Here is a 115,343-nt window from a genome sequence, read left to right on the forward strand (position 1 = left end):
AAGCCCTGGTAAGGTTCCTCGCGTATCATCGAATTAAACCACATGCTCCACCGCTTGTGCGGGCCCCCGTCAATTCCTTTGAGTTTCAATCTTGCGATCGTACTCCCCAGGTGGGACACTTATCACTTTCGCTTAGTCACTGAGCCAAAACCCAACAACTAGTGTCCATCGTTTACGGCGTGGACTACCAGGGTATCTAATCCTGTTCGCTCCCCACGCTTTCGTCCATGAGCGTCAGTATATACGTAGTAGACTGCCTTCGCAATCGGTATTCTGTGTAATATCTATGCATTTCACCGCTACACTACACATTCTATCTACTTCCGTATAACTCAAGTCAACCAGTATCAAAGGCAGTTCTATAGTTAAGCTATAGGATTTCACCTCTGACTTAATTGACCGCCTGCGGACCCTTTAAACCCAATGATTCCGGATAACGCTTGCACCCTCCGTATTACCGCGGCTGCTGGCACGGAGTTAGCCGGTGCTTATTCTTACAGTACCGTCAGCACTCTACACGTAGAGCGGTTTCTTCCTGTATAAAAGCAGTTTACAACCCATAGGGCAGTCATCCTGCACGCGGCATGGCTGGTTCAGAGTTGCCTCCATTGACCAATATTCCTCACTGCTGCCTCCCGTAGGAGTCTGGTCCGTGTCTCAGTACCAGTGTGGGGGATAATCCTCTCAGACCCCCTACCTATCGTTGCCATGGTAAGCCGTTACCTTACCATCTAGCTAATAGGACGCATAGTCATCTTGTACCGATAAATCTTTAATTAAATCCCGATGCCGGAATTTAACATTATGGAGTATTAATCTTCATTTCTAAAGGCTATCCTCCTGTACAAGGCAAATTCTATACGCGTTACGCACCCGTGCGCCGGTCGTCAGCAAGTAGCAAGCTACTCCTGTTACCCCTCGACTTGCATGTGTTAAGCCTGCCGCTAGCGTTCATCCTGAGCCAGGATCAAACTCTTCATTGTATAATCTTTAATATTATGTAATGTCAAGTCTTCAAAAGAATTTCAAGTGAAACATCTTAATAAGATGCCTCTGTGGTAATTCTACTCTTTGTTTATTTAATCTCTTAAATTACGCTGTCAATTTCAATATTTTCAATGAACTTTGTTTACCGTTCTTTTTAGTCTTCTAAACCTAAATCCCAATAAACTTCTTGTTGAAATGTTAGAATCGAACTAACTGATTTTTTTTACTTCAAATCATTCCAAAATTTCTGTGATCGTGTTGCTCTCTTAAAGCGGATGCAAAGATATAAACTCTTTTAAAACTGACAAACTTTTTTTTAAAAAAAAGTTTCTTCAAAACTCTAAAGAAATCTCTGCAATAAATTAATGAACTTGCCGTTAAAATCGGATGGCAAAGATACCGCTTTTATTTCTTCCTAAACAAGCTTTTTTTAACTTATTTTTTCAACTCCCTAATATCTCTTAATCCAACCCTAACCTCAATGAACTTGCTAACTCTGTATCTGCGTTTCCGTGTTAGCGGCTGCAAACATACAACCATTTTTTAGCCCCACAACACTTTTTTAAAGTTATTTTAAAACTCCCGTAATATATCCTCAAAAAAACCTAGATATCAAGCGATTGTATGACTAAGTTTTTTTGACCTTTTTTAATTTCTCAGGCTTTGCCTTCTTCTTCTTCCTTTTCGCAAACATTTCTTTATATACATTTACATTAATAGCTCCCTTTCTATCCGATACAATCTTCCTATATTCTTTTTTCAATTTAGGCTCTTGATACGCTAATATTTCATTTATATAAGCTCGTTGTATAACATCTTCTATTAAGTAATCCTCGTTTTCACTCTCAGGTTTATATTCCGACTTCAAAGATAGCTTGAAGAGATTTGCAGTTGTATTATACCAAAAGGCCTTCCAACCACTTCGCAACTCCTTTATATTATTGAAAGCTGTCTTTCCTGTTTGCCTATGAATTAGTTTAAGTAAAATCCGACCTTCTGTCCTTGTTAATTTTTTCAACCTCTTGGTGAGCTCTTTTTCCAAATAAGATTGAACCGTTTTTATATATTTCTTTTTCTTTCTTTTAGAGGTAATCTTATCTAATCGTACATTTAAACTATCTAACCTCTTTGCAGCGAGTATAGCGTAAGGATATGCTTTATAAACTTTACGCTTAAACCAAAGGTAATATCTTACATCTACACGCGAACTAAATTTATGCTTAGGAAGTATTGCGACCTCATTTAAATGTATCATTAAAGAATCTGCATCAATTAAAGAATAATACTTATCTTTAAAATTAGGAGCCTGATCCTTTTTCTGAGCATGCGCCATTAAACCAACAAACAGTATATATATGACTACAATTTTTTTCATTTTTATAAACTCTACTATATTGTATTTAAACCAGTGTTAAAGGTAATTATTTTAAATCTTACACTATTTCAATTTTAACTTTTTTATTATTTATATTTGTTTTTATGGAACAAGTTAGGGCATACGATGCTATTAAAGCTTCTCTTGAAAGCTCTTTGAAACTGGAAGACAGACTAGTAGTTGAAGCTCCTCTTCAGATAAATATCAATAATCAACCATATACCGTTGTAATGCGAACACCGGGAGATGATGAATATCTTATTCGAGGGTTGCTATTTGCAGAGGATATTTTCAAAAAGCAATTTTCTTTTAACCTTGAACGAGTTGATGATGATCATGAATATTTCAATAATATACTCAATGTTATTATTTCGAAAGATGATTTAGGAAAAGGGTATTTAAACAAAAGAACACTGTTATCCGTATCCTCTTGCGGGATATGTGGTAAGAAAGAAATTGAAGACCTAAAAGTTGAAGGAAAAGCACTTCATAATCAAATATCATTATCTTTAGTTGAAATTCAAGCAATGTTTGATATAATGATTGAGCAACAAAACACGTTTGAATTAACTGGAGGGAGTCACGCTTGTGCTATTTTTGATAAAAGTAAAAACATCATTACCTTAAAAGAAGATATTGGAAGACATAATGCTGTAGACAAATGTATCGGGCATTTATTAGAATCAAATAAATTAAGCGAAGCTACAATTATGCTAGTAAGTGGTAGAGTCTCTTACGAAATAGTAAGCAAGGCCTTTTTTGCCAAAACCCCAATAATCGTGGCCGTATCTGCATGCTCATCTTTGGCAGTAGATTTTGCCAAGGAGTTTGGCATTTGTCTTATTGGTTTTACCCGACAAAATAAAATGACGATATACTCAAATCCTCAATATATATTATAATGAGTACAAAAAAAACAAACGCACAACCACCTGAAGAGCTTACAGGTATTAAGCTAACAGATATTCCTAAAAAAGCAGTAGGTACAACCGCCATAAAATCAGCATTGAAGCATGTTGTTTCTGAAACAGGGCTTGGTAAAAGTATTGGTTTGTTAAAAAACATGAATCAGAAGGATGGTTTTGATTGTCCGGGTTGTGCGTGGCCTGATCCTGATGAAAAAAGAGCATTTTTAGCTGAATATTGCGAAAATGGAGCAAAAGCCATAGCAGAAGAAGCTACAAAAAACAAAGTCAGCCCTATGTTTTTTGCTACTCATTCCGTTCAAGAATTATCAGAATGGTCTGACTATAACATCGGAAAAAGTGGTAGAATTACTGCTCCTATGCTTTTAAAGGAGAATGCCACTCATTATGAAGAAATATCATGGGATAATGCATTCTCTCTTATTGGAGAACAATTAAACGAACTAAATTCTCCAGATGAGGCTATATTTTATACCTCGGGAAGAACAAGTAACGAGGCAGCTTACCTTTATCAGTTATTCGTTCGTCAATTTGGAACGAATAATCTTCCTGATTGTTCAAACATGTGTCATGAAAGTAGTGGTAGCGGATTATCCGAAACTTTAGGTATTGGTAAAGGCTCTGTTACTCTTGATGATTTCGATCATGCAGATTTAGTTATTGTCATTGGCCAAAATCCTGGAACCAACCACCCACGAATGTTGACTGCTCTAGCAGAAACAAAAAAGAAAGGGGGGAAAATAATGACTATCAACCCTCTTCCTGAAGTGGGACTAATGAATTATGTTGATCCTCAAAATCCTCTAAAATGGCTTGGCTCTGGTCAAAAGTTAACAGATCAATTCCTTCAAGTTAAAATAAATGGAGATGTTGCTTTATTAAAAATTATTATGAAATTAATGAAGCAAAAGGAAGAAGAACAACCTGGATCCGTATTTAATCATGATTTCATTAAATCACAAACTCATGGTTTTGAAGAATTAATGAACGATCTTGATTTTCATTCTATTGAAGAACTACTACCTCAAACAGGCTTAACTCTTCCTGAAATTAAGAAAGCTTCAGAACTAATTGTGAATAACGATAAAATTATTATTTGTTGGGCTATGGGGCTCACTCAACATAAAAACGGAGTAGATAATATAAGAGAGATCGTTAATTTACTTCTTTTAAAAGGGAGTATAGGAAAAAAAGGAGCTGGAACATGTCCTGTGAGAGGGCATTCGAATGTTCAAGGAGATCGTACAATGGGGATATGGGAAAAACCAAAACTACCTTTTTTAAATGCTTTGGAAAAGGAGTTTAATTTTATAGCTCCCAAAAAACATGGATATGATGTTGTAGATGCAATAGAAGCTATGCATGCCAATAAAGCGAAAGTATTTATTGGAATGGGAGGCAATTTTGTATCAGCTACTCCCGATACCGAATATACTGCCGATGCTTTGAGAAATTGTAATTTAACTGTTCACGTTTCAACAAAACTAAATCGAAGCCATTTAATTCATGGTAAACAAGCCCTAATCCTACCTTGCTTGGGTAGGTCTGAAAAGGACATACAAAATAGTGTAGAACAATTTGTTTCTGTCGAAAACTCCATGGGGGTAGTTCACCAATCTAAAGGCCATTTAAAACCTTGTTCTTCTTTATTATTAAGTGAACCCAAAATTGTAGCTGGTATCGCAGAGAAAACTCTTAAAAAATCCAGCGTTAAATGGAGCAATCTAACTTCTAACTATGATTTAATACGAGATAAAATTGAAGCTACCATAAATGGTTTCAATAATTATAATAAAAGAGTTCGTGAAAAAGGTGGTTTTTATCTTCCCAACAATGCCAGAAAAGCAGACTTCTCTCCTACTTCAACAGGGAAAGCTAATTTCACATTAAATAAACCTTCTGATATTAAACTAAAAGAAGATCAATTTATATTGATGACTATCAGAACTCATGATCAATACAATACCACAATTTATGGATTACATGATAGATATCGAGGCATCATGAATGAAAGAAGAGTTATTCTAATGAATTATGAAGACATGAAAAATTATGATCTTAAAAAACTTGATAAGGTCGATTTAATTAGTCATTACGAAGATCAAAAAAGAATTGCAAAACAATTTCTTGTGATACCTTATAGTATTCCGAAAAACTGCGTAGCTACTTATTTCCCAGAAGCCAATGTATTGGTTCCAATAAAAAGTAAGGCTCGTATTAGTAATACACCTGCTTCTAAAGGAGTTATCATTAGCCTGAAAAAATGTAGTTAAAAAAGATTTGTATTTTAGTACCCGAAACCAACTTTAAATATTAAAGCATGCCATTTATTGAAGAAGCGAAGTATCAATTGATGCAAGAAGATATTGATGCCACAAAACTTAAACTTGAAGAAAGAGAAAAAGAACTAACAGATTTAAATGAAAGTGTTCAGCATCAAAAGCAAAAATCTAGAACTATAGCAATAGTGTTAGGTCTGCTTTTAGGCCTTTCTCTAGGCATTGTATTTATTGTACTCAAAAACAATAATTTTTCAGCTGGTGATTTAACAGCTGATACAAAAATTGACGTAGCCAAAATAAAAGCAGAAGAAGCAGAACGTGTAATAGACAGCATTTCTAATGCAGTAAGCAACAACTCTGGGTTAGCGGCTAACGATTTAAATCAAGAAGATGTAAATTTAGATGATGAAATGGCTACCATTGAAGAAAACAATAACGGACAAACAGTGTATTCCGTTCAAATTGGAGTTTTTTCGAAAAATAAATATCCTTTACTGTCGGAAAACTCGTTAGCTGGAATTGCCTCAAAAAACAGTGAATATTTTAAATATTCTTTGGGTATATTTGCATCTCTTGCTGAAGCGAAAAAGCTAAAATCTGAATTAGTGAAAATTGGCTTTAAAGATGCTTTTACCGCATCTTATATAAATGGAGAACGACAACAAATACATCACTAAATAACAAACACCAATTCATGTTTAAAAGCATAATAAAAAAAGTACTCATGTTTAATTTAACATTGAGTGCTTGTTTTTTTTACGGACAAGAACAACCAATAAATCCCAAAATTCAAAATGCCTTTGGTCAACTAGACTATCTATCCATTGCAATGCCAGAAAATGAAGTCAATATGGATTTTTCAGGTATTCATTATAACTTAAAAATTAATGATTGGAGTTATGCTGGTGTTGGTATTTATGGTTCTATTGGAGGAATCCGAGGAGGATTTTTTACTTTAGGAGTCAATGCTGGAATTCAAAAAAAACTGATTGATAATTTCTTTATTGATACTGGTATTCACTTTGGTGGTGGCGGTGGTGCTTCAGCTCCCGATGGTGGTGGCGCCTTTATTCTTCCTCATTTCAATTTAGGTTATGATTTTAAATACTTTTCTACGACAGCAGGATATAGTTATATTAACTTTTTTGATCAAGGGTTAATTAAAAGCAGCCAGTTTAATGTAGCTGTGCAAATTCCTTTATCTTTCAAACACTCTAACTTCGAAAATTCAGAAAAAAGTTTTTCTTTAGATGAATTAGGAGAAACCAAATGGAATGGTAAGAGTAATAGAAACTCTCTTTTCGTTCATTTAAACAACTTAAAGGTTACTAAAGGCAACTACGAGGGAAGAACTATTCGGTTAGCTGGTTTCGAATACAACTCTTATTTTAATGATAATTTCTTCTACTATGTTAAAGCTGATGGTGCTTATCAAGGGATAAAGGCTGGTTATATGGATGTCTTTATCGGTGCTGGATATCACTTCGGAATGAATAAAAACAGAACCAATATTCTAGCTAAATTCGGTATTGGTGCTGGCGGAGGTGGTGGTGTTGATACTGGAGGAGGTTTTTTAATTTATCCAGATATTTCTCTAGAACAAAAATTGTTTGATAATGTATATGTTTCAATAGATAAAGGATATATTATGAGCCCTGATAGTCGTTTTGCTTCTTCTTCTTTTGGTTTTGGAGTAAAATATTATGTTGATAGAGATGGAACCAACTCTAAAAATAATTCATTCTCTTTTGGAAAGTTAAAGGGACTTGAAACTATTATTAAACATGATATCTATTCTAATGCTCAAAGAGATACAGGTATTAAGCAAGATATGCATCAAATATCATTACAAATCAACTTTTTCTTAAATGAACATATCTACGCTGCTGGTCAAACAGCCTTTGCTAATTTTGGAGACGCTGGCGCATATGCAGAAGGAATTGTTGGTTTAGGAATTAAATCTAATCGTTTCTTTAATAATTCAACCTATATATTCACGCAAATGTTAGGAGGAGCTGCCGGTGGTGGCGGTATTAGCACTGGCCAAGGCTTGATCCTTAAACCCAGTTTAGGTTTAGATTTTAAACTGAATCAGAATCTAAGTATTCGAGGGGCTGCTGGATATGTAAAAGCAAAAGGAGGAAGTTTAAGTACCTCTTTCTTCAACTTAGGAGTCAACTATAGTTTTTCATTTTTAAGTATGAAAAAGTAACATTCATAAAAACAGCTACGGCCGCAAGGTCGTAGTTGCTTTATACTTCAATAGTCGTTTTCTTTTCTTTTGACGATGTAAAAACATAAGTAAATAACCACATTAATGTAAATGTTGGTATCACATCTAAACCAGGCATTGCTTCTTCAATAAAAGTAACAGCCGCAGCTATTTTACCTTTGTTTCCCTTGTACATTTTTGCCATTAAAAAGGCAGCAGCCGGAGCCCAAACGACATCAGTTATTTCACCTAGTCCAGGAAACAGAAACGATAGGTATCCTATCGCATCAAATAACAAACTTAAAGCTAGTTTTAAAAATTTATTCTCTTTATTCATATTTATTGTTAGATATTACATGTGTTAATGAGCAAAATTCAAGCCAAAAAATTGGTTTAACCTCTTTAAAAATAATATGTTTGTCAGAAATTATGAAAGTACTATGTTTTTTTCAGATTTCATAAATCAAATAGATCATTTTCAAGAGCGTTCTCTAGGAGGCCTTAATTCTCATTTTAAATTAGCACCTGAGATTAGAAAAAAATATTCTGAGGAAATGATTCTAGATAAAAAACCCAGAAGAGCTGCTGTTTTGGCTTTGTTTTTTCCAGATGAAAATAATCATACCAAATTTTTGCTAACGCAAAGAGCTAGTTACAAAGGCACTCATTCTGCACAAATAAGTTTTCCTGGAGGTAAATATGATTTAAACGACTTTGATTTAAAGGAAACGGCTTTAAGGGAAACTGATGAAGAAGTAGGTGTTTCTAATGAAAAGGTTAACGTTATTCGTCGACTTTCTGACACATATATTCCGCCCAGTAACTTTTTGGTAGCTCCTTTTATGGGCTATCTTGATTTCAAACCACTTTTCAACCCTAATTATGAAGTCGCCAAAATAATTGAAGTTTCTTTAGATGATTTATTAGACGAATCTAACCTTGTTTATACTTCTCTGAGTACTTCATATATGGATGATATTGAAGTACCTAGCTTTAATTTAAATAATTACACTGTTTGGGGAGCTACGGCAATGATGTTATCAGAAATTAAAGATTTAATAAAATAATAACATTCTTCTTTTTCTTTTGTAATTTAGCAAGCTACTAATAAAAACCACTTATATGCCCCTTTTTAAAAGGAATCCGTTTGGACACATTTTATGGATAAAAAAATGGCTAATTCGTATTTTAGGCGTTATCTCTCATGGTAGGTACCGTAGATTTAACGAACTTCAAATCGAGGGATCTGAGATTATTCGTCAACTTCCTGAACACAACGTTCTTTTTATATCCAACCATCAAACATATTTTGCTGATGTAGCGGCTATGTTCCATGTATTTAATGCAGCCCTTAAAGGTAGAGTTGATAATATTAAAAATATTGGATACATCTGGAATCCGAAGCTTAATGTGTATTATGTTGCGGCTGGTGAAACAATGAGAGCTGGAATTTTACCTAAAATATTTGCCTATACTGGATCCGTTTCAATTGATAGAACTTGGAGAAGCTCTGGAAAAAATGTTAACAGACAGGTTAAATTATCTGATATTTCAAATATTGGTAAGGCGTTAGACGATGGCTGGGTTGTTACCTTTCCGCAAGGAACAACTACTGCTTTCAAACCAATTAGAAGAGGTACTGCACATATTATAAAAACATTTAAACCTGTAGTTGTCCCTATTGTTATTGACGGATTTAGGAGATCTTTTGATAAAAAAGGTTTACAGATTAAAAAACGTAATGTTTTACAGTCAATGATCATTAAAGAGCCTTTGGAAATTGACTATGATAATGAAAATATAGATAGTATTGTTGAGAAAATTCAATACGCCATTGAGCAGCATCCATCCTTTTTAAAAGTGCTTACTCCTGCCCAAATTAAAGAACAAGAAGAACTTAACGAAAAACGTAAATTTTGGAGCTAATATAGCTTCGTTTTTTATAAAAAAAATCAAAATATTTATTATGGCTTCGACATCAATTTTAAATAAAAAATCTATTGACTTTTTAGAGAAATATCTAAACAATGCCGCTCCAACAGGTTATGAATGGGAAGGGCAAAAAATTTGGATGGAGTATCTAAAGCCTTATGTCGATGAATTTATAACTGACACTTATGGTTCTGCTGTTGGTGTTATTAACCCTGATGCCAAATACAAAGTTGTCATTGAAGGACATGCTGATGAAATTTCTTGGTATGTAAACTACATTTCCGATAATGGACTAATTTATGTCATTAGAAATGGAGGTAGTGATCATCAAATTGCTCCAAGTAAAATTGTAAATATTCATACGAAGAAAGGAATCGTAAAAGGTGTTTTTGGATGGCCTGCAATTCATACCAGAAACAGAGCTAAAGAAGAAGCTCCAAAACCGGACAATATTTTTATTGATTGTGGATGTACTACCAAAGAAGAAGTTGAGGCTCTAGGTGTGCATGTTGGCTGCGTTATTACTTACCCTGATGAATTTCACATATTAAACGAAAACAAATTTGTTTGTAGAGCACTAGATAATAGAATGGGTGGGTTTATGATTGCTGAAGTGGCTCGTCTATTACATGAAAATGGTAAAAAGCTTCCTTTCGGTTTATATGTTACCAATTCTGTTCAAGAAGAAATTGGTTTACGAGGAGCTGAAATGATCACACAGACAATAAAGCCAAACGTTGCCATTGTAACCGATGTTACTCATGACACCACTACTCCAATGATCGACAAAAAGAAAGAAGGTCATTTAGAACTTGGTAAAGGACCTGTAGTTGCTTATGCTCCTGCTGTACAACAGAAATTAAGAGATTTAATTATTGATGCTGCTGAAGCAAATGAAATTCCTTTCCAACGTTCTGCGTTATCTAGAGCCACTGGAACAGATACTGATGCTTTTGCTTATAGTAACGGAGGAGTTGCATCGGCACTAATCTCACTGCCCTTACGATATATGCACACCACGGTTGAAATGGTTCATAGAGAAGATGTAGAAAATGTGATTAAAATGATATATGAAAGTCTTCTCAAGATTGAAGACGGAGAAGATTTTTCTTATTTCAAATAAAAACATAAAAACGCCATTGAAATTTCAATGGCGTTTTTATGTTTTAGGGCAACAAGCTCAGTTAATCACTTAAAACATTTACCTGATGTAAACCATAAATCTTCAAAATATGAACTCTACTAAAATACTTGGTTTACGAACCACTATATATAAAGTAACCGATATGTCAAGAGCAAAAGATTGGTACTCTAAAGCTTTTGATACCGTTCCTTATTTTGACGAACCTTACTATATTGGTTTTAATATCGGTGGTTTTGAACTCGGTTTGCAACCAACAGAAAATTTAATTTCAGAAAACACAGATAATGTTGCTAGTTATTGGGGAGTTGAAAACATTGAAGAGGCTTATGCTACATTTGTTAATCTTGGAGCAGAAGAACACGAAAAACCTTTTAATGTTGGAGGACCAATTGTAACGGCAACTGTAAAAGATCCTTTCGGTAATTTAATTGGCTTAATTTATAATCCAACTTTTAAAGCTCAATAAAGGATAAAACACTATATATTTAGATGGACGAAATCATTGACATTTTTGACGAAAATGGTAACTATACTGGTAATACCTGTTTAAAATCGGAAGCTCATAAAAATGGCTACTTTCATCAAACGATTCATGTTTGGTTATATACTTCTGATAACAAAATATTACTACAAAAAAGAGCTTTGACTAAAAAGGTATTTCCTGGCCTCTGGGATATCTCGGTTGCCGGGCATATTGCTGCTGGTGAGAAAATTGAAATAGCGGCCTTAAGAGAAATTAAAGAAGAAATCAATTATTCATTAACCTCTGAAAAACTCCTTAAAATTGGTACTAGAAAACATCAAGTAAATCATGCTAATGGAATTAAGGACAACGAATTTCATCATATATATATCGCAGAATTAACCGTCGATATTCATCATTTAAAGCTCCAAGAATCGGAGGTAGATGATATCAAACTTTTTGAGCTAGATATCTTAAAAAACACAAGTAAACACGAAAACATATTATTACCCCAATATCACGATTACTATAGTTTTGTTTATGATGAAATACTAAAAAGAATTCAAAATTCCTGAAATAAAAAAGCTCAGCAAGTTGTTGCTGAGCTTTAACATTTTAATCTATTACCTTGGGTAAAAGAATTGTTATTTTTGTTCCTTTCCCCAGTTCACTTTCAAAAGTTATACTTCCATTATTCTTTTTCACTAATGTTTGACAAAGTAAAAGTCCTAGTCCTACACCTTTTGATCGATCAATTTTATCTATTGAGAGATCCTTTAAAGAGTTAATTTTCTGTAGTTTCTCTTTAGTAATACCTTGACCAGTATCTTCTAATATTATAAATGCTTTAGTATCGGAATGTTCACCTGTTTTAATTGTTACTTGTCCTTTACCTCCCATATATTTCAGTGCATTATCTAACAAATTGCGTAAGACTATTTTGATAGATTCTTTATCAAAATCAGCCAATATATTCTCCAGTTCAGATGTAACAGTAATTTCTCTAGCATTTAGTAGCGTTTCATAATCATGTAAAATATGTTGTATTAACGGTCGTAATGCATACTCCTTTGTATCAAAAACAAGTTGATTACTCTGTTCTAAAGACCAATGCAAAACATTATTTAACAAATGACTTGTACTATCTGTAATGACTATTGCAGCTTCATTTGCTTTTTTAATTCCTTCAAAATTCTTCGATTCTATATGATTACTTAAGTCTATATGTTGACTTTTAATTGTATTCATAGGAGATCTTAAATCATGAGACACAACGGAAAATAGATAATCTTTCGTTTTATTTGCCAAATTCAAATCTTCTTTTTGCTTGGTAATCAAATAATTTTGTTTTTTGAGTTTTCGATATAAAAACCCTAAAAAACCAATAAAAACAACCAACCCAGAAGCACCTACCAACAATCCATTTTGAACTAATTGTTGTCTTTTTAGCTCCTCATCTTGAAGCGTGATTTCTTGTTGTTTCTGCGCTACAGCTATTTGCTTGTCTTTCTCTGTTAACTCAACAATATTGTCTCTATCCCAAATAGAATCCCTTAGTTTATCATATTCATCAAAATATTGTAAACTTTTTTCAAAATTCTTCCGATCTTTTTCAATAACCGCCATATTTTTGGTTGCGTCTCTTCTTAGGTTGAAATCAGAATATTTTTTGGAGAGTTCGTAAGCTTCTCTAAACAAAGGAATAGCAATATTATCTTTATATTGGACATAATATGCATTAGCCATGTTTATTTTCGTTCTTATTGTTGAAAAAGTATCTTTCTTTTTTATTAAAGCTAACTCCTTGTCAAAATATTCTTTACTAAGGGTAAATTCCTTCTTATGTAAATAAGTTAATGCAATATTATGATAAACTGTTTTAACATATTCAGAATCAAACTTTTCATTATGATCTAACCATTTGTTAAAAAAAAATATAGCACTATCATACTTTTTCAGCCCCAGATAAATCCTTCCCAACTTCATTGTTTTCAATCCCAAGTAGCTTCTCATACTTTTAATATTATCCAAAGCCTTTGAATTCATCCCCTTCCTTAATGCTACTACAGATTGAATATAATGAAGTATAGATTTTTTTCTTTCTTCTGTTTCCAGCAATAAAGCTTTAGAAGAGTACAAAAAGCAAGAATCATATTTTTTTTGTTGGTAAAATGAATATGATTTACAGAATAAATCAACTGTATTACTCTTACAAATTATCTCCGCATCAGATCTCAATTTTTTAAGTCCTTCCTGAGACCATAAAGAAACTGAAAATAAAAGAATCGTTAATCTAATCATCTGTATCCGCTGGAACAGTTACAGTTCCTCTATCCGTTTCAGGGTCTTCATTTTCATCTCGAACCCAAATAACATCAGCATATTGACTATCTTTAATCGTGTAAGCAAATTGTAGATAACATAAAAAATATTTTTCAACATTCTTAACATCACATCTATAATCGAAGCGGAACTCTCTTCCTTGAACAGTAGTATATTTATTATCCTTCCCTAAAATTTTTACAGGATTAACTCCATTATAATTTAAATAGACATTATCGTCTAACTTTATACCGCTAGTATTTTCGACTTGCGATAATTGAGCGTCTGGTAAATAAGTTAATACTGTAACCGTGTAAGAATCATCATTTCCTTGGTTTTCAGGAGAAGAAATGTTTACTGAAGGCCCATCAGCCATTTTATCAGCATCTATTTTTTGCTCTAATTGAGTATAATTAATCAATTTCATTGTAATACTCTTCGACTCAATGATCCCCTCATTAATTGTAGTGTTGTCCATAGTAAATTAGTTTTCTTGATTTGACAATGACTCAAATTTACAATAAAAATTGAATTATGGTGAGAAATTAGGTTTTGTTTATGTTTTAGAGAGAATTTACACTTTTTCTGTTTTTAGAGGAATCTTTAATTTTATTGTAGTTCCAAAATCAATCTTTGCTAAAACTAAAAATTCTCCTTTCATTTCTTCGACCCTAGACCTCATATTGCTTATTCCGATTCCCTCCTGTGATAATAATTGGAGGGCAAACCCTAAACCATCATCCTTTAACTCTAAATGCATCGATTTATCAATTAATTCAATCTTTAATTGAACTTTATCCGCCTTAGAGTGCTTAATGATATTCTGAAATGCTTCTTCTAAAACTCTTAAAACTTCAAACTTTATTTTGCTAGTTACAAAATTTAATTTCTCAGGTTTAGAAAAATCCAAAGAGTATTCAAAATTACCTATTAAACTTTTCTTTTGAATCATCTTTTCTATCTCATTAAAAAAATCTATTTCAATACCTACTGGTTTGTTTAATCTATGTGAAACATCTCGTATCTCTTTTTCAATATCCTTTAATTCGTTTAAAAATTGTTCATATTTTTCTAAGGTCTCCTTGTCAGTTTTTAATTCCATAAAACCTAGACCAAATCGAACACCAAATAACTTCCCCAATATTCCGTCATGTAATTCTTTGGATATTCTATTTCTTTCTTTATTCGTTTTTTCCAAAGTTTCTAGTTTGTTCTCATAAATAATTTTTCTTCTTCTTATCCAAAAATAAACAAGGATAACAACTATTAGAAAACTCGACACAAGCATTACCAATATCTTTTCTAAGCTTTCTCTTTTAAGCTCTTCTTCCTTTATTAAAATTTCTCTATTCTTTTCTGCCAAAGCAAGTTGTTTGTCTTTTTCTGTAAGCTCCCATACTTTATCTCTATTCCATATGGAATCATTCCATTTTATAAACTCTTCATAATACTGAACACTTTCTTTATAATTTTTTCTGTTTTTTTCTATAACAGCAATATTTTTTGATGTTACTCTTTTCTTTTTTAAATCTGAAAACATATTTGCTAAATTATATGATTCATAAAATAGCGGAATAGCAATACTATCTTTATATTGATTATAATAAATATTAGCAAAATCCATTTTTAGCGATATTAATGTTGCAGTATCCCCCTTTTCAATAAGCCTTTCTTCTTTCTTCATATACTTCTCCGCTTCAATATAATTTTTATTTAACAAATAACATATGGAAATATTGTGAAGGACAGTTTTTATAATATTGCGATTAGATCTCTCACTCTCCTTCATCCAGAAAGAATAATTAAATAATGCAATGTCATAGTTTTCTTTCATAGTATTTATATACCCTAACCAAAATCTCTTTAAATTTCTATAATTACTAGAATCACTGATTGTCCTAAAGTTCCTTAGAGATTTATCTAGCATACTTTTCTTTGCCGCGGAGACCCCTTGCAAATAGTTCAAAATTTCTATTTTATCATTGTTTATTTCCGACTTAATTTCATTCTTTCTAAGACAAATGGAACTATATAAATAACAGGAATCATGATTCTGTTCTAAATAATACTTAAATGCTTTATTAAAATGTTCATCCCCATCTTTCATATATAAGTTAGCCCTACTTTTTAATAACTCTAATTCCGTTTGAGCGACGGCATTTATTTGAATTATTAAAAGAAATAGTAAACTAGCTATGTTAATTATTTTTTTATCCTTCAATCGTTCGAAATGTTAGGTTTATTCTAGGTCTATGTACTTTTTTTGTTGGAGGTAAGCGATGCAACCAATGTGTTTGAGTGGTATCTTTCATAACCAATAAAGAACCATGCTGTAAAACTAGAGAAACGACTTCCTTAGATTTCTTATGCTTAAAGGCAAACTTACGTTCCGCACCAAAAGTAACCGAAGCAATCGCTCCATTCTTTTTTAAATCTTTTTCCCCGTCCGAGTGCCAAGCCATTCCTTCTGATCCATCATGATACAAGTTTAACAAACAAGAATTGTACGTTTCTTGGGTCTCCTTTTCTATTAACTTCTTCAATTCCAATAATTCTTTATTAAACGGTAATGCCGTTTTGGTTGTATTAGAATATGAATATTCAAATGGTTTTTCTGCATACCAAGCCACCTTTCTCTTGGTTACCATTCGTTTTCCAAAAATAATTGCCTCATCATTTCTCCAGTCAATAGTATTCAACAATTGTTTATAATATATTTCTGATTCATCCTTACTAATTACAAGTCCATAATATAGAACAGTACCATCTTTTGGCAATAAGTTTCTAGGGGTATCATTGAATTGTGAAAATAAATCCATTGTTTTACTAATTTTGAGCGTTGAGTGTTCAGTTATCAGTTATCAAATTTACGTTTTTCGTTCCATAATTAGAGCTATTTTTTATTGTTGACAACTGGACTACTTTTTGCTTGTTTGTTGCGGTTCGGTTTTTTATTTTTGTTGAGAAAATAATTCAGCTTTAATGGAACATTTTATAGTATCAGCTCGTAAATATCGTCCCCAAACCTTTGCAGATGTAGTAGGTCAACGAGCGATTACCAATACACTTGAAAATGCTATAAAAAATAACCATTTAGCGCAGGCTTTATTATTTACCGGCCCTAGAGGTGTGGGTAAAACATCTTGCGCGAGAATACTTGCGAAAAGAATAAATCAGGAAGCTTCTGAAAATGCAAATGACGATGAAGACTTTGCTTTCAATATTTTTGAATTAGATGCGGCATCAAACAACTCTGTTGACGATATCAGAAATCTTACAGATCAAGTTCGTATTCCGCCTCAAACTGGAAAGTATAAAGTATATATCATTGACGAGGTTCACATGTTGTCACAAGCGGCATTTAATGCTTTCTTAAAAACTTTGGAAGAACCTCCCGCTCATGCCATTTTTATTTTGGCCACTACTGAAAAACACAAAATAATTCCAACGATTTTATCTCGATGTCAAATATTCGATTTTAAAAGAATTGGAGTTCTTGATGCAAAAGAATATTTAAAAACTATTTCTGAAAAAGAAAATATTACCGCCGATGACGATGCGCTTCATATTATTGCCCAAAAAGCAGATGGAGCAATGCGAGATGCTTTATCGATATTTGATCGTGTTGTTAGTTTTTCGGGAAATAATTTAACCAGAGAAGCGGTAACTCAAAATCTGAATGTATTAGATTATGATGTTTATTTTTCTATGACAGATTTACTTCTTGAAAATAAAATTCCTGAAGCTTTATTAGCTTACAATACAGTATTAGGAAAAGGTTTTGAAGGACATCATTTTATTAATGGACTTGCTTCTCATTTCAGAGATTTACTCGTTGCAAAAGATGCTTCGACTATTCCATTGTTAGAAGTCGGTGATACTGCTAAAAAGAAATATTTAGAACAAGCTGGCAAAGCTTCCATGCAATTCTTAATGCAGGCCATAGATAAAGCTAATGATTGCGATTTAAAATACAGAACAAGTAAAAATCAACGCCTACTCGTTGAGCTTACCTTAATGCAAATTGCCTCTATCACTTTTGATGGAGCAAAAAAAAAATCTAGGAACTACATAATTCCAGCTACATTTTTTACCACGTTAACCTCAAGTAAGTCTAAACCTAAGGTGTCTGTTAAGCAGGTTGATGATGTTATTAAGGAAGCTGCTTCTGTTTCAAAGGCTATTGAGGTAACGCAAAACACTCCAGATGCAGAAAAAAACACAAAACCTTTATTAAAAGACATCAAACGTAGAACATCAGCACTTTCTTTGAAGAGTATTCACCAGAGAAAAGAAATGAAAAGTACTGATGAGGAAGAAAACTATGACAATCATCCTAGAACTCCATTTACACATGAGCAATTAAAAGAAGCTTGGAAAAAATATTACTTCAAACTACAAGATATTGGTGAACGAAGTATGGCCGCCATTATTGCTTCTGATGAGCCTAAATTATTTGAAAACTTTCAGGTAGGAATATCAGTACCGAATGATTTAATGTTGAACCAACTAAATAAAGGAAAACCTAAATTATTACGCTTTTTAAGAGAAAAATTGAATAATTATGGAATTCAGATCATTATTAATTTAAATGAAACTGTAGAAAAGAAATTTGCCTACACTCCTCATGAAAAGTTTGAAAAACTTAAGGAGAAAAATCCATTTATTGAAAAACTCAAATCTACTTTTGGATTAGATTTATAACCTCAGTTAATATTTATTCAATCCTTTTATAAAAAAACTAACCTTTTATGTGAAGTGAAATGAAATGGATTTTTCATTCGCATCAACATTTTGTTTGTTCATCTTTTCTTATTGATCTTATACAGTTATGGTTTTAAATTACTGTATTAGAAAACTTCCGCTATGGATTAAAGGTAATTTTCTTACCTAAATAAACAATTTTATAGTTGTTGTCTATCGTTGATAATTCAGCTTCTTGAATGGTTTCAATATTCTCATTATTCTTCACAAATAAAGGAACCGATCTTTCCTCTTCAAATAAAATATTTAATTTTTTAGTATAATCTTCAGAAGAACTAACACTAACTTCATTCATCATTGGGAAATCCCTTGCACTTTCATTTAGATTAATAAAATCATCCTTTGGAGTAAAAATCATATCATCATTTTCATTGATACTCGATTTTACTTCATTCAATGTAGCAAGTCGATAGGTTCCTCTTTCTCCATAAATACCTGAAAATTGATTAATGGCATACTTATTTACCTCATCACTACCTGTCATAGCTATTAAATAGCCAACATCATTCAATTCAGCCGCATCATCAAGAGTTTCTGTATATATGTCAATATCGAAGGCCTCTATTCCAAGGCTTCTTGATTCTTCAATATAACTTTTGTTCTGATCAAGTAACACCACTCTCCTACCATTATCCATCAAATATTTTGCTATAAGTCTAGCTGCATCAGATGCACCTATCATAACAATAGCTTCTGAGCTTTTTAAGAAAACTCCTATAATTTTTGCAAACATTCTTGCAGTTGTTGCATTTAATAATACTGTACCTAATACAATCATAAACACTAACGGAGTAATGTATTCAGCTCCTTCAATTCCTTGCTTCATTAATTTAGTCCCAAATAATGAAGCAATACCAGCAGCAACAATCCCTCGTGGACCTACCCAGCTAATAAATAATTTTTCATTTAGTTTTAACGTCGATTTGTATGTACTTAAGAAAACTGCCAAAGGTCTTATAACAAAAACAATAGCTGCAAATAAGTAGACTGCATTCCAATTAAACACTAACATTAGTTCACTAATATTCATATTAGCAGCAAGCAATATGAAAAGAATGGAGATAAGTAATATGGAAAGAGATTCCTTAAAATAAAGAAGTTCATCAAAACTCTTTAAATTACTATTTGCAATTACCATTCCCATAACAACTACTGACAATAGCCCAGATTCATGAGCAAAAAGATCAGATATTACAAATACAAAAAGCACCATAGAAAGTGAAACCACATTTAATAAATAATGAGGCACCAACTTTTTATTTATGATAAAGATTAATCCATGAGCGAACGTAAACCCGAAAGTAGAGCCGAATAATACAATTTTACCAAACTCCATTAAAGCTGTTTTTGTAAAACCACTTCCTCCTCCTGCACTAATGAATTCAAACATTAATACAGCAGCTAAAGCACCAATAGGATCAATTAAAATTCCTTCCCACTTCAACACAGCAGCAACATCTTTTTTTAAGGGTATATTTCTTAAAATTGGTGATATTACGGTAGGGCCTGTTACAATAATTAATGATGAAAACAGCATTGCTATCTCCCAACCTAAGTTAAAGACATAATGCGCTACAATAGAAGAAATAATAAAAGTAACCGCGGCACCTAAAGTAATTAATTTCGTAATTACCGGTCCTACATTTGAAATCTCACTTTTACGCAGTGTTAAACCACCTTCAAAAAGAATAATACTAATAGCCAAGGATACAAAGTAAAAAAGTCCCTCTCCTGGAAAAAGCCCTTTTGTTCCATTCCAAATAGGCTCAATCCATTTATTTCCATCTTCACTAAAAAATTCGGCAGCAATAGGACCCACAAATAGGCCTATTAAAATTAAAGGTAGAATTGCTGGAATTTTAAATTTCCATGCAAACCATTGAGCTAAAATACCTAATATAATAATACCAGCTAATTCAATCATAGATTTATTGTATCTTTTACTTTTTTTAAAACTACAATAAAATTTTATATTCGAAGTCTAAAAATTTAATAATTTGATTGATAAAATAATAATAGGTATTGCTTTTTCTCCTAACCTTGAGGCTAATCTATTTGAAGCAATACGTTTATCTATTACTTTCAACGCAGAACTTATTTGCGTTCATGTTGGCTCAAAGGATTCTATGAAAGAAAGTAAACTTAATGAAGTCTTATTGAAAACAGACTTACCTGAAAAAGGAATTAAAACCATTTGGAAAGAAGGTAAGCCTGTTGCTACAATTTTATCAATAGCTCAAAAACATAAGGTTGATTTATTGGTGCTAGGAGCCTTACAAAAGGAAAACATTTATAAATACTATGTTGGATCTATTGCTAGAAAACTCACTCGTAAAGCTCCATGTTCTGTTCTTTTATTGATAAAGCCCTCAATAATGCGTGTTCCTTGTAAACATATTGTTGTAAATGGTTTATTAGACGAAAAAACAGAAGAAACCATTAAAGGAGCATTTGAAGTTTCTAGTAAATTAGGCTGTAAACGATTAACAGTCGTTGAAGAAATAAGTCAAAATGAGTTAAAAGTTAAAGTCAACGACGATAAATCGCTCAAACGTGCAACTCTTGTCAAAGAACATTTAACAAATAGAGAAAACTTGCGAGTAAAAAACATCTTAAACAAAATAAACACTGATGGTATTACCGTAAAAACTCAAAGTATATTTGGTAAAAGGGGATATTCAATAGGTCATTATGCCAAAGTTAAACGAGCAGACTTACTCATAATGAATGCTCCAAAAAGAACAGGTATAATTGATAGGATATTTCCTCATGATTTGGAGTATATTTTATACGAGTTACCAACAGATATTTTAATTATAAAGTGATTTTAAAGAGATAAATAAGGGGAATGGATAAATTAAAGATGTTTATGGGGGAACTCCCTCAAAATATATTTTCAGGGTTTGTAGTTTCATTAATTGCGCTTCCATTAGGTTTTGGACTTGCTTTGGCTTCTGGTGCACCACCAATTTCGGGTATTATCGCGGCTATTATTGGAGGTACTTTAGTTGCTATTCTAGGCGGTTCAAATGTTACAATAACAGGGCCAGGAAATGGATTGGTTGTTGTTATTTTATCCGCAATAACAACGCTAGGCTCAGGCGATATGCAACAAGGGTTTCTATACACACTAGCGGCCATAGTATTATCGGGAGTAATTATGATTATTCTTGGTTTTTTGAGATTAGGATCCTTAGGAGATTATTTTCCTTCATCTGCTATTCAAGGAATGTTAGCTGCTATTGGTATTGGGATTTTTGCAAAACAAATTCATGTAATGCTCGGGAATCAAAATATGAAAGGTAGCATTATCGATCTTTTAATAAACGTTCCTAAAGGAGTCGTAAATTTTATTAATACTGATAATACAAGCATGTTTTATGCTGGTATCGTAGGTGTTATAAGTCTTGCGATTATGTTTTTTTATGGTAAGATAAGGAATCGATATTTTCAATTAATTCCAGCCCCAATGTGGATTGTTTTACTTAGTGTTGGTATGTATTACTATTACGATATGTTTTCGGTACATGACTACCCCATTGATAAAAAATTACTTATTAACCTTCCTAATAATGTACTTTCTAATTTGGCTTTTCCCGATTTTGGGAAAGTATATGATTTAAATTTTATTGGTGCTGTTATCTCAATTACTTTAATTGCCAGTATCGAAAGTTTATTAAGTATTAAAGCTGTTGATAAACTTGATCCTTTAAAAAGGAGATCTAATGTTAATAGAGATATTAAAGCTCTAGGTTTAGCTACCGTTGTTAGTGGCTTTTTAGGAGGACTAAATGTCGTTACCGTTATTGCTAGAAGTTCTGTTAATGTGAATAATAAAGGAAGCAATCGATCTGCCAATTTTTTCCATGCGCTATTTTTAGTAGCCTTTATTCTTCTATTTGCAAGCGAATTAAGAAAAATTCCTCTTTCGGCACTCGCTGCAATATTGGTATTTACTGGTTACAAGCTTGCTTCTCCTGAAAAAATTAGTAAAGTTTTCAAAATTGGTAAGGAACAACTGGTTATTTTTTCAATCACATTGTTAACTACCATAACTACCAATTTAATAACTGGTATTACCGTTGGTATCGCTTCTACCTTTTTAATTCATGTAATCATACATAAAAACAGCAGTCTCTTTGTAAGAAATATTCTAAAACCAAATGTTTTAATGTTTAAAGAAGAGGATAAATATTACGTTTCTGTAGAAAATTTCTCAAGTTTTCTTAACTATACAAAGTTAAAAACGAAGCTCGATCAAATTCCAGAGGACAAAGATGTAATAATAGATTTTTCACTTGCTGAATTTGTAGATCACAGTGTTTTGGAAAACATGAATAATTATTATGAATCCTTTAAAAGAAAGGGAGGACATTTTGAACTAATTGGATTAGATGGATATAAAACTGGTAGCGAGCATCCGTTTGCTTTACGTAAAAATGTTATCGGTAATGAAGATTCTACTAGCTTAACTAAAAGACAAAAATCTTTATCAAAGATTAGTATTGAGCTTGGTTGGTCTTATAAGAATTTCCCTGAAGAGGTAACACAAATCCCAGAATTTGGTTACTTTAAAACACGTCAAATTAATAAGGTTTCTAATATACTATCAAACGATAATTGTACTTTATTTGACATTGAATTTTCAGAAGGAGAGTTATTTGCTCAGCAAGTTATTAAAGCCACTATGTTACATATTAACTTAGAAAACATTCCTAAGTTCACTCTTGACAAAGAAGGTTTGTTTGAGTATATCTATCATTTTACTAGTTTTAAAGATATTGAAATCGAAAATCATCCAGACTTCTCTCGTAGATTTTATTTGTCAGGAAAAAATAAATCTGAAATATTAGACTTCTTTAATGATGATTTAATTTTATTCTTTGAGAGTAATAACTATTATCACATTGAAGGTAACCATAACGGGTTACTTATTATAGGGAAAGAGCGTTTGTCAGGTGTAAAAGAGATAAAGTCTTTAGCTGATTTTGGTGTCCGTTTGAAAGATACTATTTGTGCTAAAAAGGTTACCTTAGTTCAATAATACAGCTCCTCTCATTCCCGAAGTTATCAATTGCTTTTATAGTATAAACTCCAGGTTTAGGTTGTATTTCTTGCTCATGATAATCTTGCGTTATTCCTATAAAAGTATCATCAAGATACCAATAAACTTTGGCATTTGAGTTTTGATGTGTCACTTTCAATATCAACGAGTTTATTTTCCCTTCAGAATTCTTGGTCAAAGAAACCGTTGATTTGTATTTGGTAGGAAAAAGAAATTCCATGGAATTGTTTTCAGACATTAAACAATCTTTTCTAAAACTAGGTAATGGTCTATAATCCGCATTTTTCTGTTGATAATAATGTGCCATTAAAGGAGGTAATACAAACCACTCCTTTGTTTTTATGTTCGAAACAGACTCACAATTACTATTAACCCTGAACTTCTCCGTTATATCGATAGCTATTTCCTTATGATATGGACATGCATCCGCTCTTCGACCATTTTTTGGAATCTTCTGTTTCTCTGAAGGGCATATCGGTAAGGCCAAATAACCACTTTTAGTACAAATTTCTTCTTCGTATAAATCCTCAAAAGGTTCCAAAAACCACTCTGAACTTGGTAATACATCAAATACATTAAACATTAATGGCGCTGCGCTTCCTACACCAGTTAAATTCGACCTTCCTTCTCCGTCAGAGTTACCAACCCAAACTCCAACTACATATTTTGAAGTTGCCCCTATTGCCCAAGCATCTTTATTTCCGAAACTAGTTCCTGTTTTCCAAGCTATTTTTTGAGACGAGTCATAATACTTCCAAGCCTGATCAGTCAATGGTCGGTTTACCTCTGTCAATGTATTTAAAGTACTATAAGCAGTTCCTGCATCAATAGTTGTGTATTCTTTCTTAATGGCTCCAAAACTCAATTCATTATCATGTAAAATACTCGGCTCAAGAAACTCATTGGTATAATATTCATGTCGTAATTCTTCATAATGATTTACAATGCCAGCATATCCAGCAAATGTTTTGCACAAATCCCATAAACTGGCCTCAGCTCCACCCAATATCAATGATAATCCATAATAATCAGAAGATTTATTAATATGTTTTATATGATACGCTTTAATGTCTTCTCTAAATTTTTCTAATCCATATGACTGAAGCATTCTTACAGCTGGTATATTTAATGATCTTGTTAATGCCTCATTGGCGGGTACCGCCCCATCAAAAGTTAGATCGAAATTCTTGGGAGAATACCCTGCAATTTCAGTTGGAATATCAACAACCAATTGTGTAGGTAATAATGCCCCCTCTTGTAACATTTGAGCGTATAAAAATGGTTTAAGCGTACTTCCAGTGCTCCTTGGTGAAACAATATTATTCACATCCTTTTGATGTTTACCATCTGTTGGTGAGTTGCCAACGTAAGAAAGTACTTTTCTTGTTTCCACATCAAGAACTAAAACGGCTAAGTTATACACTTCATTCTGTTTCATTTGTTCATAATGTTGCTTCGCTAGCGTATTTATTTGCTTTTGTAAATGAATGTTAATCGAGCTCTTTATCCTTTGTCCTCTTTTCGTTTTTGCAACTTCTTGTATAAAATGAGACGCCACTGTTGGTAATGGATACGGCTTTTGAGGTAATTCCTCTTCCGTAGCCAATTCATAGGTTTCTTGATCTATAATTCCTTCTGTAAAAAGTTTCTTAAGAAGTGTATTCCGCTTAACTCTTAAGTGTTCTTGATTCTTACCTGGGTAAATTAAAGATGGTGCATTCGGTAAAACTGCCAAAGTAGCGCTTTCTGCCCATGACAATTGATACGGATGTAAACCAAAATATCGCCAAGCAGCCATTTCTAAACCCACCACATTTCCCCCAAAAGGTGCATGAGATGCATAAAGCCTTAATATCTCTTCCTTTGAACTTCGAAACTCTAATCGCGTTGCTAAAATCAGTTCAACCAACTTTTCAAAGTAAGATCTTCTCTGATTCTTTCTTGAAAGTCTTATTACTTGCTGTGTAATAGTACTTCCACCTCTTACTACTCTCTTAGCTTTATAATTTTCTTTAAGTGCTTTTACAATTGATACAGGATTAAATCCAAAGTGTTTATAAAAATGAGCATCTTCAAACTGTAAGATACAATGTTTAAATTTACTTGGAATTGAATCTAACTCAGGAAACCTCCATTGTCCATCACTAGCAATTACCGCACCCAACAATTCATCATTATTTGAAGTTACCACTGTAGAAGTAGGATTGGTAAATAACTTTTTTGGTAGGCAGAAGTAATATCCTATTAATAAACCAACGAATAGAATGGTTTTAATTTTATTTCTTTTAGCATAATTTTTTATTCTTTCCATCACCTAGTATTTCCTAACTAAACAAATCTATCAAAAAGAATTTAAAATCTTTCTTTTAAACCAATTTGCATTGAACTCCATTAAACTTTTTGCTTTTAAGAAGTCTTGGTGTTAGTATACATTTTCTCTTATTTACATGGAAAAAAAACTTTCGTTAAAACTTTATAATGCTAATGGCTATTCAAGATTAAATCTAGTATTTTTGACTCTTTCATCTTAACCAAACTATGAAAGAACTAGAAGCTATTAATTTGGACAAATTATCAAGTCCAAAAGGAAAATTTATACTAGGGCATTATTCTAATTTTAAGGCAAGTGACAAGCATATATTCCTAGAAAAAGGAGTGGAAGAATGTGGCCCTATCTATTCTATTCACTTAGTGAATAAAAAATTCGTTGTTTCTGCCATTCCAAGTTTGAACAACGAAATTTTAAAAGCCCGTCCTAAATTATTTAAAAGACTCCCTAAAATTAATGCTGTTTTACAAGAAATGGGAATTTCTGGAGTTTTTAATGCTGAGGGAGAATCTTGGAAGAAACATAGAAAACTTACAGCTGAATCTCTTAGCTTAAGAAAAGTAAGAGGTTATTTTCCTATTGTATTAGAAAAGTCGGAATCATTACTTTCCAAATTCAAGCATTTTTCAAATACTCAACAACCTATTGATATTCAAAGAGAGTTTATGCTTTTTACTATTGACGTTACGACGGCAATAGCTTTTGGGTATAACCTCAATGCCATTCATGGAAAAGATGCCATTTTTCAACAGCATTTAGAACGAATTTTCATGATGTTAAATGAACGAAACTTTTCTCCTATTCCAATTTGGAAATGGTATAAAAGATCAAAAGATAGAGAACTAGAAAATTCCTTGAAACATATTGAAACTACTATCTATAAGTTTATAGGGCATGCGAAAGAAAACTTAAAAAAAGATCCCAAATTACAAGAAAGTCCAACAAATTTTTTAGAAGCTTTACTTGTTGAAAATATAGACGGTTCTTTTAGTGATAAAGAAGTATATGGTAATATTTTCACTATGCTTCTAGGAGGAGAAGATTCAACTTCAAGCTCGCTGTCTTGGGTTTTGTATTATTTAGCACAAAACCCTGACATGATTAAAAAAGTAAGAGATGAAGCGCTTTCAATATACGGTGACCACTCTGCTCCTAATACTTTTGAGCAATATCAACAATTAGAATATACAAATGCCGTTGTTCAGGAAACATTACGAATTCATCCAACAACAACGCAACAAATTGTTCAAGCAAATGAAGACTGCCGAATTCAAGGGCTACAAATTAAGAAAAACACTAAATTAATTTTGTTAAATCGATATGCGCAAAGACTCGATGAACATTTCTCCGACGCTATGACATTTAAACCTGAGCGATGGTTAAAAAGTAAATGTCCTGTGCATCAAAATCATGATATACATACAATCAAAGCTTTTGGTGGTGGTCCTCGTCTATGCCCAGGTATGAACTTAGCTCTTTCTGAAATGGTTCCCTTAATCTCAATGGTTTGTAAACAATTTGATATTGAATTGGCAGTTAATAAAGATGATGTTTCAGAAAAACATTCTTTTATTGTTTATCCAGAAAATCTATTTATAAAACTACATCCTGTAAAGTAATCTGTTAACCTTTAGCAGACGGAAAACCTTACAGGTGTGAAATTTTAACTATTCAATAAAAATGTTGATCAACGGGAATCAACTATATGAAGCACTATACGATATAAATACGAACTTTTTTGTTCTTTAATCGTACATTATTCAAAGTATCTACAAGTTTCTTGGCTTCTTTAATAGGAACTGCTACAAAGGCACAATCTTGCTTTAATTCAATTACGCCTACCTCATCTTTATTTAAATTCCCTTTCTTAAAAAGTAAACCAGCTATATCTCCTTTTGAAATTTTATCTTTTCTACCACCTGATATGAATAAGGTCTCCCAGTATCTCTTTGTTACTTGCTCTTTGTGCGAAATATCAGCAATTTTGATATTTGTTATAAACTCAGGTAATGCCTGATTATTCCATTTTAAAATATAAGCAGTTCCTTTTTTATCAACTCTAGCTGTTCTACCATTTCTGTGCGTAAATTCCTCTACGCGCAGAGGTAATTCATAATGTATTATAAACTTCATTTCAGGTATATCAATTCCTCTCGCTGCCAAATCGGTTGCTAGCAATATTTGACTAGTACCATTTCTAAATTTAATTAGTGATCGCTCTCTATCTCGCTGCTCCATACCTCCTGAGAAACAACTATGTGCTATACCTTTTCTATTTAAAAAGTCACTTAGCTTCTCAATACTGTCTCTTAAGTTTACAAAAATAATTCCTTGATCTTTGTTTCCTAGATGTTGAAGTAATGTCAATAATGTTTCTTCTTTATTTTTTGAAGGAGAAACAACTGTTTTAAGTGTTAATCGCTCTGACGATTTGTTTGTTAAAAAATTTAAGATTACCGGTTTTTTTAATTCCACAAAATCAGGAATATCTATTTCTTGCGTAGCAGAGGTTAAAACTCTTTTTTCAATTGCAGGTATCTGATTAATGATGCCTCTCATTTCATATTCAAAACCAACCTCAAGAGACTTATCGAATTCATCTAATACCAATGCTTTAATATGATCTTTCGAAAAACGATCATTTGAAAAATGGTCCGAGATTCTCCCTGGAGTACCAATTAAAATACTAGGCGTATGCTTCAACTCTATTTTATCTTTCGACATTGCTCTTCCTCCATATACAGCATTTACTTTTACACCAGTTCCCATTTCTCGAACAACCTGTTCAATTTGAATTGCTAATTCTCGAGAAGGAACTAAGATCAATACTTGTACTTCATTTAAACTTAAATCAACCATTTTCAAAATAGGTAATAAAAAGCTTAATGTTTTCCCTGTTCCCGTAGGTGATAATATAATCGTATTATCTGTTGTACCTATGGTTGAAGTAGCCTCTTTCTGCATTTCATTCAATTCATAGATATTTAATTTTGTTAAAATATCTTTTTGGGTTTTCATTAAATTTGTCTTCATATCTATGAATTTATTTTGTCGTGCAAAGATATATAGTATCTAAACCTTTTTAATAAACTAAATAGTATAAAAACAAAAGCCCGCAAAATTTATGCGGACTTCCTCTTATCTGATTTCAAAAATACTTCTAATTCATATTTTTCCAATCTATTCTTTTCTTCTTTATTACTTTTTTCGTTTTGTCATATTCATTAACGTAAGCTTCATATTCCTTCCATAAAATATCAATGTCTTTATTAAGGATTTCTTTAAAAGCAGTTTTGTAACTCCAAGGGCTAATTTCTATAACCGATTTATTAAACTTATATATAAAGTTTTCATCATAAGTATCTACAATCCATTTTAAGAAAAAACCTGTTGTTGTATACCCTGATAAATACTTATAGTTTTTAAATCCTAAATCGGGGTGACGAGTTTTATGATATCCAGCATTAATTCTTACTAAATCCGCCTCCCCTTCTAAAAAAGCAAAATAGTCATATCCAGGTCTGTATTTATCATTTTCGGTTTTTGGAGAGAACTGGTACCCATGAGTAAGTTCATGCCATAAAACACCATATATTTCATATTTCACAGCTTCATCGGTATCGTCTTTTAATGCATTTTGAATATATTTTGTACTAAACCATAAATCCATGATAGTATTATTCCCTCCTCTTGCAGCAAGTGTATTACTCCAATTGAATGTAAAATTCACTTTTTCAAAATCTGGAACCTCACTTAGGTTTTTGTATAACTGTTTACAAACCCCTAAAGTAACTTCATTGATTGCCTTCGTAAAATCTGGAATGATTCTCACGGCTCTTTTATATCCCAAAGAAACAGTATCGGTTGACGTAAATTCTACTTTAGGGTAATGGAAACCTTTCCAAGGGTTTTCAGGATCGTATACTTTTACATATCTCTTTGAAATAACTGAATCTTTACCGAACTTATTTTTAACCACCAACTTTACAGTATGGTTGCCAGGAACAGGAAAATATACTTTTGGATCAGGCTCACTACTATATTTTGGTATACCATTCTCAAAATACCATTTCCAAGATGTTGGTCCATTATAGGATATATCATGAAACTGAATCGTATCACTTATTTTCGCTCTCGTTGATTTACTAGAAAACTTTACTATCGGTGCCTTTGTTATTTTCTTTAAATCGAACTCTGCAATTTGTAAAAAAGTATCTCCATAAACCGATTTCTTGTTTTGCTCGAATTCTATTTTATAAAAAGAATATTCTTTATTATTTAGCTTAAGCTCATAATTACGAGTTTCTCTTCGCTTTTTAAATAATTGGTCGTTTTTTTTATCCAGTACTGTCCATGTTTCACCATTAACCGAACCACTTAAGATCCAGTTCTTAGGATCCCTACCTGGAGCATCATTGGCCGATGTAATGGCATAACTCTTTATAATACTGACATTCTCATTTTGTATCGTAATTGTATTTTTCGGTGCCGTCACTAAAAATTTAGTATTCTTATTTTTATCATATAGCTTTGATAAATTTTCTGAATTACTTATTCCTTTGTGTATGGTTGTTACAATACTTTTCTTCGATAAGATACTTTTGTATCCTTGCTTTAAGGATTTAACATTTGTTATCTTATGATTACAAGATATAACACTTACAACTATCAATATTATGGATAAAAGCTTCTTTAAGTTCATTGTTACTTATATTATTCCTCAAATATAAGAATCATTAATACAAGTGAAAGAGAACAGGAAACCTCTTAGTTTTCGAATAAACTATTACTAATCCTTCTGATTTTGATACGGATTTTTATTAGCTTCCCAAGTAAGAATTGTCGAATCTCTTAATGTTGACGGATTCTCTGGAACTGGTGCATAATAAGGATCACCTATATTATACCCCATAGAAGTGAGCCTCACTTCTCCATTTCCTAAAATATCAATCTTTGAATACCCAAAGAACTTCGCCTCGCCAGGACTGCCAGCATTTCCAGCTATAATTTGATATGTTCCCTTATTTCCTGGTTGCATACGTTGATAATCATGTAAATGAGCCGATAACATTGCAACCACTTTATTTTCTTCCAACTTTGGCCATAATACTGGCCCTTCTGGTAATCCTTTATGCCCTGTTTTTGGCTTCCCACTAACATAATAAGGCTTATGTCCTAAAACAAATACATGATCAATAGATGGTTTTTTTTTATATTCTTTAACTTTATTAATAATCCATTGTGTTGGTATTTGACCTTCCAAACCATATGGGTTTTCTTTTGTTGGTTCGTTGTATGTATCCGTATTCATTAAGATGAAACCAATATTTTTTCTTACAAAAGAAAATGTCATTTGATTATTAATACTATCCCTGCCCTTTACTACATCCCTGTCTTCCGGCATGAATTCTTCCATTTCATTCATCCAAATTTCAGTAGCTCCTTTTAAGGGCCATTCATCATGATGTGGTACATTGTAATCATGCCAATATAACATCTCATGATTCCCTGGAACAGCAACCATTTCTATTTTTGAAAGACTTATTGGGCTGAAATCAACATTGCAATAAAGTTTTTTCCAAGCCACTAATTGATTTTCCAAATTCGTTGTATTCGATTCTGCTAAGACCATATCGCCAAGGAAAAAAAATAGGTCAGGCTTTGTTTCCAGATCAGAAATTTCAGTCCAAATTCTTTTCATGGCAGATAAATTTGCTGTGGACGCATTGGTTGCAGTTGAATCCCCCTGCTGATGACGATCTACTCTATTACAACCTAAAAAAACAAAACTAAAAGAAACAGAATCTTTTGATGTTGTTTTTAGTGAAGTACTTGTTGAAGTTTTTTTCTGTTTATTCTGGCAACTATACATGCATACTACACATATTGCCACCAACATAATTAGTTTTTTCATAATTTGGGTAAGTTTAGACACTTCTAAAGATAGTTACTTCTTTTTATATAACTCTTTTAAAAGTGTCTAAATACCCAATAATACTATAAAGTTTATTTAACTACTTTTACCCATTGTCCTTCTGTTCTAGAAACATAATCATTATCATACATAGCCTCGGCTTGAGCTCCAGGTAAATAATAATCTCCTAAATAAGAAGCATTCAACAGTATTCTGAAAGTCTTCGTCTCGAATCCTTTTAAGGTAAAATAATTACTTACACTTGCATCTCTAATATCTGTATAATCTACTTTAGAAGAAGTTGTGTTGTTGCCAAAATCAGTAAATCTTGTATTTATAATTTCCCATCCCGAAGGAATATACTGTGTTAATGCAATATTTTCAACCTTAGAACTTGTTTCGTTTTTAATAGTTACTTCTGCAATAAAGTTAGTTCCTTGACTTAAGTTCTTTGGACTTATTTCAACTCCTTTTTTTGTTTTATACAGAACATTTGTTTTCAGGTTTCTTTCTACTATTTTTTCCTCTCCGACTGGAAGAATTCCTTTATTTAAAACTCTGATATATAAAACGCCATTTCCATTATTCAATACCTTTACTACATTCTCTTTCTTACTTATGGCAATATCTTTTGCAAATAAAGACTTACTTGTTTTCACCTCTTCACTAGCTCCATTTAAAGTATATTTAGATGCAATTCCCGCACTTTTTCCGTTTCGTAAAGCATAATTACTTATCGCTAATAAACTAAAGGCTGTTGTTTGTGTACTCATCCATTTCGAGCTAGACAGTTTTTCTGCTATGTTTTTAGCCAATTTAATAGCTTTAGTATCATTTCCAAGTAAGGTATAAGTATCTAAAGCCATAGCTTTATTCCTAGTTTCAGAGCCATAGTTGTAATAATATCTTGTTTTTGGCTCTTCCTCAGATATGGTAGAAATAATTGAATTTGCGATCGATTTCTTTCCTATAAGGGCATATGCTGCTGCCAAGCGTAATTTCGTTCCATTTGATATACCTGAAGTTTCTTTCAGTCGGTTCATCGAAGCTAAATCTGGACTATTGGCCAAACTTAGCGTATACAAACGATATGCCTGACTTAATCCATTATTATAATATCGGTCATTATTCCTCCATTTTCTTGCCTGATCTTTCTGATAGTTAATCCATTTATTCTTAAACCCAATTGGCAATGCATATCCTTTTTTGGATGCTTCAATCATAAAATGACCTGCATAAGAGGTTCCCCAATTATTGGCATATCCATTTCCTGACCAATAGGACAATCCTCCATTTGATATCTGGAAGTTAGACAACCTTGAGATCGTAGCTTTGATATTTCTTTCAATATCTTGTTTTCTCTCTTCAGATAATTCGAAAATTTCAGGAAGATACAATTGAGGAAAAGCACTTGAAGTGGTCTGTTCAACACAGCCATGAGGATAACGAATTAGATACCCTAATCTTTTTGTAAAATTCATTGGAGGCAGTGTCGATAACTCGATCGTTGCAACATTGGTTCCAATAGTTCCAAAAGCCGTAAAGTTTAACTCCTTTTGTTCTTTTCCTTTTAAAATTAAATCTTTAACTTCTGTTGTTACAGGATTAGGATTCAATACATCAATTTCAACCTCGTAAGTTGCCTTTTCACTTCCTGAACTCGCTTCTACCTTAACTTTCCCTATTCCTTTAAAATCATTAACCTTTAGCGTAAAATAAGCCATTTTTTCATCCGGTTGATTAAATCGTAAAGTTTCCGAGCTATTTCCTAAAATGGTATACGATTCATTTGGAACAACTTTTACCTTCACATTTTTAATTTCTGGTGTCATGGCAAATACTGTTACTGGTAACGTTACTGTTTCTTGTGATGTTATTTTACGGGGTAATGATGCTAGCACCATTACTGGTTTACGAACAAAAGCCGTTTTCTCGTCACTTCCATAAGCTTCTTTATCAGCATTCGTAGCTACTACCATTGCTCTAACAGAACCAACATATTTCGGAATTTTAAACTTGTGCTCTTTAGTTTCTCCTTTCTCTAAATTAAAAGGCCCTAAATAGGTAACCATTGGTTTAAAACGATTCGCTTTTTTATTCTTACTCCCCGCTTCAGATTCATCACCACCAATACTTAATATCTGATGTACTTTTCCTCCATAGGCTCCAATAACATCATCAAAAACATCCCAAGTTCTTACTCCTAAAGATTGACGAGCAAAAAATGTATGCCAAGCATTTGGGGTTTTAAATCTTGTTAAGTCTAACAATCCTTCATCAACAATGGCAATAGTATATGTCATTGGTTTTCCTTCCTTTTCCTTCACACGGATTCCTGCTGTTGATTCAGGGCGGAGTTCATCTGCTAATTGAATTTGAGGATCTAATTTAGTAGAAGGGTCATACACCATCATTGGAATAGAACCGTACATTCTTATTGGTAAATCATTCACTGTTTGGTTATGCTTTTGCAATAATGAAATATTCACAAAAACATTGGGAGTATAACTTGCTAGCACCGGAAAAGAAAATTCCGTTTGCTTGGCCTTTGTTTCCACCCAAAAATGATCTAAAACCTGCGTACCATTCTCAATGGTTATTAAGGCTCGTCCTCCCTCTGAACTAGGAAACTTTACAATAGCCTTTTCATTGACTTTATACGATTCTTTATCTGTAGTAAATACCAACATCGTTGCATTGGTTTTATCTTGACTTCCTTTCTTTTTTCCATACCAAGAAGGCCAATCAAAATAAACTATAGATGACGTTACATGCTTACTCTTTTTATCAATTACTTTTACCAAATAACGTCCCCAATCATTTTCACTTATTTTTAAATCAAACGATCCTTTACCAGCCCCATTGGTTTTAACAGACATTGCTTTGTAAGGTGAATGGTATCGAGTTCCATCATAACTTGACAATCCATTATCTGAACTACTCCACCACCATCTCCATGAAAGTTTATATACTTTTACATCTAAATTATTCGCTATACCTTTTCCATTCTCGTTAACCGATGCGACATTGAAAGTATACTTTTCATTGGTGAACAAGTAATTCCTAGATTGCGGCTCCTCAGCACCTAAAAATCCTACATAACTCTTATAAGGAGACACTTTTTTACTAAAAACATCAGTACTAAAGTCTCCTCCATTCTCATAAACTTTCGTAATAAAAGTAGCCTTTAGCATTCCTGGCGCCTTATTATCTAACTTCGGTTTAACGGAAAAGTTAGACTTCCCTTCGTTATTCAAATTTCCTTGTAGAACTTTAAACTCCTCAGTTCCGAATCTTCTTGTTACATCATCAAAATTATAGTTATTAAATTTTGAAAACGTAGTTTTCGATTGAGTAAACTTACCGTTTATATCTAATTTTAAATCTCTAGCAATAGCTCCATGCAACCATTTTACTTCCACGTTTCCAGCAATAGGTGAACTTGCTTTAATAACCTCTTCGTTTACATTCATTTTAATTTTTAAACGATTTGGTTTAATGGTTTCAATTTTTAAATTTTTATGAAAAGAAGCCCCACCTACGGCCACCTTAACCTTCCAATTACCAGTAATAGCTTCTTGCTCCGTTTTTGGAACATAACGATACATATTTGTACTATTCTTTTGTACAACAGTTCTGTCTACTATTTTTCCTTGTGGATTTATTAGCTCAAATTTAATAGGATGATTTTCGGGTATAGGGTTGGCTTTATCATTCAATACAAACGTTAAAAATAACTGGTCGCCAGGTCTCCATACACCGCGCTCCCCATAAATAAACCCCTTCAATCCCTTTTGCAACTTCGCCCCAGAAACATCAAACTTACTCATTGACAAAGCATTTCCTTCATTCAATTTAATATAAGTGGTACTTTTATCCTTCGACGCAATAGCAAAAAAAGCATTATGGTCTTCATCAATTTCAACAATACCACTTTCATCTGTAGTCATTTCAGCTATTGGCTGTTGTTGTAAGTTGTGCAATGTTACTTTAGCTCCTGCAACAGGATTTGCAGTTAACAAATCAGTGACAGCAACAAATGTTTTGTTATTACTCCCTTTCTTTACGATAACACCTAAATTGGTTACTAAAATGTTTGAAGTTATTTTTTTGTTTCGAAAGTATGAGTTTGTACATGGATTTTCTCTATCCCTCCAATTATAATCTTCTTCATAATCGTCATAATAATAATTGTAGCTGTAAGATGACTCTTTATCATATTGTTTGGTATTTACTTCTTTTTTACCAAAAACTATTGTGTTGCTCGGACTACTTCCATCACATGTATAATTTGAATACTTCTTAGAGTAGCTAAATTCGACTCTATACATTGCTCCATTATCCACTTCAACAAAATCCGCCAGATTCACAGCAAAGGCATTTTCTTTGCTTAAATCTACTCCTTGATCCGTTAAATTAATGGTGTATTTAGCAACGGGTCTACCTACATATTGAATATTTCCTCTGTTACTTAAATTATTATACTGTAAAAACTGTAAAATATTGCTTTTATAAATTTTATAAATTGTTGCATCAACGGCACGAAGGTTTACAGCATTAAAGTTTATTTTTAAATTGTCAGAATCAGGTAAAATAGTACCACTTTTAATAAAGTCTACTGAAGGCTTTAATTGCTTAAGGTGCAGTGTTTCGGTGTAATTTTCTTTCAGTGTATACCCCTCAATATTTTTAATTCCTTTAAATAATTCAATAGTAACTTTATCTTTAAATGAAGCCGCTGGATAAATTGTTACAACGTTGTTATTGATCTTATAAGTAAAATTTCTTTTTTGCGTGTTCGCGAACTGAATTAAACCTTTTAAATTTTGTGTTTTTTGAATGGCATCAGAAAAACTAATTTCTATATGTTGTTTATCACTATCAGTTACTTCAATATTTAATACCTTAAAGTTATTTTTACCAGTTATAATTACTTCTTTTTCACCATTTGATGATGAGTTTATAGCACCGCCATCCCATGAAACTTTTAAAGCTTTGTCATCTACAAATCTCTTTAAACTATCTATTTTAAAATATGCCTTAGAAGTAAAACCGTCTGTTACATCGAACTTAATCTTTTTTAGCTTTCCGTTAAAATTGGCAGCAACGAGGCTTGAAAGTTGTTTACTTTCAACAATATCACTTGCTGTAAGCATTCCTTCTACATAATACAAGTCATTAGTATATACTTTTGGAGATTCTAACGAAACACTAAATAACAACTCTTTCGTTTTCATTTTTACGGTGAAATCCTCCAAATCTTTATCGATATTATCGTACAGTTTGGATAAATGAAGTGTTGCAGTATATTCCTTATTTCCTTTTAACTTTTCTGAAGGAACGAAAGTTAACATATTATTTTTGAATGTTACCTCTCCTTTTACTTTTGGCTGAATACTTAAAACATCCGAATTAACATTGGTTACATTAGGTGTTCGCTTTAACAAAAATTGCAGATTAGCTCCACTAGAAATTACTTTTTCAGGAAAAACACTAATGTATTCACTATAAGCATTAATATTACTTTCATTTTCAGCTTTCTGTTTACAAGACTCCAATGCTATTAGAGCTAAGATCAAGGAAAAAAGAATTAAAATTCGTGATTTGAATTTCATGGCATAAGTTTTCATCTATTTATTTTTTACAGTCATATAAGTTTCTAATAGTTATACTGAATTCATTTAACCTTCTTCAATTTGCTAAAAAAGAAAACGTAGTATAGCTATGTTGTATTTTTTTTCTTGAATGATAAAAAACAATTCAATTGATTTATACGAAACAATAAGTACAAACACATTTATCGGATTAGTTTTATCAAAAAAACGGCAACATCAGTTGTTCTTGAGTAAAATTACTTAAAAAGATTGCTTTAAAACTTCGGATTTAGAATTCGTTATTATTTAATGAGTATTCGTTGTTTCTATATAGGCTTTGTCTAATTTACGTTGATGGTTAAAACATCATCTCTCATAAACTCATGAGCGTACATGCTAATAGTTACATAAAAAACAATCATTTAAAGCGCAATTTAATTCTACATAATTATAAAGTACTGAAATAGCATTATATAACAAAACTAGCTATTTTTAGCTGATTTATACATCTTAAAGCCTCTATATTTCATAATTTTGTTTCTGGAATGAAAAATCAATTTCATATCACTATCTTTTACATTATTATAAAACTCGAAGAATTACTAAAAAGGAATTCTCTTTTTACTATTAATTAAAATTATGCTTGGATTAAAATTCGAAACTGAAACATCGTGGGCCGACGTAGCTAAGAATGGATTACAACAATTGTTAACCGATCATGCTTTTGCTGAGCAAAAGGCCGCTTCAAATGCGGTTTCTATTATCATTAATTATTCCGAAGAAACTGAAATGGTTAAAGATATGAGTGATATTGCTATTGAAGAAATGGAACATTTTAGAATGGTTCATCACCTTATGGTTGATAGAGGAATGGTTTTGGGGCAAGCTACAAAAAATGATTATGCTTTAAAGCTTCAAAAATTTTTCCCTCATACTGGAAACCGAAAGGAAGCTCTAATACATAGACTGTTAGTTGCAGCGTTAATTGAAGCTAGAAGTTGCGAACGCTTTAAAGTTTTTGCTGATAATATGGAGGATGAAGAATTATCGAAATTTTATATTGATTTAATGATTTCAGAAGCGAACCACTATACTTTATTTTTAGGCTATGCAAGAAAATATATGGACAAGAAAATTGTGGATAAGAAATGGAATGATCTTCTTAGTTTTGAAGCAGAAATGATGAAAAACAGAGGTAACATGGCAAAAGTACATGGGTAAATAATTACGAATTTTAAATTTTAAGTTTTAAGTTATGAGTTATGAGTTATGAGTTATGAGTTATGAGTTATGAGTTATGAGTTATGAGTTATGAGTTTATGTAAAACTATCTCTATTTTTTTCAATTGAAAAATAAAAAAACAATCAACACTAATTGAAAACCGAATAAATGTTTAGTAAAGAAGAATCTGCTCGACTTCGTAAGGAATTTTGGACGAGTTTTGGAAAATCATTCCCTAGAAAGTGGCTTTTGTACAATACCAAAATTAAAGGAGTTGCTTTTAAGTTTCAAGCGGACAGAAAAAAGGCTTCAGTTTGTTTAGATTTTGAACATCCCGAAGATATCGCAAATGAATTGTTATATGACCAACTTCTTTCTTTAAAGAAAATACTAGAATCAGAATATTTACCTGAGGTCATTTTCGATGACAATTTTGAACTAGATAATCGAAAACTTATTCGTCGTATTCATGTACTTCATGAAAAAAAATTTAGTATTCACAATAAAAATACATGGAGAGATTGTTACGAATTCTATGTTGAAGCTATGAATCAATTTGAGCTATTTTATTACGAGTATGAGGATTTTATAAAACAAGCTATTTAACCACTATTTATACCATTTACAAACAAAAAAACCGCCAAATTGGCGATTCTCTTATTCAAATAACTATTATTTCTGCTTTAAATAAATTTTATCGTAAATGGATAACTTGGTTCTTCATTTTTACTGGCTTTTACAGCATTAATAATAGGATATATTAGGTAAAATATTCCGATAACAAGCATTCCTAAAAAACCTAAACCAAATAATATTACTAATGGAATACATATTAGTAAATATAAAAACATGGTTATTCTAAAGTTAATAATTGAACGTCCATGCTCATCCATATCTGCTATCTCGTCTTTTTTTACTGCCCAAATAACTAATGGAACTATGAGTCCTCCGATTCCTGTTACAAAATCTAATAATTGACTTAAATGGGTAATTGCTAATAATTGACTGTTTCTCTTCATCTACTCTTTCGTGTGTTGGTTATACTAAGTAGACGCTTAACAAGGCATTTTGTTACATTTGTGCCTTCTTTCTCTTTAAAACAATATTTTTAGAACGATCTAAAAAATTTTCAATACTCTAGACACTTGTTCGAAGATTACCTACTGTGTATATTTGCATCATGATACAAAACGATACCATAGTTGCTTTGGCGACTCCTGCTGGTGTAGGAGCAATTGCTATAATACGATTATCTGGAGAAAAGGCTGTTTCAATAGTAAACGAGGTTTTTAAGTCTGTAAAGCAAGAAAAGTCTCTGTTAGACCAAAAATCGCATACACTTCATTTGGGACATATTGTATCTAATAATCAAGTAATTGATCAAGTTTTAGTTTCTATTTTTAAAAATCCACATTCTTACACTGGAGAAAACGTAATTGAAATCTCATGTCATGGATCGAGTTATATCCAACAAGAAATTATCCAATTGTTTTTACAAAATGGTTGTAGAATGGCCGATAATGGTGAATTTACCATGCGTGCTTTTTTAAATGGGAAAATGGATTTAAGTCAAGCAGAAGCTGTTGCCGATGTGATTGCTTCAAACTCCGCTGCATCCCACCAAGTAGCCATTCAACAAATGCGAGGTGGTATTACTAACAAGTTAAAAGAACTACGTGCTCAATTGCTCGATTTTGCCGCGTTGATTGAATTAGAACTTGACTTTTCTGGAGAAGATGTTGAATTTGCAGACAGAACCCGATTTAAAGAATTAGTTGCTACTATTTCTTCGGTATTGAAAAGATTGATCGAATCTTTTGCTTTTGGTAACGCCATGAAAAATGGAATTCCTGTAGCTATTATCGGTGAACCTAACGTTGGTAAATCTACGCTATTAAATGCTTTACTTAATGAAGAAAAAGCCATTGTATCGGATATTGCTGGGACGACTCGAGATGCCATTGAAGATGAAGTTATTATTAATGGAGTTGCATTTCGTTTTATTGATACTGCTGGAATAAGAGAAACGGAAGATGTTGTGGAAAGCATTGGTATTAAAAAAGCTTATGAAAAAGCAGAAAATGCGCAGTTAATTATCTCTTTAATTAATGCCCAAAAATTTATTGAAAGCCCTACTGCATTTTTAGAAGAAACATCTCAAATAAAAGAGCGTTTCCCAGAAAAACGTGTATTAACTATTGTCAATAAAATTGATACTATCAGTGAAGCTAAAAAGACCGATTTAACCTCTAAAGTAAATGATATTATCTTGCTTTCTGCAAAACAAAAGATTGGTATTGATAGTTTGCTAAACGAATTAACGTCTTTAGTAAATACTGGAGCTTTGAGTAATAATGAAACCATTGTTACCAACTCTCGTCATTTCGAAGCATTGACTCTAGCTTTGGAGAGTATTGAATCAGTTAAGAATGGCATAGAACTAAATATTTCTTCCGACTTATTCGCTATTGATATCCGTGAATGTTTACGTCATTTAGGAAATATTACGGGTGAATATGATGTAGACAAAGACATTTTAGGTCATATTTTCGGAAACTTTTGTATTGGGAAGTAAGGAAAGAAAACAAAGGAAGCTAAACGAAACAAACCCCAACAAAATCAATACTTTACAAGAAATTTAACTTGTTTTCATTTTCTATTATTTTCTTTTTTTAGTATATTTATGGAATCTAAATTCCACCTCAAACACTTATTTTTAAATTGAGGTGTAGTTAATTCCACCTTTCATGAAAATATCTTTAAAAAAGAAGAAGTTAAAAACAGGGAAATATAGTCTATTTATAGAATACTACAAAGGAACTATCATTGACAACAATGGAAAGACCAAACATGATAGAGAATTTGAGTATTTAAAAGAATATTTAATTATTGATCCTAAAACAAAAGCTGAAAAACAAAAGAATAAAGAAACTCAGGAATTAGCAGAAAAAATACTTTCTATTCGTCAAGCGGAATATTACCAGGGCAAATATAAAATTCAACACAGTTCTAAAGGAAAATATAATTTTTTAGAATACTACAACGAGAAGAAAGAAGAACGGTATCAGTCAGAAACAAACTATGATAATTGGGAAGCTGCCCAGAAGCATATAGTAGCGTTTTGCCCTACTTCTACTACTTTTAATGACATTGATATAGATTTCATTAAAAACTTCCAGAAACACCTTCATACGGAAGCTAAAACAAAATCAGGGCAACCATTAGCACAAAATACTAAACACACTTACTATAACAAATTTAAGGCTTGTCTCAGAAGCGCATTTGATGAAGGGTATTTAAAAGAAAATTTTGTTAAAAAAGTTAAAGCTATTCCTATGGGCGAAACCCATAGAGAGTATTTAACCATTGACGAAGTGCAAGCCTTATCAAAAACACCAATTAAACAAACTATACTGAAAAAGGCTTTTTTATTCTCATGCCTTACAGGCATTCGATGGTCTGACATTAATAAAATGAGATGGAGCGAAGTCAGAGATGAAGGAAAAGACGAAAACGAACAAGACATTCACAGAATCGTTTTTTCACAAAAGAAAACAAAAGGAGTTGAATATTTATACATATCCGCACAGGCAAGAGAGTTTTTAGGTGAGAGAAAAAAACCTGAAGAAAGAGTATTTGTAAACCTTCATTACAGCGCACAAATGAATATCAATTTAATTAAATGGTGCATGAGTGCGGGAATTACAAAACATATCACCTTCCACTCTGCACGACATACCAATGCTGTATTGCTTTTAGAAAACGGTGCGGATATCTATACTGTTTCAAAACGTTTAGGACATAAAGAAATCCGAACTACTGAAATTTATGCTAGAATCATTGATAAAAAGATGAAAGAAGCAGCTACATTAATTCCTAAGCTAAAAATATTATAATCTATGGAAAGTCTATTTGCAATCTCTACTATCTTTACTTCGCTAAGTATTACCTATAAGTTTAATTCTCCTTTATCTAATGTTTTCAATAATCTCTACAGAGAACCTGAAAACCGAAAAAAAATAATATATGACAAACAAAAGCTAATTTTTATAGTTATCTTTATTGTATTAGGCTTACTTGCTAAAAAGGGGTATTACAAAAATTATAATGATTCAAATGCAATAGCATACTTTCTTTACCTTGGACTTATCATCCCAATAATTTGTTTTATGAAACCAAAAAATAACGGAAAAAAATCAGAAACTAATAAAAAAACATCTATCCAACTAATTAGAAAAAACAAATCTTACGATGAAACTCTTTTCAGAATGGATTTAGCCCAAGAGAATGCCTCAAAAATTTTGGAGTCAATCGTTGAGACTAATTATGAAAATGACCAGTTTGAAAATATTAAGACTAATTTCTTCAATGACATTACTAAACTAGGACTTTTAAATAAACATTACAGCAACTCTGATTGCTACAGTAAAGATAAATTAGTTAATATTAACAAAATATTGAGAGATTACTTAGAAAATAATTCAAAAAAAATCTTTTCAGAAAATGTGGTACTTAGATTTATTTCATCTAGTAAACACATTTTATTAAAAGAACAGATAGTAGAACATTTATATACAAAGTTACTATACTTCTATCAGAAAAAAATTGATAAAGCAAATAAAACCATTGATAGATATTTATCAAAAAGTATTATTTCTGAATATACTAGATCGCCTAATACTTCCGATGAACTAAAAAGTAGAATAATGACTTATACTCTTGAAAAAATTCAATTCTTCGAAGGAAAGTCAGATTATTATTTTAACTATAAAGGAGATTTTTCTTCCGATATAATTTTTAATTTATTCAAAGAGTGGTTAACATTATTAAAGGAGCAAAACTCAAAGTTGACACCTTCTGATTTAAAGTCAGAAATTAGTTATTTAAAATCTTCCGATTTCACAAATAGTAATATTGAATTCATATTAGAAAACATTGACAGTAATTTACTCGTAAAATCAACTATCAAAAAAGGAGAGATTCGATCAATACTAGAAAAAAACTTTATTTCTAAATCTAAGGAAAATATTGAATACCTAATTTCTAAGGAAATACATAAAATTAAAAAAAGAAGTATTCATTCAGTTTTTAATAAGATAAATACTGGACGTGTTTTATTTCAATTAAAAGAATTAGAACACTTCAACGAAATTGAACTTAAGTCAATTTATGACAACTTAATATATGATTCAAAACACAAACTTCTGACAAAAGATGACTATACTACCCATAAATCAAGGTTTAAGGACAAAAAACTACTACACAAGATAACTATTTAATAATCATTTTTTTAACTCTGATTTTTTTACTACTTTTTTCGATTTTAATGATTTAAAGGATAACTACTTTTCCTTTAATATACTTTTACTTCAGAATTCTTAACAGACGAAAACAAAAGCGCTTTTGTTCATTATAAATTTAAAAGATTCAAATAATGGACATTTTAAAAATCAGTCAGCAATTAGATAAAATTGAAAAGCTTCTTCTCTCAAGTAAAACCGTGCTAACGTTTGATGAAGCATGTGAGTACACAGGACTAAAAGCCAGTTACTTATATAAAATGACGGCATCTAAATTAATTCCTCATAGTAAGCCTAACGGGGGTAAAATATTCTTTGACAAATCAAAACTAGATACTTGGTTACTTCAAAATGAAAATCAAACTCAAAGCGAGATTGAAAAAAAGGCTCTCTCCTATACGTTAAAAAATAAAAAGAGAGGGTAAATCATCGAGAAGATGAATCAGATTAAAAACAAAATTCAAAAGGATTTTACAATAATTCCTAATGACTTAATCGAAGATAATAGCATTACCGATAGAGGGCGGTTTTTATTTATATACATGGCATCAAAACCTAACGACTGGACATTCTTTAACAAACAATTATGTAAAGCTTTAGCATATAGCGAAGATACATTAAGGAAGTATATGAGTGAATTAGAAAATAAAGGTTGGATAACTAGATATACTAAAATGAGAGAGCATGGAAAATTCACCTCAAATATTTATGTAATAAATGAAAGTCCGAAAACTAATGTTCTAGACAAAATTTTACCGAATAGGAAAATTTCCGACACGGAAAATACCGTATCGGAAAAAAACCGAGACGGAATTTTTCCTACACATACTAATACTAACAATAAACAAAAAGAAATAATAACTAATAATGAATTTAATAAAAGAGCAAAAAATAAAATTTCATTCAAATTAAATCCAAGAAAAAAATGAGAGCAGGTAAACGATTGAAAATAAAGTTAGGTTTTGAGAGCGAAAAAGAAAGAAAAAAAAGAGTTGCGCGAGAAAAAAAAGAAATAGAAAAAAACAATAACTATTTCAAAAGTTTATCCACTATCAAAACGAAAATAGAGCCACAAATGAATACAGATATTTTTAAAGAAGTTTTATGGAAAGAAGGCAAAGAATATTTCAATAAAATGCATAGAGAATTTACAGTTGATGATAAAAACAGAGACTTCTTAAACCTAATATGCCTTTACTTTTCAAAGAATATTGAATTTGAAAAAGTTACTGATGGAGAACTAAGAAAAGGGTTATTTGTTCATGGAGTATGTGGAACTGGTAAATCATCCATTTTCGATATAGTTCAAAACATTAGCCGAAAGCACCATTTAAAATCCCTTTGGTTTAAAAATATATCAGTCCATCAAGTAACAACAGATTATAATTTGAAAGGTGAAGATGTTGTGAAAAAATATTCTAAAGGTGTAATTCATTTTGATGATTTAGGCACTGAAAAAATGGCTAATAGTTGGGGTGTAAAAGAACGATTGATGGGAAGAGTTTTAGAAATTAGATACAATGAATTTAAAGCCAAAGGAACTAGAACTTTTGTAACAACAAATTTAACTCTAAACGAACTAAAAAAATATTACGGAGATAGAGTTTATGACCGTCTATTTGAAATGTTCAACTTTCTACAACTAGAAGGAGAATCAAGGAGATTTTAAAAAACTCACTAAAACCAGAATCATGAGCTACGCAGTAATACGAATGCAAAAAATTAAAAACCCCGGAGCCTTAGGTCGACATATTGACCGAAGTTCTGAAGGAGACATATCTATTCCTATAAATGCAGATTCTGAAAGAGTTGGTACAAATATTCATTGGGATAAATCTGGTAAAAGTTATTCGCAGGAAGAATGGTCTAAATATTCCGCCCAAAATCCATTATCGAAACGAATAAATGATGAAATAAACGAAAGGTATAGTGTAGATAAAAAAATAAGAAAAGATGCGGTAAAAGCAGTTGAATACATCTTCACTTCAGACACCATAAAAATGAATGAAATTTTCAATGATGAAAAACTATATCGGTCTTGGGTTAAGGATAACAAAGATTACTTGTGTAATGTTTTCGGAAAGGAAAATATAATATCAATGCATTTGCATCTTGACGAACAAACACCACATATGCATGCCATTATTGTACCAATTACTAAAGATGGAAGATTAAGCTGTAAATCTTTTATCAATGGAAAAAAAGATTTATCACAGCAACAATCAGACTATGCGGAAGTAATGAAAAAATACGGTATGGAAAGAGGTCAATTAGGTAGTAGTGCAAAGCACCAAAGAGTGAATTCAAACATTAACAATAAATACATTAACTATGATAGAAATTAGTAGCATTTTAGTTCTCGCTATTACAATTTACTTTGTAAGTAAGCCGAGTAAAAAAATAAGTAAAACAATTACTTCAAATAAATTTTACTTAAAAGGAGCTATAAAGTATTTCATATACAATTTAAACCGTTCTGTTATTGGAATTGGTGGAGCTGGAAGCGGTAAAACGTATTCCTTAATTAAACCGCTATTGGTTTATTGCATTAAAAATAGAGGTTGTTTAACCTTTGACCCAAAAGGAGAATTAACACCTCTAATTAATCAACATGCCAAGGAATCTAACAAAGAAATAATTAATTTTTCTTTAGATAATAACTACGATAAAATAAACCCTTTGAGTTTATGCCAAGACAAAACAGATATCATTGAATTTAGCAGTTATTTTTTGAGTGGTATTGTAGGAATTCCTAAAAGCGACACGGCAAAATACTTTTTTAATGCAGCTAAAAGCATTTTAATAGGTGTCATAATTTTCTTTAAAAATAAAAACAAGAATTTTGCCACAATACCTCACATAGTAGCCTTATTCCTAACAGTCAATTCAAAAGAATTAATTTCCTTATTATCTTCTGACGAAGAAGCAAAAAGAGCTTCAATGATTTTATCTACAGTCAAAGATGATCCCAAATTATTAGGTTCAATTATTAGTACATTCACGGCTTATTTTGGTTCGTTAGATACTCCCAAAATATTTAGAAACCTAGTTTCTAATGAACCCCTAAATCTACCTAACAATCCTTCTAATCCTTGTGTAATTAATTTAATTTTCAACTTACAAAAAAGAGATTTATACACTCCTATTTACAGCAGTATAGTTGGGCTAATCATTAAAAAAATGAATATTCCACATCAGCATGAAAGTGCAATAATTATTGATGAATTTACTGTTTTAAGCATACCCAATTTTGTAAATATTCCAGAAACAGCAAGAAGCAACAAAATTGCTACCTGTATAGCTATTCAAGATTTATCACAATTAATAAGTAGATACGGTAAAGAAGACGCTTCATCCATCATATCTAATATGGGAAGTCAATTTTTATTCAGAACAACGAACCCCGAAACATTAGACCATTTTGAAAAAATGCTAGGGAGAAGAGATATAAAAAGTATCAGCAAAAATATTCCTGATTTTTCACTTCATTCTTCAGTTACTCATGGAGTAAAAGAGAAAAATATTTTGAAAAAAGAACAAATCATTAATTATAAACCAGGGCAAGTTTTCGGAATTATTTCAGAAGGAAATAAAACTCTAATTGAAAATGAAAGAATTAATGGAAATCATTATTTAAAAAAAACCAATACTAAACCTTTAATGGAAACTGACACAAATAGCAGAATAGCATATGATCAAGTTTACCGTGATATAAACAGTTTAATAATTAGAGATACAAGTATAAAAACTAAGAAATTCAATATTTAAGATTATGATATTATTTAAAATTTTTAAGTGGATAGTTAAGGGAATATTATTGGTAGGAGTTATTCAATTTTATCAATGGATGATTTATATACTTTATTACATTTTCGTAAATAATATACCCTACAAAACAACTCTCTTTTTGGCTTGTTTAACTCTTTTAACTCATGTGATATTACTACTGCTAGTACAAAAGATAATTTTCAATAAAGAAATTATAAACTCAATAATCAGATCAGTATATATTACTACGATTACACTATTACCAATGATGTTAATTGCTTATTTATTAGTAGCTAGTAATATTCAGGTAATGAGTTTTGATTATTTGAAATTCGCTATATCGGTTGATAGTTACTTTAAACCTAATCAAGTCATTTCATACCCAGACAATCAAGAAATCATCAATCTTGCAAGAATGTATTTCAACCTTGTTATAATCATGTTTCTAACCAATGTGTTCATGGTAATTGCAATACTTAACAAAAACTCAGATGGAGCTATTTATGACAAGCTAGTAGGGTTTTTGAACAAAATCATAATAAAACATCAATTAAAAAAACAGCATTAGCCTATGAGACAAACCCTATAAAATTAAAAGGCAGGGAGTTATCAGATAGCCACCTGCCATTATTCAAAAATATATGAAATTGGATAGGAATCAGATATGCAATTTCAATACAAAAATAACTTTAATCAATAAAAAAATTATTCAAAAATGAATTTAAAAAATATAAAACAAAGTTTGTTAGGCTTATTCCTAGCCATTTTCATAACCAGTTTTTCTAATGCTCAAAGCAAAATACAAGTTTCAGCTTTCGGTGGATATTCCGATGACGGATTCGCAACGCTAGCTAATTTTGCCTTTTCAAATCACGATATCAAAGATTCTTTTTTTGAGGCAGGTGTATATGCAGGTTTTTTGGAAGAGCGAAACACATCGTATAACGTAGATGTAAATGTATTCTCATTAAACTTTGGTTACTTCAAACGATTACCTTTCCTATCATCTAGCCAAGATGTTATGTTACTTCACGCAGGTATTGGTGGATTATTCGGTAAGGAAATTATCAATAACGGATTAAATGAATTACCTAACGGAGCTTTAATTAAAACGAATGACGGAACTATCTATGGTGGCTTTGCTTCTTTGCAAGGAGACTTAAGGTTAAACGATAAGCTTTCATTATTGGCTAGATATAATCAGTTCTATCATGCAAATAGTGAAACAAATAGATTTAAAATGTTTGTTGGTATTGGAGTGAAATTTCTAATCTTTTAAAAAATCAATCATGAAAAAATTAATTTATTTAGCAATATTAATCATCACATTTACCTCATGTGATTCAAGTTTGGAGGTAGATATTCAAGATAGTTTTGATTTTACCATAAAATCTAATCAGAAAGATGTTAGTTTTATTTCTGAGGAAATCAAAACCACCGTTAAAATAGAACCTGAAAGAAAGGTAGATGGAACGAAATATTTCTTTAGCTACGAGCCAATAAAAGGAAATGGATATTACAAATTGAACGAAAGTATTCTCACCCCTGGGCAAGAATATGAAATTAATGGATTAAACTTAGATCTATTTTATGTCGGAGAAGATATCGAAATCCACGAAGTAGAAATAAAAGTAAAAAACGACAGCGATTTACTAGTTAAGCATAATATAACCTACAAAATAGTCGATTTAAACGATTTTAAGGTTAATGTGATCAATAACTCCAATGAAGAAGTTTTCTTTACTGAAAACGTTAGTTTTGACCTTGAAATCGAAAAAATTCAAACTGAGTTAGAGCAAGAACTAACCTATGATGTAAAGTTTATAGAGAAATCTTTAGACGGTGCGCTAACAATTGATGGAAACCAATTAGAATTGGGTAATGAAATTACAGGACTTTCTGAAGGTAGGATTAATGTAAATTTTTTAGCAAGTGAATCTGGGAATCTTTACATTAAACTTTTGGTTAAGGCTTCTAATGGAAAATCACAGGAAGTAACGGTAAACTATAAAATCAAAGCAACAAAAATAGTTTTAAAGGTAACTCCAGAACTTAGTAGTAACTATGTTGAAACTCCTACTAAATTCAATTTTGAAATATCTAAAGAAGGAGTTGAAAACTTAACCTATGAATTAAGTTTTGATGGGGCTAACGGAGAATTAAAAAATGAAAATGAAACATTTACTAATAATCAGTTTTTTATTGTTAATGAAGGGATATTTGAAATGGACTTTTCTGGTTTAGAAACATCTAATAACCCTTTAGAATTTAAATTAAAAGTATCGAACGGAACTATTGAGGAAATATTAGTTGATTTCGAAATAAAACAGACAGATTTTGATTTTAATATAACACCAAACACTTCAAGTAATTATGTAATGGAGTTAACTCTTTTTGATTTTGATATTTCTAAGTATGGAGATCAAAGCTTAACTTATAAAATGACTTTTACAGGTCCGAGAGGAGAAATCAAATATCGCTCCAACCCTTATTCAAACAATCAAAATATTCCTTTAAATTTTAATATTGGAGGTTGGTTTACTTATAGAGGTAATGAAATTAGTTCATCACCTATTCTATTTACTATAACAGCCTCAAATGGTGTTTCTAAAACAAAAACAATAAACTTTGAAAGTACACCTACAGAATTTGAAGCAATTCCATCTAGTTACAGTCTTTCTCAGGTTTATCACTTTGGCATATTTTTGACGATTAACCTAATTCTTCCAGAGGTACAAAATCAATATCTTACTTATAGAGCTTATTTTAAGACTACGGATTTGGGTAATATAAGTGTGAAAGAAAATAATACGGGAGTTAGTTTTTCAGCAGGACAAATTTTGGATTTAGCGGGTAATAGGGCTATGAGGCTCAACATTTCACAATCTGGAACTTTAACCCCAAAAAAAGGTCAAATAACTTTTGTTATTATCGATTCAAATAATGTAGAAAAGGAAGTAACAATAGATTTAGAATGGACAGATTTTTAATTAAATCCGAGGGAATTCCCTCGGATTTGCTTCAAAACTAAATATTATGTTCGAAGAAAAATTAATAAAACAGCTTACAGGAATATCAATTGTCATTCTCAGTATCATTTTTTATGTGTTAGGGTATTTAATGAAAATAACAGCACTTTTAAATGATGTTTTGAGCAATGTAATAGAATTTAGCATTGCGAGAAATATTACGGCTTTTCTCATTGCCATACCTGCTTCTTTAATTTTACTTGTTGTATCTATTCATGCCGAAAAAAAATGGAAAAAATATCTATTAGCATTTTTTGATTGCCTACTATTAATAATAATTTTAAGGGCTTTTGATAATGTTAATTTTTCAGAATTAGCGACCATAAGCGAATTTATAAACTTTGGCAAGCGCATTTTTATTCCTGTTTTACTCTCAACAATGTTTTTCTTTTTAATTGAAGTTTTTAAAAAGCTAAAAGAGCAAAAAATAACAAAGTCAATGCAAAACCTTACGAACGTAAAGCAAACTACTAGCGAAGTTGAGCTAAAATTAAACGAACTAAAAACGACTTTTAGCAGTATTCAAGGGATTATTAGCGAACACAGAAAACTAACATGTCCCGATTGTCAGATGACTTTTCATAATCAAAATGCAATGAATGCTCATAAATGTAAAGGACAGAATGAAAGCTCTGAACTAATATTTTTAATGGATAAGGCGGGAGAATTAAATATCACTTCAGAAACAGAATCCATTTCATAATCTATTTTTTCCCCTTTTGTTATATAACTAGTTTTCTACTAAAAACCATTTACAGAGAATTAGGAAATATAAAACAATCTTATCTCATTCGAACTTCGCAAAATTCTCGTTAAGTCGTATTCACTCCTTACCTCAAATCTTTGCTTGTCTCATTTCGTTAAGTTTATTTTATAAAAAAGGTTAGTGCTATTTAAGCAAAATTCAAAGAATATTTAGTAATTTCATGGTGAGTTGTACGTTAGATGTATAATTTATTGTTAAACTCTGAAAGGGCTGGTCGAAAATTTTAGCCCTTTCTTTTGCTTTTAAAAATGAGTTTCATTTTTTATAAGTGTGTATGTTCGTCCTTAATGTTGACAAAATCTAAGAACTATGTAAGCTCTAAAAAAGGCTTTTTCACAAGGGGAAAAAATATAAAGTGTAACTCACTACACTTTCTTCGAAAGCTGCGTTCGCTTTTTTCATGAAAAAAGAGGATTTTTCAATTATCCGTGCTTCCGCACTAAAATCAAAAAATCAATGAAAGTTTTGCTGAAGCAAAACAATATTTAATTAAGTTTCTGCCCCCTAAAACATTTTTATTTAATTAGAACAAATCAACACAAAATAACCTTATCTCATTCGAACTTCGCAAAATCCTCGTTAAGTCGTATTCACTCCTTACCTCAAATCTTTGCTTGTCTCATTTCGTTAAGTTTATTATTGAAAAACTTTTAATTCAAGTTCACTTATTGACATAACAAATATTTGCAGTATATAATAAAACATAAACTATCTTTAACGATAAAACACAAAATCAAACTCTTATCATATGGATGACATAATTAAAAACATAACTAGTGTAGCGGGTATAATAGGACTTATATTAAGCTTATTTAGTAAATATTATCCTGAACTCTTCTATTTAAAAAAGGACAGAAAAGTCAAGGATTTGTTGAAAATTAAAGAAATAAAGGAATTACTTAATGACGATGAGGATACAAAATTTAATGAATTCCTTAATTCGGAAATTAAGGAAAATGTATTTACAATTAGAACAGGAATAAAAACAAATTTTAAATCTATTAGAAAATTACAACATTTGAAAGATGAATTAGGTTTAAATTACAGTTGGAAAAACATTAAAAATTCAATTCGCTTTATAAGTTTAAAAAAAGAAAAGCCAACAATCGTTATAAGTATTGTTGATGCTATGGTTTACTCAATCTTTATAATATCCTCTTTAATTTCTATTTTTTACTGCCTTGTTGCAATGTATCATATTGATAAATCAATACCTTTCAAATTCCAACTTACTTTTATCACAATCTATACTATATCCATCATTGCGGCATTCTTTTTCTTTAGAAATAGTATAAACATATTAGATGCTTATTTGATAAAGAGGAGATTGGAAGTAGTAAGAAATGAAAGTGAATAAACAAAGCTTCTTATCAATTTCATGACAAGATTAAGGCTGATATTTTACTATTATTTATCAGCCTTATCTTAGGCTCAACTTACGTTAGTACATTTGAGCAATGAACATAGTGTTCCAAAAATTGCCAGATAAAGTTAATAAAATTAAAACATTTGTTTAGTTATCATCTGCATATATTACAATACTGATGACCAGACTTTTTAATATTTTAAATGATGAGAACTGTATTAAAAAAAGAAAAAAATCACAAAAATCACTCGATAGTTGATAAGAAAATTAAAGTTTTGATGTAGTTTTGCTCGAAATTAAAAATAGTTTTTATAGAACAAATCAAAATTATTTCAGAAATTTTGTTATATATTAACTATTGAAACATTAGCTAAGAATAAATTAAAAGAAAAAATGTAATGTAAGAAATGAATATGTAAGATTTTTTAATTTAAATCAATACATGTTTTTAATTTTATCAATTAAATTTTTCCCGAAATAAATGAAAACTCCATTAAAAATCTTTTTAAAGCAACTAAATTTATTAGATGCTGTTTTTCTTAATGAAGATGGAAAAAGCTTTGATGGTTTTATTTCAGAAGTTCAAAAAAAGATAGAAATAATTAAGCCTAATGCTTATTATGTCTTTAACAAACAACCTTTAATTCTGTTTTTCGACTTAACCAATGAGAATAACAACAACAGAGAAAAGGAAATACATAAGCAAGTTTGGTCTTTTGATAATTCGCCTGTAATTTTTATCTTAAAAAATAACGAAGTAAAAATATATAATGCTCTTAATTATTCTAAAAAAGAAGAAAAGTTAGAGGAAATAAAGCTGACTGAAGAAGAGCGGAACAATAATTTTTCTTTTTGGCAACTTCAAAGTGGAGCAACTTGGAAGTGGTTACAAAATGAATATTTTGAAAATCGCACAAAAAAACAACACAGAAAAAGAGTAAACGAACGATTATTTGAAAACATCAAAGATGTTAGAAAATATCTTACTTCTTCCGTAAATTCATTAACGGAAAATCAAGCAAATTCTTTAATATTAAGATTAATATTTATTAGATATCTAATTGATAGAAAGGTTAAAATTGATAAAGAATATATATCTGGAGAATTAGAAAATGTAAATGAAAGAAGAAAAAGTTTTATAAACCTCATTAAACAACCATCAAAATTAAATTTATTATTTGAAAAGCTGAATGAGAAATTTAATGGTGTCCTTTTTAAAAATTTAGACATATCTCTAAACCACAGCCAATCAAATGATTTAGCCAATATTTTTAAAGGAGAATTAGAAGAGGAGAATAACTTGTTTAAAGATTTTTTCTTTGAAATTTTTGATTTTTCAATTATTCCTGTCGAAGTAATTTCTGGAATCTATGAATCGTTAATAGACGAAGAGACTAGAAAACTAGACTCGGCAGTTTATACTCCTCCATTTTTAGTTGAATATGTTTTAAATGATACAGTTGATAAATATTTAGAAAAGCAAAACACTTCTGAATGTAAAATTTTTGAAGTTGCAGTAGGCTCGGGAATTTTTCTTGTTCAAAGTTTAAGAAAAATGATTGATAAGGAGTTAGAACTTAATCCAGATTTATCTCCTAAAGAGTTTAGCGAACGAATACGAAAAATTGCAAAAGGTAATTTATTTGGTATTGATATAAATGAAGAGGCGTTAAAAGTTGCTTGTTTTTCTATTTATATAGCATTATTAGATTATCAAAACCCAAAAGATATAGATATTTATGAGTTTCCTAACCTATTAAACGAAAACTTATTTAAGGCTAATTTTTTTGATACAAGCCACAAATTCAATGCTGTAATTAAAGAAGAAAAACCAAAATTTATATTAGGAAACCCTCCTTGGAAAAAAGACAAATCTAAAAAACATATAGATTGGGTTAATACAACAAAAACTTACTCGAAAAAAATTAATGGAAAGTTAGAAATTGCTCAATCGTTCCTTTTAAGAACTAAAGACTTTATGAATGCAGAAACAAAATCTGCATTAATTGTAACTAGCACTCTTTTTTATAATGTTTCAAAAACGAATAAGGAGTTTAAAAACGATTTTCTTTCAGCTTACTGTATTAATAAATTTTTCGATTTATCGCCTGTTAGACGTTTAGTTTTTAACGCAAATAAAATAGTTAAGAAAGTAGATAAAAATGGAAATATTAAAATTACAAAACAAAAAATAGTTAGCCCAGCTAGCATTATCTATTTTAGTCTATCAAGCGAAGAATCTCATTTAAAAAACATAATTAATCATCAATCAGTTAAATCTAACCATTTTTTAAAGCACTTTAAAATTTTAGTCATTGAAAAATATGACCAAAAGCAAATTTTACAAAAACATTTCATAGAAAATGACTGGATGTTCAAATTAGCTTTATACGGTAATTCTTTAGATTATGCTTTTTTATTAAAATTGCAAAATCTAAAAACCTTAACTGTTCTTGATTTAATTGACAATAAAACTATTTTTAAAGGTGCAGGAATTGAAAGAGGAGAAAACCCAAAACCTTATCCTGAATTAATAGGAATGCCTGTAATTGAAAACAAAGAAATTACTCAATCCTTTTTTTATTTAAAAAATCAAAAAATATTAAAAGAAGAAGATGTTAATTTATCAAGAGGACGTGATATAAATATTTTTTTAGGCAACAAAATACTTTTCAAGGAACAAAACTTAAATGAAAGTGAACCACTAATTTCATATACTTCCAATGATTTGGTTTACAGGAAAGGTGTTTTTTCCATTACTTCAAAAAACGACAATTTAATCAAGACACTATTCTCTTACTTCAAATCAGATTTATGCACCTATTATTTATTTTTAATATCTGCCGCATGGGGAGTTGGAACTAGACCCGCAATTAGATTTAATGATGAATATCTATCTTTACCATACATAGAACCAAATAATGAAATAAGATTAATATTAAATTCTTTAGTAACCGAATTTTTAAAACCGCTTACAAAATATTACAAAGAAGATATTAAGTCAGAAAGCTTACCTATTAACGAAGGTTTAATATCTAAAATAAACAATACAATAAATGATTTATATGAGATTGAACCTTATGAAAAAGACCTTATCAATTATGCTCTGAATGTTTCACGCTATCAATTTCAAGAAAGTAAACAACATTTAGTTTCCGATTTTACTTATAATGATGAAACTCATTACAGAAATAGAGATACGGTTTTAAAAGGATATGCAAATATTTACATAAAAGAATTTCAAGAAATATATAATGATGAATATGTACAGGTTGAGATATATACTTTAGAGCATTTCATAGCTTTAAATGTTGTTTTCTCAAGTGAAAAACCAAAAGAACAAATAACATACCCTAAAAACAAAAAAACCGAAGAGGAAGTCTTAAAACGTTTAGCTAATAATTTAAGTATTTCGCAGATTACCAATACTACAGACTCATCAAAAAATTTATTTATTCAAAAAGACATAAAAGGTTTTGAAAACAATTCTTTTTATATCATAAAACCTAACGAATATAAATGTTGGCATAGAGCTATGGCTTGGTATGATATAGCAGAATTTAAGGAGGCTATACAAGAAGCTGAATTGAACGAATTAAATGATGATACTCAATGAAGATAAACGCCTCTAATTTTTCAAGAAACAGAAAGCGTTTGTCATTAACTCAATTAAGGGTTAATAAAATTTTGACTTGCGTAATAAATAGCTATGAAAAAATCATATCTGATGGTGTCGTTTATAATTATTCAGAAAAAGGAAGTATAAAAGAAGAAGATTATTTAAGAAATCGTTTAGTAGATGACTATCTTGAATACGAATTAAACAACATTGAAGATAATACTAACCGTTTTGCAGTAAACAAAGAGGTTGGAGAAGAGTATATAGGTTTAACAGATAATAAACCTCATAATGACCCAATAGATATTCATATTATGGACTATGCTTTAAAAGATGCTTGGGGACAAAAAACAAAACCTTACTTTGCTATAGAATGTAAAAGGTTAGTTACTTCAGTTTCTAGCTATGTAAATGATACAGAAAAAGCAACTAAAAGAAAATATAGAAAGTTAAGATTACCGTTTGAGGGACAATTGGGTTTCATTGAAAATAATAAATGGAGTTCCAATATAGTAGCAGAGTTAATAAACAAAAATCTAATTTCGAACTCAAATATCAAAACAACTAGAAATTTAGAAAAGTATATTTTGAAAAAAGATTTTGACGGATCTTATTTTTCAGAACATGAAAAGGTGAATGATACTTCGTTTTCTGTATTTCATTTGTTTTTTGATTATTCTGATATTGTAGTTAAATAATTTAACTACTTTATTAATTTAAAATCAAACAAAAGCAAACAAAATCTTCCACCACTACTCCACCTTAAAATGCTATAGACGTTGATTTTACTGAGGTTCTTACTTTTTGTATTGGGAAGTAAACTTACACTTTCTTTTTACAGATGTAAAAAACAAACATAATGCTGATTATAAAATATACTTTTTGAATTCATCATCAAAACAGAAAACCACTAAGCATAAAACCTTCGGGATCAATACGAAAATTTATTTACATAGTGGTTTAGCCTTATATTTTCTGAACTCCTATAAAAATGCATGCCCCGCTTAAAATTAGCATTATAAATAGTATCGGTAGTATTGAATTGAATACATTTTCTCTCTGGGCATTATTAAAATACTCAGGTTTATAACTTTTCCAATCTACATCGCTTACCTTAACATTATCGAAAACTTTTGGATAAAAATCTAATCGTAATCTTTCATGAAAGCTCGATGTAGCCTTTAAAAAATTCATCTGATCTGCTAAACTAGTCTTCGCAATTGAGTTCATCGTTAATTGTACCTGTAATGGCGGGAAAAACCTCGCTATACTTTTCCCTAGATCTTCTCTCTTTTTAATTTTATCATTCAGTAGTCCTCTTTCTAATATTGATTCATCATCACCCATTTGCTGCATCGCGTAATACCATAACCATGAAAATCCATTCTCTTTAACACCATATTTTTTGAACTGTGGATAATGATTATAAAACTTTTCCATGGTTGCTCTTTTATCGGTGTCCCATTTTTTATGATACCCATCACGTTGTTTTATTATCATTGTAAACGCCTCTTTCACTGGATATTTATTCGTGATATAGTTATTTGTCATTACTGGCAGAAGAACCACTAAAACTAACCATAGAGTTAACAGAACGATGGCATTAGTATTGGATGATTTTCTTAATAAAACAACAAAAAAACTTACTAAAAACCAGAATATTATATATGTAAAACTAATAATAGTAATATACCAGAAATCCAAATCAACGGATATTCTTAAGAATACTTTTGAAGCTAAAATTAAGAATATCAATATTAGAGAAACAAATAAAAAGCGAATAGATAATTTTAATAGCAAGTACTTAAATAAAGATCGTTCCTGAATTCTTACCATTTTCCATGTTCCTTTTTCTTCTTCCTCAGACAGTAAATTAAAATTTAAGGCTATTACAATTAAGGGAAACAGGCAAATCATTAAAAAACTAAAATCTAAATTTCCAACTTGTAAACGCATTGGATTGACTAAGTCCGTATCGTATTTTTGGCCTTCTAAATTTAATATACTTACATTCTGAATATGTGAATTAACATCACTTTGCCCAATGGCTAATCCTGCTATTGGTTTTAAAGAGTTAATAAATGAAAACTTTAAATAATATAACAACAAACCAATATCATCTTTATGAAGATCAACTTGTGTAATTAAATGTTTCTCTTGTTGTTCTATAGTTTTTTCTATTGCAATCTGTTTCTGATTTAAAAATTGTTTTCCAGTACCGATACTTAACGTACCCAAAAAAATTGAAATTCCCAACACTAAAAACACCGTTTTTGATCTAAAAAATTGCTTGATTAATAATGTGTACACTTTATATAATTTTAAATCGGTTAGAAAATTTAACAATAGAAAAAAAGATTAATAAACACCAAAAACATAATGCCATAATCCCTAATATTTGATTATTTATTGTGTTTGATATAGAAATAAAACGATAATCAAACTTTGGAGCTGACTTCCAGTACTCTTTATCTACAACATGAACTTTACCTTCACTGCTTTTTGCTTTGTTACTTATAAATTTCATTTGTAATTCATTCATGTATTGTGACTGTTTATATCTATAGTTCTCTGTTTGATTTAGAAAACTTACGTACGTATTAAAATCAGTTCCTGATAATCCCATAGACAAGTTTTTAATGGCTAAATACGGATTAAGAACTACTAAAATATTCGGGACACTGTTTTGATTTCTATACGAATTTATTAGCTTTTTGTGCATTATATTATAAATAATTGCAGTTTGCTCTTCTCCTTTACTCATAATGAATCCGCCATAATTAAAAGGTAAGTCGTTAACATCTTTTACATCATTAGCAACTAGAATAGAATCTTTCAAGTTTATAAAATAAGGATCATTAGGATTATGACTATCTCCTCGCTTCGAAACTTCCTCTTCTACCGCAGCTCTAAATTCAATTTTAGAAAGATTCGGGTATAACGAATTTCCAACGACCTGTGCTGTCTTAGGAATAATAATAAAAAAAAGTAGCCACCCTCCTAACAAACTTAATAAGGCTCTATTAGAGTTAGTACTTATTCCCGAAATTAACACTGTAACAAAAGTTAATATCAAATAAAAAACTATGTAAAAAATACTGATTAAGACAACTCTCTTCATTAAAGAACTATGAACCCCTTCAAAATCTATAAAAGCAATCGACCATAAAGCCAAAAGACCAGGAATAAAAAATAACCCCGAAACAAAAAAAAGCCCTAAAGATTTACCTAAAAGAATTTCTTTCATATTTAGTCCCTGCGAATAGAATATTTTGAGAGTACCATTTTCTTTTTCTGAGCTAATGGCTGAATACCCAATAAAGAAAATGATTAAAGGTAGTATAAGCTGTAATAGCATAGCAATGTTTAAATCACCAAAACGAATTAATCCAGAAGATAAACTGGCCTCAGAAAAGTTTGCTGTATTTTGCCTATGAGCCTCCAGGAATATCGAATTGCCTGTATAGCTTTCAATTCCCGAATCAAATATACTCAATGGATGCTGTACACGAAAAGCAAATGTACCAAAGTGAGCCATTCTATGTGGGTGTTTGTCAGGATTTTCTTCCCAGCTTTTTCTTGCTTTATCTTGATGGTTTTCGATAGAATGATGCTTGTTTTCAAATGCATTCCATCCATTAAAAGTAACATACATTAGCGCTGAAATAAATACCAAAAACAGTGCTAAAAGACCTTTAGTATTAAAGGTCTTTTTGAAAAACTGTTTTGCTATTAACATAACTACTTGTATCTTCATATAAGTTAAAATTTATACGTTACATTCATTAAAATATTTCGTGGAGCTCCTGGTGCCAATCTGGAAGAATTTAAAGCCCCTAACCAATACTTTTTATTAAATACATTGTTTACTTTTAAAGTTAACTGAATGTTTTCATTCAATGCTGGTTTATAATAAACAGCCGCATCAAAAACGGTATACTCAGGTAATAATAAGCGATCGCCATACCAAGAATATTTATCTCCACTGTATTGCGCACCCAGTCCAATTCCTGCTCCTTTTAAAGTTTCATTAGTAAAATCATATCTACCCCAAAAATTTGCACTATGCTTTGGAGCTCCTCCTATACGTTTTCCTAACAAATCAGGATTATCGTCTTCTGTTATTTCAGCATCATTAAAAGCATAAGAAGCCATAACTTGAAAATTTGGAGCTAAATAACCTGAAAAATCGGTTTCAAAACCTCTACTTCTTTGTTCCCCTCGAGCGACAAGATTCTCTAAATCGTAGGTATCTCCAAGTAAAATATTCTTTTGAGTAATATCAAAAATTGAAAAGTTAAAAAAAGCTCTACCATTAAAAAACTCTCCTTTAGCTCCTATTTCCTTTAAGTTACTCTTCAAAGGATCAAACCTTCCTGGAGAAGCAGACCAGAAAAACCCTTCGGCCGCTGGAGATAATGATACTGTATTGGTTTGAGGTTGAAAACCTTCTAAATACGTTGCATAAGCGCTTATATTCTTCGAAATTTCATATGTTAATCCTATTCTAGGTATAAAAGCCTCATTTGTAAATTCCTGTTCATCTCCCTTATAATCAAAAATATCTTTAAACCATTCGTATCTTAAATTAATTAAGGCCGAAAATTTTCCTATTTTAAACTGATTTTGAACATAAATACCATTTGATGTTGTTAAATTTGCTGGAATTCCAAACTCCGAAATAGTATAATCTTTTGTAACTCTTATATTGTTTGATGGATTTTCTAAATCAAAATGAGGTACATTAGGTTTTGGCATTATTACCCCATTCATTTGTATTGTTTGAAAATCTCCAGCGTTGGTAGGGTCAAAATTTCCCACAGAACCATCTATTTTCAAATATCTTCTTGCTGTATTTTGACCACCACCAATTGTTCTTTCCCAGCGTGTTCCATCGTATCCTATTAATAATTTATTGGTAGTGCTTTTCCCTTTAAAATCAAAATTCATAAAGGCACTGAAATTATCAGTATCCCAAAACTGCTCTCTTTCTACATATCTCATTGTCGCCAAAGTTGGTATTGCATCACCATTAATATTTACGGCGGCCCTATTTTCCGTTCTATGTTCTGCTAAATCTTCTTCCCAAGTTTGCTTCATATAAGAAGCATTAAACCCAATATTATCCGTAATTTTTCTTGTAAAATTGGTCATTATTATAACTTCCTTAGATTTAAAAAAGTCATTTGAAGCCCCTACATTAAGTGATATCGGAGTACTATTTAAGTCAAACTCTCCATTTATTCTACCAAAAATTGGCTGCCCTCTATCTAAATTTCCAACACCATTACTATAAATTAATTCTACGTTTAATGCCGTTTTATTATTGGGTAAATAACTAATCGATGGTGTAATCAAAAATGTATTATTTTTCACCAAATCCCTGAAAGAATTTGCTTCTTGAAACGCAGCATTAAATCTATATAACAATGTTTTATTTTCGTTTAATGGCCCTGTAAAATCGGCTGCAGCTCTAATAGTACCAAAACTACCTGTAGATAATGATAGTTGGCTGTACTCTTCAGCTAAAGGTTTTTTTGTCACCATATTTACAGTTCCTCCAGGGTCTGCACTTGAGAAAGTTACAGACGACGGTCCTTTAATCACTTCAACACGCTCTAAATGAGATGTTATAGGTTGTAAGAAGTAATATTGACGTGTTCTCATTCCATTTAATATTTGTCCATCATCCGCCTGCGTAATACCTCGAATATTATAATGGTTATATAATCCTGTAACGGTTACATTACTAACTCGTTTAACTGCTTCAGTCAGCCTAAATGCCTGATCATCTTCTATATATTCTTTTGTTACCGAAGCTACTGACTGTGGCAACTCTTTATTCTTAAAAGCAGTTTTAGTTGCTGAAAAGGAATAATCACTATTATAATCTTTTCGCTTTCTTCCTAAAACTTCAACCGTTTGTAAGAATTCTTCAGACTCCTTCAATACAATTGTTCCAACATCTAAGTCCTGACCTTTCAATGTTTGAATTGTTTTCGTTACATTTTGATAACCAACAAACGATATATTCATTAAATATTTCCCTTTCTCATTAACCTGAATACTAAAAACCCCATCTGAGTGGGTAGAAACTCCTTTAGTTTTTTGTGAATTAGTTAGGAGAACATTTGCCCCAAATATGGGGTTATTACTATGATCTAAAACTCTCCCTGATATTTTAGATTGTGCAAAGCTTATTTGAACTGCAAAAAGTATTATTGCCAGTACGTTTTTAGTGTGTCCCATTGTTTATTGTTTAATTCGATTTTTTAGTTGTTAAATTGTCTTTACATAAAGTTCTTGTAATTCTTGAGCGGAAATATTCTTTGTTTCAGCAATATGAACAATAGCCCCTTCTTTCATAATGCCTATTCTTGCTCCTATGTTTGCAGCGTTAAAAATGTCGTGAGTAGCCATTAAAACCCCAACACCTTTTGCTGATAATTCCTTGCATGTCTTTGCAAATTCCATAGAAGCCTTCGGGTCTAATCCTGAGGTTGGCTCATCCATTAATATGTAAGAAGCATTTTTTGCCAAAGCAATGGCTATTCCAACCTTCTGACGCATTCCTTTTGAATACGTCGATAGCCTTTTTTCATATACTTCTTCTTTTAAATTCACTTGTTCTAAATGAGCATGCAATTTTTCTTTTGAATATTTAAATCCAGCCAAGCGGCTAAAGAAATCTAGATTCTCAAGCCCTGTGAGATTCCCATACAACTGAACGATTTCCGGAATATAGGCTATAGAACTTCTGTTGGATGTATTCGTAATTAGAACGTCATCAATATATGCCTCCCCAGAAGAGGGTTCTAATAAACCTAGAAAAATATTAATTGTTGTAGTTTTTCCTGCACCGTTTTGCCCTAATAGGCAAAATATTTCACCCGGAGCTACAGAGAAACTAAGATCATTAAGCGCTAGTATACCATTATAGTATTTACTAAGCTTCTTTGCTTGTAACATGTTTATAATTTTAGTGAATTAAATAGTTGACAAATTCTTACGTGTAAGAATTAAAAGTCACATATGCTATCGTTAGTAATACTTGCCTTTATATAGTAGATACGACGCTATCGCGAAAACTACTAGATATTGTAATTATTTTAAAGCAATAACTACCATAAGACAAATCATCATATGTATACTAAAAAGAACTAGGTGGAGACCTAGATTGTTTGAAATAAAGTGAAACTGGAATGAATTGGTCTTCTTCTTTAAGAATATTGTTCGAAATAAATTGAAGAGGAATAAAAGTAAGTGATATTGTTTCAGCGTTCGCTATGCTCAGGTCTAAGTATACATCACAAATGAAGCACTCTTCACTTATATCTGAAATACTAGCTTCACAAATATTTTTTGCTTTTCCTTTGGAGGAATGACTCAACTCATGATCAAAAGAATGAAACAAGACCAGCAGATGCATCATTAAAATAACACATGCTAAAGTCATACTTATTATATTTTGAAACTTTTTCACCCCCTGAAAATCATCATATAAGAAGCAAATATAGTGTAATTTAATTTTAAAAGACTAAATTAATTTTAGCTCAACTTGAAGTAAGAATCGTATTTTGAATTCAAAAATAATTTTCGGGTTGAACTGACTTGCATTACGTAACAAAACTATAAGACAATCGTCTTTCTAAAAATTAAAATCATTAAAATTAACTATACCAATGTCTGCAAAACCAATATTAAACAATAGAACCTTCGTAGCTATATGCCTATTTCTGTTAACACTTACATTTATTCTAATTGAGTATTTTAAAGGTGGAGTAATTACCCATCATCTTCTGGCTCGAGAAGACCTACCTGGTATTTCTAATTGGTGGGGATTGTTAACGATTCCTTTATTAGGTTTGATAAGTGCATATTTTATTGATAAACGTAGAAATAAGTTAATCAAATCTGAAGCAATAAATATTAACTATTTTGACTCCAAAATTCTCAGAAATTTTTTATTTGCATTACTTTTTGGAAGTATAGCATCATTACTTTGGGAATTTGGTCAAGCTGATATTCTGCAATACTATATTCTTCTACCTGTTTTTATTGCCCTTTTAAAACCTGTTCATTTTACTGAATATCTATTGGGCTTCGTAATTGGAATGCTTTATACATTTGGAGGAATACTACCTATTTTGGTTGGTACCGTATTACTAATTATATGTTTTATAGTGAATAAATTAATAAATCTTATAAAAGGTTTATTTACAAAAAGTTAATTGAATAAAACCAGTCGATTATTTAAATATCTAAAATATAGACACTGTCTCAAAGATTAACTTAAAGTCTTCTTTTCAATTTCAAAGCATTATACATTTTATTTGTAAATTACGATTATCGATAGCGGGTACAAATGAATAAAGAAACTATAAGTCAATCTATTCATAGAATAGATCACATAAAAAAAGGCAACCTTTTTCTTCAAGTAGAGAAACCTTGTCTTGAGATTGGAATGATCGAAAAAGGAATTATGCGCGGTTTCGTTTATGACCATGATGGAAACGAAGTTACAACCCATTTCTATCAAGAACATGATATGGTTATTGGTAGTTACATTCCAAATACCAACACAACAATGTCCGTTCAAGCCTTAGAAGATTGTAAAATTTCCGTTGCCAACTATTCACAAGTCATGAATAACGTTAACAAGGATAGGGAAATTACAGAAATTATTACCAAACAATTTCAAAAACTTAACCATCAACTACAAGCTAGATTAGTTTCTTTACTCAACCTTAACTCAGTTGAAAAATACGCACTCTTTCTCAAAGAATATCCTAGTTTACTCAATAGAATTCCACATTATTATATAGCAAATTATCTTGGCATTACCCCCACTCAATTAAGTCGAGCACGAAAGCAATTTATCAACAAATGTAAATGAGATTAAAAATACTGCATCGTTACTTTGCTGTATGAAAAATATTTTAACACTTACATTAGTAATGCCGTTGGTTATAGGTTGTAATGGACAGCACCGCAATGGGAAAGGGCACAGTTCTCATTCTTCAACACATAATCGTCTATCATCTACATTTAAACAAGGGAATATTGAAAGTATTGCTTCTGAAACTATAGAAACTTTTCCAACAGTTGCATTTAAAGCAGTTTATAAAGACACAATTGCTTATCCAGTTAACAATGTATTCCCTCTAGTTTGAACCACAAGGACGTAACTTGCTTTATTCAAAGTTGGAATACAATAGAATTAAAAAAAGGGGAAAAAGGACTGTTAAAAGAACAAGTTCTATTTTCAAAGTATGCTGATCTTGATATGATGCTTACTGTTACAAGTTATAACCCTGAAAAAGGACACATTCAGTATCTTATTACATGAGATGATTTTGAAATTCAACGAATAGATATTTATTGTACCCAAGGAAAAATAAAAAATACTACTGAAATTACTTGGTTGGAATACAATGCTGGCTTGTATGAAAAAGGTACACTATTAGTTCGCGAATTTATTGAAGATGTATATATTTTTAAAGTAGTTAAACGTTACTTAACCAATATTAAAATGAAATTAAAACTAAATCAAGTCACTATCAACTTTCAGATTTTGAATTTATTGAACAATTTACAGAAGGAACTCTAAAACCCGAATTTTTCAATCACGAAGCTCATTTGCGATTAGCTTGGCTGTACATTAAAAAAGACGGAGTGAAACGGGCTGAACAAGATATTCAAAAACAACTTTTAAATTTTGATGTAATCGTCGGGAAAGGAGATAAGTATCATACCACCTTAACAATTATTTCTATAAGAATTGTTAACCATTTTATGCGACAAGCTAAATCAAATAATTTCGTAAATTTTATTAATGAATTCCCACAATTAAAACTAGAATTCAGAGAACTCATAAACACTTATTATAGTTATGATATCTTTGAATCAAAAGAAGCCAAAACAAAATTCTTGGAACCTGATTTAATTGATTTTAAATAATGAAATGAGTCTATTTTAAAGCCGAAACAGGTCGAAATACTTTCATTTCATCAGGATTTGTTTCCATATATGGATCTTCAATTAAATCAATACAGTAAGGAATTGCAGGAAAAACCACTTCCAAACATTCTCTAATTGATTTTGGCTTACCAGGGAGATTCACTATTAGTGTATTGTCAGGAAATTCGCAGCTTACATCCTCCGAAATAACCACTCAAGTAATTGCCCCAAACTTGGCATATTCTTTTTCTTTTTCAATAGCCCAAATGGCATTCCCATAATCAAAATGCCAATATTCTTTTACATCACAAACAAAATCTTCACTTTCAAACAAACCTATAAGTAATGCTCTATTCTTTTTAGCCTCCTCGTAAATTTCTGGGTGGTATGGATAACACATTTTTGACAATTCAATTTTTAATCCTTTATTAGTGCCAAAATCTAATACATTATCATTATCAATGTCATAAATTAAAGCGTCCACAGCACCACCTGTAGCATGCATTGATTCTCTCGAAAAAGCAATAAAATAATTAACAATCTCTTTAACCTCTTCTATAGTTTTTTCTGGGTGTTGTTTCTGAAAAAAATCAAAATTTATATTCCATAATAATTTCTGGTGATCAATAGACCTCCATGCTGAACGAATAATCAATATTTTATTTAACGCATCTAATCTCTTACTTATTCTTCCTATTTTTTCAAGAATATCTTCTCTAACAAGATATGTATAGTTAGGAAAAACTGAAGGTTCAAAAATCAAATTAAAATTTGTTTTCATTAAACTTATCAAAGGTGAATGGTTGTCTCTAACCCAAATAGAAGGAGTCAAAATTTTATTTCTTTTATCTTTTTCCTCCACCGCTTCACAATATGTTTTTACATCCATTTAAATGATTATGTTTTTAGTTATATATGAAGAGTTTAGGGCTCTTAACAATGCCATATACCTCAAAGAAAACTCTATTGTATCTCCAACTTTTAAATTTGACTTAGTGTTATCTATAACGATATGATCACTACTTGCCCCTAAAATTAATATATTCTCTCTAGGTATAATTCCTAAAACAGGAACATCTTGCCTACCAATGGCAAGGATACCTCTATTTATTAATCCCATATCTTTAAATTTTTCTATTTGACCATTAGCATTTTTATACACTTTTCCATAAGGTTTAGAGGGTTTAATTTTAGTCTCTATTATTTCTGCTACTAATGTAAACGCATCTGTAAAAAGGGTTGGGATTTTTTCTCTACAAAGTGACTCACGGCCCAAAAATATTGATTCTCCTAAACGTAAGTTATTAATTCTACCAATACTCTTTGAAGATTTAAACCAATTGTAATTTGCAGAATTTCCACCAGAAATTATTGTTAAGGTAATTTTAAATTTTTTTTCTAAACGAATAGCTATTGATGAAAGTTCATTCATCTTATCTATATCTGGGCTTATCCCTCCATAACAAGCAAAATTACTTCCTATCCCTATAAAATCAATCCCTTTTAAATCTAATACTTCTTTTACCGTACTATCTATATCTAAAGGCATAATTCCTTCTCGCAAATCCCCCAACTCTAACATAAGAATTACTTTATGAGTAATGCGACGTATTAAAGCGTATTTTGAAAGTTCTCTTAAAATACTCAATTCAGAGTTTAAACTAATATTTGCATATGTAACAATTTCCTCTACTTGGCTTAAAGATGGTGTTCTGAGCAATAAATATTCTGCTTGAACTCCTCCTTTAATCATTCTTATTATATTTTCAATTCGAGAATCTGCGAGGATTTCAATACCGTTATCTACTAAAACAGATGCTATTACAGGATTACCTTGAACAAGTTTTGTTACACCTATTATTTGAATTCCTTTAGCCCCATATATTTTTTTTAATTGTTTAGTGTTAAAAGCAATTTTTCGAATATCAATATCTATCCTTGGAGTTCTCAAACCAAGGCTAGATCTTTTTTTAAGTTTGGAAATTTTTTAGTCAATGCAATCACTAATTTATCACACCCATACATTAAAGTATCTGTTGTAGGAAGGCTATATTCTAATTCATATTCTTTAATAACGTTTTTAACCTCAATACCTGTCATATGCTCATGATTAATAGTAATAGCGATCACTTCGGTCTTAGAAAACACTTCTATCATTTCTATTTCACCTTCTAATCCTAACATTGGCGTTTTTGGAAAATCACAATAACTTTTGCGTCTTGGAGAGTGTTGAATAATGATTGCATCTGGCATTGCTCCTCGCATAATAGCACTTGACGAAGTAAATGCTGGGTGACTCAGAGCCCCTTGTCCTTCTACAATAATAATATCTGGTTTATCTTTTCTGTATGCATTTAAAATAGCATTCTCTACCTCACCTGATGCAAAACCTGATGTTAAAACATCAATCGCTATTCCATATTTTGAACCTTGCAATAATCCTGTTTGTCCAGTAGTTATAAATGACGCTTTAATTCCCTCTTTCCTTAAAGCTTCTACCAAAAGTAAGGCAGACGTTCGTTTGCCAACTGCGCAATCCGTTCCCATAACAATAACAACTGGAGTCTTTACTTTTTTTATTTCCCCTGTGAAACTATGAAGTTTCTCTCTTCTTGGCGGCTTCCTTACATCTTGAATAGTAACACTATGTTTAATTGCCATATTTGAAAATATGGTATTATCATTTAAAAATTCAGGTAAACCATTAACAATATTCATTCCTCTTTTAATAGCTGATAATATAACTTCCTTTTGGGAACCATCTAAAAAAGAAGTTATTGGTGCAATACCATATATAAAGTATCTAGGGACTCTATTTAACATATTTAACGCATCTTCAATATTCTTAAAAATTGGAATTTGATTTCTTATACCATCAAGACATTCTCCCGCATCTTGACCCGCTTTAGAACTATCTATGATTCCAACAATATTATATCTATTTGATTGACGAACTAAACCATTAGCTACTTTTCCATCTATCTTACCAAATTCGTTCTCACAATAAACTAATGCTTCAACTTTCATTTTTTATCTTTATATTAAACTACTACTTCATATGGTTTTAACTCTCTTTCAAAATAAACTAGCTCTTTACCCAATGGGTCATTTTTAATTGTACAATAGTAAATTTTTCGTGCATATATTCTTATTTCTAATAATATATGCGGTTTTGCTATTGCAAAAACAATATCACCTATTTTATATTTGTTTTTCATTCTATGTATTTTTAAATAATTTTAACTCTTATCTGGGACTATTTTTAAATTTCTTTTTTCAATTTTAGCTGCTTTTTTTTCTTTTAGAGTTCTTGAAGGGGGTGTTTTCCCCGATTTTCGTTTTGCTTGCTTCTCTTTGGACATCTGGATTATTTTTATGTTTTAATATTAAGTTTTGAATTCTTGTTTCATAAAAGATAGTTAGTCTTTCAAGTGATCTTTTACTTAAATTGCTGTTTTTTGGGATTTCATTCATATTAAAATATTTACTGAATAATTCCTTGAAAATATTGTATTACTCAAAGGTCTAGAAAATCCATACTAACTTTATTACATAAGTTTATTTAATCATTACATATATCACAGGTTTTCTAAATTCTCTTTTCGTTTCAATTGCATTTTTTTATAAAAAGAAGGGGAAAGTCCAGTTGATTTTTTAAATTGATTCGACAGGTGTGCCGCACTACTATAGTGAAGTTTATTCGCAATTTCACTTATATTCAATTCATCATATAGTAACAATTCTTTTATTTTCTCTACCTTATGATTAATTATATAATGCTGTATAGTTATCCCTTTAACTTCAGAAAAAGTATTTGCTAAGTATGTATAATCATAACCTAACTTATCGCTTATATAATCTGAATAATTAATTTTTGGAATTTCTTCAGAATGATGAATCATATTAATAATTACGACTTTTATCTTTTCTATTAAAATACTCCTCTTATCATCCAAAAGTTCTAATCCCCACTTTGATAATTTTATTTTTAATTGAATACGTTTTTCTTCTGAGATGTTCTCTAAAATTTCAACCATTCCGAGCTCTACTACAAAATAATTTAAATCTAATTTTTTTAGTTCCGCCTCTACCTGCATTTTACAACGCATACTTACCATATATTTTATATACAACTTCATTTTTTTTTATTTAAAACATATCTTATTTATTAAAAACTAAAACAAGACCTTTATATTTCATCTAATAAATCAAAGAGTTGAGAAGATAGTTAAAAACTATTCTTAAAACACTAGAAGCTTTGATTATTAAACATTTAACTAAAAAAAACTGTAAAGTGTATTTTAATATTAGAAGTACTATCTTTGTGAATTATTAATTTTCAAACAAATTATTACTATGTGGATTTATAACAAATATACTTTAGGCGATATAGTAGCGCATAGTAATTTTATAGACTTAGATTTCCAAGTTCTTAATATTTTAAGAACTGAGCCTGATACCAAAGGAAGATATTTATATCATTGCGTATTGGTAGATGGATATCCAGAAAAATTAGGTGAAGAGTCTAAATATTATGAACCTAATTTATCCCTAATAAGAAAAGCTACTCAAGAAGAATTAGAAATTCTTTTAAGTAGATCAATTTTCAACGAAGAGTATGAACTTTCTCAAAAATTAAAAGAAGTTATGAATAATTTTAATCCTTTTTTTAATTCCAAATAAGAACTTAATATTAACTCTTTTTAAAATAGCAAGTTATTTCAACTTCCTTTGTAAGCTTCCCTTATTTAGAACTGCTTAGTTTTCCAAAATTATATTATTTAAGTTGTAAACTGCATATATTACTAAAATAAACCTCCTACCCACGAATCAGGATGATGTGCTATATTTCGTACAATAGTTCTGTCTTTTGTAATATTCCAAACTAACAAGTCTTTCGCTAACGTTAAACGTCCCTTATAGTTTTCTCTTACACGATTATATGTATCCAAACTTGTATCAAAATCATTATAAAAATGATAAGCTACGGCATGTTTCGGATCATATTCACACATTAACTTTCCATAATCTTCAGGAGAGGTATGATATTCATGAATTTCATGTTGAACCTCAGATATTGCTCCGTCCGAATCGAAATGTGTAATAGCTGGTGTAAAACATTCATGAATAAGAATATCAGCATTTAAAAAATTAACTTTGAAACGCTCCAAATCACCTTCTAAAGGAGCTGTATCTCCAGAGAATACAAATTTTAAATCATTCCATTCTAAACTAAAACTTACAGCACCTGGAAGTGCATGAAATGCCGGCCAACTCTTTATTACAATACCATTGGCTTCATCTTTGTAAACCGTAACTTCTTCTGAATGATTAAATTCATAAACTCTAACGTTTAAACAATCTAAATCATAATTGTGTTCTTCAACTGTTGTATGTTCGGGGTCATACCAACTATTTAAGGGTTTTCCCTCTGGTGGTGTTTTCCCTATAAAAAAGTCTTCACGAGTCTTAACGTCCCATTTCATTGCTTTTAAAGCATGTTTAATTGCTTCATGAGTTCCCCATTCTTTTGTTTCTCCAGAAGGGCCCCATATCTCTATTCCAGATGTTCGTCCCTGTGAAACTCCTCCAACCCAATAAGGCCATAAGTCACCCCAATGGTCGGAATGCAAATGGCTTATAAAAGCCTTACGTACATTTTCATATGGAATTTGAAGTGCAGCATATTTAGCCATGCTTCCAGTGCCAAAATCAAATAAAAACCGTTCAGGCTCTTCTTGTGTTTTAGATGGTAACTCCAATAAAAAAGACGTTGAGGCTTGTGATTCTCGTAATGTTGGCATTCCTGTTCCTAATGATATCAATCGCATTTCATCGAAATTTAAAGGTTCAGTATTTGGATAGTAATGCACGCGTTTATTATCTAGACTTGTAGATTTTTCTAGAGACATAGTAAAAGTTTTTATGTTAAGTTTTGGTTCTTTAAATATAAACATTATCGCCTAAAAGCAAAATATATTCCTTACAACACTACTAGTTATAGTGCATCTATACTTTCATTATAAACAAGAAAATTTCAAAAGTGTAAAAAAATATTCCACTCGTTTGTAACATTTTTATAACTCTCGTATCCAAAGGGCAAATTAACACTAATAAAAATCGAGATTATGAGAACTTATCTAAATCTATTTGCTTTCATCGTTACCTTACTAATTTCTTTCATTTCTTTCGGACAAGAAAGATCCTACTCCTTCAAAATTGACAAAACAGGAAATGGAAAACAGACTGTTATTTTCATTCCAGGATTTGCTAGTTCCGCCGATGTTTGGAATGAAACCGTTTCTCAGTTTGATGAGAAGTTTACTTGTTATACTTTAACAATGGCAGGTTTTGCTGGCGTAAGACCTAAAGAAAACTCTTCTTTTAATACTTGGTCAAATGAAATTGCCAGATTTATCAAAAAAGAAAAAATTAACTCCCCTATCATTATTGGCCATAGCATGGGAGGAGGTTTGGCTTTAAATATTGCAAGTGATCATCCGAAATTGGTAAAGAAAATTCTTGTTATTGATGCCTTGCCCTGTTTAATGGCACTAACCAATCCTTCCTTTACTTCAAAAGATAATAATAACTGCTCTCCAATGATCAACCAAATTATGGCTATGTCTGATGAACAATTCGCTCAAATGCAAAAAGCTAGCGTAAAGACAATGACTACCAATGTAAATCAACAAAATACCATTGTACAATGGAGTCTTGATTCAGATAAAAAAACCTTCGCTAGTATGTATTGTGATTTCTTAAATATTGATTTAAGAAATAAAATTAAATCCATTGAGTGTCCTTCTTATATTCTATTACAATCGCATTTCAAAAATTTCAAAACACAGATAGGAAGTCAATATAAAAATTTAAAAACCGCTAATTTGGAATATGCCAATAAAGGGTTGCATTTTATTATGTATGACGATAAAGAGTGGTATTTTAACCAATTAAAGGAAAACATACTTAGCGAATAATGGTTTTTGAAGATATATATAATTCTTATTGGCAGAAAATATTTCGTGTATGCATGGGATACGTCAATGATCATGCAAAAGCACAAGATTTGACACAAGATATTTTTGTTATCGTTTGGAAAAATTTACCTACGTTTAGAAAAGAATCGAATATAGGAACATGGATTTTTAGAATAGCAACCAATTATTGTTTACGTCAAATAGAAAAAGATAAACGCATTAAAAAATCTGAGCTACCTTTAAATATAAAAGAAGATAACGAGATTTCAATTGAAGGTCAAATTAAACAATTGTACCAATATATTTCGAGCTTATCAGAAATAGAAAGAATTATTATCTCTTTAGAATTAGAAGATATTAATCAAGCTCAAATTGCAGAAATCGTTGGAATCACACCTCAAAATGTGAGAGTAAAGATTCATAGAATAAAACAAAAGTTAACGCAAAAATTTAAAGAAAATGCCGACTGATCATATTGACTTAAAAAATATTTGGAAACAGCAGAAGGCGGAAGCTCCAGATATAAAGGAATTGACCAATAAAATCAAAAAGATGAGTAGAAAAAATAGGTTAAAAATAATAGCTACCAATGCCCTATTTACACTAACCATTTTATTTATTGTTGGTATCTGGTATTTCTATAACCCGAAATTAATCACATCTAAAATCGGAATGATCCTCACGATACTTTCTATGATTTTCTTTGTGCTATATTATAATAAGCTATTCACTATGTATAAAAAGCTAAACGATTTCGAAAAAAATAAAGAATATCTACAAAACTTGATTCGAATTAAAAAACAACAAAAAGAACTTCAAACCAAAATCATGGGTATTTACTATATCCTACTATCGTTAGGCCTTGCATTATATATGTACGAATACATAGTAAAAATGACTCTTTGGTTAGGTATTGTTTGCAGTACACTCACGATAATATGGGTAGCTTTTAATTGGTTTTACCTTAGGCCTAAAATTGCGAAAAAAGAACAACAAAAACTTGATATTATTATTGATCAATACGAGAAAGTTAATCTTGATTTAGCGGATTAACTTACTAATAGTAATAAAGCAAAAAGTCAGCTGTTATAGCTGACTTTTGTCTAAATAAGTACCCCTACTTAATCAGATCCCCTAAATAATTATTTTTTATGTGTTTTAAAATTTATCCTTACCTCTCAATTCCTATTTGCCAAAGCTTAATAATTCCAATCTCCCTTTCTCTAAATCGAATTCAGATAACTGAATGTTATAAAAATTTAAAATCTTTAAACTAAAGAGATTAATTATGTCTATTGCACCAAGGAAATTGTTGTTGACATAAAATTTCTCTAGCAACCCACTATCAGAAAAATTTAAATCTGATAATCTATCATTGCTAGAGCTTTGAGTAGTTAGTTCTTTATTACTTAAATCAACACTCGAAAGATTTGTATCATTACATGGTAAATACCATGCTTCTGTAAAATCCTCCATTCCAGTCAAATCATCAATTTCATTATTCTGGAAAACAATTTCCTCGGATGCATCAACTAATGCTAAATATATATAAACGTCATCTTCATAATTTGTCAAATAACTTACTTCTGGATCATCAACAGAAATAAATTTCAAGTTCGGGTTGTCTGTTGTACTTAGTTCTGTATTTGAACTACTATTTCCTGTTATTTGATAGAGCGCTTCTAATTCTTCTTCTTGATTTTCAGAACTTTCAAAAAACAAATTCTTAGTTATCTCTAATTCAGCTATTTGATTTTCATATGTATATATGTCAATTAGTTTTGTGTTTCGAAAAAGCCTAGTAATATCAATATCCCGATTCGATGAGAAGAAACTTCTATTAAAGTCTGAACTTTTTATAGAATTACTCATATGTCGATCGACTAGTTTCACTTCTTTACTTAAATCTAGACTGGTCAATTCGTATGGATCAACTTTTGTACAATCCAACTTTACATTAGTAGCTGAATCTAAGTTAACCTTTACGTTATTGACGCAGTCTAGCCAATCTAAGTGTAAAAGGGGGGAGATATCTATTCTTGTTAGTGACATGTCACAACAAGACAGCGTTTCAAGTTTAGTATTGTTATTAAAGATATTATAAACATCACTATTCGTCATTCCAATACCTCCGAAGTAAGCCTCGAAATTATTATTAGGAATGTATGTTACTTGTGCATATAAAACATAATTATATGCTAAAATAACAAGTAAGAATAGTTTAGTTTTCATCAACTTTTAGTTTTATGAATTACGGGTCAAAAAAACTAAAATACCATTAAAATAAAGGCGATTTATGTCGGACAAAAAACGGACAAAAACACAGAGTACTGATAAACAAACACTTAAAAAACCTTCTTTAAGAAGCTTCTAAAAATTCTAAAATTGAATGTCCTTTAGGTGCATTGATTTTTTTACGTAATCGAGATCTACTTCTTGTTACACTATCGTGAGAAATTGCCAGCATACTTGCTATTTCTTTTGTATCTAAATACAGTTTTTCCATAGCAACTAATCGCTCTTCAGATTTTGTTAGATCGAATCCTTTTCTTTTTATTTCTATAAAAAAGTTTGGGTAAACGTTTTTAAATTTTTCTTTAAACTTGTACCAATCATCATTCGTTAAAATCTTAACTGAAGTCAAATCTTGAAGCTTTTCTATAGAGTTTTGTTCACCAATCTCTTCTTTTAATTTTTCTATTTCTTTGGTTAAAGATTCTTGCGTCAAACTCTTTTCAATCAATAACTGCGTAAAGTCATCTAACTCCTTTTTATTTCTTGCTATTTTTTTAGTTAAAGCTCTTCTCTTTTGTCTTCCATTTTTCCAGATATAATAAGATATTGTTCCAGATACAAATAAAATAGAAATCAATACAACCCATAAAATATTTCGTTTACTTTTTGAAAGCTCTTTATCCCTCTCTAATAATTGAATTGCTAGTTCTTTTTTCGAAATTTCATAATCCTTTCGTTCTGCTTCAAATTGAGATTGATAAAACAAAAAAGCATTTGTTTTTCTTTCATTGTACAAAGAGTCCTTTGCTTTTAAATGATCCGATAAGTACAGATAGGCTTTCGAATAGTTCTTCCTTTGAGCATACACCTCAGCAATTTGTTTCTCAGCATCTATATATGTCTTTACATCGTGAATTTGTCCTTTCTTTGCTAATAACTGCTTCAAAAGCGCTTCTGCTTTTACATAATCTCCTAACTTACCATAATAATTGGCTTTATGACGCATTACATAAGAATCGTAAAATTCTGGAGAGTTTGTTAGCTTTCTACAATCCTCAAGTAGTTTTAAATGTTTCGTCGCACTAACCAAATCATCAATCTCCAAATAATATCTAAGTCTATAAATTTGAGCGAAAGTTCTTACATGTGCTTGCTTAAACTTATTGGAAATGCGTTCAGCAAAATAAAGCGACGAATCAATATACTTATTGGATTTATCTAATTCCTTCTTTAAGTAATAGTTTCCTGAAATTTGCGCGTAAATCGAACTAATCAATGAAAAGTTATCTGTTTTTAAAATCTCCTTTAAAACTCTTTTCTTTTCGTAAATTGCTTTGTCATAAAATCCATTCATTTCATAAATACCAGCTAAATCAGTTAGTGCAGAATTTGCATATCTTTTATCTCCAAGCAAATCATAAAGTTTATAAGCCGTTTCAAAACGATTTACAGCCTCTAAAAATTCTTTTAAATTCATAAAAGCATGCCCTGCAAAAAAACGAGCATCCGCAACATAAATTGAATCACCACTTTCCATGAATAATTCCGCCGATCGATCGTAATCTTTAACTGCCTCCTGCGGCATTTGTTTATTGAAGTAAGCTCCGCCCCTTTTTAATAATAAATGTCCTTCTGAATTTTTCTTTTTAAACTTAGGCTTATACTTCAACATTTCTTCGACAACATAAATAGTCGAATCTGGTTGCCCATTGTATATATATAGCTGCGCTATAAATCTACTTTTAGAAGCTGCTAAATCAAAGTGTTTTAATCCCTTTGCCAAATCAACATAGCTTTCAAGATATATTCTTTGATCCGGGTGATTTGAACGGATCATTTCTTTGGTTAAAGTATCAAGAACCTTTAACCTTAATTCGTCCTCATTAATTTTCACAAGCTTTTCTTGTAAAGAATCAATTTTTGTCTGAGATATGCCAGGAAATATGACACCTAATAACAGCAGCAAGAAGGGAAATACTTTTGTCATAAGAGTAATAGTTTTTCTATACTTCGTTTGTTTGGTTCGGCTGGCAAAAGTAAAAAAATATTAAAATCAATTTTTAACTTATTGATTAATAATCAGAAAATATCAAATCGATTCCGTTTACATGAAATCATTTAAAATGAGTTGAAAAAACAACTAGTTAACTGAAAGATTAACAAGAATAAGAGTAAGTATTTATTATCTTTAAATACCTGAACAGAAATTAAAGTAAAGCTATAGATTTAAAAGAATGAATATTTTATTAAAGGATCGAAATAAAACATTAGAATTATTCAAAACAAATAAACTTGTTTTGATTCTTTTTGGGGTCTTTGTTTCTATAATAGCTTTGACAATTTTTCAGGATTTCTTGATTTCAAACAGAAAAAATCGCCCTTTCAACTTCAGTGAATCATTACTTTTTAAAACCATATGGTTTTTATTCATTCCTATAGTCTCGTTTTTATATTATCTCTTAAAAAAAGAAGCTATCATTGGTTATGGTAAAACAATTCTATTTATTGCTGTTCCTGTTTTGCTTCACTTAATACTTATACCTGTTGTTTCTTTAATTATTTCTATAATATTTTATGATGGGCGTTTCGCTTTTTATAAATTCTTGTCCTATAGTTTTGGCCATGACTTTTATAAACTGATTATTATTTACACTCTATTTGTTCTTGGTTACCGATATTGGTACCCTTTAATGAATAGAGCCAATAATACTGAGGATAATCCCATTGTAAAAACGATTGTTGTTAGTAATGGAAAAAGAAATACGCTAATTAAAGTTCAAGATATTATTCAAATAACTGCTTCTACGCCCTATGTTTTAATTCATTTAGAAAATAAAAGATATTTACACACAGAAACTTTAAAATCTTTATCTTTTAAATTAAAAAAGCAAGTTTTTTTTAGAGTCCATAAATCTACTATTCTTAACTTATCGAAGATAGTTTCTTATAAATCTCGTTTAAATGGAGACTATGATATTAAACTAAATAATGGTAATACTGTAAGGCTAAGCAGAACTTATTCTAGCGAGTTCAAAAAAGCTTTTAGAAAAAAGTAGCGGGTTAGCATATAATATCATCGTCTTAGCTTATTAAATTATAAATCAGAATTTCTCCACCATACATTCGCTATAATACTAATTTATTATCAGCAAATTATGAATATTAAAATGATTCGAACTCGACTCTTCTGTTTGGCTATTTCAATTCTTACAATTTCTTGTAGAGCACAACAATCAAAAACAATTGGTGGAGCCTGTCAAGGGTGTGAAGCTATTCACGAATACGAAAATAAAAAATTATCACCAGTAGATACTTTACCTGGCTTTTATAACAATACCCCTAGATTAAAAATATCAGGAACTGTTTTTAAAAAAGATGGAGAAACTTTCGCAGAAAATGTTATTCTTTACATTTATCACACCAACAGGCATGGAATTTATGAAAAGAAAGAAAAGGAAAGTGGTTGGGGTAAAATACATGGTTACAACAGAGGTTGGATTAAGACAGGTAAGAATGGGAATTATACTTTTTATACCTTTAAACCCGCTGCGTATCCCAATAGATCCGAACCCGAACATATTCATTTAATTGTAAAAGAGCCCCATATAAACGAATATTACCTCGACAGTTATTTCTTTTTAGATGACCCATTACTAACGCCAAATAAAAAAGAAAAACTTACTAATAGAGGTGGATCGGGTATTACAAAACCAACAATTAACAATGGTATTTTATCTATTAAACGAGATATTATCTTAGGAAGGAATATTCCGAATTATAAATAACTTGAGAGTTTAAGAAATCATCGTTTTAGTAGAATTATAGTATCTTTCGAGAAAAATTAAATACCTCTATCTACTATTACAAAATGAATAAAAAAATTAATTGGGGAATTTTAGGCCTAGGAAAAATTGCCAATAAGTTCGCAAATGACCTTTTATTATCTAATAATGCGAACTTACATGCTGTTGCTTCAAGAAGTTTTGAGAAAGCCAAAGAGTTTGCTAAAACTTATAATGCAAATAAAAGTTACGATAATTATACTGAATTAGTGGAAGATCCAGAAATTGATATTGTATATATTGCAACACCTCATCCATTTCACTTTGATAACACTATGCTTTGTTTGCTAAATAATAAAGCTGTCTTATGTGAAAAACCAATGGGGATGGATTCCAGTCAGGTTACATTAATGATTAAAGAAGCGCAATCCAGAAACTTGTTTTTAATGGAAGGATTATGGACTCGATTTATCCCGGCAACTGAAAAGTTACTTGAAATTATTAATAGTGGAAAAATTGGTGATATAGAATTTGTAAGAGCCGATTTTGGGTTTAAAGGTGACCTTAATTTAAAAAGTAGGCTTTATGACAAAAAATTAGGTGGAGGTTCTCTACTCGATATTGGCATCTACCCTATTTATTTAAGTTTGCTTTTGCTTGGAATACCCGATCAAATTAAAGCTATTGCTTCAATGACAGAAACCGAGGTTGATAGTTCTTGTTCAATTCTATTTAATTATAGTGAAGGAGTAATAGCAAATTTAGACTCAACTATTGAATCTGACACGGCGACCGAAGCTTTTATATATGGTAGTAAAGGGGCAATAAGGATACACCAGCGTTTTCATCATGCTAATAAACTCACCATTTCTATTAATGGAAATCAAGAAGTTTTAGATATTCCTTATCATGGAAATGGTTATTTATATGAAATAGAGGAAGCTAATAATTGTTTGTTATCGGGTAACACAGAAAGTAGTAAGCACTCGCTAAAAAATAGCCTCGACTTAATATCTGTGATTGATAAAGTAAAAGACCAAATAGGATTATCATATTAACAAAGAAGACTAACTCATTATTTGAGTTAGTCTTATTGTTTAAAGTCATTTAGTTTTAACTATAAACTATTACGAGAAAAGAAAATTCTTTATACTAATGGCTTACCTTTTAACCTAGACTCTATTCTCTTCTTTTTGCTTGTTATCCTCTTCATAATATCCATCAAATTAGAGTCTTTTGTTTTTTTTGTAAATTTCATTAAGCGCCAATATCAGTCTTTTTGCTTCCCTTGAAGCAACAACTCTGTCGCTAGTAGACATGTTTTTCATTTTTGCTTGTTCAAAAGCTAGGGCTTCGTTAAGTATATCCATAACTATTATTGTTTAACGTTGTGTAAATATAATTAAACGTTATATTTCTTCATAATATTGCAAATCACATTTATCTATCATATTATAATTAGTATTTATAGAAAATTGGTCGGAAAATCACAACAAAACTTTCATTTCTCCTTTAAAAAGTGAAAATTATTCAATAGAATGAAAAAATATTGAAATTAAAAATGTCAAACACATAAAATGTTATTATGAACAATGCTTATTTTTGTAAAAAAATTAAAAAGTAAATTATGTTTTCATTTTTCAAAAAAAAATCGAAGAAAGAGCAATTACAAGCGAAATACGAAAAACTGCTTGGAGAGGCTCATAAATTATCCACAGTTAATAGAAAATTAAGCGATGAAAAAGTATATGAAGCGGATCAAATTCTTAAAGAAATAGAATCTTTGCCTTAAAAAACTCTTTGTATTTTCACGGTTCAGCCAACAACTAAATTAGGAAAAACTCTACTAGTTATTATAAACACTAAATTGATTTTTAAAAAAATAGGCAACCTTGATTAAAAATTAATCTCTTATGTTTTTACAGTAGTTTTATTCAGACCTATGATTTGGTTAATTCCCATATATAAAACAATTAAGGCTATGATAACAATACTTGTAATTCCAATTTTTGTAATTGCAAATGGGTTAAGTATAATTAATACTATACTCGCTAAAACCCAAACAAAATCCTGAATTATGATCCATACTACAGCCAATCTTCTTTGCTTTTTTATTTCATACCAAATGGTTAACGCAAAGTAAATTAATACGATTCCTATGATCCAGAAAGCTGTATGATCAATAAAACCAAATATTTTTGAAATTCGGTGACTTAATAAAATCAATATTAGACCAGACATAGAGGAGAATAATGCATTTATTTTTAATGCTTTTTGTAAATCATTCATTTGATAAAGTTTTATTTCAAATTTCAGTAAATGAATTTTAATCTCTCTTGACAAATGGTAATTAATTCATTTTTCTTAATCTACTTAATGACTCTGGAGTTATCCCTAACATTGAAGCTATATATTGCAACGGAACATTTTTAAAAAGATTCGGTTTTTCCTTAAGTAAACTATGAAACCTCTGTTTGGCCGTAGTATGCAATTGAGAAAACATTTTCTTTTCTAAAATAGCATAAGAATTCGCTAATAAAATATTATCAAATTCCAACCATTTAGGTTCAGTTTTACCAAGTTTAAAATGATCTTCTCGACAAATTACATAAAGTTTGCAGTCCGTTATTGCCTGTATATTCCAATTGTTACTTGTTTTAAAAATAAAGCTTGAGAGAGACGTTATAAAACTACCATCATTACCAATCCATAATGTTACTTCTTTCCCATCTACGATATTATATATATCGCATGTAACCAGATTCTATAAATCCCATCTTCCTACAAACTTTTCCAGCTTCAACAAAGAAATTTCCTTTTGTAATTTCAATCGGTTCAAAAACTGAAAGAATGTTATCTATTGTATCTCTTTTTATAGAAACTTGATTTAAAATACAGTTTTCTAATTTTTTCATTTTTTATTTCTTTAACGCCATAACCAAGAAACGTGAATTTATATTATGTATTCTTCATAAATATACCCAAACTTTTGAAACCTTAGAGATTTTTAAAAGTCTTTGTATATGTAACATTTATCTATCCATGTTTTTATTTAACCCAAATTAATGCATTTCAAAATTCGGATATCTCGTAGTTTTTAAAAATTAAAGTATCCACCTAATTTCGATCAATATTTATGTATGCACTTAAACCTTAACCCAGTATAATAGTCTTATATTTATATAACATAACAATTAACATGAAAAAAATACTCCTCCCCTTAACTCTATTATTATTAATTGCTTGTAGTAATAATAATTCTCCCTCTCTTGATATACCTAATAATGGTAATCCAATTGTTAAAAGTAACGCCACTTATAACGTAATATTTGAAGAAAACATTAAATATGCAGAAGGTTTAAGTCATAACAATGTCAATAGTTCAGATGCTTCCATTATGCCTTTGTATTTAGACATTTATACTCCAAACAATACGATTGAAAATAGACCTCTGTTTATGTTTATCCATGGTGGTGGATTTTCAGGTGGCTCAAAGCAAAGTGAACAAATCATAAACATGGGTAATTATTACGCTTCGAGAGGTTGGGTATTTGTTTCTATTGACTATAGATTAAAAAATGACAAAGGAACTGTTCCTCAAGAATGGGTCGATTATTCATCTTTAACTCCCTCAGGAGATCCTACTCAATTTTTAGCGATGTATCCTGCCCATAGAGACGCCAAAGCTGCTTTACGTTGGATAATGGCGAATAAAGAGGTTTACAAAGTTAATCCAAACCATGTTACCGTTGGTGGTGGATCAGCAGGAGCCGTTACAGCAATTACACTCGGAGTCTCTAACTTAGAAGACTATACCAATGAAATTTCTATTATACAAGACCCAACACTTGATAGCACACATTTAGATCAAACCTATGAAATACATACTATTATTGATTTTTGGGGCTCAAAAGTTGCTGTTGATGTTTTAGATATAATATATAATCATCAACGATTTACTACTAATAATCCTCCTTTATTAATAGCACATGGCACGGAAGACACCACAGTTTTATTCAGTAACGCTATAGATTTAAAAACTATTTACGATGAGCATCAAATTCCTTTAGCATACTATCCATTAGAAGGAAAAGGTCATGGTCCATGGGGAGCTACTGTCAATGGCAAACGATTGGAAGAATTAGCCTTTGATTTTATCGTAGAACAGCAAGATTTAATGGTTGAATAGTTATCAAATTTCCAATAAAGGTATTTTGTTACCAAAGTTTTGTAACCAAAAAAAATCATGTATTTTTAGTTATCCTCCCCAATGGTAAACCGAAACCATATTCATTACAAAACACTAACCGTAAACATCATGATCATTAAAAAACAAATTCAACAGAAAAAATTAAACCTTTATTTTTTATCAACTCTTATTTTAGTCTCTTTCTTATTTTCTTGTAAAACAGAAACTGTAGACATAGCTTTAGAAAAGAAAAAAGCCATTGAAGAGTACATCGCCAAGGAAGAAAAAAACAGGCAACAAAAATTAGATGTTATTGAGAAGTTTTATGGAGTATTTTCAACTGGAGACTTTTCCATTTTACCTGAAATTTTAGCTTCCAATTATACTCAATTCCCAGCGGACCCAGGGTAAACACCAGATATAAAAGGTTTTATTAAACATGCCGAAGATTTCGCTAGTATGTTTTCAGATTTAAAAGGAGCTCCTTCACATATTTTAGTTGACAAAGACCTTGTTTTTGTTAGAAGTAAAATAGAAGTCACCCACTCTGGTAAAGCTTTCGACATACCAGCGACGAACAAACGACTAAAATTAACTGCATTTGACTTACATCATTTTAATAAAGAAGGTAAAATTGATAAGACTTGGCATTTAGAAGATTTTTATGGTGCCTATGCTCAGATAAAAGCAGAATAAAATTAAAAACGATTATAATTGAGAATAGTATTATTCAATTATAATCGTTTCTTTAAGGTTTACCCTATTTTGTAATATGTATTTCCTTTATTATCAGTTAAAACATTATTTTCTATTTTAAAATATAACAGATCACTACCGATTGTAAACTTAAACCCGTCTTTTGAAAATTTCGGATAATAGCGAACTGATTCTTCATTATTTTTTTTAATATCCCAGTATATTCCTCCATTTACCAATTTAATATTGAATAGCGTATTGTTCGATTCCGATTTCCATTCACCAGCAAACTGGTGTTTTCTACTATTTAACTCAGGAATAAATTTTAAGTTATTAAACATTAAGTTATCAGAACTCTTATCATATTCAATTTGGGCCTTTACCTCATTTATCAATACATACGGTTCTTTTAAATTCATTATTTTAAATTTATCCTTATAGTAGGTCAACCAATAATCTCTTCCATCATCTTCAATAGTGAGTACAATCATTTCCCGCTCTTCATCAACCCAAGTACCTTCATGCAAAGTTTGGCTAAAACTTGAGATACTAAAACCTAAAATAAGTGTAATTAGCATTATACTTTTTCTCATAATCTTTGTTTTTTTATTCATTTTTAGATTAATAACTATCTTATAAACTTACAACACTAAAAAACATAAAACAATAAAAATCAATAATTTAATATCATTCCAAACATTATTTAGTTATTCTATCTTTCAACACTAAAGCAACATAGTTGCATTATTTGTTTTTAAGCTATATTTTTGCTCTTATATAAATTCTTAACACATATTTCTTCATAATGACTAGCTTTTTCAATTCAGAATTATATCAGAACAACTCAAAATTACCTGTAACTGTTTTAAGCGGCTTTCTTGGAGCCGGAAAAACAACGTTATTAAATCATGTATTACATAATAAAGACGGTTTAAAAGTTGCTGTTATTGTTAATGACATGAGTGAAGTAAACGTAGATGCTAATCTTGTTAAAAGCGAGAATGTTCTGTCAAGAACTGAGGAAAAACTAGTAGAAATGAGTAATGGTTGTATCTGTTGCACTTTAAGGGAAGATTTGATGATAGAGGTTGAACGTTTAGCAAATGAAAACAGATTCGACTATTTACTTATTGAAAGTACTGGAATTAGCGAACCTATACCCGTAGCGCAAACATTTAGTTTTGTTGATGAAGAAAATAACATTGACTTATCGAGGTTTAGTTATGTCGATACTATGGTTACTGTCGTTGATGCTTTTAACTTTTTTAAAGATATTGGAAGTCCAGAAACTCTTATGGACAGAGATTTAACCAATATTGAAAACGATTACCGCACTATTGTTGACTTGTTAGTTGATCAAATTGAATTTGCAAACGTTATTCTTTTGAATAAAGCAGACTTAGTAGATACTGATACTTTGGATATTATTCGTGCAACTTTGAAAAAACTGAACCCCTCAGCGAAAATTATTGAATCTACCTTCAGTAAAGTTAACCCAAAGGAAATTTTAAACACAGGTTTATTTGATTTTGAAGAAGCCGAACAAAATGCTGGATGGATTGAAGAACTAAATAAAGAGGAGCATATACCTGAAACGGAAGAATACGGAATTGGTTCCTTTGTGTATAGAAATCAAAAACCATTTGATCCTCGACGTTTTTGGGAGTTTATAAATCAGAAATTTCCTAATAGTGTTATTAGAAGCAAAGGATTATTTTGGATTGCCTCAAGACCCGATCAGGCGTTAACTTGGGGGCAAGCAGGTGGATCATTAAAGGCTGATAGCGCAGGTGTATGGTGGAGCAGTATGACATCGGAAGAACGAACACAGTATGCGGCCTTTATCGAAAATAAAGATCAAATAGAATCGGAATGGGATACCACATTTGGGGATCGAAAAAATGAAATTGTTTTTATTGGTCAAGAAATGGAAGAAGACTTGATTAAATTGGAATTGGATAATTGTTTAGCCACCGATGACGAAATCGATTCTCAGCAATGGAAAGTAGGATATGATGACAACTGGCCTTTATAAAAAAGGCCTCCTAATTATTTATTGGTAAGTCAACAGCACCTATTTAGAACAAATGTGGTATTATAAAAATAAAGAGAATCATTAGAAGCAGTATCGCTAAGCAATTCAGAAGAACACCTGCTTTCATCATATCTTTCACTTTTATATAACCACTTGCAAATACAATGGCATTTGGAGGTGTTGCCATGGGTAGCATAAATGCACAACTACTTGCAATAGTTACTGGAATTAGTAAATGAATTACTGGAACATTTATCCCAATTGCAATCCCTGCCACTACCGGTGCTAATACAGCTACCAAAGCAACATTACTCATTAATTCTGTCATAAATAACATTAGCGTAATTAAAACGAAAGCTGTTATCATAATTCCAAGATTATAGGAAGCAATGGTGGTTGATATTAAATCAACAATACCGCTACTAGACATTCCCTTCGCTAATGCTAATCCTCCTCCAAATAATATCAATATTCCCCAAGATAGTTTTTCAGTATCCTTCCATTGAACTAAGAATTCACCAGTCTTAATATTATGAGGTATCGCAAATATAGCTAAAGCCGATGCTACACTAATAATTGTATCTGTTAAGCCTAATGACGGAAAAACTTTATTGATAACTGCTCTAAAAACCCAAAGGGAAACCGTGATTGCAAAGAGTATTAATACATGTTTTTCTCTTTTCGCTAATTTACCAAGTTTGTCAATTTCTTTATCAATTACGCTCTGAGAAGTATTAAATATCAATCCAGTACTTGGATACATAAGTTTAATTAAAACCAAATACACTATCAATATCATAATTATAGAAAAAGGGAGTCCGAATGTCATCCATTTTACAAACGAAATTTCAATATTATACTCATTTTCTAATAACCCAATAAGTACAGAGTTTGGAGGTGTACCAATAACGGTCGCAACACCTCCTGCATTTGCTGAAAAAGCAATTCCTAACATTACAGACAAAGCAAAATTGCGATCTCTTTTTGTAAAACCATCTTCGTCATCTATCAGTAATTGAATTACCGATAAGGCAATAGGTAGCATTACAACAGTGCTTGCTGTATTACTAATCCACATACTTAACAATCCAGTAGCAATCATAAAACCTAATACTACTTTATTAGGAGTTGTTCCCGTTAATTTTATAATATTTAATGCTATCCGTTTGTGAAGATTTACTTTTTCCAACGCAAGAGCCAACACAAACCCACCAAAAAATAGAAATACAATTGGACTTCCATAATTGGAACCGACCTCTCCAACAGTCATTATTTTTAACAATGGAAATAATACTAAAGGTAATAAGGCCGTTACCGAAATAGAAACCGCTTCAGTTATCCACCATATAATCATCCAAACGGCGACACTAATAACTGCATCGGCATTTTTTGAAATAAGTTGAATAGTTAAATTATTTATTACTAAAAAAATTAATGGTCCTAATATGAGACCAGTACTTTTTACTTTCGAATAATTCATAGTATAGTTCTAAAATCTAATTAATTTACGATAAATCAGTATATCTCTTCAACACAAAAATGAGAAAAGCATTTCAAGTATACTACTATTTAAATAATGAACTCGTTTAAAATTTCCAATTTGCTAAAAAATTAGTTTTGGAAACATTCTACAATAAACAATTCGAATAAATAATTAAAAAAACGAGGTCCAATCGGCCTCGTTTTCATTTATGGTATAATTCCAGGAAAAACTGAGTTAATAATAATATCTTTTTCTAGGTCTTTAAAGAGTTCTATCTCCGACTCTAATTTATCTTCTTTTTTCGTAGCTCTTTCTAGTTTATCATTTATTGTTTTTCCGATTCCAACATTTGGGAGTCTTTCAGCCAAAATTATATCAAAATCTTTAGAATCTAAACGATGCATCGCCGCATATAATTTTTTTCCAGCTTCGTTTAAATTTCCTTCTCTCGAAAGGATTTCTTGATCTTCTTCTTGCAAACTTTTTATAGTATTTTTAAACGACAGAACTCCTACTTTTTTATTAGGAAAGTATTTCAACTTACTTTTAGGCTCATCAACTAATACCATTTCTGTCCTTGGAGCATAATGTCGACTTAACATTCCAGGAGCAACTGGTGAAACATCATTTTTGTTTTTAGTATATACCTTTCCTATTTTATTTTCTATTTCTTCAATAGATAATGATCCTAACCTGTAAACAATTGGGTATTCACCTTCAAATCCAATGATTGTTGATTCAATACCTTTTTCACAAACTCCCCCGTCCAATATAACTTCCAAATCATTTCCAAAATAATGATCTACATGTTCTGCGGTTGTAGGACTAATAGTACTAAATGGATTAGCACTTGGTGCCGCCAGAGGAAAGTCAAGTTTTTCCAAAATCTCAAGTGTCAGAGGATGACTTGGTACACGAATCGCTACTGTTTCTTTACCTGCAGTAACTATATCTGGTACTAAGTGCTTCTTATTTAAAACAAGAGTTAATGGTCCTGGCCAAAAATTCTTAGCCAATTTCATTGCTATATCTGGAACATCTTTTGCAATTTTTTCTAAATAATCGTACGATTTTATATGAACAATCAAAGGATTATTAAGAGGTCGCTCTTTTAGAGTAAATATTTTTTCTATTACTTTCTCATCAAAAGCATTTCCCGATAAACCGTATACAGTTTCCGTGGGTATAGCAACTAAATTACCATTGTTTAGTGACTCAATTGCTATATCAATTTTTTTTGTAATCATTATAAGATCTTTTTGGGGGACAAATTTTTTCTTTATCATAAAGACAACGCGCTTCATTCTTAACCACATTTTATGAAACGCACTGTCTTTTATTCAAACAACCACGAAAATCGAGAACTTTACATTCTCGAAAATTTCTTAATATTTTAAAACAATATTGCTTTTATAATTTAATAATTATTTATTCTGATAATTGGATCTGTAAAGTACTTTCTAAATTTATATTCAGTCCTTCTCTTTCTGCCTTGTTTATAACATTATTTAACTCTTCTCTCTTCTGAATTAATTCATCAATTTTCTTCATCCAGTGAGTATTCTCTTCTGAGTGACAAGCTTCCCATGATTTTAAGTTTTCTAACTTATAAATATTAATCTGGCAATCAATTAAATTTTTAACCATATCTCTAGCCTGAGAGCCATTATATACTCCTTTTGCCAAACTTGTTTTTTCCGATACTTTTTCAGGTGCTAATGCTTCTTGTACAATCATAATTTTATTGAATTTGGGGGTTAATAAAATTGTTTAGGCTTACTGTTTTTACTCACGAATAAAGTTAGATTTTATTTTTATTATTTCACTTATAATTGGTCTGACTAACTATGACGATTTACTCTGATCCATCAATCGTAAAAAGAGTAAACTTGCAATTATAAATGATGCATTTAATACAGCCTCGAGATATAGGCTTTTACTAATAATAACTACACTTATCCAAAAAATAAGTAGAACATATCCGAAAATAACAATCCCATATTTTTTTAAAATTTGGATTGTATCTGTTAGATACTTTTTTAAACTCACTTCAGTAATTTCAGCAGAATTAGTTTTGGGGGCTTTTTTAATTTCGCTAATCATTTCTTTAATTTTCGATTATGTTGTTTTATTTCGGTGGCAAAGATTGCTATATTTGTTCATATATTTTTATTTATATTTTTAATGCTAATCATAAAATATTTTTATGAACTATACTTTAAATCAATTACAAATATTTCTTGAAGTTGTACGACAAAAAAGTATCACAAGGGCCGCAGAAGAAATGCATATGACGCAACCTGCTCTTTCTATACAGCTAAAAAATTTTCAAAATCAGTTTAATATTCCTCTGGTTGAAATAATTGGAAAGAAACTTTATGTTACTGATTTTGGAAAATCAATTGCCAGCATTGCTCAAAACATTATTAATGAAGCCAATACCATAAAATATAAAACAAAGGAGTATAGTGGGTTAATGACAGGTAAGTTGAGAATATCGTCAGCCTCAACTGGTAAATACGTTATTCCCTATTTTTTAAGTAAGTTTTTAAGAGAGCATCCAGGAATAGATCTAACATTAGATGTTTCTAATAAAATGACAGTACTTAAAAACTTATTGGATAATCAAATTGATTTTGCTCTTGTTTCAAAGCTCCCTTCAAAACTGGCCATAGAAGAAGAAATTTTAGTTGAAAACAAACTTTACTTAATAGGTAATTCGAAAAAAATAGATAATGACAAGCCTTTAATTTATAGAGAAGAAGGATCGGCAACTAGAATGGCTATGAATGAATATTTTAAAATTGGTAAAGAACGAAAGAGCATGGAGTTAACTTCAAACGAGGCCGTAAAACAGGCTTTAATTGCAGGTTTAGGTTATTCCATTTTACCATTAATTGGAATAAAAAATGAGTTATCAAATGGGGAATTACATATAATCAACCTTAAAAAACTTCCCATCATTACGAACTGGAGGTTAATTTGGCTAAAAAAGAAAAAGCTCTCACCGGTTGCAGAAGCGTATTTAAATTTTGTTAGACAGGAAAAGGAAGCAATTATCAAAAATAACTTCGGCTGGTACCTCAATTTCGATGAAAATAAATATTAAATCAAAAAAGTACAAATAACATTACTATTTGTACTTTTCATATTGACTAATTTAGCTTAGAGTTAGCTCAAGGTGAGCTTGGTTTTCTCTTTTAATACTTTTCTTTCGATGTCATAAAAATCGAACTTGATATTTTTCTTTTCCATCTGTCTTTCATAATAGTAATCGCTATATCCATACGCTATTTGTCCTAATTGAAATATAATTTTCAAAGAATCTTTCATTGACAATTTTGATCCATCAACGTGTACCCATCTTTTTAAAGGCTGTTCACAAATTATTTGTTTTGCTACGGGCAATGTAAACTCTTTTTTCATCCTCATGAATAACTCCACATCAAATAACCATTTTGTTAAAAATTTTTCTTCAAACAATAACGGAACTATTTTTCTATCAAATATTTTTGCTCCACACTGCGTATCTTTAAAATCCATTGACAGTATGGTACGAATAATGAAGTTAATTGTTTTACTAATAATTGCTCTAGCTGAATCTTTGGCGATATTAGCCCCCATTCTTTGAATTCTTGAGCCACCTACTATTTTGAAATCTGAATTTTCAATAGTTTTAACCAAATCATCAAAATCATTAAAATCAGTTGATAAATCGGCATCAAGAAAACCAATATAATCGAGTTTTGTATTCCTTGCCAAATAAAGCATCCCCTGTCTTACAGCTTCAGCTTTCCCACCATTTTTTTCGCAGTTATATACTTTTATAAAATCTTCTCTTCCTTTCCTTAAGTTTTCTAGAACCTTTAACGTGTTATCGGAGCTACCATCATTTACAAAACATAAATAGTATCCCGAATTCTCATCCAAAAAACTTAAAAATTCATCCTGAAGTAATCTTTCTTCTTCATTATAGCATGGAATAACAACACCAACACTTCTTTTTTGTATCATGATTTTATCAAGAACTACTTCTTCAGAATCAGTATTTACTGGTTGTCCTATAAGTCTTTTTGTTCTTGCACAAATTTCATTTAGACTTAAGGGTTTTTTCATATAGTCATTAATTCCTAAATCAAACCCTTTCATGATACTTTCATCATCAACACTTCCTGACAACATCATTATTGGAGTATCTTTTCCCCTTCTTTTTCTAATGTGTTCAACGATTTCAAATCCTGAAATTTCAGGTAAGTGAATGTCTATAATTACCAAATCTGGTTGAAACGAATCAAATAAATTAATACCTTTTATACCATTCGATTCAGTTTCAACTTCATAGCCTATAGCTTTGAGTCTTTTTTCGATAGGGAGTAATACCAACTTTTCATCATCAATTACTAATACTTTCATTTTAGTCGAATTTCGGGGGGGTTACTGATAGCTAATATAAATCAAAAGCAGATCTACATTAAACTATAACGTTGATTGCCAACGCTTTTTAGATTAAATGCTTCTATATATAGACCAATGGTTGAAGTCTCAAAAACACCAATACCATTCATCGATATTCTTTCGTAAAAAATCTATTTCGATATTCATTTTTAAACTAATTTTGCTCTTATTATGATAAGAATAGAAGATTTAGTTGGGCGTTATTCTATTATGGGAAGTAATCAGGATGCCGAAAAAAACAGTTACAAAGGATATCTGACATTGTCCTTAGATGAAAATAAAAGAATTAATGCTTTCTGGGAGATTGGAAATCAACAACAGTTTGGAAATGGTTTCTTTAAAGACAACTTACTTATTATTAATTTTTCGTATAACGGAGAAGATTCACGTACATACAAAGGAGTAGTTGCCTACAAATGTTTAACAGCTAATCTATTAGAAGGTTTTTGGTCAGAGAAACATGGAGACCCTAAATTTCTAGGAGAAGAACGATGCTTTAAAATACTAGAAGAAACCAACAAAACTAATTAATATTTTCAACTTAATAATCCAAAAAACAATACCTAAAGTTTAAAATTAAAAGTAAAATAACCAATACCCGATTAAGCATAAGTAATTCTACAACAGGACTTTAATGGTTTACCCTGATTATCTTTTCAGTGGTTTTACTTGTTTTATATTCTATTTATTCCACTTACCTTCGTATAACTTTTAGTGTTATCTGCGTATTAACCAAACTTTACTAACTATATTCTGTTAAATGTTGATACGCAGTCTTTTTTTACTCTTCACAAGTAAATTTTCATTGTTGCAATCTTTAAATTGAATACAATTTTAAAATCCAGCAGTAACCTTCATATATTTTTTTTAATAAAACATAATTTACAGGATTTTACCTGATAAAAAAGGATTTTATTTTTCAGATATTTGATATACGCTTTTGCGATTAGTGTTATCTGCGTATTAACCTTACTTAGTTCCTTCTAAAATCACCGTTAGTACGCGGTTTTCACCGATACTCTATAAAAATAAAACCAACTTAAACTTTTTTATCCAATAACATTCTAATAAACCACAGTAACTTATTAACTAATTACGTGTCATACTATTGAGTAGATTTTGGGGGATTTCTACTAAATATTTAAGAGGAGAAAAAGGATATTGTAGCCTTCCCCAAAACTAGGACAGTTTAAAATTCGAATTTACTAACTTTAAACTCAAACTGTCACAATGAAAATCAGCAAGTTTAGCGAGAGTCAGATAATCAAGGCTCTCAAGGAAAATGAACAAGGTAGGTCTGTAGGTGATTTATCAAGAGAATTAGGAATCGATAAAAGTACTTTTTATTACTGGCGAAAAAAGTATGGAGGTATGGAACAACAGCAACTAAAACGTTTAAAAGAGTTAGAGGAAGAGAATAATAGGCTCAAGCAAATGTATGCAGATGTAAGTTTGGATGTCAAAATGCTAAAAGACGTACTATCAAAAAAGTTCTAAAGCCTTCCGACAAAAGAGTTCGTGTAAAGTATCTCATCAAAGCGTATATGATTTCTATCATCCATGCCTGCAAAGTTGTAGGCCTTAGTAGATCGATTTGGTATTACCAGAGTAAAAAAGATGATAGCGAGGTTATTGATAAGTTAACCGAACTTTCTGAATCGTACCCTACAAGAGGTTTTGATGAGTATTATCATAAGATCCGTCGTGAAGGCTTAATATGGAATAGGAAACGAGTGTTACGAGTGTATCGTGAGATGAAACTCAGTTTAAGACGTAAGCACAAAAAGCGTTTGGTTAAACGTGTAAAACAACCTTTGGAAAGACCTTCAAAACTCAATGAATGTTGGAGCATGGATTTCATGAGTGATGCACTTATTGACGGTAGAAAGGTACGTGTGTTCAATGTTATTGACGATTGCAATCGTGAAGCATTAGCTATAAATGCTGGTCTTTCATATCCAGCAAGAGCCGTTATCGAAACACTGGAGTGCCTAAAAGAAGAAATAGGAGTACCTAAGTATGTGAGATGTGATAATGGTCCAGAGTTTATTTCCAAGATTTTTGTCAACTGGTGCAAAAAGAATTTTATAGAAATTAAATATACACAACCTGGTAAACCTATGCAGAATGGCTATATAGAACGATTCAATCGCTTCTTTAGAGAGGATATATTAAGTGCTTATTATTTTAATGACACTTATCAACTTCAAAAGATAAGTGATAACTGGAGAGAAGACTATAATTTTAATCATCCGCATAAATCTTTGGGATACAAGTCACCTAAAGAGTTTATGCCCAGGTTTGATCAAGAATTTAAATTCTTGATCAAATCTGACCTTAATAATAATTATTTGTCGAATTTAGAGGTGTCCTAAAAAAGGGAAGGCTTCAATATAGCCATATATCCTTTTCTGTTTTTAGCTTTTTAAGCGATTAAGGTTTGAAAATAATTATTGTTTTTGCAAAATAAACTTCCTCACATTCTCAATCAATCACTAGATTTTTTTTAGGTAAACGTTTAAAGTTGTTCAAGTGAAATTGAACTACTGTGTTCACATAAAACGACCTCTTAACTAAAAACACTTTTAACATTCTTTTCATTATAAAAATAGAATAATCTGGTCATTTTGAACAAAAAAAGGACATGATCATAGCATTACTCAATTCAACAATGAGAAAGAATCTACTTTTTTTCAAACAAAGATATAGAGCTTTCGAATTTTTAAAATACCTAAACAGATTCACCAAAAACTCTTTCCATTAAGTTATTTAACTTTATAATTTTCTCCAAGTTTATGATACATTTTTGCAAATGCGATTTCAAGATATATAGCCACTTCAGATTTATTTTTACCTTCTTTAAGCATATCAAGGAGAGTATTTAAATGAAGGTCTTTAAAATCATAAAAATTTCCTTTAATGTTATATAAGTCAGCCTTTTTAAAATTTTCTAATTCTCTAAGCATGTATTTGTTTGCTTTATAAGCATTTTCTCTTTTTGCTAAAAACTGCTTTATCTTTTTACTGTTCTTCCTATGACTGTTGTTATAAATACTTCTTGCTCTATCATATTTCTTTTCAACTGACCATTCGAGCTTTTTAGCATCATTGTATAATTTTTTCAGTCCATTAAATGCTAAATCATAATACGTGTCAATATAATCTTGGTTTTTATATAAATGATTGAGAAATTCAATTGCTTTCTTTTTATACTTCCCTTTAGACTTCAATTCAGCATCTAGTAATTCTTGCTTCAACTCTTTTAATTTGTTTGATATATCATCAATTTTTTTAATCTCCTCAAACTTGGCATCATTAGAAATAGCTAAAATTTCGGGAGTTATTTCATTTGGTTCTCCCCTGAAAACGTGTGTTCTATAAGTAAATCCGAATTTTTTATTTTTACTATCAAAATCGCGTTTACGCTTCTTGGCTGATAAATCGAAAGCATAATTGTAGCCAAAAGTAATTGTTAAATCTTGTGTATTTCTATTATTACTATTTCTAAAAAGTTGAATAGCACTCATATTAAAATTGTGCTTTTTCTTATAAATATAATTAGCATTGGCACGAATATTAGCTGCACTCGATTTACTAGTTTTATTCTTACTTTGGTTATAAGAAGTGCTAAGTGTTGCGTTTAACTTATCTTTCAAAAAGCGCTTATTTACCGAAAATGTCGGTCCCCAAGTAAATGCATCTTCCCGACCAATAGTATTATAAGTTGTATTTAATGCTGATGTTATATTTATTTTTTTATTGGGTAAACCTAATGAATAAGAAGTGTTTAAATTATGAAATGTTGATCCATTTCCAGTTCTTACAATTCCGTTTTCCTCATTAGCCACCGTTGCGAGAGAATAATTTGTATTTAAGTTTTGTCTTCTTTTTTTAGTGTTTTCAATGACATAAGCTACATTTACATTAGCATTTTGAGATAACTGTTTATAATTAAACAATTCATCTTGATTATCTAAAAGATTATCATCATTAATATTATCAAATTGATCCAATCTATTATTCGTAAATGTCGTAAAATTTGAGTAACTACCTGAAATATTTACTCTTTTACTCATTGCATAAGTGGCATTTACGCTTCCCACTGTTCTATTCGTTTTCGTTTGCTTTTGATTTGCTAAATCATCCCTTTGATACCCAATATTAAATGATAGATTTATTTTATTCTTGAATATTGATGTTGCCCCATTTAAAGTTATGTTTTCAAAATCACTGTTAAAAAAATACCCTCCTAATGTTTGATATCCTGGATCAATTCGTTCATAACCTACTCCGAACTTATATTTATCAAAACTATACTCCATTTCTGTTTTAAATGCCTTATAAAATTCTGTCGAAGCTCTATTATTAAACAATAAATTAGCCAAACCACCACCACTATTCGCACTAGTTTCTTCAGCTCTCAAATCTTGTGTTATTACCGTAGATGCAAACTCTCCTTTGAAACGTAAGCCTTCCATTACTGATACGGTCCCTCCCATACTTAACACTAAATTCTCCTTGGGTAAAACTCTTTTTTCATCGGGAACTGCACTTATTGAATTGATTTCATCTTTTGCATAAAAACCGATAACCTCAATGCTATACTTATCTCTTTTATAACCTAATTTAGCTCCATACCCCATCCGTTTAAAAGCTGGTTGTGTTCTACTATCTCCATCATCTTCAGTAGCCTGCAAAAGCCTTCCATACATTGCCGAAAAACTAAAACCTCCTTTTGGAGTTAATTCTATACCTCCACCTGTAAATTGATGTCCAGCTAACGTATAAGGAGAAAAATTCATAGTAACATCACCAATATGTGCTTGTACCCACTTATACTTTGGATGTAAACTCAATCGATTAAAGTTAAATGGAAGCTGATACTCCAAATCTCCTCCTTGATTTGAATAGCTATAACTTACAGGAATAGAGAACTCATACACACTAAAGTTTAAACTTCCTTGTAAAAAATAGGTAAATGGAGAACGTGCACTATTCTGATTCGAATTATAATACACCGTATTCGCAGCAACATTACCACTTATTTTAATTGGTTTTCCTCTACCAATATTACCAAGATCTAATTGTTGTGCATTTGCAATATTTATTACACAAAAACAACAACAAATAAGCATCTTTGCCATAAGCATTTTTATTTCCTTCATAATTTTTATAGTAGCCAAGTTTTATTTAGCCAAACATCCTTTATTATCCCTCACTTTAATTCTATAATTTCCTTTTCCCAACGAATTTATTTTTGTTTTATCTCCACTTAAAAACGTCCTCCAGCTAGTAAAGTTAGCGCCTCCATTTGTTGAATATTGATACAACAATGATCTACCAGATTCTCTACTTCCTTGAATTTCTATATAACCATCATTGACATTGAAACAACTTTCATCTGCACTGTCTATTACTGAAAAATCGACTGGTGCTGATTCTCCAATAGTAAATGGATTCGAAAATTCTAGACTGCTCCAAGAACCATCTGAACCCGACAAACCTCCTGAATGCGATTGGAATTTTACTTTGTAAGAATCAGCTGTCAAAGGATAGGGCCAAGTATAACTCTTGTTGGATAAACTTGATATATTTAAAATTTGCCCTCCTGATGGGATAATATCATATAATCCACTAATGGAATTTCTTTGGTATAAAGTTATTGCTAGTAATTCTCCCGAGTTTAACTCTCTATCAAAATTCAATGTAAATGAACCGTCATCGGTATAACTACAAGTTGTTTTTCGGGTTACTACTGGTTCCTGGAGTATTGGTGAACACCCTATTGTAAAGTAAGTTAATATTTCTGAAAAAGCATTTGAATCGTTGGCATTTTTAGAAGGCACATATCTTAGTCTTATTTTTACATTTTCACCTAATGATAACCCTATAAAACTATTCATACTAACAGTCACTTTTGCTGGATTACTTCCGTAAGGTATTAATTCTTCCCACTCCATATTACTAGGGATTTTATATTCTAATGCATACTTGCAACGAGTTGATATATTTAATTCTCTAGGTTCACATTGTTTCAATTCATTATTAACGAAAGAAAAATTGTTTATTTCTTTAAAGTTTTCAATTTTCAGTAAATTGAATTTTTCCACCCCTCCTCGAACACATCTATTAGCATTTACTGCATCCATAATAAATGAAGAATTATCGTAGCACCCATTAAATGAAATCTCCGAACTATAAGATGCGGCTGAAGTACATGAGGTTAAAGTTCCAGATACTGAAACAGTTTTCGCTCTTATTTTAGAAATAGGGTTAGTAGTTGTAAATTGATAATATATATCTACACCAACTCCATTAGTTATAGAATTTACATTGTAAATAACCTTTTCTACACCATTTTCTATATACAATATTGAGTTACCCCAAGTTGGTTGGACAGAAGAAGTAGTAAAAGAAGCTTTATACTCCAACAAATATTTGTACTGACCATAACAGAATGACCATGACATTAAAAAGATAATAGATATATAGAAATTAATCTTCATTTTTATTATTCGTTGGTATTAACAGTAATTATTCATTATTAACTATTTTTCATTTGATCGTATTCAAATGGGCGAATCATGTTTTCCTTTAACTCAAAAAAGTAACCATTAGTGATTCCTACCTTCTCTAACGCTTCTCTTATTTCTTCACTTAGGAATAGTACATTAGACAGCCCCCATAAAACATCATAATCGTATTTGTAAACTTTGTTATCGAATTCCAACTTATTTTTGTGAGTAAGTTCTTTTGAACCATATTTTTTGGTATGAGTTCCTAAACCATTTCTTCTTAAATTCTGTTTTTCTTCAAAAGATTTTACCGATCCCTCTGGAAAATTATTTACGGTTATCTTGTTTCTATCTTGATCCTCTGTAATTTCGACAAAGGTGCATTTGGGATAGTCAATAATTTCTTCTCCTACTAAAGCGTTATCCACAGTAATGTGAAATAAAAAATAACCATTACTTTCCTGATTTAATTCTTTGCAATACAGAGATATCGGATAAAAACGGTGTTCTGGTAAACGATACTTTTCAATAACTTCTTTTACTTTTTTACTCATTATCATGGATACTCCTTCATCAGGTTCCACATCCCCTGTCCCTAAATTGGTATACCATCTTAGTACATCAACAAAAAGGGTTTCGCCTTTCCATACATCAAGATTTTCAAAAGCATCTATTAATCGCATTTTAATAGGTAAAACAGCCTCTTTTATCCAAGTGTTTTTATTCATCGGGACAATAATATGTTCATAATCATCATCTGACAATAAGTTAACATCCCATTGAAAAGATCTCGGTGCAAATTCAAAAAATTTCATATTTATATTCTTATAACATTGATTTTAATACTTCCTCATTTATCAAATCATCTACTTTAGTTCGTATCCATTTTCCTGAGGCATCTTTATAACCGACAACACATTTTTCTAACAATAACTCATTCAACTGCGCTTGCACTTTTAGTACTTCTTCACCAAATACCTCAATTGCATCATCAACATTGTTCGACTTCTTTAAATTATCTTTCCATCTTGCATTAAAAAAGTCTATTAGGGTTTTATTGTAATTACCATGATTTGCATGTACCCCCATTTCTGGTTTAACACCCTTTGGCTTTGTATATCCCTCCAACATAATAAGGTTTAGCAAGCCATCGTGATGTTTTCCATTTATATCCATTACGGTATGTCCCATTTTGTCATACCATTTTCTATAACCTTCACTTCTCTTTAAAGCTTCGACCACAAAAATATGATGCGATTGAAAACCATTAAAATGCCCTGATTCTTTTAATTCTTTAAAAAAACCTTTCCAATCATTTCCTTTTACCGCATATGTTATTTTATCCCCATTTTCATTAATAATCTCAAAGGTATAGGCTTTTTTCATCCGTTCATATGCTTCTCCTGTTAGTTTATTAAGTGCTTCAATATTATAATCACTAACTTTCCCTGCCCACTTTGCTGCATATGCTGCATTATCATATCCAAAAAGCTTTAATAAACTTTCTAAATTGCCATCTCTCTCACCATAGTCTAACACAATATTCTCAGCTGATTTTTTTTCTTTACCTAAAAGATCTAAATCTTTAAAATTATACTTTGCATTTACTTGCGGATATTCTCTTAATTTTAACCATGCATCTATATGCATAACTTTTAACTCACTAAGATTATTTACTATTAAATCATCTCCTACAACTTTATCTATTTTCATGGCATCTATATAACTCAAGACTTTTATAAAATCCTCTTTTTGAACATCGGATAGCTCGTCAAATCTGTTAATAATTCCTGCAAAACCATCTAAATTAACAAATCGTTTTCCTAGCTCTGGATTAGCATTTTGCAAAATTTTCCAAGCTCTAATGTGCGTTTCCGTGATTTGATCATGGTACTTAAATAATAATTCTCTTTGTAATATTTTAGGTTTCTTAACACCTTTTTTAGTCAAAAGATCGGAAACGAATCTTGCTCTTTGCTCTAAATCTGAGAGATTATCCTCTACTTTTTTCGCGAGACTTGGATTTTGTTTTAATAATGTAGCCCAGTTAATTTCATCCAACGTTCGAGTAGAAAGTTCTAAGAAATCATCGACATAGGCTGCATCGTCCAACTGATTCGTATCTGGACCTCTTGGTCTAGCATTTTCTGGGAGTACTTTCTCTTGTCTATTAGCACCTAATTCATACCATTCCGTACTTCCATTAGGCTCTCTTGCCACTACAGATACCAAACCGTCATTATGCACCCTTACATAGCCATTCGTTGCTTGCACTGTAAGCTTGTCTCCCAATTTATTGGCAAAATCTTGCGCTCCTTCAAGATTTGTACATGATAATAATCTTACCTTATTTACATCTGGGTGATTATCTTCTAACCATTTTTTAATATTTACAATCTCATCTGTTACTTCTTTACCATCTATAATAATTTTATTATCTGCTCCATGTACCACTATATCAATTACATTATCAACATTTTGTGTTTCTATTGCCAGTAATCTTTTAGATGTTTCTGCTAAATCACCACCCAAAACTAACATGTGATTAGCCGTAGAAATTTCACCTACACCATCTATAATATCTGCAATAAAGCCTTCTGATCGTAATCTATTTCTTGCATCATCGATATTCTTTCCTACAATTTCCGCCAATAATTCTTCTCCTCCTTCCAATTCATCTTCTGCTCTCTTAATAATGTACTCATATGAATCATCCGCTTTTTTCAGCTTTGCTAATTTAAATGATTTAATGAATGTCGTTCCATATTGCGCATAACCAAACATTACTACACCAAATGAATACTCAAAAATCCTAGCTGTATCCTTATTATATGTTGCAAATGCCAAACCAGCAAAATCAAAAACCGTATCTAATCCGACAGGAGCAAAAAATAAAGAGGCAGCATCAATCATTCCATAAATGACTTCATTCGGATTAATTTCACCGTCATAAAAATGCTTCTTGCTATCTAATTCATTATAATCACCAAAAGTATAAGCTATACTAACTAAGAAATCCAAAGTTTCATCTTTATCAAAATGAAACTTTGCATACTGCATTTGAAGACCATCTTTAAAAGTAGAGTCAGTTATATATACTTCTCTTAACTCTATTTTACCATTAACTCTTTCGAAATAATCATCTTTATTATTGTTTACAATTGCCTGAGCATCTCTTTCTTCCGCTTTTAAAATTAATGTGTCATATTCTTGTTTCCATTTTAAAAACTTTCTTTGATACTCTAGCTCTTCTTCTTTAGAAGCATTGTCTTTTAATTCCCCAACTTCCCCTTCTTTATCTCTTAATTTTTGTTTAATTATTTTTAAATAAGGTGACTTTAATGTTGCTAAAGCATTTATTAAAGGATACCCTCTAACACTACTTCTAGATTTCTTTTGAAGTGTATGAATTGAAAAATCGGATTTTATTATAGTCGTATATAAGTTTAATGGTTTTTCAACTGTTTTAAATACATTAATAATGTCTGTAAATGGTGAAGTCCCCTCTTCTACCTCACTTGATAAAATAATATCAGATAAACTTTGCCCATATCCCATGCTATAACACACGTCCTTATTAAAAAGTCCAACACCAAAAATGGATTCATAATTGGATGATGATACTATAAGATGTACTACCTTTTTACCATTAATAAAATTTTGATTTTCAGTAATACTCTTCTCTGCCATGTTACTCAATATTGCAGATGGAATACTCGTATTTGTTGATTCCAGTTTAAGAAAACTAACTACAAAATAGGTGTTCGTATAGTGAGCTAATAAATGTAATTTATCCTCTAAAATCTCAAAATTCTTAGTCCTCTCCAAAACATTAAAATCACTACCATTAATAAATTGTAAATGATTAAAACTACCTTTATCTCTAACTTGAACGCTTGATCTGCTCTCTATTTCTGCTAAAGCAGTACCTAAAGATTCATTTAATTTGGTTTGGTATTTATTTAATGAAGACACATCTTCTTCTTTATCATAGGACAGCGCTGCAAAACTATCACAATTACTAGTTTCATGGGTTTGAGTATCACATCCTATAATCTTAATAGTAGATCTTAAACTTTCCGCTACTATAGGCGTCTTTCCTTTTTGTCCTTTAACATCTTTCCACTTAGCTTTATAATATGAATTTTTACCACAACCTCCATTAAAATTAAAGACTGCTATTGAATCATTATCCTTTAAAATAGATGTCTTTAAATCATAAAATTCTTTCTCTTTATTAGAATAATAACCTTGGAAAGATCCATCATCCTTAAATTTAGCGTAGTAATAAATACTATTATCTTCATCTTTTTTAATTTTAAAACCAGGAACAGAGCCTTGCACGTATTCATTTCCTTCAATCTTATTAGTTATAGATTTTGTATTAGTAACAGTAAATACTTCCCAATTTGGAGTTAACCAATATAACCCTCCTATTTCCCCAGCCTCATCATCTTGAAACCAATACAACTGAATACCTGGGGCGTGTAATTTTTGCCAATCCATATGACTAAAAGTGGTACCACTTCCATAATCCATTAAATAATCCGTCTTTTCTTTAGAACTACTATCATTATACTGGTCCCATGGATGCTTTAATCCGAAAATACCATGTCCTAATTCGTGTGCCGCTACCCTCCCAGGATCGCTCTGCGTAAAAACAAATCCAAACTGACGTTTCAATGGCATAAAACCTTCAATATCATTGGCTAGGGTAATCTTACTTTTATCAATAAAAAACAGGTAATACCTCTCCTTTTGTGATCCTTTTTTAGATTTATAATAGCTAATTAACGCACGTTCTTCGGTAGTATAGTTTGCCAAAACATCGCTATCTCCATTATTTAAAGTGGTGATACCAGTGCTATAATGAACCGTATCTATTTTAAAGTGCACCCCTGCCTTATTGTATATTTCGTTAATACGTTCTTTGACCCCAGATAAGGGAGTTCCATTCACAGAAACTAAAGAAAGGTTTATCTCTCGTTGTTGTACATGCCACGTATTTAACTTTCCAGCAATGGTATATTTACCAGTAGAATCTTTTGGTTTTACCGTTGCCAATATTTCATCCTTTGCAAAATTAAATTGGCGTTTTAATTTTAGCGTTGCTTCATTGTCAGACCAAGTAGTTTCCACTTTTCCACCATTAATGGTTTTAAAGATGATATCTTCCTTTGTTTTTCCGTTTGAAAAAGTAACATTGGCTTTTACCTCATCTGTTGCCTTAGGCATATCTGAGATTAATTTATATAAAACCGAATATTCTTTATCATCGTGAGTTTTAATAAACTCGTACTCTTTTTTATATTTTTCTGAGTTTATGTTCTCTTGATATTGGTCAGTTCCGTAAAAACCTGATGGAATAAATGTTACCTGTACATCTTTTTCACTGATTTCATTAACACTTCCCGAGTTTGACATCCCAGCGGTATTATCATTCGTAGGAGTTCCTCCTTCTGCTGGCGTTCCTTCAGATACATTTCCATCTTCATCGACGGTCCACTGTTGGTCTTCTCCTTTAACTACAACTGGTTTGTCAGTTTCTATTGGTACTTGAGTTCCATCCTGTAAAACCAACACTACTGTTCCGTCTTCCGTAACAATTACATTATCCAGACCTTCTACATTTGAAGCATCATATTCTTCAATAGCACCATCATCTCCAACAATATCATCAATTACATCATCTACATCAATGATACCACCCCATGTTGGGTCATAATCAGTTTCTACAACTCCTTGGGTTAATTGTTTGCTAGTGTTTATTTGAATCCCTTGAAAGGCGACTTTAATTCGTGTATATTTTCCAATATTTACGTCTCCACCACCTTCTTCATTCGTTGCCGCACCCGTTGCTATATTTACAGCATCAATAATCTCTTTTATGTTTTCTAGAAAAGGTAACGTAATATATCCCCAACCTGAAAAAACACCATTTCCTCCAGAAACTTCTCTTACTACTACGGGGAAATCTCCAGCCGTAAAAGTATCATTTGGTTTTAAACTTGGTAATGGATCGGTATTGGTTATATCAATTTCAGGTGTGAATCCACAATTATAATAGGCTGCTTCATCATTCGAGGGCGTGGTAAATTCTTGAATATTAGAATAAGCATACCCCGACAAAGGTGTACACTCTCCTCCCACTCTAAATTCATATAACGTACTTGGTTCTAGGCTATAAATAGTTCCTTCATTGGTATAAGTTTCAACATCAAACCAATCATCGTCTCCAAACCCTTTTTTTCTATATTGAATTTGATATTTAATATGATCTGATATTTGCCAGTTAATTCTTACGGATTCAGAGTTTAACGCCTGAGAAATAACAAAAGATGGGGCTTCGCAGTCTTCTAAATATTTAAACCAAAATATCTCGCTTTTACCATCATTCTTAAATACAGTAGTTTCTTCTACCCCATCACTTACATAAGCGCGTACTTGCCATCCATACATTTTACCCGACAACATCTGCGGTGCTTCAGGTCCAATTAATAGTGTAGTACTTTGTGTGGTGGTTTGATAAAAAGGAATGGATCCTAAAAAATTAGCCTGTGGATTTCTTACATCCCAGAGCTCTTTTAGTATAAACTCATATTGAACATTCGGTGCATTTGTATGACGTGGTGTCCATGTGAATAATACATTTTGAGGATTTGTAGCCGTAACGATATTGTCTCTAAACGGTAAGTTCAGAATTGGTGGATCATTTTGAATCAAATATACTGTTGTGCAACTTTTATTTGATAAAATTCGGTTCGTGAAATAATCATAAACTTCAAAACAAAACTCATATGCACCATTGGGTAATGGGACATTATATTGTTGCTCTGTAATTCCTGATAAATTGCTCTGACGGAAATAGGCCTGCAAATCGAGATTTGACAATCTTAAATTAATTCCTCCGTCAAGGAAAACAGGGTTTTCTCCAATTATTATATCGTTTGAAACAACAGAAATCCCCTGACCAGCGATATGCATTTTAAGTCGAACTCTTCTACCTATTTCATTTACATCTGTAAGTAATAAGTTTACAAATAATTTTTCACTTGTTGTTGTTGAATAATCCGATAGCTTTATACTATATGGAGGAACCAGCTGCGGAGTTACTTGTACAGGATATGTTTGTGCGTTTATTTGTATCGTACTTAGTAGAATGGTTACTAGTAGCGTGGTTCTTAGTAGGCAGTTTTCCAGTAGGAAGTTCTTGGTGTTGCGGATACTTGGTAGGCAGTTTTTCAGTAGGCTGTGAATTGATTTGTAGAATTTTATTAGATTTTCAATCAACTCCTTAAAAAATTTCATATTCCCAACTACCGACTGCATACTGAAAACTGCATACTTACAGTCACTCACTGCCGACTGCATACCGATAAATGCATGCTTACAGCTACTGACTGCCGACTGCACGCTGCATACTGAAGTCTGGACAAGATAAAAAACAAACAAATTAACTATTTCTAACAATTTTCTCATTATTTTTTGAATTTTTCAGGGTTTTGAATCATATATCCTAATAATTTTCCAACTTCTAATGATTCTTTCATTAAAATATTATGTGTTTCTTTATTGATATATTCACATGCTAAAGAAAAGTCTATCCAAACTTGAGTTTCACTATTCTCCATATCCGCATCCGATAATTTGGCTATAAAATGCTTTATATATAAACGCTTTCTGTAACCTTCTGCAATATTTGCACATACTGACCTTGAACTCCTTCTCATTTGATCTATTAAAGAATAACGTTCTTCCTTTGGGTATTTCTTTGTTTTTTCAAATATGTTCATGGCTAAACCAAATGCTTTATTATATGCTTTTAGATCTTTAAAATCCATCAGTTAGCTTCTTTTTGAATTTTTATATCTACCACGATGTAAGAATTGGTTCCTTGTCTTACAAACTGTTTTACTTTTACTGCTCCTTTTCTTTGATCTGAAGTTTGAAACAGCACGATTCTAGGAGAAACTGAATTAGAAAACTCAGTAAGTCCTTCTGTAGTTTCATTTATATCCATATTTCTAAAAATAGAATCATCAGACATTGCATCAAACTCAGAAACGGACATAGAAGAAGTACAATTACAAAGCTCTTGATTATTAATAATTTTTGTAGTCGTTGAATTTGGTATCGCTGAAAATGCCGTTGTATCTGCTTGATCAGGGCTTACAAATTTGTTGAAAGCAAAACTTTCATTCAACCCGAAATACACAAAATCAATTTTAGCTCCAATATCATCAGTAATTTCATTCTCAGAATACACTTGTCTGGTTATTGCAGAATAAAATGCACCTCTATTATTAGTATTATGAGCTGTATTAATTCCTAGTTTAACGTTATTGAACTCTCTAATATTTGTGTTTTCAAATACCGTAATGGTTTTTGTAATTTCTTTCTCTTCTTTACCATTTGAAGCTTTGAGTTTAATACTATGGGTACCAGGTGTAACCAAAGTAATATCCAAATTTTCTTGGTTACTAGTACTAATGTTTGCTCCCTCAAACGTCCATTCGTAATTGGTAGTACTGATGCTATTATTTGTTAAATTTATTTTTACGGGTACTTGATAATCATCATCTTCAAAAGCTACTGAATAATCAAACTTTGCTTCCAAATAGGGTAATACGTTTATAGATTTCTCTAAAACATGATTCTCCATTCCATTGCCTGCCTTCAAACGTATTCTATGATCTCCTGGTGCTGTAAAAATTATATTCTCAGGGTGTTCTTCTCTAGAAGTTTCAATATTTCCTCCTTGAAAAAACCATTCAAAAGAATTAGCTCCTGAAGTATTATTGGTTATTTTAACTTCAACCGGAGAAAAATTATTCTCAAGCACTTCAACCTCAAAATCCAAATTAATTGTTGGATTGATTCTAATTGTTTCCGTTTTTATATCGACACTGCCATCACGATTAGATGCTTCTAATTTTATAAGAAATTCACCCGCGTCATTATAGGTGATAGTACCCGGGTTTTTATCTGTTGAAGTACTAGGCTGACCACCTTCAAAAGTCCAATCATAGGTATCTGCTCCTTCTGTATTATTTTTAATTTTTACCTGAACAGGAACTGTAAAATCGTTGTTTACAACCTCATATTCAAATTCAGTAGTAACTGGTAATGCTACTTCATCAATACAGGCACATATACCCAAAACTCCGACCAAAAAAATGATAAACTTCTTCATTACTGCACTATTATTTTTCTTATTCTACGCGTCTTAGAGGCTTCTAATAATAGAATATATATTCCTGGAGAAACATTAATATCATAATCTACTTCATACTCCTTTTGCCCTGATAACATTTTATCTGTAATCACTGTATTCGCTGATAAACTAAACAAGCGCAAAGACACTTCTGCTTCCTTTTCAAGTTCTAAATTTACTTTAAATTTACCATCATTTGGATTGGAGAAAATCTCAAACTTCTTGACCAATGGTTGATCAATATCTCCAACATCAGGAAGATCTCTCGCCCTAAATACATTCACTATTTTAGTCACTATTTTTTTACAATTACCTTCTTCCGACATAAGTGACACTTCATAATCTCCTGGAGCAGGGAATCGCAATACAATACCTTCTTTAGATTCTTGCACAATACTCACATTAGTAGGCACTCCCCAAATTACATTTTCACTTATAGGGTTTGACACGTTTATAATAGCAATATCTTCTCCTACAAATGCTTGAGAAGTCAATATAAATTGAGCATCAATAACAGTGTCTGAAGTATGGATAGTAATATTTTTTGAAAGTTCGCAACCATTAATTGTTTTCACTGTTAAGTTATAAATACCTTCTTCCGATAATGTCACAATACTTTGGTTGCTTTCAAATCCGTTATTAGAACCCCAAGAATACTCAACAATTTGATCTTGAGTCACATTATATTCAATACTCTCTCCCAAACATAACGTAACTTCATCCGGAACTACTTCAAAAATGAACTCTTCAGGATTTATTAGTGTAAACTCCTTTTTTATTTGACATCCCTTTTGATCCGTTACAACCACCCAATAATCACCAGAACAAAGATTTGAAATTGAACTTGTTGTTACTCCATTGTTCCAAAGAATTTCATAAGGGGCTAAACCTCCTTCAATTGCTACATCAATTTCCCCACTACATTCGTTATAACATACAATATTGGTAATTGTTTCATTAACTGTTAAAGGTGAAGGGTTTTCAAGTGTAATTCTTGCTGTTGTTTGACATCCGTTGGTATCAGTAATTAAAACAAAATAGCTTCCCAACGATACATTTGATATGTCTGAAGTATTCTCTCCTGAACTCCATGAGTATGAATAAGGTGCTGTTCCTCCTTCAACTACGGAAGTAATGCTCCAATCATTATCCAATCCACACCCTAAAGCAGTTGCTTGAAGAGTAGCGGTTAAAATTTCTGGTTCCGTAATTTCGAGCTTTAAGCTTTCTGATATATTGTTATTCCCATCCGTAACAACAACATAATAATTTCCTTCTCCTATATTATTTAACGAACTTTCATTACTCAATATAGTAGATTGTCCCTCATTAAACCATTGGTATTGATATGGTAAAACCCCTCCTGTGGTGCTTGATATAATACTAGCCGTTTCATTTGTATTACATAAAACAATATTTTGTTGTTGAATTGAAACTTCTAAAAGATCGGGTTGATTTACGATAAACTCCTTTGTAAAGTAACATCCATTAGTATCTGTAACCTTCACAACGTAAGTGTCAGCTATAAGGTTTTCAATATCTTGAACGTTAGCAATTACAATACCTAAAGAGTTTGTCCACTCATAAGAATAAGGTAAAGTACCACCAGAAACTGAAATATCAACCGCGCCATTCGATAATCCAAAACCTGTTACTTCTGTAACGCTTCCAATAATGCTCAATGCATCAGGTTGACTTAAGTCAAATACCAACGTTTTAATTGCATTTCCTTCTCTTAAAAAACAATCATTACTATCTTTAATTTGAACATCATAAGAACCTGCCTGTAAATTCTCAATAACAATAGAACTACTGAAAACTTCCCAATTTCCATAGGAACCATTTGATGATTTTATACGATAAAAATAATCAGAGGTACCTCCAAAAACGTTTAAACTTATGGTTCCATTATTTGATTCAAAACATGTCAAATTCGTATGACTTGCCGTTTCATTTAACAAATCTGGTTGAACTATTACAAAAACGTCACTAATATCCTCTATTCCATTTGCATCTGTCACCTTTACAGAGTAAACTCCTGCATGCAAATTATAAATAATATCACTTGTTCCAATAACCATATTGTTATTATCATACCATGTGAATAAATTTCCTCCTACTCCGCCCGTAGCAGTAGCTTTTAGAATACCAGCTGCATCACCATTACATTTGATTTCCTGAGTTTGTTGGATTGATACTATTAAAGGGTCTGGTTCTCCCAAATTATAGTTTTCAAGTAGTACACACCCTCTTGAATCGGTTACTTTTAGACTATAGTTCCCTGCAGGAATATCAACTGCTGAATTAGTAGTACTTATTATGGTGTTAGTTTCATCTTTCCATTCAAAACTATACGGTGGTGTTCCTCCTTGGACAGATACGGACAATTGACCATCAGATAAACCTGCTCCTGAAGGTCTTTGGAATACATTAATTGTAATATTATATTCACTCGGCTGTATTATTTCAATAGTTTCTTGTTTAAAACAACCATTTTCATCAGTGACTAATATACTATAAGCACCACTAGGAAGTGAAGTTAAATCTTCTGTTGTTGCGCCATGATTCCATAAGAAAGTATAAACTCCTGTCCCTCCAGTTACGGTAATATCGATACTTCCATTATTACCATTATAACAAGTTACATCAGTTTTCGAATAGGTAATTTGAACCTCCTCGTTTTCTTTCAGTTCTATATCTTGAAAAGTTGTATTTCCATTCTGATCAGTTACTATCAATCGGTAGTATCCTGCAAACGTTGTTAAGCTAGATTCATTTCCAATGGTTGTTGTTAAATCCTGTGTATTATACCAATTATAAGTATAATCATTTCCAGTGGTTAAATATCCTCCAGCAACTGTGGAACCAAGAACACCTGTCTCTCCATTACAGGCTATTATTGAGTTTACAAACAAATTTACTTCTAATTTATCTGGTTGTGTTAATGTGTATTGCTTCTTGAATTCACATCCTTTCGCATCAGTGATTGTTATTTCATAAACACCAGCTTCCAATCCTGTTGGATTGCTAGAAATGCTTAATACTGTAGTCTCATTAAGTAATGTTAAGGCGTATGAATAAGGCATAGTTCCTCCATTTACTTCAATGACATTGATTTCTCCGTTGCTTGTTTCAAAACCAGTTAAATTCGTAAAGGAATCATTTGCTATGACTAGTTCATTTGGTTCTGAAATTGTAATGGTTTCTTCTAATTGACAACCATTTGTGTCCGTTACTTTAACAATGTATACTCCTTTTACTAAGGAAGAAACATCTTGTGTTGTTTCTCCATTACTCCATATGTAAGTATAATTATTAGTACCTCCTGAAACAGTAATATCTATACTTCCATCATTTCCTGTAAAACAGCTCACATCAACTTTGGAGTGATTAATGGCTAAAGCATCGTTTTGTATTAATGCTATTTCGTCTTGAGTTGTATTTCCATTTGAATCAGAAACCACCAATCTATATGTTCCAGTAATCGTAGTAATTTCATCAGTATTACCAACCTTAGTGGCAAGGTCATTTAAATTATACCACGCATAAACATAATCTTCTCCAGGGTTTAAAAAACCACCACTTACCATAGAACTAATAGTACCTGTTTCTCCAAAACATGCTATAGAGCGGCTAACATTTATATTTAATTCTAATTTATCTGGCTGCGTTAATGTAAATTCTTTTTCCACTTTACAGTTATTAGCATCAATAACAGTCATCACATAAATTCCAGCCGCAAGATTACTTATATGACTAGTCGTACCTATAACTGGTATGGTACCTTTCAATCTTAAAGCATAGGTATATGGTAAAAGGCCTCCTGAAACTTCTTCTACATTAATCTCTCCATTATTGGTTTCAAATCCAGATAAGTTCATCTGAGAATCATTCACTATTATAAGCTCTTCGGGTTGTGTTATAATAAAAGTTCTTTCTATTGCTGGATTTGGACAGTTTAAATTATCAGTTACTTTAATTTTATATTCTCCTACAGGTACATTCGATAGTTTATTCGAAGTACCAATAATTGTTGTCTCTCCTAGTTTTGTCCATTCATAAATATAACTGTTATTTCCACCAGCTAAAGTCACTTCTATTTCTCCAGTATTATCACCAAAACATGCTACATTGATAATTTTTGAAGATGCTATTTCAACCAAAACTGGATTTTCCATTTCTTTTTCATCAGTAGTTTTCACACCATTTCCATCTCTATCAATTACTTCAACCCCATAATTTCCAGTTGATAAATTTGATAATGTTGTTCCCGTCGCACCAGAAATAAAGGTTTTTCCTCCACTTCCGTCTCTAACATACCAATGATACCTATATGGTGCCAGTCCTCCAGTTACGGCTACCTCCATTTTACCATCTGTATCATTATGACAAAATAACTGTCCATCAGAAGGAATGCTTATCGTAGCTATTAGCTCCTCTGGTTCATCTAAAACATGAATTAGCGTATCTACACATCCATTTACATCGGTAACCTTTACTTCATAAGTCCCTTTACCTATATTTGCTATATTTTGCGTAGTTGCTATTGAAGACGTTCCTCCATCTTTGAACCATTCATATGTATAAGATGATGTACCTCCGCTCACAGTTATGTTTATATTCCCATCTAACCCGCCAAACGATAAGGGGTCTTGAGCATTATCTAAAACGACTGTTAATTCTTCCGAAGGTTCAGTTAAATTTATAGTTTTTTCCTCAAAACAATTATTATTATCCGTTACTCTAACAGTATAGCTTCCCGCCACTAAATCTCGTATATCTTTGGTTGTTTTTCCATTAGACCATTGATAGGTATATCCTGGTGTACCTCCAGAAATATTAAGCGAAATACTCCCCGAATTACCTCTTTTACATGATATATTAGTTTTTGATTCATTAACACTTATCCGTGCGTTAGGTTGACCAATGGTTGTACTTGTTTCCTCACTTTCAACTGGAACCCCTGCTAAAAGAACTGTTACTTTTACTTTATAATTACCATTTGATAAACTTGTTACAGAACTTGAATTTGTTCCTATAGAAGTATTTGTTCCTTCTATTTTAAACCATTCGTATTTATATGTTGAACTAGCCCCACCAGTAACCATTGCAGTTATATCTCCTGTTGACTCTCCAAAACACTTAACATCATTTTTCGTTAAGTTTACAACAAGAGGCTCTGGGTCAGTTAACACTATATTTGTTAATTCTTTAATGCAGCCATTCGCATCAGTTACTCTTACTTTATATGAACCAGCTCCCAAACCTGAAACATTTTGAGTAGTTGTAAAAGAAGAAGTGCTGGTATTCTTAAACCACTGGTATGTATATCCAGCTTTTCCACCTGAAACAGATATATTTATAAAGCCGTCTTGAGCCCCAGAAAATGTAGGGTTACCATCACTTATTTTTGAAATACTTAAAGCAGGTGGTTGCGTAATTGCAGTAGATACTTGACTTGACAAACATCCATTTGCATCTCTTATTTGTATTAAATATCCTTTAGCGGACTTATTAGAAATAGTTTTTGAAGAGTTAAACGTTCCTGATTGGTTAATACCATCAAGAATTAAAGTATATGGTAAAGTTCCTCCTGTTGTAGATACCACTATCTGTCCATCATTTCCTCCATTACAAGAAACATGACTAGGTGTAACTACTGGAACTGATAACTGAGTAGGCTCGACAAGATTTACAGAGGCACTTTTTTTGACATCATATTTATCTACAACCTCTATTCTATAATTACCTACTAACAATGATTCAAAATCTACCGCTTGATTCGTATTGCTTGAATAACTCACATATTTAGTTTGTGATGCTGAAGAACTTCCATTTTTATAGAGATTTACAATATAATTCCCACTACTTGGAGATAAACCTCCTTTTACCAAAGCTCTAATACTTCCTCTTCCTACATTACATAAAATAGCTTGATTTATCGAAGCACTGATAGTTAATTCGGGCGGATTTGCAAGTGTTATACTTTCTATAACCCTATTACATGCATTAGAAGTAGTGGCATATTTATTATCCCTTAACTCTACTCGATAAACTGCTGCTCCAAGGTTTGAAATATTAACGTTTCCAGAAATAGAAGTTCCTCCAGAATTTTGTAAAACGTTATCCTTGTACAAAAAATAAGTATAATTTGGCCATCCCCCTGATGGTTTTATTTGAATAACTCCATTTGACTGATCATGCTCTTTTACTTCTTGAACTTGAACTAACTCAAGTTTTAAAGCCTGATTGGGGCCTTTTATTTCAATATCAATATATTTGGTCCCATCTGGATCTTGCCCAACAGTTTGAGAAACTCCTTTTAATGACAGCATCATTACAAATGTTATCATTATATAATTCCAGATAATTTTACTCATATTTTTCCCTTGACAGCTCATCCTATTTTATTCTTTTTTAGCAACACATTTATTTCCATCTCTTACCCTAATAACAATATTCCCCTTTGATAAGGAATTAATAGTTGTTTCATTAGCAAGCTCATTTGTTCCATTGAATCGAGTCCAGTAATTATTACCATTCAAACTATACTCATATTTCGTTCCGCTCCCTCCCGATACATTTTTAACTTTTATTTTTCCATCTCCAACATTAAAACAAGAAATATCATTTAGTTTCTCAGCATCGAACCTAACATTTAGAGGCTTTTCTATTCGAAAATCAGGCGTTTTAACCAAAGCATCCCAAAAAGAATCATTTGCCGCTGGCATAGATGGATTTTCTCCAATATTTAAAGTTTGATATCTAAAGAAATATTTATCGTTGTTATTTAAATTAGCCGCAATATCTTCGGACCATTGAAAACCAAATTGATCGCTACCAAGATCTTCTAAAATAATTAATGGATCAGATGGATTTACTTGCTTAGTACCTAACTGATTAATTAAAACAACATTACTTCCATCCTGTTTGAATAAGGTAGCTACAAATTGTTCATTTGAATCGATCCCTCTACTCACTTTAACAGATATTTTTCCATCGTTCAAATATGAGCAGGTAGTATTACTCTGATCATAATATTCAATAAAATCAGGAGAACAAGTAGTAACTGTATAATTCTCTATTGCTACAAACTTATTTAACGATCTGTATCCCGTTCTAAATCTCAAAATACTTTGCCCACTCATAGAAATCCCTTCGGTTTCGTACAAATCTTGAACATTCACAACTATAGATATCTTTCCTGAACCTAAAGGTTTCCACCCACTGGTATTTATTTGATAATCCCAATCATATCCGCAATTTAATCGAATATTAGATGAGTAGCAAAGATTCATATTAGAACCATCCGGGTTTTCTGGACCTTGTATATTTAACGGGAAAACCGTTTGTTGATAAGTACAAGCCGAAAAGGTGTTAAATGAACCATGAAAATTCACTTTGGTAAATTCCGCAGTAT

94 protein-coding genes, 1 rRNA gene and 1 pseudogene (2 of these 96 cut by a window edge) are annotated in these 115,343 nt (G+C 31.1%); 50 read left to right on the plus strand and 46 right to left on the minus strand.

The features are described from left to right. Together BLW23_RS05395 and BLW23_RS05400 are read right to left on the minus strand one after the other, a co-directional pair. A 16S ribosomal RNA gene (locus BLW23_RS05395) occupies positions 1 to 983 on the minus strand; it reaches 539 nt to the left of the window's first position. 632 nt (positions 984 to 1,615) lie between these two features. Further along, complete coding sequence (locus BLW23_RS05400; protein WP_093668189.1) at positions 1,616 to 2,362, minus strand: DUF4294 domain-containing protein; 747 nt, start codon at positions 2,360 to 2,362, stop codon at positions 1,616 to 1,618. A 104-nt stretch (positions 2,363 to 2,466) separates the two neighbouring features. Between BLW23_RS05400 and fdhD the strand changes: the two genes are divergently transcribed. The 4 genes from fdhD to BLW23_RS05420 are packed head-to-tail and all read left to right on the plus strand — an operon-like array spanning position 2,467 to position 7,782. Further along, positions 2,467 to 3,264 carry a formate dehydrogenase accessory sulfurtransferase FdhD gene (gene fdhD, locus BLW23_RS05405; RefSeq protein ID WP_093668190.1) on the plus strand — a complete coding sequence of 266 codons (798 nt, stop codon included), beginning with the start codon at positions 2,467 to 2,469 and terminating at the stop codon, positions 3,262 to 3,264. Next, entirely contained in the window at positions 3,264 to 5,561 is a 2,298-nt protein-coding gene (locus BLW23_RS05410; protein WP_093668191.1) for an FdhF/YdeP family oxidoreductase, read from the plus strand. Before fdhD ends, BLW23_RS05410 begins: the two co-directional genes overlap by 1 nt. A 47-nt stretch (positions 5,562 to 5,608) precedes the next feature. Next, complete coding sequence (locus tag BLW23_RS05415; RefSeq protein WP_093668192.1) at positions 5,609 to 6,247, plus strand: SPOR domain-containing protein; 639 nt, start codon at positions 5,609 to 5,611, stop codon at positions 6,245 to 6,247. 47 nt (positions 6,248 to 6,294) lie between these two features. Continuing rightward, positions 6,295 to 7,782, plus strand: coding sequence for a hypothetical protein (locus BLW23_RS05420; protein ID WP_255362738.1), 1,488 nt, complete (start codon positions 6,295 to 6,297; stop codon positions 7,780 to 7,782). A 40-nt stretch (positions 7,783 to 7,822) separates the two neighbouring features. On the opposite strand, the gene BLW23_RS05425 is transcribed toward BLW23_RS05420, so the two are convergent. After that, positions 7,823 to 8,119, minus strand: coding sequence for a hypothetical protein (locus BLW23_RS05425; protein ID WP_093668193.1), 297 nt, complete (start codon positions 8,117 to 8,119; stop codon positions 7,823 to 7,825). 76 nt (positions 8,120 to 8,195) lie between these two features. Between BLW23_RS05425 and BLW23_RS05430 the strand changes: the two genes are divergently transcribed. From BLW23_RS05430 to BLW23_RS05450, 5 genes are all read left to right on the plus strand, one after another. Continuing rightward, positions 8,196 to 8,849 (plus strand): NUDIX hydrolase, encoded by a 654-nt coding sequence (locus BLW23_RS05430; protein ID WP_255362739.1) that lies wholly within the window; start codon positions 8,196 to 8,198, stop codon positions 8,847 to 8,849. Positions 8,850 to 8,904: 55 nt separating this feature from the next. Beyond that, on the plus strand, positions 8,905 to 9,708 hold the full coding sequence (locus tag BLW23_RS05435) for a lysophospholipid acyltransferase family protein (protein ID WP_093668195.1): 804 nt from the start codon (positions 8,905 to 8,907) through the stop codon (positions 9,706 to 9,708). A 40-nt stretch (positions 9,709 to 9,748) separates the two neighbouring features. Next, positions 9,749 to 10,837 carry a M42 family metallopeptidase gene (locus tag BLW23_RS05440; protein ID WP_093668196.1) on the plus strand — a complete coding sequence of 363 codons (1,089 nt, stop codon included), beginning with the start codon at positions 9,749 to 9,751 and terminating at the stop codon, positions 10,835 to 10,837. A 109-nt stretch (positions 10,838 to 10,946) separates the two neighbouring features. Next, complete coding sequence (locus tag BLW23_RS05445; RefSeq protein ID WP_093668197.1) at positions 10,947 to 11,324, plus strand: VOC family protein; 378 nt, start codon at positions 10,947 to 10,949, stop codon at positions 11,322 to 11,324. A gap of 23 nt (positions 11,325 to 11,347) precedes the next feature. Then, positions 11,348 to 11,896 (plus strand): NUDIX hydrolase, encoded by a 549-nt coding sequence (locus BLW23_RS05450; protein WP_093668198.1) that lies wholly within the window; start codon positions 11,348 to 11,350, stop codon positions 11,894 to 11,896. 40 nt (positions 11,897 to 11,936) lie between these two features. Here the strand turns inward: BLW23_RS05450 and BLW23_RS05455 are convergent, their stop codons facing one another. From BLW23_RS05455 to BLW23_RS05470, 4 genes are all read right to left on the minus strand, one after another. Then, positions 11,937 to 13,622, minus strand: a complete 1,686-nt coding sequence (locus BLW23_RS05455) for an ATP-binding protein (RefSeq protein WP_093668199.1) — start codon at positions 13,620 to 13,622, stop codon at positions 11,937 to 11,939. Then, positions 13,615 to 14,121, minus strand: coding sequence for a hypothetical protein (locus BLW23_RS05460; RefSeq protein ID WP_093668200.1), 507 nt, complete (start codon positions 14,119 to 14,121; stop codon positions 13,615 to 13,617). Before BLW23_RS05460 ends, BLW23_RS05455 begins: the two co-directional genes overlap by 8 nt. A 96-nt stretch (positions 14,122 to 14,217) precedes the next feature. After that, entirely contained in the window at positions 14,218 to 15,864 is a 1,647-nt protein-coding gene (locus BLW23_RS05465; RefSeq protein ID WP_093668201.1) for a sensor histidine kinase, read from the minus strand. Then, positions 15,854 to 16,462, minus strand: coding sequence for an alpha-ketoglutarate-dependent dioxygenase AlkB family protein (locus tag BLW23_RS05470; RefSeq protein WP_093668202.1), 609 nt, complete (start codon positions 16,460 to 16,462; stop codon positions 15,854 to 15,856). The genes BLW23_RS05465 and BLW23_RS05470 overlap by 11 nt, the downstream gene beginning before the upstream one ends. Positions 16,463 to 16,625: 163 nt before the next feature. Between BLW23_RS05470 and dnaX the strand changes: the two genes are divergently transcribed. Continuing rightward, positions 16,626 to 18,347 (plus strand): DNA polymerase III subunit gamma/tau, encoded by a 1,722-nt coding sequence (gene dnaX / locus BLW23_RS05475; protein ID WP_093668203.1) that lies wholly within the window; start codon positions 16,626 to 16,628, stop codon positions 18,345 to 18,347. 160 nt (positions 18,348 to 18,507) lie between these two features. Here the strand turns inward: dnaX and BLW23_RS05480 are convergent, their stop codons facing one another. After that, on the minus strand, positions 18,508 to 20,331 hold the full coding sequence (locus BLW23_RS05480) for a cation:proton antiporter (protein ID WP_093668204.1): 1,824 nt from the start codon (positions 20,329 to 20,331) through the stop codon (positions 18,508 to 18,510). A 73-nt stretch (positions 20,332 to 20,404) separates the two neighbouring features. Here BLW23_RS05480 and BLW23_RS05485 point away from each other — a divergent pair, with 73 nt between their 5' ends. Further along, on the plus strand, positions 20,405 to 21,232 hold the full coding sequence (locus BLW23_RS05485) for a universal stress protein (protein WP_093668205.1): 828 nt from the start codon (positions 20,405 to 20,407) through the stop codon (positions 21,230 to 21,232). A gap of 23 nt (positions 21,233 to 21,255) precedes the next feature. Next, positions 21,256 to 23,451 (plus strand): SulP family inorganic anion transporter, encoded by a 2,196-nt coding sequence (locus tag BLW23_RS05490; protein ID WP_093668206.1) that lies wholly within the window; start codon positions 21,256 to 21,258, stop codon positions 23,449 to 23,451. On the opposite strand, the gene pbpC is transcribed toward BLW23_RS05490, so the two are convergent. Further along, the gene (pbpC, locus tag BLW23_RS05495; protein WP_093668207.1) at positions 23,435 to 25,783 is read right to left on the minus strand and encodes a penicillin-binding protein 1C; all 2,349 of its coding nucleotides are present in this window, start codon (positions 25,781 to 25,783) and stop codon (positions 23,435 to 23,437) included. The genes BLW23_RS05490 and pbpC overlap by 17 nt on opposite strands. 227 nt (positions 25,784 to 26,010) lie before the next feature. Here pbpC and BLW23_RS05500 point away from each other — a divergent pair, with 227 nt between their 5' ends. Continuing rightward, positions 26,011 to 27,420: a cytochrome P450 gene (locus BLW23_RS05500; RefSeq protein ID WP_093668208.1), complete on the plus strand. Its 1,410-nt coding sequence runs from the start codon at positions 26,011 to 26,013 to the stop codon at positions 27,418 to 27,420. Between the two features lie 94 nt (positions 27,421 to 27,514). On the opposite strand, the gene BLW23_RS05505 is transcribed toward BLW23_RS05500, so the two are convergent. From BLW23_RS05505 to BLW23_RS05520, 4 genes are all read right to left on the minus strand, one after another. Then, the gene (locus BLW23_RS05505) at positions 27,515 to 28,834 is read right to left on the minus strand and encodes a DEAD/DEAH box helicase (protein ID WP_093668209.1); all 1,320 of its coding nucleotides are present in this window, start codon (positions 28,832 to 28,834) and stop codon (positions 27,515 to 27,517) included. A gap of 127 nt (positions 28,835 to 28,961) precedes the next feature. Beyond that, positions 28,962 to 30,503, minus strand: a complete 1,542-nt coding sequence (locus tag BLW23_RS05510) for a basic secretory protein-like protein (protein WP_093668210.1) — start codon at positions 30,501 to 30,503, stop codon at positions 28,962 to 28,964. An 87-nt stretch (positions 30,504 to 30,590) separates the two neighbouring features. After that, positions 30,591 to 31,715, minus strand: a complete 1,125-nt coding sequence (locus BLW23_RS05515; protein ID WP_093668211.1) for a metallophosphoesterase family protein — start codon at positions 31,713 to 31,715, stop codon at positions 30,591 to 30,593. A gap of 92 nt (positions 31,716 to 31,807) precedes the next feature. After that, positions 31,808 to 37,345, minus strand: coding sequence for an alpha-2-macroglobulin family protein (locus BLW23_RS05520; RefSeq protein WP_255362740.1), 5,538 nt, complete (start codon positions 37,343 to 37,345; stop codon positions 31,808 to 31,810). 603 nt (positions 37,346 to 37,948) lie between these two features. Here BLW23_RS05520 and BLW23_RS05525 point away from each other — a divergent pair. Both BLW23_RS05525 and BLW23_RS05530 read left to right on the plus strand, forming a co-directional pair. After that, the gene (locus BLW23_RS05525; protein ID WP_093668212.1) at positions 37,949 to 38,530 is read left to right on the plus strand and encodes a MiaE family protein; all 582 of its coding nucleotides are present in this window, start codon (positions 37,949 to 37,951) and stop codon (positions 38,528 to 38,530) included. A gap of 169 nt (positions 38,531 to 38,699) precedes the next feature. After that, entirely contained in the window at positions 38,700 to 39,137 is a 438-nt protein-coding gene (locus BLW23_RS05530) for a DUF4268 domain-containing protein (protein ID WP_093668213.1), read from the plus strand. 77 nt (positions 39,138 to 39,214) lie between these two features. On the opposite strand, the gene BLW23_RS05535 is transcribed toward BLW23_RS05530, so the two are convergent. Beyond that, positions 39,215 to 39,550, minus strand: coding sequence for a DUF4870 domain-containing protein (locus BLW23_RS05535; RefSeq protein ID WP_093668214.1), 336 nt, complete (start codon positions 39,548 to 39,550; stop codon positions 39,215 to 39,217). A 161-nt stretch (positions 39,551 to 39,711) separates the two neighbouring features. Between BLW23_RS05535 and mnmE the strand changes: the two genes are divergently transcribed. From mnmE to BLW23_RS05610, 15 genes are all read left to right on the plus strand, one after another. Then, on the plus strand, positions 39,712 to 41,106 hold the full coding sequence (mnmE, locus tag BLW23_RS05540; RefSeq protein ID WP_093668215.1) for a tRNA uridine-5-carboxymethylaminomethyl(34) synthesis GTPase MnmE: 1,395 nt from the start codon (positions 39,712 to 39,714) through the stop codon (positions 41,104 to 41,106). Between the two features lie 172 nt (positions 41,107 to 41,278). Further along, the gene (locus tag BLW23_RS05545) at positions 41,279 to 42,427 is read left to right on the plus strand and encodes a tyrosine-type recombinase/integrase (protein WP_093668216.1); all 1,149 of its coding nucleotides are present in this window, start codon (positions 41,279 to 41,281) and stop codon (positions 42,425 to 42,427) included. Positions 42,428 to 42,430: 3 nt separating this feature from the next. Further along, positions 42,431 to 43,810, plus strand: a complete 1,380-nt coding sequence (locus BLW23_RS05550; protein WP_093668217.1) for a hypothetical protein — start codon at positions 42,431 to 42,433, stop codon at positions 43,808 to 43,810. 155 nt (positions 43,811 to 43,965) lie between these two features. Further along, positions 43,966 to 44,256 (plus strand): helix-turn-helix domain-containing protein, encoded by a 291-nt coding sequence (locus BLW23_RS05555; protein ID WP_093668218.1) that lies wholly within the window; start codon positions 43,966 to 43,968, stop codon positions 44,254 to 44,256. 12 nt (positions 44,257 to 44,268) lie between these two features. After that, positions 44,269 to 44,760: a helix-turn-helix domain-containing protein gene (locus BLW23_RS05560; RefSeq protein ID WP_093668219.1), complete on the plus strand. Its 492-nt coding sequence runs from the start codon at positions 44,269 to 44,271 to the stop codon at positions 44,758 to 44,760. Continuing rightward, positions 44,757 to 45,500 carry a P-loop NTPase family protein gene (locus BLW23_RS05565; RefSeq protein ID WP_093668220.1) on the plus strand — a complete coding sequence of 248 codons (744 nt, stop codon included), beginning with the start codon at positions 44,757 to 44,759 and terminating at the stop codon, positions 45,498 to 45,500. Before BLW23_RS05560 ends, BLW23_RS05565 begins: the two co-directional genes overlap by 4 nt. A gap of 22 nt (positions 45,501 to 45,522) precedes the next feature. After that, positions 45,523 to 46,176, plus strand: coding sequence for a MobV family relaxase (gene mobV, locus BLW23_RS05570; RefSeq protein WP_093668221.1), 654 nt, complete (start codon positions 45,523 to 45,525; stop codon positions 46,174 to 46,176). Beyond that, positions 46,163 to 47,599, plus strand: a complete 1,437-nt coding sequence (locus tag BLW23_RS05575) for a type IV secretory system conjugative DNA transfer family protein (protein ID WP_093668222.1) — start codon at positions 46,163 to 46,165, stop codon at positions 47,597 to 47,599. The genes mobV and BLW23_RS05575 overlap by 14 nt, the downstream gene beginning before the upstream one ends. 4 nt (positions 47,600 to 47,603) lie before the next feature. Then, on the plus strand, positions 47,604 to 48,167 hold the full coding sequence (locus BLW23_RS05580; protein ID WP_093668223.1) for a hypothetical protein: 564 nt from the start codon (positions 47,604 to 47,606) through the stop codon (positions 48,165 to 48,167). A 147-nt stretch (positions 48,168 to 48,314) separates the two neighbouring features. After that, positions 48,315 to 48,878, plus strand: coding sequence for a conjugal transfer protein TraO (locus BLW23_RS05585; RefSeq protein WP_093668224.1), 564 nt, complete (start codon positions 48,315 to 48,317; stop codon positions 48,876 to 48,878). A gap of 10 nt (positions 48,879 to 48,888) precedes the next feature. Further along, positions 48,889 to 50,589 (plus strand): TraQ conjugal transfer family protein, encoded by a 1,701-nt coding sequence (locus BLW23_RS05590; protein WP_093668225.1) that lies wholly within the window; start codon positions 48,889 to 48,891, stop codon positions 50,587 to 50,589. A 46-nt stretch (positions 50,590 to 50,635) separates the two neighbouring features. Then, positions 50,636 to 51,331 carry a hypothetical protein gene (locus tag BLW23_RS05595; protein WP_093668226.1) on the plus strand — a complete coding sequence of 232 codons (696 nt, stop codon included), beginning with the start codon at positions 50,636 to 50,638 and terminating at the stop codon, positions 51,329 to 51,331. 811 nt (positions 51,332 to 52,142) lie between these two features. Continuing rightward, a complete protein-coding gene (locus tag BLW23_RS05600) occupies positions 52,143 to 52,751 on the plus strand; it encodes a hypothetical protein (RefSeq protein WP_093668227.1) in 609 nt (202 codons plus the stop codon). 490 nt (positions 52,752 to 53,241) lie between these two features. Next, complete coding sequence (locus tag BLW23_RS05605; protein ID WP_093668228.1) at positions 53,242 to 56,376, plus strand: Eco57I restriction-modification methylase domain-containing protein; 3,135 nt, start codon at positions 53,242 to 53,244, stop codon at positions 56,374 to 56,376. Then, positions 56,373 to 57,077 carry a hypothetical protein gene (locus BLW23_RS05610; protein WP_093668229.1) on the plus strand — a complete coding sequence of 235 codons (705 nt, stop codon included), beginning with the start codon at positions 56,373 to 56,375 and terminating at the stop codon, positions 57,075 to 57,077. Before BLW23_RS05605 ends, BLW23_RS05610 begins: the two co-directional genes overlap by 4 nt. A gap of 268 nt (positions 57,078 to 57,345) precedes the next feature. Here the strand turns inward: BLW23_RS05610 and BLW23_RS05615 are convergent, their stop codons facing one another. From BLW23_RS05615 to BLW23_RS05635, 5 genes are all read right to left on the minus strand, one after another. Continuing rightward, complete coding sequence (locus BLW23_RS05615; protein WP_176829756.1) at positions 57,346 to 58,689, minus strand: DUF3526 domain-containing protein; 1,344 nt, start codon at positions 58,687 to 58,689, stop codon at positions 57,346 to 57,348. Between the two features lies 1 nt (position 58,690). Beyond that, a complete protein-coding gene (locus BLW23_RS05620; protein WP_093668231.1) occupies positions 58,691 to 60,136 on the minus strand; it encodes a DUF3526 domain-containing protein in 1,446 nt (481 codons plus the stop codon). 5 nt (positions 60,137 to 60,141) lie between these two features. Further along, positions 60,142 to 62,628 carry a TonB-dependent receptor gene (locus tag BLW23_RS05625; RefSeq protein ID WP_093668232.1) on the minus strand — a complete coding sequence of 829 codons (2,487 nt, stop codon included), beginning with the start codon at positions 62,626 to 62,628 and terminating at the stop codon, positions 60,142 to 60,144. A gap of 30 nt (positions 62,629 to 62,658) precedes the next feature. Continuing rightward, positions 62,659 to 63,348, minus strand: a complete 690-nt coding sequence (locus BLW23_RS05630; protein ID WP_093668233.1) for an ABC transporter ATP-binding protein — start codon at positions 63,346 to 63,348, stop codon at positions 62,659 to 62,661. A gap of 181 nt (positions 63,349 to 63,529) precedes the next feature. Continuing rightward, positions 63,530 to 63,835: a hypothetical protein gene (locus tag BLW23_RS05635; RefSeq protein WP_093668234.1), complete on the minus strand. Its 306-nt coding sequence runs from the start codon at positions 63,833 to 63,835 to the stop codon at positions 63,530 to 63,532. Between the two features lie 226 nt (positions 63,836 to 64,061). Between BLW23_RS05635 and BLW23_RS05640 the strand changes: the two genes are divergently transcribed. The 4 genes from BLW23_RS05640 (at position 64,062) to BLW23_RS05660 (ending at position 66,339) form a co-directional block, all read left to right on the plus strand. Next, the gene (locus BLW23_RS05640) at positions 64,062 to 64,610 is read left to right on the plus strand and encodes a hypothetical protein (RefSeq protein WP_093668235.1); all 549 of its coding nucleotides are present in this window, start codon (positions 64,062 to 64,064) and stop codon (positions 64,608 to 64,610) included. A gap of 134 nt (positions 64,611 to 64,744) precedes the next feature. After that, on the plus strand, positions 64,745 to 65,275 hold the full coding sequence (locus BLW23_RS05645) for a Crp/Fnr family transcriptional regulator (RefSeq protein WP_093668236.1): 531 nt from the start codon (positions 64,745 to 64,747) through the stop codon (positions 65,273 to 65,275). Positions 65,276 to 65,306: 31 nt separating this feature from the next. After that, on the plus strand, positions 65,307 to 65,552 hold the full coding sequence (locus tag BLW23_RS05650) for a hypothetical protein (RefSeq protein WP_093668237.1): 246 nt from the start codon (positions 65,307 to 65,309) through the stop codon (positions 65,550 to 65,552). Positions 65,553 to 66,054: 502 nt separating this feature from the next. Further along, entirely contained in the window at positions 66,055 to 66,339 is a 285-nt protein-coding gene (locus BLW23_RS05660) for a hypothetical protein (protein WP_143032115.1), read from the plus strand. Positions 66,340 to 66,349: 10 nt separating this feature from the next. On the opposite strand, the gene BLW23_RS05665 is transcribed toward BLW23_RS05660, so the two are convergent. The 6 genes from BLW23_RS05665 to BLW23_RS05690 all read right to left on the minus strand — a co-directional run bounded on the left by BLW23_RS05665 (position 66,350) and on the right by BLW23_RS05690 (position 70,478). Further along, a complete protein-coding gene (locus BLW23_RS05665) occupies positions 66,350 to 66,502 on the minus strand; it encodes a molybdopterin-binding domain-containing protein (RefSeq protein ID WP_218134031.1) in 153 nt (50 codons plus the stop codon). A 51-nt stretch (positions 66,503 to 66,553) separates the two neighbouring features. Then, entirely contained in the window at positions 66,554 to 67,228 is a 675-nt protein-coding gene (locus tag BLW23_RS05670) for a M15 family metallopeptidase (protein ID WP_093668240.1), read from the minus strand. Continuing rightward, entirely contained in the window at positions 67,229 to 68,290 is a 1,062-nt protein-coding gene (locus BLW23_RS05675; protein WP_093668241.1) for an alanine/ornithine racemase family PLP-dependent enzyme, read from the minus strand. After that, complete coding sequence (locus tag BLW23_RS05680; protein ID WP_093668242.1) at positions 68,287 to 69,366, minus strand: DUF1611 domain-containing protein; 1,080 nt, start codon at positions 69,364 to 69,366, stop codon at positions 68,287 to 68,289. The genes BLW23_RS05675 and BLW23_RS05680 overlap by 4 nt, the downstream gene beginning before the upstream one ends. Positions 69,367 to 69,380: 14 nt before the next feature. Next, positions 69,381 to 69,557 (minus strand): hypothetical protein, encoded by a 177-nt coding sequence (locus BLW23_RS23150; RefSeq protein ID WP_176829757.1) that lies wholly within the window; start codon positions 69,555 to 69,557, stop codon positions 69,381 to 69,383. Positions 69,558 to 69,917: 360 nt separating this feature from the next. Next, positions 69,918 to 70,478 (minus strand): helix-turn-helix domain-containing protein, encoded by a 561-nt coding sequence (locus BLW23_RS05690; RefSeq protein WP_093668244.1) that lies wholly within the window; start codon positions 70,476 to 70,478, stop codon positions 69,918 to 69,920. Positions 70,479 to 70,695: 217 nt separating this feature from the next. Between BLW23_RS05690 and BLW23_RS05695 the strand changes: the two genes are divergently transcribed. Further along, the gene (locus BLW23_RS05695) at positions 70,696 to 71,022 is read left to right on the plus strand and encodes a hypothetical protein (RefSeq protein ID WP_093668245.1); all 327 of its coding nucleotides are present in this window, start codon (positions 70,696 to 70,698) and stop codon (positions 71,020 to 71,022) included. A 122-nt stretch (positions 71,023 to 71,144) separates the two neighbouring features. Here BLW23_RS05695 and BLW23_RS05700 read toward each other — a convergent pair whose 3' ends face one another. Next, on the minus strand, positions 71,145 to 72,251 hold the full coding sequence (locus tag BLW23_RS05700) for an MBL fold metallo-hydrolase (RefSeq protein WP_176829758.1): 1,107 nt from the start codon (positions 72,249 to 72,251) through the stop codon (positions 71,145 to 71,147). 216 nt (positions 72,252 to 72,467) lie between these two features. Between BLW23_RS05700 and BLW23_RS05705 the strand changes: the two genes are divergently transcribed. The 3 genes from BLW23_RS05705 to BLW23_RS05715 are packed head-to-tail and all read left to right on the plus strand — an operon-like array spanning position 72,468 to position 74,372. Beyond that, positions 72,468 to 73,319, plus strand: a complete 852-nt coding sequence (locus tag BLW23_RS05705; RefSeq protein WP_093668247.1) for an alpha/beta hydrolase — start codon at positions 72,468 to 72,470, stop codon at positions 73,317 to 73,319. Then, the gene (locus BLW23_RS05710; RefSeq protein WP_093668248.1) at positions 73,319 to 73,789 is read left to right on the plus strand and encodes an RNA polymerase sigma factor; all 471 of its coding nucleotides are present in this window, start codon (positions 73,319 to 73,321) and stop codon (positions 73,787 to 73,789) included. Before BLW23_RS05705 ends, BLW23_RS05710 begins: the two co-directional genes overlap by 1 nt. Then, positions 73,779 to 74,372, plus strand: coding sequence for a hypothetical protein (locus BLW23_RS05715; RefSeq protein ID WP_093668249.1), 594 nt, complete (start codon positions 73,779 to 73,781; stop codon positions 74,370 to 74,372). Before BLW23_RS05710 ends, BLW23_RS05715 begins: the two co-directional genes overlap by 11 nt. Positions 74,373 to 74,504: 132 nt before the next feature. Here the strand turns inward: BLW23_RS05715 and BLW23_RS05720 are convergent, their stop codons facing one another. Together BLW23_RS05720 and BLW23_RS05725 are read right to left on the minus strand one after the other, a co-directional pair. Continuing rightward, positions 74,505 to 75,551, minus strand: a complete 1,047-nt coding sequence (locus BLW23_RS05720) for a hypothetical protein (RefSeq protein ID WP_093668250.1) — start codon at positions 75,549 to 75,551, stop codon at positions 74,505 to 74,507. A 127-nt stretch (positions 75,552 to 75,678) separates the two neighbouring features. Further along, a complete protein-coding gene (locus tag BLW23_RS05725; RefSeq protein WP_093668251.1) occupies positions 75,679 to 77,541 on the minus strand; it encodes a tetratricopeptide repeat protein in 1,863 nt (620 codons plus the stop codon). Between the two features lie 247 nt (positions 77,542 to 77,788). On the opposite strand from BLW23_RS05725, the gene BLW23_RS05730 reads away from it, so the two are divergent. The 3 genes from BLW23_RS05730 (at position 77,789) to BLW23_RS05740 (ending at position 80,394) form a co-directional block, all read left to right on the plus strand. Next, positions 77,789 to 78,610: a LytR/AlgR family response regulator transcription factor gene (locus BLW23_RS05730; protein ID WP_093668252.1), complete on the plus strand. Its 822-nt coding sequence runs from the start codon at positions 77,789 to 77,791 to the stop codon at positions 78,608 to 78,610. A 99-nt stretch (positions 78,611 to 78,709) separates the two neighbouring features. Beyond that, positions 78,710 to 79,339, plus strand: coding sequence for a dioxygenase family protein (locus BLW23_RS05735; RefSeq protein WP_255362741.1), 630 nt, complete (start codon positions 78,710 to 78,712; stop codon positions 79,337 to 79,339). A gap of 83 nt (positions 79,340 to 79,422) precedes the next feature. After that, complete coding sequence (locus BLW23_RS05740; RefSeq protein ID WP_093668253.1) at positions 79,423 to 80,394, plus strand: Gfo/Idh/MocA family protein; 972 nt, start codon at positions 79,423 to 79,425, stop codon at positions 80,392 to 80,394. 89 nt (positions 80,395 to 80,483) lie between these two features. Here the strand turns inward: BLW23_RS05740 and BLW23_RS05745 are convergent. After that, positions 80,484 to 80,706: pseudogene (locus BLW23_RS05745) on the minus strand (hypothetical protein). A gap of 257 nt (positions 80,707 to 80,963) precedes the next feature. Here BLW23_RS05745 and BLW23_RS23025 point away from each other — a divergent pair. Next, positions 80,964 to 81,128 carry a Lacal_2735 family protein gene (locus BLW23_RS23025; protein ID WP_143032116.1) on the plus strand — a complete coding sequence of 55 codons (165 nt, stop codon included), beginning with the start codon at positions 80,964 to 80,966 and terminating at the stop codon, positions 81,126 to 81,128. Between the two features lie 119 nt (positions 81,129 to 81,247). Here the strand turns inward: BLW23_RS23025 and BLW23_RS05750 are convergent, their stop codons facing one another. The 3 genes from BLW23_RS05750 to BLW23_RS23155 form a co-directional block, all read right to left on the minus strand. Next, a complete protein-coding gene (locus tag BLW23_RS05750) occupies positions 81,248 to 81,625 on the minus strand; it encodes a hypothetical protein (protein ID WP_093668254.1) in 378 nt (125 codons plus the stop codon). Positions 81,626 to 81,686: 61 nt separating this feature from the next. Then, positions 81,687 to 81,893: a cyclic nucleotide-binding domain-containing protein gene (locus tag BLW23_RS05755; protein ID WP_093668255.1), complete on the minus strand. Its 207-nt coding sequence runs from the start codon at positions 81,891 to 81,893 to the stop codon at positions 81,687 to 81,689. Positions 81,894 to 82,074: 181 nt separating this feature from the next. Continuing rightward, entirely contained in the window at positions 82,075 to 82,251 is a 177-nt protein-coding gene (locus BLW23_RS23155) for a hypothetical protein (protein ID WP_176829759.1), read from the minus strand. Positions 82,252 to 82,535: 284 nt separating this feature from the next. Between BLW23_RS23155 and BLW23_RS05760 the strand changes: the two genes are divergently transcribed. The 3 genes from BLW23_RS05760 to BLW23_RS05770 all read left to right on the plus strand — a co-directional run bounded on the left by BLW23_RS05760 (position 82,536) and on the right by BLW23_RS05770 (position 84,221). Then, a complete protein-coding gene (locus BLW23_RS05760) occupies positions 82,536 to 83,525 on the plus strand; it encodes an alpha/beta hydrolase (protein ID WP_093668256.1) in 990 nt (329 codons plus the stop codon). A gap of 129 nt (positions 83,526 to 83,654) precedes the next feature. Beyond that, a complete protein-coding gene (locus BLW23_RS05765; protein WP_093668257.1) occupies positions 83,655 to 83,936 on the plus strand; it encodes a hypothetical protein in 282 nt (93 codons plus the stop codon). Positions 83,937 to 83,957: 21 nt separating this feature from the next. After that, positions 83,958 to 84,221 carry an ester cyclase gene (locus BLW23_RS05770; protein ID WP_255362753.1) on the plus strand — a complete coding sequence of 88 codons (264 nt, stop codon included), beginning with the start codon at positions 83,958 to 83,960 and terminating at the stop codon, positions 84,219 to 84,221. A 59-nt stretch (positions 84,222 to 84,280) separates the two neighbouring features. Here the strand turns inward: BLW23_RS05770 and BLW23_RS05775 are convergent, their stop codons facing one another. Then, a complete protein-coding gene (locus BLW23_RS05775) occupies positions 84,281 to 84,814 on the minus strand; it encodes a hypothetical protein (RefSeq protein WP_143032117.1) in 534 nt (177 codons plus the stop codon). A gap of 212 nt (positions 84,815 to 85,026) precedes the next feature. Here BLW23_RS05775 and BLW23_RS05780 point away from each other — a divergent pair, with 212 nt between their 5' ends. Next, positions 85,027 to 86,256 (plus strand): GTP-binding protein, encoded by a 1,230-nt coding sequence (locus BLW23_RS05780; RefSeq protein ID WP_093668260.1) that lies wholly within the window; start codon positions 85,027 to 85,029, stop codon positions 86,254 to 86,256. Positions 86,257 to 86,299: 43 nt separating this feature from the next. Here the strand turns inward: BLW23_RS05780 and BLW23_RS05785 are convergent, their stop codons facing one another. The 4 genes from BLW23_RS05785 to BLW23_RS05800 form a co-directional block, all read right to left on the minus strand. Next, positions 86,300 to 87,736, minus strand: a complete 1,437-nt coding sequence (locus tag BLW23_RS05785) for an SLC13 family permease (RefSeq protein ID WP_093668261.1) — start codon at positions 87,734 to 87,736, stop codon at positions 86,300 to 86,302. Between the two features lie 209 nt (positions 87,737 to 87,945). Further along, on the minus strand, positions 87,946 to 88,986 hold the full coding sequence (locus BLW23_RS05790) for an L-threonylcarbamoyladenylate synthase (RefSeq protein ID WP_093668262.1): 1,041 nt from the start codon (positions 88,984 to 88,986) through the stop codon (positions 87,946 to 87,948). A 181-nt stretch (positions 88,987 to 89,167) separates the two neighbouring features. Then, positions 89,168 to 89,476 carry a hypothetical protein gene (locus BLW23_RS05795; protein WP_093668263.1) on the minus strand — a complete coding sequence of 103 codons (309 nt, stop codon included), beginning with the start codon at positions 89,474 to 89,476 and terminating at the stop codon, positions 89,168 to 89,170. Between the two features lie 108 nt (positions 89,477 to 89,584). Next, the gene (locus BLW23_RS05800; RefSeq protein WP_093668264.1) at positions 89,585 to 89,842 is read right to left on the minus strand and encodes a hypothetical protein; all 258 of its coding nucleotides are present in this window, start codon (positions 89,840 to 89,842) and stop codon (positions 89,585 to 89,587) included. A 103-nt stretch (positions 89,843 to 89,945) separates the two neighbouring features. Between BLW23_RS05800 and BLW23_RS05805 the strand changes: the two genes are divergently transcribed. Then, positions 89,946 to 90,848: a LysR family transcriptional regulator gene (locus BLW23_RS05805; protein WP_093668265.1), complete on the plus strand. Its 903-nt coding sequence runs from the start codon at positions 89,946 to 89,948 to the stop codon at positions 90,846 to 90,848. Between the two features lie 62 nt (positions 90,849 to 90,910). Here the strand turns inward: BLW23_RS05805 and BLW23_RS05810 are convergent, their stop codons facing one another. Beyond that, on the minus strand, positions 90,911 to 92,152 hold the full coding sequence (locus BLW23_RS05810) for a response regulator (protein ID WP_093668266.1): 1,242 nt from the start codon (positions 92,150 to 92,152) through the stop codon (positions 90,911 to 90,913). A 216-nt stretch (positions 92,153 to 92,368) separates the two neighbouring features. Here BLW23_RS05810 and BLW23_RS05815 point away from each other — a divergent pair, with 216 nt between their 5' ends. The 3 genes from BLW23_RS05815 (at position 92,369) to BLW23_RS05825 (ending at position 94,569) form a co-directional block, all read left to right on the plus strand. Beyond that, positions 92,369 to 92,725: a hypothetical protein gene (locus BLW23_RS05815; protein ID WP_093668461.1), complete on the plus strand. Its 357-nt coding sequence runs from the start codon at positions 92,369 to 92,371 to the stop codon at positions 92,723 to 92,725. Between the two features lie 699 nt (positions 92,726 to 93,424). Then, complete coding sequence (locus BLW23_RS05820) at positions 93,425 to 93,691, plus strand: transposase (RefSeq protein ID WP_093667736.1); 267 nt, start codon at positions 93,425 to 93,427, stop codon at positions 93,689 to 93,691. 35 nt (positions 93,692 to 93,726) lie between these two features. Then, the gene (locus tag BLW23_RS05825; RefSeq protein ID WP_255362754.1) at positions 93,727 to 94,569 is read left to right on the plus strand and encodes an IS3 family transposase; all 843 of its coding nucleotides are present in this window, start codon (positions 93,727 to 93,729) and stop codon (positions 94,567 to 94,569) included. A 390-nt stretch (positions 94,570 to 94,959) separates the two neighbouring features. Here BLW23_RS05825 and BLW23_RS05830 read toward each other — a convergent pair whose 3' ends face one another. The 8 genes in view from BLW23_RS05830 to BLW23_RS05865 are tightly spaced (at most 38 nt apart) and all read right to left on the minus strand, a layout consistent with a single transcriptional unit that may run on beyond the window. Then, the gene (locus BLW23_RS05830) at positions 94,960 to 97,359 is read right to left on the minus strand and encodes a hypothetical protein (RefSeq protein WP_255362742.1); all 2,400 of its coding nucleotides are present in this window, start codon (positions 97,357 to 97,359) and stop codon (positions 94,960 to 94,962) included. Between the two features lie 21 nt (positions 97,360 to 97,380). Further along, a complete protein-coding gene (locus tag BLW23_RS05835; protein ID WP_143032119.1) occupies positions 97,381 to 98,700 on the minus strand; it encodes a hypothetical protein in 1,320 nt (439 codons plus the stop codon). A 38-nt stretch (positions 98,701 to 98,738) separates the two neighbouring features. Beyond that, positions 98,739 to 99,524 carry a hypothetical protein gene (locus tag BLW23_RS05840; protein ID WP_093668269.1) on the minus strand — a complete coding sequence of 262 codons (786 nt, stop codon included), beginning with the start codon at positions 99,522 to 99,524 and terminating at the stop codon, positions 98,739 to 98,741. Between the two features lie 10 nt (positions 99,525 to 99,534). After that, the gene (locus BLW23_RS05845; protein ID WP_093668270.1) at positions 99,535 to 106,188 is read right to left on the minus strand and encodes a fibronectin type III domain-containing protein; all 6,654 of its coding nucleotides are present in this window, start codon (positions 106,186 to 106,188) and stop codon (positions 99,535 to 99,537) included. Then, positions 106,188 to 106,550 (minus strand): four helix bundle protein, encoded by a 363-nt coding sequence (locus tag BLW23_RS05850; RefSeq protein ID WP_093668271.1) that lies wholly within the window; start codon positions 106,548 to 106,550, stop codon positions 106,188 to 106,190. The genes BLW23_RS05845 and BLW23_RS05850 overlap by 1 nt, the downstream gene beginning before the upstream one ends. Then, a complete protein-coding gene (locus BLW23_RS05855; RefSeq protein ID WP_093668272.1) occupies positions 106,550 to 107,902 on the minus strand; it encodes a PKD domain-containing protein in 1,353 nt (450 codons plus the stop codon). Before BLW23_RS05855 ends, BLW23_RS05850 begins: the two co-directional genes overlap by 1 nt. Beyond that, a complete protein-coding gene (locus BLW23_RS05860) occupies positions 107,902 to 114,303 on the minus strand; it encodes a SprB repeat-containing protein (RefSeq protein ID WP_176829760.1) in 6,402 nt (2,133 codons plus the stop codon). The genes BLW23_RS05855 and BLW23_RS05860 overlap by 1 nt, the downstream gene beginning before the upstream one ends. Positions 114,304 to 114,330: 27 nt before the next feature. After that, positions 114,331 to 115,343, minus strand: partial view of a SprB repeat-containing protein gene (locus BLW23_RS05865; RefSeq protein ID WP_093668274.1) — the 3' portion only. The gene runs 301 nt beyond the window's last position; the window shows 1,013 of its 1,314 coding nt (coding positions 302-1,314); its start codon lies off the right edge, out of view — the gene reads right to left on this strand; the stop codon is at positions 114,331 to 114,333.

The sequence above is a fragment of the Tenacibaculum sp. MAR_2009_124 genome, assembly GCF_900105455.1.
In the GTDB taxonomy this organism is placed as follows: Bacteria; Bacteroidota; Bacteroidia; order Flavobacteriales; family Flavobacteriaceae; genus Polaribacter.

What these genes read in the sequence shown, in the direction of transcription:
- BLW23_RS05635 (WP_093668234.1), bottom strand. Translation starts at nt 63,835, where the DNA reads ATGACTTTAGCATGTGTTATTTTAATGATGCATCTGCTGGTCTTGTTT.
- BLW23_RS05490 (WP_093668206.1), top strand. Translation starts at nt 21,256, where the DNA reads ATGGATAAATTAAAGATGTTTATGGGGGAACTCCCTCAAAATATATTT.
- BLW23_RS05460 (WP_093668200.1), bottom strand. Translation starts at nt 14,121, where the DNA reads ATGGACAACACTACAATTAATGAGGGGATCATTGAGTCGAAGAGTATT.
- BLW23_RS05860 (WP_176829760.1), bottom strand. Translation starts at nt 114,303, where the DNA reads ATGAGTAAAATTATCTGGAATTATATAATGATAACATTTGTAATGATG.
- BLW23_RS05410 (WP_093668191.1), top strand. Translation starts at nt 3,264, where the DNA reads ATGAGTACAAAAAAAACAAACGCACAACCACCTGAAGAGCTTACAGGT.
- BLW23_RS05525 (WP_093668212.1), top strand. Translation starts at nt 37,949, where the DNA reads ATGCTTGGATTAAAATTCGAAACTGAAACATCGTGGGCCGACGTAGCT.
- BLW23_RS05430 (WP_255362739.1), top strand. Translation starts at nt 8,196, where the DNA reads ATGTTTGTCAGAAATTATGAAAGTACTATGTTTTTTTCAGATTTCATA.
- BLW23_RS05630 (WP_093668233.1), bottom strand. Translation starts at nt 63,348, where the DNA reads ATGTTACAAGCAAAGAAGCTTAGTAAATACTATAATGGTATACTAGCG.
- BLW23_RS05565 (WP_093668220.1), top strand. Translation starts at nt 44,757, where the DNA reads ATGAGAGCAGGTAAACGATTGAAAATAAAGTTAGGTTTTGAGAGCGAA.
- BLW23_RS05585 (WP_093668224.1), top strand. Translation starts at nt 48,315, where the DNA reads ATGAATTTAAAAAATATAAAACAAAGTTTGTTAGGCTTATTCCTAGCC.
- BLW23_RS05590 (WP_093668225.1), top strand. Translation starts at nt 48,889, where the DNA reads ATGAAAAAATTAATTTATTTAGCAATATTAATCATCACATTTACCTCA.
- BLW23_RS05750 (WP_093668254.1), bottom strand. Translation starts at nt 81,625, where the DNA reads ATGAATGATTTACAAAAAGCATTAAAAATAAATGCATTATTCTCCTCT.
- fdhD (WP_093668190.1), top strand. Translation starts at nt 2,467, where the DNA reads ATGGAACAAGTTAGGGCATACGATGCTATTAAAGCTTCTCTTGAAAGC.
- BLW23_RS05730 (WP_093668252.1), top strand. Translation starts at nt 77,789, where the DNA reads ATGAATATTTTATTAAAGGATCGAAATAAAACATTAGAATTATTCAAA.
- BLW23_RS05710 (WP_093668248.1), top strand. Translation starts at nt 73,319, where the DNA reads ATGGTTTTTGAAGATATATATAATTCTTATTGGCAGAAAATATTTCGT.
- BLW23_RS05450 (WP_093668198.1), top strand. Translation starts at nt 11,348, where the DNA reads ATGGACGAAATCATTGACATTTTTGACGAAAATGGTAACTATACTGGT.
- BLW23_RS05600 (WP_093668227.1), top strand. Translation starts at nt 52,143, where the DNA reads ATGGATGACATAATTAAAAACATAACTAGTGTAGCGGGTATAATAGGA.
- BLW23_RS05425 (WP_093668193.1), bottom strand. Translation starts at nt 8,119, where the DNA reads ATGAATAAAGAGAATAAATTTTTAAAACTAGCTTTAAGTTTGTTATTT.
- BLW23_RS05680 (WP_093668242.1), bottom strand. Translation starts at nt 69,366, where the DNA reads ATGAAAGTTGAAGCATTAGTTTATTGTGAGAACGAATTTGGTAAGATA.
- BLW23_RS05500 (WP_093668208.1), top strand. Translation starts at nt 26,011, where the DNA reads ATGAAAGAACTAGAAGCTATTAATTTGGACAAATTATCAAGTCCAAAA.
- BLW23_RS05725 (WP_093668251.1), bottom strand. Translation starts at nt 77,541, where the DNA reads ATGACAAAAGTATTTCCCTTCTTGCTGCTGTTATTAGGTGTCATATTT.
- BLW23_RS05545 (WP_093668216.1), top strand. Translation starts at nt 41,279, where the DNA reads ATGAAAATATCTTTAAAAAAGAAGAAGTTAAAAACAGGGAAATATAGT.
- BLW23_RS05790 (WP_093668262.1), bottom strand. Translation starts at nt 88,986, where the DNA reads ATGATTACAAAAAAAATTGATATAGCAATTGAGTCACTAAACAATGGT.
- BLW23_RS05445 (WP_093668197.1), top strand. Translation starts at nt 10,947, where the DNA reads ATGAACTCTACTAAAATACTTGGTTTACGAACCACTATATATAAAGTA.
- BLW23_RS23150 (WP_176829757.1), bottom strand. Translation starts at nt 69,557, where the DNA reads ATGAAAAACAAATATAAAATAGGTGATATTGTTTTTGCAATAGCAAAA.
- BLW23_RS05440 (WP_093668196.1), top strand. Translation starts at nt 9,749, where the DNA reads ATGGCTTCGACATCAATTTTAAATAAAAAATCTATTGACTTTTTAGAG.
- BLW23_RS05645 (WP_093668236.1), top strand. Translation starts at nt 64,745, where the DNA reads ATGAATAAAGAAACTATAAGTCAATCTATTCATAGAATAGATCACATA.
- BLW23_RS05605 (WP_093668228.1), top strand. Translation starts at nt 53,242, where the DNA reads ATGAAAACTCCATTAAAAATCTTTTTAAAGCAACTAAATTTATTAGAT.
- BLW23_RS05800 (WP_093668264.1), bottom strand. Translation starts at nt 89,842, where the DNA reads ATGATTAGCGAAATTAAAAAAGCCCCCAAAACTAATTCTGCTGAAATT.
- BLW23_RS05535 (WP_093668214.1), bottom strand. Translation starts at nt 39,550, where the DNA reads ATGAAGAGAAACAGTCAATTATTAGCAATTACCCATTTAAGTCAATTA.
- dnaX (WP_093668203.1), top strand. Translation starts at nt 16,626, where the DNA reads ATGGAACATTTTATAGTATCAGCTCGTAAATATCGTCCCCAAACCTTT.
- BLW23_RS05830 (WP_255362742.1), bottom strand. Translation starts at nt 97,359, where the DNA reads ATGAAGGAAATAAAAATGCTTATGGCAAAGATGCTTATTTGTTGTTGT.
- BLW23_RS05400 (WP_093668189.1), bottom strand. Translation starts at nt 2,362, where the DNA reads ATGAAAAAAATTGTAGTCATATATATACTGTTTGTTGGTTTAATGGCG.
- BLW23_RS05775 (WP_143032117.1), bottom strand. Translation starts at nt 84,814, where the DNA reads ATGAGAAAAAGTATAATGCTAATTACACTTATTTTAGGTTTTAGTATC.
- BLW23_RS05765 (WP_093668257.1), top strand. Translation starts at nt 83,655, where the DNA reads ATGATCATTAAAAAACAAATTCAACAGAAAAAATTAAACCTTTATTTT.
- BLW23_RS05850 (WP_093668271.1), bottom strand. Translation starts at nt 106,550, where the DNA reads ATGGATTTTAAAGATCTAAAAGCATATAATAAAGCATTTGGTTTAGCC.
- BLW23_RS05670 (WP_093668240.1), bottom strand. Translation starts at nt 67,228, where the DNA reads ATGGATGTAAAAACATATTGTGAAGCGGTGGAGGAAAAAGATAAAAGA.
- BLW23_RS05735 (WP_255362741.1), top strand. Translation starts at nt 78,710, where the DNA reads ATGAATATTAAAATGATTCGAACTCGACTCTTCTGTTTGGCTATTTCA.
- BLW23_RS05740 (WP_093668253.1), top strand. Translation starts at nt 79,423, where the DNA reads ATGAATAAAAAAATTAATTGGGGAATTTTAGGCCTAGGAAAAATTGCC.
- BLW23_RS05705 (WP_093668247.1), top strand. Translation starts at nt 72,468, where the DNA reads ATGAGAACTTATCTAAATCTATTTGCTTTCATCGTTACCTTACTAATT.
- BLW23_RS05715 (WP_093668249.1), top strand. Translation starts at nt 73,779, where the DNA reads ATGCCGACTGATCATATTGACTTAAAAAATATTTGGAAACAGCAGAAG.
- BLW23_RS05700 (WP_176829758.1), bottom strand. Translation starts at nt 72,251, where the DNA reads ATGTCTCTAGAAAAATCTACAAGTCTAGATAATAAACGCGTGCATTAC.
- BLW23_RS05550 (WP_093668217.1), top strand. Translation starts at nt 42,431, where the DNA reads ATGGAAAGTCTATTTGCAATCTCTACTATCTTTACTTCGCTAAGTATT.
- BLW23_RS05455 (WP_093668199.1), bottom strand. Translation starts at nt 13,622, where the DNA reads ATGATTAGATTAACGATTCTTTTATTTTCAGTTTCTTTATGGTCTCAG.
- BLW23_RS05515 (WP_093668211.1), bottom strand. Translation starts at nt 31,715, where the DNA reads ATGAAAAAACTAATTATGTTGGTGGCAATATGTGTAGTATGCATGTAT.
- BLW23_RS05835 (WP_143032119.1), bottom strand. Translation starts at nt 98,700, where the DNA reads ATGAAGATTAATTTCTATATATCTATTATCTTTTTAATGTCATGGTCA.
- BLW23_RS23025 (WP_143032116.1), top strand. Translation starts at nt 80,964, where the DNA reads ATGTTTTCATTTTTCAAAAAAAAATCGAAGAAAGAGCAATTACAAGCG.
- BLW23_RS05785 (WP_093668261.1), bottom strand. Translation starts at nt 87,736, where the DNA reads ATGAATTATTCGAAAGTAAAAAGTACTGGTCTCATATTAGGACCATTA.
- BLW23_RS05620 (WP_093668231.1), bottom strand. Translation starts at nt 60,136, where the DNA reads ATGAAGATACAAGTAGTTATGTTAATAGCAAAACAGTTTTTCAAAAAG.
- BLW23_RS05760 (WP_093668256.1), top strand. Translation starts at nt 82,536, where the DNA reads ATGAAAAAAATACTCCTCCCCTTAACTCTATTATTATTAATTGCTTGT.
- BLW23_RS05435 (WP_093668195.1), top strand. Translation starts at nt 8,905, where the DNA reads ATGCCCCTTTTTAAAAGGAATCCGTTTGGACACATTTTATGGATAAAA.
- BLW23_RS05595 (WP_093668226.1), top strand. Translation starts at nt 50,636, where the DNA reads ATGTTCGAAGAAAAATTAATAAAACAGCTTACAGGAATATCAATTGTC.
- BLW23_RS23155 (WP_176829759.1), bottom strand. Translation starts at nt 82,251, where the DNA reads ATGAAAAAATTAGAAAACTGTATTTTAAATCAAGTTTCTATAAAAAGA.
- BLW23_RS05845 (WP_093668270.1), bottom strand. Translation starts at nt 106,188, where the DNA reads ATGAGAAAATTGTTAGAAATAGTTAATTTGTTTGTTTTTTATCTTGTC.
- BLW23_RS05560 (WP_093668219.1), top strand. Translation starts at nt 44,269, where the DNA reads ATGAATCAGATTAAAAACAAAATTCAAAAGGATTTTACAATAATTCCT.
- BLW23_RS05505 (WP_093668209.1), bottom strand. Translation starts at nt 28,834, where the DNA reads ATGAAGACAAATTTAATGAAAACCCAAAAAGATATTTTAACAAAATTA.
- BLW23_RS05480 (WP_093668204.1), bottom strand. Translation starts at nt 20,331, where the DNA reads ATGATTGAATTAGCTGGTATTATTATATTAGGTATTTTAGCTCAATGG.
- BLW23_RS05840 (WP_093668269.1), bottom strand. Translation starts at nt 99,524, where the DNA reads ATGAAATTTTTTGAATTTGCACCGAGATCTTTTCAATGGGATGTTAAC.
- BLW23_RS05780 (WP_093668260.1), top strand. Translation starts at nt 85,027, where the DNA reads ATGACTAGCTTTTTCAATTCAGAATTATATCAGAACAACTCAAAATTA.
- mobV (WP_093668221.1), top strand. Translation starts at nt 45,523, where the DNA reads ATGAGCTACGCAGTAATACGAATGCAAAAAATTAAAAACCCCGGAGCC.
- BLW23_RS05650 (WP_093668237.1), top strand. Translation starts at nt 65,307, where the DNA reads ATGAAAAATATTTTAACACTTACATTAGTAATGCCGTTGGTTATAGGT.
- BLW23_RS05575 (WP_093668222.1), top strand. Translation starts at nt 46,163, where the DNA reads ATGATAGAAATTAGTAGCATTTTAGTTCTCGCTATTACAATTTACTTT.
- BLW23_RS05810 (WP_093668266.1), bottom strand. Translation starts at nt 92,152, where the DNA reads ATGAAAGTATTAGTAATTGATGATGAAAAGTTGGTATTACTCCCTATC.
- BLW23_RS05610 (WP_093668229.1), top strand. Translation starts at nt 56,373, where the DNA reads ATGAAGATAAACGCCTCTAATTTTTCAAGAAACAGAAAGCGTTTGTCA.
- mnmE (WP_093668215.1), top strand. Translation starts at nt 39,712, where the DNA reads ATGATACAAAACGATACCATAGTTGCTTTGGCGACTCCTGCTGGTGTA.
- BLW23_RS05625 (WP_093668232.1), bottom strand. Translation starts at nt 62,628, where the DNA reads ATGGGACACACTAAAAACGTACTGGCAATAATACTTTTTGCAGTTCAA.
- BLW23_RS05720 (WP_093668250.1), bottom strand. Translation starts at nt 75,551, where the DNA reads ATGAAAACTAAACTATTCTTACTTGTTATTTTAGCATATAATTATGTT.
- BLW23_RS05805 (WP_093668265.1), top strand. Translation starts at nt 89,946, where the DNA reads ATGAACTATACTTTAAATCAATTACAAATATTTCTTGAAGTTGTACGA.
- pbpC (WP_093668207.1), bottom strand. Translation starts at nt 25,783, where the DNA reads ATGGAAAGAATAAAAAATTATGCTAAAAGAAATAAAATTAAAACCATT.
- BLW23_RS05695 (WP_093668245.1), top strand. Translation starts at nt 70,696, where the DNA reads ATGTGGATTTATAACAAATATACTTTAGGCGATATAGTAGCGCATAGT.
- BLW23_RS05520 (WP_255362740.1), bottom strand. Translation starts at nt 37,345, where the DNA reads ATGAAAACTTATGCCATGAAATTCAAATCACGAATTTTAATTCTTTTT.
- BLW23_RS05690 (WP_093668244.1), bottom strand. Translation starts at nt 70,478, where the DNA reads ATGAAGTTGTATATAAAATATATGGTAAGTATGCGTTGTAAAATGCAG.
- BLW23_RS05855 (WP_093668272.1), bottom strand. Translation starts at nt 107,902, where the DNA reads ATGAAGAAGTTTATCATTTTTTTGGTCGGAGTTTTGGGTATATGTGCC.
- BLW23_RS05640 (WP_093668235.1), top strand. Translation starts at nt 64,062, where the DNA reads ATGTCTGCAAAACCAATATTAAACAATAGAACCTTCGTAGCTATATGC.
- BLW23_RS05555 (WP_093668218.1), top strand. Translation starts at nt 43,966, where the DNA reads ATGGACATTTTAAAAATCAGTCAGCAATTAGATAAAATTGAAAAGCTT.
- BLW23_RS05795 (WP_093668263.1), bottom strand. Translation starts at nt 89,476, where the DNA reads ATGATTGTACAAGAAGCATTAGCACCTGAAAAAGTATCGGAAAAAACA.
- BLW23_RS05580 (WP_093668223.1), top strand. Translation starts at nt 47,604, where the DNA reads ATGATATTATTTAAAATTTTTAAGTGGATAGTTAAGGGAATATTATTG.
- BLW23_RS05415 (WP_093668192.1), top strand. Translation starts at nt 5,609, where the DNA reads ATGCCATTTATTGAAGAAGCGAAGTATCAATTGATGCAAGAAGATATT.
- BLW23_RS05470 (WP_093668202.1), bottom strand. Translation starts at nt 16,462, where the DNA reads ATGGATTTATTTTCACAATTCAATGATACCCCTAGAAACTTATTGCCA.
- BLW23_RS05530 (WP_093668213.1), top strand. Translation starts at nt 38,700, where the DNA reads ATGTTTAGTAAAGAAGAATCTGCTCGACTTCGTAAGGAATTTTGGACG.
- BLW23_RS05820 (WP_093667736.1), top strand. Translation starts at nt 93,425, where the DNA reads ATGAAAATCAGCAAGTTTAGCGAGAGTCAGATAATCAAGGCTCTCAAG.
- BLW23_RS05510 (WP_093668210.1), bottom strand. Translation starts at nt 30,503, where the DNA reads ATGAACTTAAAGAAGCTTTTATCCATAATATTGATAGTTGTAAGTGTT.
- BLW23_RS05420 (WP_255362738.1), top strand. Translation starts at nt 6,295, where the DNA reads ATGTTTAATTTAACATTGAGTGCTTGTTTTTTTTACGGACAAGAACAA.